70 protein-coding genes and 1 pseudogene are annotated in these 93,992 nt (G+C 41.7%); 31 read left to right on the top strand and 40 right to left on the bottom strand.

Annotation, left to right across the window (positions count from 1 at the left end; translation table 11 throughout):
- Positions 1-266 (bottom strand): annotated as a pseudogene (locus H6G86_RS22170) (photosystem II q(b) protein); the annotation flags it as partial.
- 26 nt (positions 267-292) lie between these two features.
- Here H6G86_RS22170 and H6G86_RS22165 point away from each other — a divergent pair.
- A complete protein-coding gene (locus H6G86_RS22165; protein ID WP_190936116.1) occupies positions 293-472 on the top strand; it encodes a hypothetical protein in 180 nt (59 codons plus the stop codon).
- A gap of 129 nt (positions 473-601) precedes the next feature.
- Entirely contained in the window at positions 602-745 is a 144-nt protein-coding gene (locus tag H6G86_RS22160; protein WP_190936115.1) for a hypothetical protein, read from the top strand.
- 56 nt (positions 746-801) lie between these two features.
- On the opposite strand, the gene H6G86_RS22155 is transcribed toward H6G86_RS22160, so the two are convergent.
- Positions 802-1,227, bottom strand: a complete 426-nt coding sequence (locus H6G86_RS22155) for a nucleoside deaminase (protein WP_190936114.1) — start codon at positions 1,225-1,227, stop codon at positions 802-804.
- An 88-nt stretch (positions 1,228-1,315) separates the two neighbouring features.
- Between H6G86_RS22155 and H6G86_RS22150 the strand changes: the two genes are divergently transcribed.
- The 3 genes from H6G86_RS22150 (at position 1,316) to H6G86_RS22140 (ending at position 5,779) form a co-directional block, all read left to right on the top strand.
- Entirely contained in the window at positions 1,316-2,107 is a 792-nt protein-coding gene (locus H6G86_RS22150) for an ion transporter (protein WP_190936113.1), read from the top strand.
- Between the two features lie 58 nt (positions 2,108-2,165).
- Complete coding sequence (fghA, locus tag H6G86_RS22145; protein WP_190936112.1) at positions 2,166-3,053, top strand: S-formylglutathione hydrolase; 888 nt, start codon at positions 2,166-2,168, stop codon at positions 3,051-3,053.
- 287 nt (positions 3,054-3,340) lie between these two features.
- Positions 3,341-5,779, top strand: a complete 2,439-nt coding sequence (locus H6G86_RS22140) for a hypothetical protein (protein WP_190936111.1) — start codon at positions 3,341-3,343, stop codon at positions 5,777-5,779.
- A gap of 80 nt (positions 5,780-5,859) precedes the next feature.
- Here H6G86_RS22140 and H6G86_RS22135 read toward each other — a convergent pair whose 3' ends face one another.
- Both H6G86_RS22135 and H6G86_RS22130 read right to left on the bottom strand, forming a co-directional pair.
- On the bottom strand, positions 5,860-8,076 hold the full coding sequence (locus tag H6G86_RS22135; RefSeq protein ID WP_190936110.1) for an FUSC family protein: 2,217 nt from the start codon (positions 8,074-8,076) through the stop codon (positions 5,860-5,862).
- 428 nt (positions 8,077-8,504) lie between these two features.
- Entirely contained in the window at positions 8,505-10,190 is a 1,686-nt protein-coding gene (locus H6G86_RS22130) for a DUF1565 domain-containing protein (protein WP_190936109.1), read from the bottom strand.
- Between the two features lie 1,003 nt (positions 10,191-11,193).
- Here H6G86_RS22130 and H6G86_RS22125 point away from each other — a divergent pair.
- Entirely contained in the window at positions 11,194-13,434 is a 2,241-nt protein-coding gene (locus H6G86_RS22125) for an IQM protein middle domain-containing protein (protein WP_190936108.1), read from the top strand.
- A gap of 232 nt (positions 13,435-13,666) precedes the next feature.
- Here the strand turns inward: H6G86_RS22125 and H6G86_RS22120 are convergent, their stop codons facing one another.
- From H6G86_RS22120 to H6G86_RS22110, 3 genes are all read right to left on the bottom strand, one after another.
- Positions 13,667-16,048, bottom strand: a complete 2,382-nt coding sequence (locus tag H6G86_RS22120; protein ID WP_190936107.1) for a phosphoketolase family protein — start codon at positions 16,046-16,048, stop codon at positions 13,667-13,669.
- A 336-nt stretch (positions 16,049-16,384) separates the two neighbouring features.
- The gene (gene rimM / locus H6G86_RS22115; protein WP_190936120.1) at positions 16,385-17,137 is read right to left on the bottom strand and encodes a ribosome maturation factor RimM; all 753 of its coding nucleotides are present in this window, start codon (positions 17,135-17,137) and stop codon (positions 16,385-16,387) included.
- 138 nt (positions 17,138-17,275) lie between these two features.
- Positions 17,276-18,559, bottom strand: a complete 1,284-nt coding sequence (locus H6G86_RS22110) for a valine--pyruvate transaminase (protein ID WP_190936106.1) — start codon at positions 18,557-18,559, stop codon at positions 17,276-17,278.
- A 378-nt stretch (positions 18,560-18,937) separates the two neighbouring features.
- Between H6G86_RS22110 and H6G86_RS22105 the strand changes: the two genes are divergently transcribed.
- Positions 18,938-20,047: an S-(hydroxymethyl)glutathione dehydrogenase/class III alcohol dehydrogenase gene (locus H6G86_RS22105; protein ID WP_174710562.1), complete on the top strand. Its 1,110-nt coding sequence runs from the start codon at positions 18,938-18,940 to the stop codon at positions 20,045-20,047.
- Positions 20,048-20,212: 165 nt separating this feature from the next.
- Here H6G86_RS22105 and H6G86_RS22100 read toward each other — a convergent pair whose 3' ends face one another.
- On the bottom strand, positions 20,213-20,353 hold the full coding sequence (locus H6G86_RS22100; RefSeq protein ID WP_190936105.1) for a hypothetical protein: 141 nt from the start codon (positions 20,351-20,353) through the stop codon (positions 20,213-20,215).
- Between the two features lie 252 nt (positions 20,354-20,605).
- On the opposite strand from H6G86_RS22100, the gene H6G86_RS22095 reads away from it, so the two are divergent.
- Together H6G86_RS22095 and H6G86_RS22090 are read left to right on the top strand one after the other, a co-directional pair.
- A complete protein-coding gene (locus tag H6G86_RS22095) occupies positions 20,606-21,169 on the top strand; it encodes an HD domain-containing protein (protein WP_190936104.1) in 564 nt (187 codons plus the stop codon).
- Between the two features lie 82 nt (positions 21,170-21,251).
- Positions 21,252-21,692 (top strand): thermonuclease family protein, encoded by a 441-nt coding sequence (locus H6G86_RS22090; protein WP_242064921.1) that lies wholly within the window; start codon positions 21,252-21,254, stop codon positions 21,690-21,692.
- 101 nt (positions 21,693-21,793) lie between these two features.
- On the opposite strand, the gene H6G86_RS22085 is transcribed toward H6G86_RS22090, so the two are convergent.
- Positions 21,794-22,837, bottom strand: coding sequence for a threonine aldolase family protein (locus H6G86_RS22085; RefSeq protein WP_190936103.1), 1,044 nt, complete (start codon positions 22,835-22,837; stop codon positions 21,794-21,796).
- Between the two features lie 624 nt (positions 22,838-23,461).
- Between H6G86_RS22085 and H6G86_RS22080 the strand changes: the two genes are divergently transcribed.
- Both H6G86_RS22080 and H6G86_RS22075 read left to right on the top strand, forming a co-directional pair.
- Entirely contained in the window at positions 23,462-24,244 is a 783-nt protein-coding gene (locus H6G86_RS22080; protein WP_190936102.1) for an ABC transporter ATP-binding protein, read from the top strand.
- A gap of 114 nt (positions 24,245-24,358) precedes the next feature.
- Positions 24,359-25,798 (top strand): MlaD family protein, encoded by a 1,440-nt coding sequence (locus H6G86_RS22075; RefSeq protein WP_190936101.1) that lies wholly within the window; start codon positions 24,359-24,361, stop codon positions 25,796-25,798.
- Between the two features lie 582 nt (positions 25,799-26,380).
- On the opposite strand, the gene H6G86_RS22070 is transcribed toward H6G86_RS22075, so the two are convergent.
- Positions 26,381-32,479 carry an SdiA-regulated domain-containing protein gene (locus H6G86_RS22070; protein ID WP_190936100.1) on the bottom strand — a complete coding sequence of 2,033 codons (6,099 nt, stop codon included), beginning with the start codon at positions 32,477-32,479 and terminating at the stop codon, positions 26,381-26,383.
- Positions 32,480-32,531: 52 nt separating this feature from the next.
- Here H6G86_RS22070 and H6G86_RS22065 point away from each other — a divergent pair, with 52 nt between their 5' ends.
- The 4 genes from H6G86_RS22065 to H6G86_RS22050 all read left to right on the top strand — a co-directional run bounded on the left by H6G86_RS22065 (position 32,532) and on the right by H6G86_RS22050 (position 36,401).
- Positions 32,532-32,669 (top strand): hypothetical protein, encoded by a 138-nt coding sequence (locus H6G86_RS22065; RefSeq protein WP_190936099.1) that lies wholly within the window; start codon positions 32,532-32,534, stop codon positions 32,667-32,669.
- Positions 32,670-33,202: 533 nt separating this feature from the next.
- Entirely contained in the window at positions 33,203-34,513 is a 1,311-nt protein-coding gene (locus tag H6G86_RS22060; protein WP_190936098.1) for a Tudor-knot domain-containing protein, read from the top strand.
- Between the two features lie 233 nt (positions 34,514-34,746).
- Positions 34,747-35,865, top strand: a complete 1,119-nt coding sequence (locus H6G86_RS22055; RefSeq protein WP_190936097.1) for a phosphotransferase enzyme family protein — start codon at positions 34,747-34,749, stop codon at positions 35,863-35,865.
- Positions 35,862-36,401, top strand: a complete 540-nt coding sequence (locus H6G86_RS22050) for a DOMON-like domain-containing protein (RefSeq protein ID WP_190936096.1) — start codon at positions 35,862-35,864, stop codon at positions 36,399-36,401. The genes H6G86_RS22055 and H6G86_RS22050 overlap by 4 nt, the downstream gene beginning before the upstream one ends.
- A gap of 3 nt (positions 36,402-36,404) precedes the next feature.
- Here the strand turns inward: H6G86_RS22050 and H6G86_RS22045 are convergent, their stop codons facing one another.
- The 4 genes from H6G86_RS22045 to H6G86_RS22030 all read right to left on the bottom strand — a co-directional run bounded on the left by H6G86_RS22045 (position 36,405) and on the right by H6G86_RS22030 (position 39,692).
- Entirely contained in the window at positions 36,405-36,809 is a 405-nt protein-coding gene (locus H6G86_RS22045; protein WP_242064920.1) for a bile acid:sodium symporter family protein, read from the bottom strand.
- A gap of 405 nt (positions 36,810-37,214) precedes the next feature.
- Positions 37,215-37,529 carry an RNA-binding regulator gene (gene rbp / locus H6G86_RS22040; protein WP_012408942.1) on the bottom strand — a complete coding sequence of 105 codons (315 nt, stop codon included), beginning with the start codon at positions 37,527-37,529 and terminating at the stop codon, positions 37,215-37,217.
- 378 nt (positions 37,530-37,907) lie between these two features.
- A complete protein-coding gene (locus H6G86_RS22035; protein ID WP_190936095.1) occupies positions 37,908-38,768 on the bottom strand; it encodes a 3'(2'),5'-bisphosphate nucleotidase CysQ family protein in 861 nt (286 codons plus the stop codon).
- 27 nt (positions 38,769-38,795) lie between these two features.
- Positions 38,796-39,692, bottom strand: coding sequence for a sugar kinase (locus H6G86_RS22030; RefSeq protein ID WP_190936094.1), 897 nt, complete (start codon positions 39,690-39,692; stop codon positions 38,796-38,798).
- 120 nt (positions 39,693-39,812) lie between these two features.
- Here H6G86_RS22030 and rsmI point away from each other — a divergent pair, with 120 nt between their 5' ends.
- From rsmI to H6G86_RS22015, 3 genes are all read left to right on the top strand, one after another.
- Entirely contained in the window at positions 39,813-40,673 is an 861-nt protein-coding gene (gene rsmI, locus H6G86_RS22025) for a 16S rRNA (cytidine(1402)-2'-O)-methyltransferase (protein WP_190936093.1), read from the top strand.
- A gap of 241 nt (positions 40,674-40,914) precedes the next feature.
- Complete coding sequence (locus H6G86_RS22020) at positions 40,915-41,193, top strand: GlsB/YeaQ/YmgE family stress response membrane protein (protein ID WP_190936092.1); 279 nt, start codon at positions 40,915-40,917, stop codon at positions 41,191-41,193.
- Positions 41,194-41,251: 58 nt separating this feature from the next.
- Complete coding sequence (locus H6G86_RS22015; RefSeq protein WP_190936091.1) at positions 41,252-42,145, top strand: hypothetical protein; 894 nt, start codon at positions 41,252-41,254, stop codon at positions 42,143-42,145.
- 469 nt (positions 42,146-42,614) lie between these two features.
- Here the strand turns inward: H6G86_RS22015 and H6G86_RS22010 are convergent, their stop codons facing one another.
- Positions 42,615-42,773: a hypothetical protein gene (locus H6G86_RS22010; protein ID WP_242064918.1), complete on the bottom strand. Its 159-nt coding sequence runs from the start codon at positions 42,771-42,773 to the stop codon at positions 42,615-42,617.
- A gap of 369 nt (positions 42,774-43,142) precedes the next feature.
- Between H6G86_RS22010 and H6G86_RS22005 the strand changes: the two genes are divergently transcribed.
- Complete coding sequence (locus H6G86_RS22005) at positions 43,143-46,778, top strand: response regulator (RefSeq protein ID WP_190936090.1); 3,636 nt, start codon at positions 43,143-43,145, stop codon at positions 46,776-46,778.
- Here H6G86_RS22005 and H6G86_RS22000 read toward each other — a convergent pair.
- The 3 genes from H6G86_RS22000 to H6G86_RS21990 form a co-directional block, all read right to left on the bottom strand.
- Positions 46,752-47,087: a hypothetical protein gene (locus H6G86_RS22000; protein WP_190936089.1), complete on the bottom strand. Its 336-nt coding sequence runs from the start codon at positions 47,085-47,087 to the stop codon at positions 46,752-46,754. The genes H6G86_RS22005 and H6G86_RS22000 overlap by 27 nt on opposite strands.
- A 267-nt stretch (positions 47,088-47,354) precedes the next feature.
- Positions 47,355-48,050 (bottom strand): Uma2 family endonuclease, encoded by a 696-nt coding sequence (locus H6G86_RS21995; protein WP_190936088.1) that lies wholly within the window; start codon positions 48,048-48,050, stop codon positions 47,355-47,357.
- Between the two features lie 371 nt (positions 48,051-48,421).
- Entirely contained in the window at positions 48,422-49,438 is a 1,017-nt protein-coding gene (locus H6G86_RS21990) for a ribose-phosphate pyrophosphokinase (protein ID WP_190936087.1), read from the bottom strand.
- 905 nt (positions 49,439-50,343) lie between these two features.
- Between H6G86_RS21990 and H6G86_RS21985 the strand changes: the two genes are divergently transcribed.
- From H6G86_RS21985 to H6G86_RS21970, 4 genes are all read left to right on the top strand, one after another.
- A complete protein-coding gene (locus H6G86_RS21985) occupies positions 50,344-52,080 on the top strand; it encodes a serine/threonine-protein kinase (protein WP_190936086.1) in 1,737 nt (578 codons plus the stop codon).
- The gene (gene bioD, locus H6G86_RS21980; RefSeq protein ID WP_190936085.1) at positions 52,080-52,760 is read left to right on the top strand and encodes a dethiobiotin synthase; all 681 of its coding nucleotides are present in this window, start codon (positions 52,080-52,082) and stop codon (positions 52,758-52,760) included. The genes H6G86_RS21985 and bioD overlap by 1 nt, the downstream gene beginning before the upstream one ends.
- A gap of 728 nt (positions 52,761-53,488) precedes the next feature.
- Positions 53,489-54,391, top strand: coding sequence for an undecaprenyl-diphosphate phosphatase (locus H6G86_RS21975; protein ID WP_114083845.1), 903 nt, complete (start codon positions 53,489-53,491; stop codon positions 54,389-54,391).
- 98 nt (positions 54,392-54,489) lie between these two features.
- Positions 54,490-55,707, top strand: a complete 1,218-nt coding sequence (locus H6G86_RS21970; protein ID WP_190936084.1) for a M20 family metallopeptidase — start codon at positions 54,490-54,492, stop codon at positions 55,705-55,707.
- A 36-nt stretch (positions 55,708-55,743) separates the two neighbouring features.
- Here the strand turns inward: H6G86_RS21970 and H6G86_RS21965 are convergent, their stop codons facing one another.
- The 3 genes from H6G86_RS21965 to H6G86_RS21955 all read right to left on the bottom strand — a co-directional run bounded on the left by H6G86_RS21965 (position 55,744) and on the right by H6G86_RS21955 (position 57,189).
- On the bottom strand, positions 55,744-56,187 hold the full coding sequence (locus H6G86_RS21965; RefSeq protein ID WP_190936083.1) for a type II toxin-antitoxin system VapC family toxin: 444 nt from the start codon (positions 56,185-56,187) through the stop codon (positions 55,744-55,746).
- A 2-nt stretch (positions 56,188-56,189) separates the two neighbouring features.
- The gene (locus H6G86_RS21960) at positions 56,190-56,462 is read right to left on the bottom strand and encodes a DUF2281 domain-containing protein (RefSeq protein WP_190936082.1); all 273 of its coding nucleotides are present in this window, start codon (positions 56,460-56,462) and stop codon (positions 56,190-56,192) included.
- A gap of 502 nt (positions 56,463-56,964) precedes the next feature.
- Positions 56,965-57,189, bottom strand: coding sequence for a hypothetical protein (locus H6G86_RS21955; RefSeq protein ID WP_190936081.1), 225 nt, complete (start codon positions 57,187-57,189; stop codon positions 56,965-56,967).
- Positions 57,190-57,511: 322 nt separating this feature from the next.
- Here H6G86_RS21955 and H6G86_RS21950 point away from each other — a divergent pair, with 322 nt between their 5' ends.
- The 3 genes from H6G86_RS21950 (at position 57,512) to H6G86_RS21940 (ending at position 60,134) form a co-directional block, all read left to right on the top strand.
- Entirely contained in the window at positions 57,512-58,831 is a 1,320-nt protein-coding gene (locus H6G86_RS21950) for an acetyl ornithine aminotransferase family protein (protein ID WP_190936080.1), read from the top strand.
- 37 nt (positions 58,832-58,868) lie between these two features.
- Positions 58,869-59,783 carry a VOC family protein gene (locus tag H6G86_RS21945; RefSeq protein WP_190936079.1) on the top strand — a complete coding sequence of 305 codons (915 nt, stop codon included), beginning with the start codon at positions 58,869-58,871 and terminating at the stop codon, positions 59,781-59,783.
- A 117-nt stretch (positions 59,784-59,900) separates the two neighbouring features.
- The gene (locus H6G86_RS21940) at positions 59,901-60,134 is read left to right on the top strand and encodes a hypothetical protein (protein WP_190936121.1); all 234 of its coding nucleotides are present in this window, start codon (positions 59,901-59,903) and stop codon (positions 60,132-60,134) included.
- A gap of 249 nt (positions 60,135-60,383) precedes the next feature.
- Here H6G86_RS21940 and H6G86_RS38830 read toward each other — a convergent pair whose 3' ends face one another.
- The 7 genes from H6G86_RS38830 to nfi all read right to left on the bottom strand — a co-directional run bounded on the left by H6G86_RS38830 (position 60,384) and on the right by nfi (position 70,602).
- On the bottom strand, positions 60,384-60,596 hold the full coding sequence (locus H6G86_RS38830; RefSeq protein WP_277883654.1) for a type II toxin-antitoxin system RelE/ParE family toxin: 213 nt from the start codon (positions 60,594-60,596) through the stop codon (positions 60,384-60,386).
- An 80-nt stretch (positions 60,597-60,676) separates the two neighbouring features.
- Entirely contained in the window at positions 60,677-60,901 is a 225-nt protein-coding gene (locus H6G86_RS21930; protein ID WP_190936078.1) for an addiction module protein, read from the bottom strand.
- 349 nt (positions 60,902-61,250) lie between these two features.
- Positions 61,251-62,399, bottom strand: coding sequence for a toll/interleukin-1 receptor domain-containing protein (locus tag H6G86_RS21925; protein ID WP_190936077.1), 1,149 nt, complete (start codon positions 62,397-62,399; stop codon positions 61,251-61,253).
- 366 nt (positions 62,400-62,765) lie between these two features.
- Complete coding sequence (locus H6G86_RS21920) at positions 62,766-66,752, bottom strand: magnesium chelatase subunit H (protein WP_190936076.1); 3,987 nt, start codon at positions 66,750-66,752, stop codon at positions 62,766-62,768.
- A gap of 510 nt (positions 66,753-67,262) precedes the next feature.
- Positions 67,263-69,221, bottom strand: coding sequence for an FHA domain-containing protein (locus tag H6G86_RS21915; RefSeq protein ID WP_190936075.1), 1,959 nt, complete (start codon positions 69,219-69,221; stop codon positions 67,263-67,265).
- A 68-nt stretch (positions 69,222-69,289) separates the two neighbouring features.
- The gene (locus tag H6G86_RS21910; RefSeq protein WP_190936074.1) at positions 69,290-69,829 is read right to left on the bottom strand and encodes an FHA domain-containing protein; all 540 of its coding nucleotides are present in this window, start codon (positions 69,827-69,829) and stop codon (positions 69,290-69,292) included.
- 107 nt (positions 69,830-69,936) lie between these two features.
- A complete protein-coding gene (gene nfi, locus H6G86_RS21905) occupies positions 69,937-70,602 on the bottom strand; it encodes a deoxyribonuclease V (protein WP_190936073.1) in 666 nt (221 codons plus the stop codon).
- A gap of 233 nt (positions 70,603-70,835) precedes the next feature.
- Here nfi and H6G86_RS21900 point away from each other — a divergent pair, with 233 nt between their 5' ends.
- The 3 genes from H6G86_RS21900 to H6G86_RS21890 all read left to right on the top strand — a co-directional run bounded on the left by H6G86_RS21900 (position 70,836) and on the right by H6G86_RS21890 (position 73,842).
- On the top strand, positions 70,836-71,357 hold the full coding sequence (locus tag H6G86_RS21900; RefSeq protein WP_190936072.1) for a hypothetical protein: 522 nt from the start codon (positions 70,836-70,838) through the stop codon (positions 71,355-71,357).
- A gap of 184 nt (positions 71,358-71,541) precedes the next feature.
- On the top strand, positions 71,542-72,696 hold the full coding sequence (locus H6G86_RS21895; protein ID WP_190936071.1) for a hypothetical protein: 1,155 nt from the start codon (positions 71,542-71,544) through the stop codon (positions 72,694-72,696).
- A gap of 180 nt (positions 72,697-72,876) precedes the next feature.
- Positions 72,877-73,842: an aldo/keto reductase gene (locus tag H6G86_RS21890; RefSeq protein WP_190936070.1), complete on the top strand. Its 966-nt coding sequence runs from the start codon at positions 72,877-72,879 to the stop codon at positions 73,840-73,842.
- Positions 73,843-73,873: 31 nt separating this feature from the next.
- Here the strand turns inward: H6G86_RS21890 and dcm are convergent, their stop codons facing one another.
- From dcm to purC, 7 genes are all read right to left on the bottom strand, one after another.
- Positions 73,874-75,139: a DNA cytosine methyltransferase gene (dcm, locus tag H6G86_RS21885; protein ID WP_190936118.1), complete on the bottom strand. Its 1,266-nt coding sequence runs from the start codon at positions 75,137-75,139 to the stop codon at positions 73,874-73,876.
- Positions 75,140-75,218: 79 nt separating this feature from the next.
- Positions 75,219-76,388, bottom strand: a complete 1,170-nt coding sequence (lpxB, locus tag H6G86_RS21880; protein WP_190936069.1) for a lipid-A-disaccharide synthase — start codon at positions 76,386-76,388, stop codon at positions 75,219-75,221.
- A 139-nt stretch (positions 76,389-76,527) separates the two neighbouring features.
- Entirely contained in the window at positions 76,528-77,346 is an 819-nt protein-coding gene (gene lpxA, locus H6G86_RS21875; protein ID WP_174711967.1) for an acyl-ACP--UDP-N-acetylglucosamine O-acyltransferase, read from the bottom strand.
- A 305-nt stretch (positions 77,347-77,651) separates the two neighbouring features.
- Positions 77,652-78,182, bottom strand: a complete 531-nt coding sequence (gene fabZ / locus H6G86_RS21870; RefSeq protein ID WP_190936068.1) for a 3-hydroxyacyl-ACP dehydratase FabZ — start codon at positions 78,180-78,182, stop codon at positions 77,652-77,654.
- A 98-nt stretch (positions 78,183-78,280) separates the two neighbouring features.
- On the bottom strand, positions 78,281-79,129 hold the full coding sequence (lpxC, locus tag H6G86_RS21865; RefSeq protein WP_190936067.1) for a UDP-3-O-acyl-N-acetylglucosamine deacetylase: 849 nt from the start codon (positions 79,127-79,129) through the stop codon (positions 78,281-78,283).
- Positions 79,130-79,343: 214 nt separating this feature from the next.
- The gene (locus H6G86_RS21860) at positions 79,344-81,839 is read right to left on the bottom strand and encodes a BamA/TamA family outer membrane protein (protein WP_190936066.1); all 2,496 of its coding nucleotides are present in this window, start codon (positions 81,837-81,839) and stop codon (positions 79,344-79,346) included.
- A 176-nt stretch (positions 81,840-82,015) separates the two neighbouring features.
- Entirely contained in the window at positions 82,016-82,753 is a 738-nt protein-coding gene (gene purC / locus H6G86_RS21855) for a phosphoribosylaminoimidazolesuccinocarboxamide synthase (protein WP_190936065.1), read from the bottom strand.
- Positions 82,754-83,453: 700 nt separating this feature from the next.
- Here purC and H6G86_RS21850 point away from each other — a divergent pair.
- The gene (locus H6G86_RS21850; RefSeq protein WP_114083870.1) at positions 83,454-83,729 is read left to right on the top strand and encodes a DUF7219 family protein; all 276 of its coding nucleotides are present in this window, start codon (positions 83,454-83,456) and stop codon (positions 83,727-83,729) included.
- A 114-nt stretch (positions 83,730-83,843) separates the two neighbouring features.
- Here H6G86_RS21850 and H6G86_RS21845 read toward each other — a convergent pair whose 3' ends face one another.
- The 5 genes from H6G86_RS21845 to rtcA all read right to left on the bottom strand — a co-directional run bounded on the left by H6G86_RS21845 (position 83,844) and on the right by rtcA (position 91,149).
- A complete protein-coding gene (locus H6G86_RS21845) occupies positions 83,844-86,423 on the bottom strand; it encodes a GAF domain-containing protein (protein ID WP_190936064.1) in 2,580 nt (859 codons plus the stop codon).
- Between the two features lie 297 nt (positions 86,424-86,720).
- On the bottom strand, positions 86,721-87,851 hold the full coding sequence (locus H6G86_RS21840) for a glycosyltransferase family 4 protein (RefSeq protein ID WP_190936063.1): 1,131 nt from the start codon (positions 87,849-87,851) through the stop codon (positions 86,721-86,723).
- Between the two features lie 334 nt (positions 87,852-88,185).
- Positions 88,186-89,340, bottom strand: coding sequence for an NAD-dependent epimerase/dehydratase family protein (locus H6G86_RS21835; protein ID WP_190936117.1), 1,155 nt, complete (start codon positions 89,338-89,340; stop codon positions 88,186-88,188).
- A 343-nt stretch (positions 89,341-89,683) separates the two neighbouring features.
- On the bottom strand, positions 89,684-89,941 hold the full coding sequence (locus tag H6G86_RS21830; protein WP_190936062.1) for a hypothetical protein: 258 nt from the start codon (positions 89,939-89,941) through the stop codon (positions 89,684-89,686).
- Between the two features lie 161 nt (positions 89,942-90,102).
- A complete protein-coding gene (rtcA, locus tag H6G86_RS21825) occupies positions 90,103-91,149 on the bottom strand; it encodes an RNA 3'-terminal phosphate cyclase (protein WP_190936061.1) in 1,047 nt (348 codons plus the stop codon).
- Positions 91,150-92,338: 1,189 nt separating this feature from the next.
- Here rtcA and H6G86_RS21820 point away from each other — a divergent pair.
- Positions 92,339-93,992: choice-of-anchor D domain-containing protein (locus tag H6G86_RS21820; RefSeq protein WP_190936060.1), on the top strand; the 1,654-nt coding region annotated here is incomplete at its 3' end.

The raw sequence follows: 93,992 nt of genomic DNA, 5'->3' as shown, positions 1-93,992 counted from the left end.
ATAGCGTTGGAGGAAGGAACAACTGCACCAGAGATGATGTTGTTTCCGTAGATCAAGGAACCTGCTACTGGTTCACGGATACCATCGATGTCTACTGGAGGTGCGGCGATGAAGGCGATTACGAAGCAAGCAGTAGCTGCTAGCAAGGTGGGGATCATGACTACGCCGAACCAGCCGATGTAGATGCGGTTGTTGGTGCTGGTGATCCACTCACAGAATCGATCCCATACGTTGGCGCTTGAGCGCTGTTGTAAGGTTGTTGTCATTGTTTTATAAGTGCGGTTAGTGATTTATGAATCAGGCTCGTTTGTCTTTGCCTGTGAATATACTTTACAATGCTTTACAATTTTTCATCAACTATTTCACTTTTGTAAAACTGATTGAACTCATCAGCTTTACTTATCAACAGCCCAAGTTTATGAGCAAGCGAGAGGATTTGATTTCAAATGAATTTCCGCGATCGGTTGCCTAAATCTGCAATATTGCGGTTACTTATACTATTTCTATTTGAAGCTGTACAAAACCAACCTTGATAAGGCAAGGAGCTGAAGCCGCTTATATACCAATACGCTTGGGTTAAGACTAAAAGCTAAAACGGCGTATGTTGGGTTTCGTTCTTCAACTCAACCTTAGTATCTTAGAAGAAGTGGTAGACCGTCCCAAGGGTATTGGCTTATATACAACCTTATATGTAACGGTGTTGGGGACAAAAAATATTCCAACCAATGCCCATAACGACTTTTAAGACAGTTGCTACAATGATTTGCATTTACCTAATGAAAAAGCTAAATGTGTTGTAGTTTATTTAAATAACTCCAAACATTCATTTTTTAAAATGCCTTTGATAACTTTAATGCTTCTAAATGATTTAGCGATTACCTCTTCACAAGATAGATTAATTTGTGATTGATTTATCGAGATTAAGTCTTGAATTGAAGCACCATATACAATTTCAGATAAACCACTCCAAACACAAGCAGTTGCACACATTGGACAAGGTTCGCAAGTTGTATATATACTATAACCTTCTAAAAAATGGTTTTTAAGTTTAGCTGTTAAACTACGAATAACATTGATTTCAGCATGGGCTGATGGATCGTTGTCTCTGATAACAGTATTATGAGCTACGGCAACAACTTCGTTATCTTTAACAATCACAGCACCGTAAGGTGTATCTCCTTCTTTTGCCTGCGCCAAAGCTAAACGCATAAAATATTCTGGAATCATATAAAGTGAGGTTAATATAAGGATAGTGATTAATAATATCGTATTTCTGATGCTATAACTGGGAATTAAGATTAGTTAATAGTCGAATATGTTATTGAGCAGACAAGAAACAGAATTCTACTTAAAAGACCTAGAAACACCAATAGGTAAGGCGATTAATTTAACACTTGCCGCTTTGGTACTATTATCATCAGGAATTTTTGTCGCAGAAACTTATAATATTCCTGATTCTGTGCGATTTGAATTACATCTAGTCGATACTGCGATCGTCATCATATTCGCGGTGGAATATTTACTCCGTTTGTGGAGTGCAGAAAACAAAATTCAGTATATTTTTAGCTTTTATTCGATTATTGACCTAATGGCAATTTTGCCATTCTTTATAGGGATGGTGGATATTAGCTTTATCCGGCTACTGCGATGGTTTCGGATTTTACGATTAATCAGGTTTATAGATAGAAGATTTTTATTCGCCACTATCAGCACTGAAGATGGCATGATCTTTGCGCGGATATTATTTACATTATTTGCAATTGTTTTTATTTATTCTGGCTTAATATATCAAGTAGAGCATCCGGTTAATCCTCAAAATTACGGGACATTTTTGGATGCATTCTATTTCTCTGTTGTGACAATGACAACTGTGGGATTTGGTGATGTTATTCCAATTTCTGAATTAGGACGTTTGCTAACGGTATTGATGATTTTCACAGGAATTGCACTGATTCCCTGGCAAGTGGGGGATTTAATTAAGCAAGTTGTGAAAACTGCTAATCAGGTAGAAATGGTTTGTTCCAACTGTGGATTGGCTTTCCATGATATAGATGCTGGGTTTTGTAAAAGGTGCGGGACTAAGTTACCTAGTCACAGAGTTGATTGAAATGCGATGCCTACGACGGTATATAGTGCTAATTACCAGGTAGTTCGAGATATAGTCAATGCCTAACGTCAACGTCATTTCAGAATATAAAAGCTTTGGTGGCAAACTCGGCTTTTACAGTCATTTCTCCTCAACCTGTAATGGTGAAATGCGTTTTGCTGTTTATCAACCACCACAAGCAATTCATAAACCTGTGCCAACTCTCTATTTCCTCTCTGGGTTGACTTGCACGGAAGAGAATTTTATGGTGAAGGCGGGGGGAGTGCAACGCTTTGCGGCTGAGTACGGCTTAATGCTGGTTGCACCAGATACTAGTCCGCGTAATACTGGCATTGCAGGCGAGGATGATGACTGGGACTTTGGTACAGGTGCAGGCTTTTATGTTGATGCTACAGAAGAACCGTGGCGTAAAAACTACCAAATGTATAGTTATGTTGTCCACGAACTACCTACTTTGATTAACGCAAATTTCCCCACCCAACCTGAAAAACAAGGTATTTTCGGTCATTCAATGGGGGGACATGGGGCACTTGTCTGTGCAATGAGAAACCCAGAACTTTACAAATCAGTATCAGCCTTTGCACCTATCACTGCACCTATGCGTTGTCCTTGGGGACAAAAGGCTTTTAGTGGTTATCTTGGCAAAAATCAAGAAAGTTGGCGTGCTTATGATGCTAGTGAATTAGTCAAAAAAGTAGGATATCACAGTACAATTCTCATTGACCAAGGTACTGCTGATAAATTTTTAGCGGAACAATTACTACCGGAAGTGTTTGAAAAAGCTTGTGCAGATGTTAAGCAGCCGCTAAACTTGCGTTACCAAGAAGGCTATGACCACAGTTATTATTTCATCGCCAGTTTTATTGAAGATCATATTCGCCACCATGCGTTCACTTTATTGATTACAGCAGTGTTTATCTATTTAAACCCCACGTTTCTATTTTGATTTTTGAACAAGAATACGAGAAAATGAGGAGCCGGAATCAAAGTCCCCCAATTTATCGGAGGATTTAGCAGAATCTAGAGCTTTTGATACCGACAAGAGGACTTTTCAAACATCCTCTAAAAAAGCAGTTATGATTCCCACAATCATTGAACCCCATCTCTTAATCCTTTCTAGGATCAAGGGGCATTCTTGGCGTTGAATAAGTAGTTAAGCGGACATAATATTTAGTAAAACAGCGATACATGACAGATATATAATTAGTTTAGCTTGATTTTTGAGCAATAAATATGAATATTTTTGTGCTTTCTCAGAGGAAAAAAGACTATATTATCCTCTTAATAATTTGGCTGATAGCATTAGTTATAGATAGAACTTGGTTTTTATTAGATAATTCGATTCCATCCTACGATCAAAGCGCACATTTAACGACAGCATTACATCATTATAGGATTTTTCAAAACTTTAATATCTTCTCAGGAAATTGGTGGTTATCTCTGTGGCAATTAACTCCAAGTTATCGCGCTCCTTTTTTATATATTTGCACCGTACCATTCTTGATGTTGTTTGGGCGTGGATATGACCAGGCAAGCTTGGTCAACTTATTATATACTGCAATGATTATACTTTCAGTGTATCATTTAGGGAACTTTTTATTTAAAAACCGAAAAACTAGCATAACTGCCAGCATATTTTGTCTGTTATTTCCTATTTTAGGAATTATACGGACAGATTATTTGTTAGATTACGGGTTAACAGCAATTGTTATAGTAACTTTCACAATTTTGACAATTTGGAAAGATAGTTATATTGGGTTTTTATCATGGGGGTTAACTATCATATTGGGCGTAGGTATAGGTTTAATATTGTTGACTAAACCTACAGGATTTATTTTTATTTTAGTTCCTAGTATTTGGACATTAATTACTTTTATTATAAAACGTAAATTCATTAAGCTAATACAAGCTTGCTTGTCTTTGATGATAGCTTGGTTAATTTGTGGTTTTTGGTATAGCTTAAATTGGTTAACAATTATTACATCGGCATTAAACGCTAACCAAGTCGGAAAAGGAGAAGGTGATCCTTCGGTCACAACTATTGCTGGATGGTTATTCTATCCAAAGATGATCCCAGAAAGCGTTGGTTTACCAATATTATCTGTAAGTATTGGTATTTTATTGGTTTATATTATCAAATATAAATTTACTAATGATTTAATTCCCGGATCTATCCATAAATCCGCTAGAATTTGGTTATTAGTTACCTTAGTAAGTAGCTATATAATTTGTACTTTGGGTACAAATAAAGACATTAGATTTATTCTGCCGTGCTTTCCTATAATTAGTTTAATCTTAGCGGATTTATTTAACTTAATTGAAAATATATATTTTGATAGGCTGAGATTAGCAACTCTGGTATTAAGTAGTATATTTTTAGTCAATAATTTGTTTCCCTTACCCCTAATTCAAGCATGGGGTGGTAAACATTTCCCTAATAATGATGGCAACAAATATCCATTGGATCAACTGATAAATAAAATCATTGAAACAAATATATATTTAAGGTCAACTTTAGGGGTAATTCCTATTTCTACATCTCAGGTAAATGAGTTTACTTTAGATTATTTTGGCGCATTAGCAGATTTCCGCGTATATGGTAGAAAATTCACATATAATTTATCTCAGGTAGAGGAAGATTTACAATATTTTTCTTGGTATGTCACTAGAGATAATGAACCAAACCAACCAGGAGACAGTGGAGAGATTAAACGGAAATTAAACTCTTTAGTTAAATCTTCTACTGATTTGAAATTACAGGGCGATTGGATATTGCCTAATGGAGATAAACTTCGATTATATAACCGCAAGAATCCTTATGTAGTTGTTCAAAAAATAAGTAATACTGAGTCTGCAATTAATCTAGAAAAGGTTGATATTTCTCAGCAATTGATTTTAGATAAAAATAACCCAGTAACATATCAAATAACAGGATCATGGGATGATTTGCAAAATGGTATTTTACTATTAAAATGGCAAAACAGCCAATCATCTTGGGATCACGATCATGCCATTGGCTTAGGAAATTTATACTGTGGTATCAAATGTCGTCCTGAAGGAACTTTTCAGGTGAAAGAAGCCTTAGCCACATTTATTCCGAAAACGTTACCAGTAGGAAAATATAAATTATCAGCACTATATTTAGATAGAAGAAATAACAACACCACATCTTTAAATATTCCAGATATTACTGTAGATGTGACAGATGTAGGAACAGGAGAAAAATCCCCACCTCTAGATTTCGTTACTCGAACTTCACAACTAGCACAAGAGTTACAACAGGGTAAATTAAATAATATATTTGCACAGATAGATAATTTCAATCTATACGATCCTACTCAAGATTATTTAAAACAGATTGGATTTGCCGCTAATTATCATCTGCAAAGAGAGCCAAATAACTTAAATTGGCGTTACACTCTAGTCTTATCGCAACTTTTACAGCGCCAAGTTCCAGAATTAATCCAAAATTTAATAGAATTAACTAAATATGATGCTAAAAATCCTTACATATATCTTTATTTAGCTGTTGTTTATTTGTATGACTTTCAACCTGGGCAAGCTGAACAAAAATTAGCGATCGCAGAACAATTAAAACCAGATATCCCAGAATTAAAAACTTTAAAGAAAGTAACAAATATTATGAAATTTTTGCCATTAATCCATTTTTGAAAGATCAGCAAGGAACAAAATAATATAGCAGTCTTATTTGATTTGGGAAAAATAGGTACTTGCAAAGAAAAAAATGCGCTTTATTTCGTTGAAATTAGCCGTTCCATCGCTGAGTGCATAGCAGTCAACCGCCGGACAATCTGATCGATCTCCAAATCTAATATGCTGTAATCAATGACTGCTTGACGAACAGGTGTATGCCCTTGATTTACAGCTAGCTCTTGTATTCGCGCTGTACGCAGTGCTTGCAGGTGCGGTTGAATTTTTTGCAGCGTTTCTTCCAAGCCAGGTAAGGGCGGTGGGGTAATTTCCAGTTGTACTGAATCAGCTAACTGCTCTAACATTAGCGAAACTTGGCGGACAAAAGTTTCTAATTCCGGTAGTGGCACTGTTCCTCGAAAATGTTCGAGATGTACTGCTAAAACTGTCACGGAGTTAGTAAAACGTCCCATGTACACCAACAGCGTCATCACTGGTTCTACTAATTCTTTGGGCATTTGGGGTTCGCGCAGCAATCCTTGAAATGAGGCTTGAGCATTGCCAATTGCCAATCCCGTTTGTCGCCGTTGACTGATAATGGTGGAGTCATGCTCTTTTGTTCCTTGGTAAACAGCCATCACATCCCAAAAGTACTTGTGGCATTCTCGCAGTGCAGTAGCGAGTTGACTGGGTAAGCGATCGCGTTCCCGATTTGGCAATATAAAGTAATGGCTTGCAAAAGCCAGTCCCGCCCCAATTAATGTATTCAAGACACGAAAGCCAGCAAATTGCCAACCAATGGGATTACCAATATCGATAATTAGTAAGACAAATATTGATAAGAAAATCACCGAATACCCATAGTTGACACTGATTAGGGAAATGCCAAAAAATACTGTCAGCACGATGATGATGTCTAACACAGTCTTACTGGTGATGGTTGCGACTAGAACAGCTGCTAGCACGGCTCCCAAGATCGTCCCGCCAACTCGCTGAAAAAACCTCTGGAAAGTTGCGCCCAAGTTCGGTTTGAGGACTAGGATACTTGTCAGTGTTACCCAATACCCCATTGGTAAATTAGTAATGCTATATAGGATTACGCCTACAGTTAGAGTTACACTAATGCGGAGAGCATGACGAAAGATTGCTGAGTCTAAAGTGAGGTTGTCTTTGAGTAAACTTAAGAGCGATCGCTGCTCATCTTTAACTACAAGAAGTTTATCTATATCTCGGCGACTCATATTGTTATGTTCTACCAGAGATTTAACTGTCTGAGCTGTATATTGCAACTGCTTGATCAGTTTTTCAATCATCAGCACCAGGTTAGTGAAAGCAACAAGGGTTGTGTAGTCTGTCTCACTCCCAGCAATTGCTTTTCTTTGCAGACTTTCTTGTTCTTTTAGTGCCTCATAAATGCGGTTGAGATTTCCCAGATCGATGCTAGCAGGCTTGCGAGATATGACTTTCGCTATGGCTTGCAGAACGACTGATATTTGTTCGAGTGCATCGTCTACTAATTGCTGAACTGCCAGATATTGCTGTTGTTTGAAGTGTGTTTCTAGTAACTCTGTTAAGGCAATAACTGAGCCAAGCAAGCGATCGCCATCCTGAATTAGCACCAATAACTGCTCATCCATCCAACTCCGAGCAGGTTTTCCAATCCGTCCAGTACTTAAAATAGTCCGTGCTGTCTCTAATGCCTGTCTAATTTCGAGAATACTTTCAGGTGTTGTCACCTTAGCGACAAAAGCCTGAATGTACTTGGCAATTCCACTGAAGCAATCAGCCAAAGCCATCCTTAGTGGGTCATAAGGTCTAAAAGGCCACATTACTAAAGAAAGTAACATTGCCCATCCACCTGCAATTAGACATAGCAGCGATCGCATGAGTGCGGCTTCCAGATTTCCTGGCTGTGCGATCGTGGAGATAAATGATACCCCTACAACCAGACCGACATTTGCACCAGCGTTACCATACATCGACGCAAAACCTGAAGCAAGTCCCCAGAGAAATGTCAGTACTACAGATAATCCGAGAATTTTAGCGACTAGAGTACCCACAAATACTGAAACAGCCATTCCCAAAGTAGCCGCCACCATTGCCTTAGCTTTGATCTGGTAAGGGCCACCAACATTTGCTAAGTTGACAAAGTAAGCCATTAAACCGACAAATAATCCGCTTTCCCTTTGGTTGATGAGTTGCCCAATTAGCATCGGAACCCCCAACGCTAACGCAGCTCGCAAGCCGTTGGATATTGCTGGTTTTCCTGGCTCTGGCTGGATCAGAGACCTGAGAAAATTACTTCGATTCAACTGCATTGTTTTTGTTAACAAAACAAAATTTTTATTTGGATTTTTTTAATATTTTCATATATTTAGATTTATTCTAATTCATCGTGGGCAAGTGAGAGCTTTTCGAGAAAGTGAATATTAGGATTCACTTTTTGCTACTTGATCACTAACAGAATGATTGCTAACTAAGCTTCACAGGTGTATGTCCCAGAAATTGCTAAGGCTGTGTAACCAATTTTAGCCAAAGTTATGCTTGAGATAATTTGATGTAACCCGAATAATTTGCCCCCATTCGAGTAAAAACTAAAAACGGCGTTTTTTGAAATGAAGTATGAATTTGATCTGTCTCTAATTTAAAACCATTTTGTAGGAGCAATTCATGTAACTGCGAATGTGGCTACATGAATTGCCCCTAAAAAAATCATCTGATTGTGCAAAATAAATTAGTTGAACAATCAAGCAGTCAGAATATAAGGTGAGTCGATCGCCGCTACACGACCAGCATCTACCAAAGCTTGGTATACCATCGCCGCTACCTCAGCGCGTGTAGCATCACGGGTAGGATTGAGTTGTTTTAGGTTCGGGTGATTGACAATAATCTCCTTGTTTATAGCTTTTACTACCTCATCCTTGGCATATTCAGGAATCTTGGCTTGGTCATCGAAAGCTTTTATAGATGCTGTACCATCAGCAGATAGCCCCAACCCATTGACTAGAGAGACAATCACTTGCACGCGCTGAATATTCTTGTTTGGGCCAAAAGTATTGTCAGGAAAACCAGAGAGAAATAAACCTTGATATGCCTGCTGAATAACCTTAGATGCCCAGAAATCTGCGGGTACATCTTTGAATTTAACCACGAGGCGGTTTGGCGATGGGTTGAAAGCTTTTACCAATAATGCGGCGTATTGTGCCCGTGTCATCGTAGCATCGGGTTTAAATGTGCGATCGGGAAAACCATTAACTATCCCCAATTTGACTAATTCCCGAATAAACCCACCTGCCCAATGATTACTAATATCGGTTAATTCGATAGTAGGTGTGGGGGTTGGGGTTGGCGTTGGTGTCGGTATGGGTGTTGGGGTTGGTGTTGGTATCGGTGTTGGAGTTGGGGTTGGCGTGGGTGTTGGGGTTGGGGTTGGCGTGGGTGTTGGGGTTGGGGTTGGCGTTGGTATGGGTGTTGGGGTTGGGGTTGGCGTTGGTATGGGTGTTGGGGTTGGTGTCGGTGTTGGTGTTGGGGTTGGTGTCGGGGTGGGTGTCGGCGTGGGAACCGAACTATCTGCAAACTCTATGCTTCCCGCGACTTTAGACGCATCTATTTTATTTCCTATAGAAACCAGCTTGTTGGAACTGGCATTTTGCAAATCAAATTTACCGTTATTGCGTAAAGTATTACCTCCTAAGTTATTAGTACTGCCGATATCCGGTAGGGCAGTTCCAATTACTGTGATACCATCATCAGTGTTATTTTCACTGACATTGTTACGTAATAGGGGACGGGCACTACCAGAGATGACAATCCCAGAACGGTTTTCGTAAATTTTGTTATCTCGAAGGATGGGTGATGCAGTATCACTAATAGCGATGCCAAAACCTGTTTTGAAGCAGGTATTACCTTGAATTTGACCTTTGGAATTTTTAGCGATCGCAATTCCATTGGCTGCATTCTCACTGAACAAATTACCTAAAATAATTGGGTTCGCCTCACCTGTAGCAAATACTCCCTCCCGCTTACAGTTGGTGAAAGTGTTATTAGCAACAGTAGGAGCAGTTGATTCAATCCAGACACCACTACCACGGCTAGCCAGATTTGTTACAGTGACCCCCCTGAGTTCGGCTTTATCCAGCAACACAAATGTGACATTCTGAGCAGCGAAAGTACGGCTCAAGTAGGTACCACTGCCTTCAATCAAAATGCCCTTGCCAGTGTTTGTTTCATTACCCAGCACTGTCACACCAGATGGAACCGTTAGCGGAAAGACTTCACCACTAGCAGCATTGTAATTACCATCTGCCAGTTGAATCTTGGTATCAATAGTAGCTACCTTAAGGGCTTGGGTAATAGTTTTGAAGGGGGCTTGTTGACTACCGACGTTGGTATCACTTCCTGATGCTGGATTTACGTAAAAAGCTTGAGCCATATTTATACTTTAATAAAATACATAGCTATCCTAGCGCTAACCGTGAAAGTGGGTAGCGTTGGATGCGTTAAGTAACTTAAAGTACTTCTCACTACAAAGTTAAAAACTTATGCAAATTCTTTCTACAAAACCAAAGTCGTTGTAGATCCTCCTAAATCCTCCTTAAAAAGGAGGACTTTGAGAGGTCTTTGCTCCCCTTTTTAAGCTACGGTGTACACACAAGTCTTTTGACTTGAACCTTAGTTGCGATCTGCAAAAATTAACCTACCTACGTTACGCAGTAACTCTAAAAAACTTGTGTGTACACGGTAGCCTTTTTAAGGGAGGGTTGGGTGGATTAAAAGCCTGTGGGGCAACTCTAGAAGACTTGTGTACACCACGTAGCCCTTTGAGAGAAGACCACACTGCTTCACCGCGCTGGCTTCCCTTAAAAACAGGACTTAATTCTCACCTTCTTAAGGAGGGTTAGGGAGGAGCAAACCTTAATCCAAAGTATTGCGATTGGTTTGATGAAGTTAATAAAAAGTAGCAAACAGCTAAATATTTATTAAGTCCTTCCGAATGGATTGTAGGAAACAAACTCTAATTTCCAGAATTTATTGCCCCCTTTAGACACGCCCGTTTTATTATTGAACACTTACATACTAATGTCTTCAGCTACCTGAGATATAAATATCATCGCCAGTGTTTTAGATCAAGAGATTTTAGCGTTGCTGAAATGAAGCCCGGCGAGCTAAATCTGAATGTGCAAGGATTTAAGCTTTGACTCTGGCGGGAATAATTAAAGAAGGATAATCTACATAGAATACCTCTTTTATTGAAAGTTATAAACAAGTTGTAAATGAAATTCCAAAGAGTCCACAAATCTAACTCTCAGAATCCTCAAACATTTCAAGAAAACTCCAAGTTAGCGTCTCGACCATTCGGTATCCAGAGTAAAGAGACATCGAGGAAGCCTCCCACGCAGGAGGAAATAGAGAATCAAGCCTTCCAAAATCAAAAAATGGAGGCTACAAAACTAGATATCCAGGCAAAGTATGGCACGATAACGCCAGAGGGACAGGAACGCTTGGGTGTATTAAAAGCCAAGATGAATGACTTCTGGGTGCAGAGAAAAGAAAGTAGTAAGGGTCAGCCTAACTTGTTAGAAATCCCTGGTTTATTTACAGGGCGTGAAACACGTTTAGCACCACAGATTCAGCCACAACTTACAATTGGACAGCCTGGGGATAAGTATGAGCAGGAAGCGGACAAGGTAGCCGCAGATGTCGTAAGTCAGATGCATCAACCGCAGAGTAAGGATATTCCTATTCAGGCGGCTTCTAAACTAAAACATCAGGTTGGTATAAGCGATAAGAGAACAGCATCGAGTGAATCGGGTAATGTAGTGAATACAGTAGATGGGATACAGTGTAAGGTAACTCAGACAGATGGAAATGTTATCCAGCTTCTTGGTGTTGGAGACTTGATTAAAAAGTTTGAGCAGATAGCGGAAGACAATAAAGTTTCAACTGACTCACAACCGTGGCTGAATGATAAGAGAAAACCAATAATAGATCGGGTAGCAAATAAGTATATCAAAGCAGAGAAAGAGGCGCAACAGTCAGAATCCCAGTCTGAATCAAGCATTTATACTGACTCGCAAGTCTTAGATTTTCAACCTAACGAATCGAAGGAAGAGGCGAAAGAGTCAGAAGATGAAATTCTGCCAAGTACCTCCTCTGCATCAGAAACAGACTTATTTGATATCAATCAACAGGTAGAAAAAAACTTAAATAAAATAGCAGACTATCTTTTTTCTTTATATAAAAAAGAAAAAGAAGAGAATCCAGATAATTTCACAACTAAAGAGGATTTTCAAGTTTTCTACGACGATATAATGCGATTGGCACGAAAAATATTAACTGATTTACTTTCAAATAAAATCAAAGATGGATTCACTGCAATTAGTCCTCTAAGCGATGAAGAAATAATAAAATTAGTAGAAGAAATTAACTTAAAATTAGAAACTGAAAACTTAATAAAAACTACTAAATTACGTGGGCATTTTTATGAAAAAGAACTAGCAGAACATATAAAACAAACTCAAGAGATTGTTGAGCATGGAGACAATACAGAATCACGACAGAAAATACGTGCTTTGCTGGTAAACTCTTCTTTAGCTGATGGCTTGAATGATGAACAGGTTCGAGGCCTCCTGCAAAAGTTTCTATCGGAGAATACTTCCAATAAACCGAAAGAGTCAACCAACATAGAGAGACCTAAAAGCAAAGTAGAAGAGCAAACCAAGCCAAAGACAACCGGGAAGGAACGCTGGAACAAACTGAAGAAGATAGTAAAAACAGATCCATCTTTACCTCAGATAAAAGGTAAGTCTAAAAGCTTAAATTATGATGACGACAAGGCCAAGAAGAATTATTGGTTAGAGGCATGGGACGCGCTACATCGACCTGCCTTTAAATTAGGATCTCAACATGCAGAATGGGTCAATGACACTGGAATTGTTGAATGGCTGAATGAGCAAGAAGCAAGAGACAAGGAGATGAGAGCAGCTTTTGAACAGCAAAAACAACTAGAAGGTGGCAAAACAAATTTTTGGGAGTGGAAAGCAAAATCAAAATATGCTGGGGAATCTTCACCACCTCCCACTACAGATTCTTTCTGGGATTGGCTAGATCAAAAAGGAATAAAGATTCCAGGAGTCAAATATCTGGAGTCGGAAGCAGAGCGCAGACCGAGAGGAGTGACGATTAGCGGAGGTACATGGACAGATGCCTTTGGAGATGACCTTAGCTCAGAAGGTATGAAAGCTATAAATGCACCAGATAATGGAAATGATTGGATGATTTTTGTTCTTAGCCCTGATGGAAAGTTTTATGCCGATGCCCATACCGAAGGGGAGTATCATCATTCAAGTGCTTTAGCTGGTATCCCAATCAAAGGTGCTGGTGCCATCAAGGTTATAAATGGCCAACTTGAAGCGATCGCAGATAAAAGCGGTCACTATAAACCTAATATGCATCAAATATATACAACTTTAATGCATTTGGAAAAATTAGGTGTAAACCCTGAAACTTATATGGTATACACAAGAGATTTGGGGGACATGCAAGGTAATAAATGGATTGAAAAATATGAAAACAGTGATGCATTCAAAGAATACCGCGAACAGCAGCAAAAGAACGTAAATATAATCGAGCAGAGAAGGAAGAGGGAGAAAGCCTCACGGGGAAAGAGTAGTTAGTGCATAGGCGTAGCCCGTCGTAGACATCGCCTAATTTTGTAGCACTTGAGTATTCCATCAACAAATGCTCCTGCTGGGTATCCTTGCCCAATTATCTTAGTGCGATCGCTTTTTGATCTACTTTTGAGAAGTGTGCCTGGTTCACTGACATAGACGAAAACTCCCTTTCCGACAAAGTAAGGGAGTTGGCAAAGTTGTGTATTCTCTTCAACTGAAAAAGTGTGTCTTCTTCTTAATAGGGCCACTTCCAGTCCCGAATTTCCGGCATATCGTCGCCGTACTTCTCAATGTAATGCTTGTGTTCAATCAGTTTATCTTGCAACTGCTGTTTGACATAAGCTGCCCTATATCCTAGTTTTGGTACGCGATCAATTACGTCCATTACTAGATGGAAGCGATCTAGATCGTTAAGCACAACCATATCAAAGGGAGTGGTGGTGGTTCCTTCTTCCTTATAGCCACGCACATGCAAGTTATCATGGTTGGGCTGACGATAGGTTAGGCGATGAATCAGCCAAGGATAGCCATGAAATGCAAAGATAATCGGTTTGTTTGTGGTAAAAATTGTTTCAAAGTCTTTTTCGCTCAAACCGTGCGGGTGTTCGCTTTTTGGCTGTAGTGTCATCAAATCGACTACGTTCACTACTCGCACCTTTAAATCAGGAAAGTGCTGGCGCAGAATATCCACACCCGCTAAGGTTTCTAAGGTGGGAATATCCCCAGCACAAGCCATCACTACATCTGGTTCGCTGTCTTTGTCGTTGCTTGCCCATTCCCAAATACCGATGCCTTTGGTGCAGTGCTTGATAGCAGCATCCATATTTAGGTATTGCAATGCTGGTTGCTTTCCGGCAACGATGACGTTGACATAGTTGCGGCTTCTTAAACAATGGTCAGTTACTGATAGCAGAGTGTTGGCATCGGGGGGCAAATACACGCGAACGATCTCTGCTTTCTTATTAATCACATGGTCGATAAAACCAGGATCTTGGTGAGAGAAGCCATTGTGGTCTTGTCGCCAAACGTGGGAGGTAAGAAGGTAATTGAGGGAAGCGATCGGTCTACGCCAGGGAATATGTCTGGTGGTTTTCAACCATTTGGCGTGTTGGTTGAACATGGAATCAATGATGTGGATGAATGCCTCGTAACAAGTGAAGAACCCGTGACGACCTGTGAGGAGGTAGCCTTCTAACCATCCTTGGCAAGAAGTTTCGCTGAGAATTTCCATTACCCGACCGTCGGGGGAAAGGTGGTCATCTTCGGGGTAAATCTCGGCTTCCCAAACCCGGTTTGTAACTTCTAACACAGGATCTAGGCGATTCGATGCTAATTCGTCGGGGGCGAAGATGCGGAAATTGCTACTTTCTTGGTTAAGTCGCATGATATCCCGCAGGAATTTGCCAGTCACTTTAGTAGCTTCTGCGATCGCTTTCCCTGGTTCAGTAACATCTACAGCATAGTCTTGAAAATCGGGCATTTTCAGGTCATGCAGCAAAATACCGCCGTTAGCGTGGGGATTGTCACCCATGCGTCGATGCCCTTTGGGAGCTAGTTCTGCTAGTTCGGGAGTCAGTGTGCCGTTAGCGTCAAAGAGTTCTTCTGGTTGGTAACTCTTCATCCAATCTTCTAGGAGTTTCAGGTGTTCTGGCTGTTTAGCGATATTCCCAAAGGGAACTTGGTGCGATCGCCAATAATCTTCAGTTTTTTTGCCATCAACTTCCTTGGGTCCTGTCCAACCTTTGGGGGTTCGCATGACAATCATCGGCCACTGGGGACGTTTGGTGAAACCATGTACGCGGGCTTCCCTTTGGATACTTTGAATTTCTGCGATCACTGTTTCTAGAGTCGCCGCCATCTGCTGGTGAACATCTGCGGGATCTTCACCTTCTACAAAGTATGGTTTGTAGCCGTAGCCTACAAATAAACTCTCCAACTCATCATGGCTAATCCGTGCCAATGTCGTTGGGTTAGCAATTTTATACCCATTCAGGTGCAGAATCGGCAGTACAGCACCATCACGTACCGGGTTAAGAAACTTGTTGGAATGCCAGCTAGTTGCTAAAGCACCTGTTTCAGCTTCACCGTCACCGACAACAGCAGCAACAATTAAGTCAGGGTTATCAAAGGCAGCACCATAAGCATGGACGAGGGCATAACCTAGTTCCCCACCTTCGTGAATCGAACCAGGAGTTTCCGGTGCTACGTGACTGGGAATACCACCGGGAAAAGAGAATTGTTTAAAGAGTTTCTTGATTCCCTCAGCATCCTGAGAGATGTTGTGGTAATATTCGGTGTAAGTGCCTTCTAAGTAAGTGTTGGCTACCAGTCCAGGGCCTCCATGACCGGGCCCAGCAATATAGATTGTGTTGAGGTCATATTTTTTAATGACCCGATTCAGATGAACATAGATAAAGTTCAGCCCTGGTGTTGTTCCCCAATGCCCTAAGAGTCTGGGTTTGACGTGTTCCAGCTTTAGGGGTTCTCTTAGTAGCGGATTGTCGAGTAGATATATTTGCCCAACGGCAAGATAGTTAGCTGCACGCCAATAGGCGTTGATCTTCCGTAGTTCTTCATCTGTTAAAGGCTTTGTTTGTGGAGTCGTTGCTAATGTCATTATCGACACTCCATTCCAAAAGGTTTTTGATGAGTTCATCCAGTAAGCAATTATACTTTTTTTCAATATGATTGCCATCTATCCATGATGAATTTTTCCAGCCTTTGTTATCAGATTCCTTCGCTTTAGGTACAGAATGGAGAAGCGATGAATTATGAGTTATGAATTACGAATTATGACGATACTGAAAAGCAAGACAGAATGTGTAAAGTAAGAGCGTATAACTTACGAATTACGTTCGTGTAGCGTCTTTTAAAGAGAAACTAGCGTCATTATAAATTACAAATAATGAAATATTCTCCGCTTGAAAAATCTATTGAGCAGTTAATTAATGACCTAATTATTTATTTCTAATAACCCAGGTGGTGGCGTAATTTCAATACGATTAGATTTCAAATCTACGACTGGTGCGATCGCTTCCACAAATGGAATCAAAACAGTCTTTTGATTTTTGTCATTTGTCATTTGTCCTTTGTCAGTGGTAAAAGATGGGTGTAATTTTACTTCTAACAAATCATTGCCGGCGGCGATGATGTCTACCACCGTACCAACGAGTTCGCCAGATCCTTGCATGAAGACTTCCAAGCCAATCAAATCGAGGACATGATATTCATCTTCGGCTAATTGGGGGCGATCGCTTGCTGGCACCATTAACTTACAACCACGCAACGTCTCCGCCTGATCGCAAGTTTTCACACCAGCTAATTTGATCACATACAAGTTTTTGTTACTGATATAACGTCCTGTTAATAATTCGATTGGTTGTGGTTCTGTGCCATCTAAACGCAACAACCAACGTTTTCCCGGCACTTCAAATCTTTCGGGAAAGTCAGATACAGGATAAACCTTTAATTCTCCAGACAATCCTTGAGGGGAAACAATCTTACCAATTTCTAACCAATTATCGAGATTGGGGACTGGGGATTGGGTATTGGGAACTACGGGCTGGGGATTAGGGACTGGAGATTGGACATTTTGAATTTTTGAATTTCCTCCTACTGTCTTGCCCCTCTGCCTCTGTGCCTCTGTGCCCCTCTGCACTTCTGCACCTCTGCCTCCGATCTCTTTATTAGCTTTTTCGTGTTTCATTTCCATTTTTCCTACTAGTACAACACGGCGGAAATAAACCACCCCTTCTAAATCAATACTTCGGCTCCGCTCAGTAACCATAAAACGCTTACGCTGTATTCATTTTTAATTTTTAATTTTTAATTCTGCCTTGCGGTACTAGGCAGTCACCGCCGCACCTTTATAAGCTTCTTCAGCCACTTTTGCTAAACGTTGCATAGCAGTGGCTATCTCTTCATCCGTACCTGTGAGGCTGATGCGGAAACATTGGTGTTTGTGCGCCCACTCTTCATCTAAACCGGGGAAGAAGCTACTTCCTGGGACAATAATCACACCTACTTGCTTAACTAGCTGGTAAAATTCCCAATCACTGATGGGTAAATCTTGTAACCACAACCAAGCAAAAATTGCTCCTTCACCGCGATGAAGGAACCAAGGTAAATCCTTGGGCATCGCTTGTTCTAAGCTGGTTTCTAAAACGGTAAACTTATTTTGGTAAAAGGGACGGATGACAGTGTGAGAAATTTCCACTAAAGCGCCAGAGTTGATTGCAAGAGCTGCGATCGCTTGGCCGTAACGTGAAGAATGGAGACCAATATTTGCCTGGAAACACTCCAGTACCTCAATCCACTTTTCATCCCCAATGGCAACACCAACCCTTTCTCCTGGTAATCCCGCTTTCGATAAACTCATGCAGTGTAAGATATTATCGCCAAACACTGGTGTCATTTCGGTAAAATTCAATGCTGGGAAGGGAGGCGCATAAGCTGAATCAATTAACACGGGTAGATTGTAAGGCGCAGCTAAAGCAGCAATCTTTTTCACCTCATCCTCAGTGAGGACATTACCAGTGGGATTACAAGGGCGAGAGAAGAGGATACAACCCGTATTTTCTGAAATCGACAGTTGGCTGAAGTCGGGGCGATATTTAAATCGGTGGGCGGCTTCATCAATATCGAGAGTTGGTTTGTAGGCAGTTAAAGCTTTTGGAACTAAGGAGAGGCCGCCGTAACCTGTGTAGTCAGGGCTGAGGGGCAAAACGATTTGTTTTAACTCGCCGCTAGGGGTATAGCCACCGAAGCTATTCACAGCGTAGAAGTAGAGGGTTTGACTACCGGGGGTGATGAGGATATTGCGATCGCTTAAGTTTAACCCGTAGCGTTTGTTAAAGTCGTTAGCGATCGCTTGAATTAATGGTGCATAGCCCTGACTTGAACCGTAACGACAAACTACTTCACCATATTCTGGACTAGCCAAAAGCTGTGCAGTACAATCCCGCCATAACTGCTCTACTTCTGGCAAAATCAACGGATTACCAGCACTCAAATTAATAAATTGCTGCCCTGCACCCCCTCTTAATGTCTCGATAATATCCTTCATGATTGCTCTTACGCCAGTCAGGTTGGACATTTGAGCGCCAATTTGAGTTAGGGCAGGGTTCATAAGCTGTGACAAAATAATGTATTAATCGAGAGGTGGACAAATTATTTGGGGGTTACTGCTGACATCTAGTTTACATCGTTGCCAAAACAGCTGTCGCCGCCTTAACCAATCTAGCGAGAGAATGATATTTTAACAAAGTCAGGACTTACACAAAAAATAGCCTAAACCTTTATTTTCCAGTAGGGTAATTCATGTAGACGCATTCGCGAAGCGTCTTGTAGAGAAGCGGCTACTATAGGAGTTCTCCAACGGAGTACCCGCAGGGTATTGCCTTATTGCGTGTAGTTTTGCGTAAGTCCTAAAAGTGAAAGAATTCCCGTTTTGAACCACGGTGGAGAACGTCAAATAACTACTAACTATATATAGGAGGGACTGAGGTTGCAAGTTAAAGCAGCAGTGGCTTACAGCGCAGGTAAGCCGTTAACGATTGAAACCGTTCAACTATCGGGGCCCCAAGCTGGCGAAGTGTTAGTTGAGGTAAAAGCCAGTGGGATTTGCCATACCGACGCTTTTACCCTATCTGGTGACGATCCCGAAGGTTTATTTCCGGCTATTTTGGGGCATGAAGGCGCTGGTGTGGTGGTAGAAGTAGGCACTGGTGTCACGAGTCTGAAACCAGGGGATCATGTGATTCCCCTATATACTCCCGAATGCCGCCAGTGCGAATATTGTCTCAGCTTCAAAACTAATCTTTGTCAAGCCATTCGCTTAACTCAAGGACGCGGTGTCATGCCCGATGGTACTAGTCGCTTTAGTATCGACGGGCAAATGATTCATCATTACATGGGTACATCCACCTTTGCCAACTATACGGTGCTGCCGGAAATCGCCCTGGCAAAAATTCGGGAAGATGCCCCATTTGAAAAGGTTTGTTACATTGGCTGTGGTGTTACTACTGGTATTGGCGCAGTTATCAATACTGCAAAAGTGGAACCAGGAGCAAATGTAGTGGTTTTTGGCTTGGGTGGTATTGGCTTAAATGTCATCCAGGGAGCGCGGATGGTAGGGGCGAATATGATTGTCGGAGTGGATATTAATCCCAGCAAACGCGCTTTGGCAGAAAAGTTTGGGATGACGCACTTTGTCAATCCCCAGGAAGTAGAGGGTGATTTAGTTCCCTATCTGGTTGACTTAACAAAAGGCGGTGCTGATTACAGTTTTGAATGTATCGGTAATGTCAAAATTATGCGTCAAGCATTAGAATGCTGTCACAAAGGTTGGGGTGTCAGCGTGATTATTGGTGTTGCTGGTGCTGGACAGGAAATCAGTACTCGTCCTTTTCAATTAGTAACTGGGCGCGTTTGGAAAGGTTCAGCATTCGGAGGTGCGAGAGGGCGAACAGATGTGCCGAAAATTGTTGATTGGTATATGCAAGGCAAAATAAATATTGATGATTTAATTACCCATGTGATGCCCATTGAACAAATTAATGATGCTTTTGAATTGATGCACAAAGGTGAATCAATTCGGAGTGTGGTGACTTTTTAGCTATTAGATTCAAAGCTTTTTCTCAAAATAAAATTAACAGTAGGGAAGTATATCTGTCAGTTGTGTCAACTTAAGCTAAAACACAAGATAAAATCTCGTGTTTTAGCCTAAATAAAATTTAAAAATTCCAAAATTAAAGCTTATTTTTTCGCTAACAACTCTGAGCTAAACCTCGTCTACCTTGAGAACCGTAGTTTCGTAGGTTGTGTGCAGCGATAGCGTAACCCAACATAAATTGCGATCGCACTTGACATTCAAGATAGTCGCTACATAAATATATCTTTTAAAAGCTCTAGGTTTCAACATAGATGAGGTTTAGATATAAATAAACTTAACCATATCATCGTAAATGGAGCAAACTCAAGCCAAGCGATATCTCTGATGGATTAAGCTAAAAAGTTTTGGGGGATAATTTTAACAGGTACTATCGTAAGTATTCAATTACCTGTAGTTACTTTTCAGAGCTTTTGATTGATATCAAGTACTTCTTCTGCTACGGTTATCCTATTTAGGATTGCGATACATAGCATTGCATCACTTAAGGAGAAAAATCGACAAATGGAAAAATATCAACTCAGCGCAAAAAACTGGTCACAAGAAATTTATATTAAAGCCTTAAAGAAAGCAGCACACGCACATCAAGATCAAAAAATGGCAGGTTCAGAAATACCTTACCTCATGCACTTAAATCTTGTGAGTATGGAAGTAATTGCAGCCCTAAGTGTGGAAACAGAACATGATGGAAATCTTGCTATTCAATGTGCTATTTTGCATGACACAATTGAAGATACTAAGACAACGTTTGAGGAAATCAGAATTGAATTTGGTGAATCAGTAGCTAATGGTGTACTTGCACTGACTAAAGATGAAAATTTAGCAAAAAATCTCCAAATGGCAGATAGTTTACAAAGGATAAAAAAGCAACCAAAAGAAATATGGATGGTGAAGTTAGCAGATAGAATCACTAACCTGCAAGCACCACCACATTATTGGACTAAAGACAAAATTATTCGATATCGAGAAGAAGGTATTCAGATTTATGAAGCTTTGCAGGATGCAAGTCCATTTCTTGCTTCCCGCTTGGCAAAGTTAATTGAAGATTACAAAGCATTTATCAATTAAATAGTCTTTTGTGAGTCAAATCACACTAGCAACCTAAGCACTGCAATAACATGATATTCATGCATAAATTCTTACATACAAAATGATGGAATTACTTGAACTAATGTTGGTGCTAGCTACAGTAGTTGGTGTTACAGATGGAAACACAATTTTAGTTAAAAATAATGTCGGACAAACAATTCCAGTCAGGCTAGCGTGTATTAATGCACCAAAGGCGGTTGGACAGGTGTATACTTTAGCCGCGACACAAAGGTTAAAACAGCTACTACCACCTAAAACTCCTGTCGTGATTAGAAGCATAGAACAATTCGAAAATGGTCGTACAGTTGGTGAAGTGTTTGTGGATAATCGGTCAGTAAATCTCCTTTTGGTAGAGTCAGGTAATGCTGTCGTTGACAGAGAATCTTTACAAAATTGCTACGAAAGCAAAACCCAATATTTAATTGCAGAAGCTAATGCTAAAAATAAGCATCTGGGATTGTGGCAGCAATCAAACATGCAATTGAAGTTTCATAGCAAGTAATATCAAATCTGGTTGTTTGCGAGCAACCTCAGATGTAATTGATATTAGATACCCGAATTTTTAAATAAATCGGATATCTAGATAACACCAATTTTTACCAATCAGATAGCTATGATTGCTTTTTTAATATCATCAATCAATTCATCAATCCTTGACTGTGTAGTGTTCCAAGAACACATAAAACGTACTCCTCCCACACCGATAAATGTATAAAACTGCCAGTTGTTTGCTTTTAAGGTGTGAATGACTTGTTCAGGTAATTTCACAAATACGGCGTTGGCTTCTCTCGGAAACATCAAGTCAACGCCTTCTATATTTAACAGTTGATTTTCTAAATATTCAGCACATTGATTAGCATGTCTAGCATTTTTTAGCCAAGCACCAGTTTCTAATAAACCCAACCAGGGAGCAGAAATAAACCGCATTTTTGAAGCTAACTGACCTGCTTGCTTGCATCGATAATCAAAATCTTCTGCTAACTCTTTATTGAAGAAAAGAATCGCTTCACCTAATGCCATTCCATTCTTAGTACCACAAAAGCACAATACATCTACTCCAGTTTTCCAAGTAATTTCAGCAGGGCTTTTATTCATAGCGGCAACTGCATTTGCAAAACGAGCGCCATCCATGTGAATTTTTAAATTATACTTTTTCGCTACTTGTTTAATTTTTAGAAGTTCTTCAATAGAATATAAAGTTCCTAATTCAGTTGATTGGGTAATACTAATAACTTTAGGCTTTGGATAATGAATATCAGTGCGTCTAGTGACAATTGCCTCTATAGATTCTGATGTTAACTTGCCATTTTTCCCTTGAGCGAGTAAAAGTTTAGAACCATTAGATGCAAATTCAGGTGCGCCACATTCATCTGTTTCTATGTGAGATGTTTCATGGCAAATCACGCTGTGATATGACTGGCAAAGGGCAGCTAAAGATAAAGAATTTGCGGCTGTACCATTAAAGGTGAAAAATACTTCACAATCAATTTCAAAGAGTTCCCGAAAATAATCTGTTGCTTTTTGAGTCCATTCATCATTACCATAAGCTGGAACACTACCCTGATTTGCTCTAATCATATATTCCAGTGCTTCTGGACAAATCCCAGAAGAATTATCACTTGCAAACTGTTCTAAGTTGCTACTCATAATCTCTACTTTGATTTTTCTTAGTAATTATTACAATATTAGTAAATAATCTTTGTAGTTGACAACTACAAGATTTATAAAGAATATTATTAATTATCTCAAATTAGATAATAACTCTGCTCATGGCAATAACTTCAGATGATAATAAATTAAATATTTGTAGAGCAATCGTAAATTACTTTTAAATAACTATAAGCCTAGCTTTTAAGATAACTTAGTAGTTCGCGAAAATTTATTTTCAAAAATAAAATTGCTATATCTTACATTAAACAGTTAATTATTTATTGACTTTTGTTTGAGTAGTTATAGCCTCTAATAGGATGAATATACTATTAAATGGATTTGCTAATGTCCACAGAAAACTAAAGTCTTAGTTTACCTTTACTGAGACATTAAGTTACTACGGTGTATTTCTCAGCTTTGGGTTGAGGAGATTTTGGGACATTGAAAATGGCAAATAAGTAAATATTATGCTAAAAAAATAAAGTTTGCTAATTAGAATGCCAATCATATACTTATAATGTACTATACAATGCCCTGCCAGTAGCTTGCTTCCTTGTAAGGGTACAAATTGGGGAACCTGCCCAAGGCACCGGCTCACCAATGACTAATGACTAATAACTAATGACTGAACCATTGATTGAACTAAAAGGTGTTTCTAAGTCCTTTGGTAGCCATAAAGTTCTAGATAATGTAGACTTGACCATTTACCGGGGAGAAGCACTAGGGATTATTGGGCCATCAGGGACTGGTAAATCAACAATTCTACGGGTGATGGCGGGGTTACTTGCTCCTGATGAAGGAGAAATTTATGTGCAAGGAGTGCGGCGGGACGGTTTGATTGAGGATGGTGGACAGCCAGTTGGCATTGGTATGGTGTTTCAACAGGCGGCGCTATTTGATTCGCTGACAGTGGAGGAGAATGTGGGATTTTTACTTTATCAAAATTCAAAGCTGCCGCGATCGCGCATTCGAGATTTGGTAAAAGAAAAATTGGAAATGGTCGGTTTGCCATCAATAAGCCATCTTTACCCAGCCGAACTTTCCGGGGGAATGCGAAAACGGGTAAGTTTTGCCCGTGCAATCATGTCTAACCCCGATAATCCGTCAGAAGGCCCAGAAGTTCTATTATACGATGAACCAACAGCCGGACTCGATCCTATTGCCTCAACTGTAATCGAAGATTTAATCCGCTATTTGCAATGTTTGAATGGAGTTTGTAGTACATACGCTGTTGTTACCCATCAAGACAGTACTATTCGCCGTACTACTGATAGACTTATATTTCTCTATGAAGGTAGAGTGCAGTGGCAGGGTACAGTTAGTGAGATATACAACACAGAAAATCCCTTGATCAAACAATTTATGAGTGGAAGCGTGCAAGGGCCGATTCAAGTCGTCGGTTAGAAACTGAAAAGTGAAAAGTGAGGAGTGAAAAATGAGGAATGAGAGTTAAATTCAATTCATAACTCCTAACTCATAACTCCCAACTCATAACTAATTATTGGGTAGAGGAAAAATATGCGAGGTCTTATGACAAGCCGCTTCGCGTCTGGGCGAACATTTAGAGAAGGCTCTGTGGGGTTGTTGCTCCTGGTAGGACTAGGAGTATTTGGGTTACTCTTTTTGTGGTTAAATAGATTTACTGCTGCTGGCCGTTCATACAAAATTATTGTGGAATTTGCTAACGCTGGCGGAATGCAAAAGGGAGCAATAGTTCGCTATCGAGGTGTTAAAGTAGGAACTATTTCTCAGGTTCTACCAAAAGCGAATGCGATTGATATAGAAATTGAAATTGCCCAAACTGACTTAATTATCCCCCGGAATGTCGTGGTGGAAGCTAATCAAAGTGGATTAATTAGCGAAAGTATTATTGACATTACACCAAAAACAACTTTACCTGCTGGGGTTTTAATTGCTAGACCCCTAGATAAAAGTTGCGATTCCAGTCTGATTGTCTGTAATGGCTCTCGCTTAAAAGGTCAAATTGGCATCAGTGTTGATGAATTAATTCGCAGTTCAACTGATTTGGCCTCGTCATACAATGACCCCAAATTTTATAGAAATGTCAATAGGGTTCTAGAAACTACCACAAGTGCAGCATCCAGTTTTACTGAGCTAAGTCAGGATTTACAAGGTTTGACTAAAAGCTTGCGACAACAATTAAATACATTTTCAGCCACTGCTAATTCAGTACAACGAGCGACTAACCAACTTAATACATCTGCAAATCAAACAGTAAATAAATTTGGTGCAACTGCAACTCAAGCAAATCGTTTGCTCAACAACCTGGATAATCTATTGACAACAAATCGTTCTTCGCTGGTTGGCGCTTTAAATAATATCACCGAAACCAGCAACCAACTACGTGTTACAGTCAGTAGCCTATCACCATCTGTTAATCGATTGACTCAAGGAGAATTACTCAACAATTTAGAAGCTCTTTCAGCAAATGCAGCGCAAGCCTCAGCTAATTTACGCGATGCTTCTAAAACTTTAAACGATCCCAAAAATGCGGTGCTGCTGCAACAAACTTTAGATTCAGCACGAGTCACCTTTGAAAATACCCAAAAAATTACATCTGATTTGGATGAATTGACAGGCGATCCTAATTTCCGAAAAAATTTGCGGCAATTGGTGAATGGTTTAAGTGGTTTAGTCTCTTCTACACAAGATATGCAGCAACAAGTACAAGTTGCTACTACTCTAGATTCGGTCAAAGCTGCTGTGAGCAAACCAAATAATCTAATTCCTACCCCAGCACCAACCCAACAAGCAATGTCTAATGACAAGTCGCTACCCGTCTATGAAGTTAATCCTTCACCTGCTAATTTTGAAAGTAGTGACATCAACCTTCAACCAACCCCCAGTCCGTCTATTCCTAACTCATCCCAAGAAGTCTTGTTAAAACAGCTTCGGGAGTATGGTAAGCAACGAGAGCAACTGGAGACGGAAAAATAGGCAATAGACATCTCCAGAAATTAATGATGCGTGACTTGAAACTTTTGTAGAGATGTTGCATTGCAATGTCTCTACATTTTTTTTCACCAGATTTTAATTTAATGTGAGTTCGGGATAAGCTGAAACCCTCATTACACCGTTGCTTGATTCTAGGATCTATCAACGTGCTTGCACCGTTTCAGCCAGTTAGCGTTGAATAAACCTTCTTAACCCGAACTGATGTTCTATTAATACAATTCAGTAATTAGCGCAGTTTTCCTTCTGCCTCCTGCCTTCCTCTCAATTGCTTAACAAATTACTGACTTACTACAAAAAATCTGTCCCTCTCCAACTCAGAAAGGGACAGACTTAAACTTGAGTATTGCGCTATCGGGTGCGTTAACGAAGTAACGCATCATTTTGATCTAGCAGTCTGCCAACCCAAAAATGCTGCGTGATGGCTGGGTAAAGGGTAAGGGGTAAGGGATTTGAAACCTTTCCCCCTTCCCCTTTACCCCGCCAAGTCACGAAAGCGAACTACTAGCCTGTCACAGTACGTTAAGCAAAGGCATAACGCACCTTTTTATCTTAGAAAAAGTAGACTTAGACAAACACGAACCGAGTATCTGTTGCCAAATTGCGGTTTAATCCGCTTTCCACAACCGCAATTAATTCTAATTGCGTCCCATTATTGGCGAAAATGCCCACAGATGAACTACTAAATCCAGATACTGATGCTGACCCCAAGAAGTAATTGTCAGCAGATCCTTTAAGCTGAATCCGATCGGTTGCTTTGAAGTTAACAATATCAGCGTAGTCACCATTGCCAGATTTGGCATAGAAAACTGAACTAGCATCACCCAAAATGTAAGTATCTGCACTTTGAGCGCCGTTGAGTTGGTCAATTTCGTTTGTACCACCTCCCCAACCAATCAGGTGGTCATTGCCACCACCTCCAGCCAGGATGTCATTGCCAAGTCCACCTAGAAGGGTGTCATTATCTGCTCCACCATTGAGGCTATCATTACCTGCTCCACCTTCGAGGCTATCATTGCCTCCTCCACCTAGAAGTGTGTCATTGTCAAGTTCACCTAGAAGTATGTCATCAGCTGCTCCACCTTCGAGGATGTCATTACCTGCCCCACCTAAAAGTGTGTCAATGCCATCGTTCCCCAAGAGGGAGTCGTTACCGCCCTTGGCATCAATGTAATCATTGCCTGCTGCACCACTGAGTGTCTCATTGGCATCAGTGCCGATCACGCGATCGTTGCCACCTAGAGCATTGAATACGCTCACATCAACAAGTTGGTCGATAAAGATAATGTCGTTGCCAGATGTCGCCTTGTTATTGGCAACAGTCAGGTCAAAGGTATCGCTAACACTGCCACCTTTGCCATCAGCAGCGGTAACAGTGACGGCAAAAATGCCAGCTTGGGAGATATTGCCGAATATCAGACCCGTGTTAGCGATATCAGATCCAGTGGGTAAGCCCGTAGCAGTGTAGGTCAGGGTGTCGTCTTGATCGATGTCAGCAAATTTGTCACCGACGTTGAAAGAGAAAAGCTTGCTTGTGGAGATGATTCTGTCTTCAAGGGGTTGCACTACCGTCGGAGCATCGTTGACATCGTTAACTTGGATAGCTAACACCTTGTCAACGGAAAGTCCACCATTATCGATGCTGCGTACCCGAATGCTGTAAGCAGATTTGGTTTCAAAGTTCGGGGAAGCGTTGATTTTTAAGGTGTTGTCTGCGATCGCAAAAGCAGCATTATCAGCATCACCAGTTCCAGAAACTAAGCTGTAAGTGAAAGTGTTGCCGATGTCCGGGTCTATAGTACTAAATGTACCAATTACAGTATTGGCAGCCACATTTTCATTGATATTTGTAGCACTCAATGCGATTGCTGTGGGAGCATCATTTAAATTAAATCGAGCCACACTAGGGTCATGATCGCTATCTTGATCGGCAAATTCTGAGTTGACGTGAACGACATCATAGGCATCTAGCTTGCCAAGCAAGTTGCTACTAACTAAAAGGTGGTCGAGAGTTTGGGCATTGCCTTCAAAGTTGTAGGTATAACGCTCGTTTGCAGGCAGAGTTTCAATTAAAGAAGTCAGTCCAGCGCTTTCTAGAGTGGTGACTGGGTTGGAAAACTCAAAGTCATTCAAGTCACCCGCTACTACTACATTGGCATTAGGGTTGATGGCTAAAATACTTTGGACAAAGTTTTTCACCAGTGTCGCTTGTTGCTGACGCTGCACTTCGCTGGTGAGAGTTGGCGGTTGATTCACGCCAAATAATGGTTGGTCGCCACCTTTAGAATTGAAGTGGTTGCCAATTATATAAACAGTTTCACCCTTGAAAGTAAATTCACCAACTAACGGCTTGCGACTGCTAGTAAAGGCCGAGTTAGTGGGGTCAATCAAACCAGGACTATCAGAAAGAGTAGGAACACCAGAGACGTTGGTAACTGTGGTGCTGGAGGTGGAAGTACCACCGGGGCGATCTACAAAGTTGACACGAGCAGGATTAAACAAGAAGCCCACTCGGATATTTCCTCCAGGTTCACCGCCATTTGTACCGTTTACTGGGTCAATTTGGCGATATTGATATGTGGGACCACCAGCAGCAGCGATCGCATTAATTAATGTTTGGAAGGTGGTGCTGGCATCAACTACGCCATTATTCGTTGCCCCGTTATTGTCCTGAATTTCTTCCAGACTAATGATATCTGGTGATTTCAGATTGTTGACAATGCGGCTGGCAAGGTTGTTAAACTTGGTTGCCCCATCGCTTGGGTCAAGATTTTCGACGTTGAAGGTAGCAACTGTCAATTGGTCAGTGGTGGGAGTTAAATTAGTGACTTCTTTTTGCAGGGTACTGTTCTGTACTACTGTGGGAGCAGCCGATACTAAAACTTCATAGTTGCTAAAGTCGTAATTAACGACACCAACAATACTGCTAAGTTGTGTACCAACATTAATCTCAGGTAGCACTAAGGCATTGTTGAGATCATCGATTTGAATCCGCTCAGGATTGAAGTCTGAGGCACTAATTAGGCTACCACCGCGAGCTGTGCGTCCAGTGGCATTTGCTCCGTTGTCTGCTAATACCCAAATTTCTTGTGATGTCCCAAAGTTTCCAGTGGGTGAAGTGGAGACTGGGTTATTAACCTGTACTCGCATTCCTTCTAAACTTTCGTAGAAGTCGATGCCATCCTGGGCAGGGTCAAAGGTGGTCGTTCCAGTTTCGATATTCCCACTAGTATCGTTATCGATGACTGTGGTTGGGATAGTTCTGCCGCCATTACCCAGAATTGTGGCATTTGGCAAAGCATTGCCAGTAGAAACGGTGACAATTGTCGGGCTAGTAATTTGCGTTACCGTCAGGTTATTTGCATTATTACCGGGATGAAACTCCGTGACTGTTCCACTGACTAATATGGAATCGCCGACGGATACGGTTGGTACTGATGACGTGAAGACGAAAATACCTTCAGATGTACGAACGTCGTTATCTGGGTTGGGGTCTTGCAAGTAAAAACCGTTACTAGCTGTAGCCGTTACAATTCCCGCTACATTGCTGACATTCTGACCTCTCAAAGGTGAGATATGCCCCGCTCCCTGAATGTCGTGAATCCGAATTGCGTCATCATCAGCGATCGCCACTGTTGCAGTAGTAGCAGTACCCAAAGTATAGTTAGCGCTGCTATTCAGAGTCAAACTGATAGTTTCCGTTCCTTCAATTGTCGTATCATCCACAGGTGTAATGGTGATATCCACAAAGGATTGTCCGGCAGCGATCGTTGCTGTGCCTGTTAGGGTTGGTGTGTAATCTGCGCTTGTAGCTTGTCCAGCACCCGTGGCAACATTGTAATTTACCGTTAGGGCATTGGTTGTAATGCCTGTGCGAGAGATGCGGAAGGTACCAGGGTCACTGCCAGTTTCGGCGGCATTGGCATCTTGGGCTGCGATCGCAATTGTAGGTAGAGACGAAACAATAGTCCCTGGAGAACCGATTTCCACGTTTGAATTTACAGCGACGAATGCACCATTGACTCCCACAGCGCTCAGTGTTGCGATCGTGGCATTGTTTGACAAGGCGGCATTATCGAAGGTAGCAAATGGGGCTGCGGTTGGAGATGCTCCGAAGACGACATTAGCCTGTAAAGCACCAGTGGAATTATAGATATTCACCGCATCACCACCCGTACCCAAGCCCACGCCCGAACCAGAGTAGTTGCCGATCTTCAACCCAGCTGGTGGGTTCGCGCCAAACCAGTTGGATAGGAAAGTAGGATTAACGGTAGCTCCTTCAAGGAAGATCACCGATTCACCTGCACCGATAGTTGTAATACCACTTAAGGCGACAGACGAGGCGAAGCTATTGGAGTTGTCGTCAATTTTCCAGCCGGTGATATCCACGGCGCTCAAACCCTTGTTGGTAAGCTCAAACCAGTCTGCACCGACGGGCGAATTGCCACTACTCCAGGGAGCTACTTCAGTGATGAAGATACTGCTGGTGGTGGGATTCTCATTTACATCAGTGACTGATAAGGTAAATGCCGTAGTTGCATCTGGGTTATTGCCAACGGTGGTGTCATTTACATTGACGCTGACGTTGTAGCTGGTCTTAGTTTCAAAATCTAGGGTGGTTCCCGCTTTGACGAACAAAGCATTGTCCGTAATCTCAAAAGAGTTGGCATCTGCACCAGTCAAGCTGAGGGTATTTGTTCCCAAAGCGTCATCACTGACGATAATGTTGGCAACTTTAAAGGGAGTTGCAGTACTGGTGCTTTCTGACAAGCTGGTGACGGTATTTGCAAGGCTGACGGCTACAGGGGCTTGATTCGCATAAGTAAATGAGGATGGTGCATAGACCCAAAGTTGAGGGTGATCGATATCACCTCCGCCATTCTCGTTAACGACATAAATCAATCCATTCTTGTCTACCGTGATTCCTTCATTCCCCTGATCCACAACGGACAAAGGATTACCTGCATCGGAGGCGATGGTTAATGAGCTAGAGATATTCCCAGTGCGATCGATGTTGACGATCTTGCCTGATTCTTGGCTCAAGATCAGCAGGTGGCTGGAGTCGGGTTGTCCGTTTAAGGCTGATAGATTCGACAATGCGAAAACATCCGCGAAGTCCGCAAGCCCAGCCAATGCTGGATCGAAAAGGTTGGTAGAGTTGACTGTGGTGGGCGAACCGTTACTTGCAGTTCCCGCCGCAAAATCGATATTAGTTTGAAAAATTCCTTCGGGTGTAATCTCCTTAACTGCAATGAAGCCACCAGTCTGTGGGTCATAGGAGATACCTTCAATCCCAATATTTCCGACCGTTGTACCGAGTTTTACGGTCTGGACATCGCTTCTGGTAAGGGTGGTTCCTGGGGCATAGGTAAATAAATTAGCCTGTCTGTCTCGCTCCTCGATCAAGACAAACTTACCGTCACCGACATAGGTAAGCCCTTCTGTATCATAGAATTCAGTTCCTTGGGGACTGCTGCCAGAAGCTAGCGTCATTGAGTCGATTAATTGTCCCGTCTTCGATACTTGCACGATCGCTCTGCCACCATCACCGACAACGAACAGCGTGTCGGTATCCTTGTTATAGGTGACAGCCGAGACTTCTTGAGCCAGCAAGCTGTTTGTTGGTGCAGTGGTTCGGGTAGGTTCGGGTAGGTCGTAACGTCCGATACGGACGTAGGTGGAGAGATCGATGGAAGTTACCGCCGTATCGTTGTCAGCGATCGCCACTGTTGCAGTAGCAGTAGCACCTAAAGTATAGTTGGCGCTGCTATTTAGAGTCAGAGTTAAGGTTTCAATTCCTTCAACTGTCGGATCATCTACAGGTGTAATGGTGACATCGACAAAGGATTCTCCAGCAGCGATGGTTGCTGTGCCTGTTAGGTTTGGTGTGTAATCTGCGCTTGTGGCTTGTCCAGCACCCGTGGCAACATTGTAATTTACCGTTAGAGCATCGGTGGTACTCCCTGTGCGAGAGATGCGGAAAGTGCCAGGGTCACTACCAGCTTCGGCGGCGTTGGCATCTTGGGCTGCGATCGAGACAGTGGGGGTTGATGCGGCGATCGCAAAATTCGTGGTATTTGGAGCAGTTGTAGTATAGTTACCATCAGTTTGATCAACCGTCCAGTTGTTAACATTAAAGACTGAAGATTTATAGTTTGCAAAGCTAGATTGTCCAGTTCTAGAGCCACTATATTCACCATAGTCAGCACTAGTTCTTAATACTATTGCGTTAACTCCAACCGTTAATCCTGCATTTGTAATTGGATCACCAGGCGTTACAACATCTCCTGATGATACCGCAGTTAAAATCGTAGTTGGAGCAGCTGCGCTAGAGCCAAGAAAAGCATAGATAACATCACCACTTGCAGAAAGACCGTAGTTACTGCTACCTGATACCGTAGCACGAGAGAGAGTTCCAACTGATGCAGCAAGGGTGGCAACATCAACTCCAGTAAAGCGAATTACTGTACCAGCATTTATCGTACTAGATCCTGATGTCCATTGAAAATAAGACTCACCAGTATTAAAAGCTGTCGTGCTAGTAGCTTCGTTATCAGTGAAATAAATCGTCGTATTCGGTTCTATATCTACAAATGTAACAATAGACCAGCCATCTTCGTCGGCATTGAAGGATATAAAAGCAATATCCCCTTGTGTTAAAGCCATAGGAATTATTTAACCTCTTTAGTTGGTTTCAGATTCTCAAAAAATCAAGTAAATGATCCGAAGCGATGTATTAAGTGCGATCGCTCTTGGGATTTATCCAAAGTTGTCCGCACTTTCTAACCAGCCCAAAAGCGATCGCTACACCTACCAGAGCGATTACACTGATTTGTGGGGCGATCGCCTCCCATAAACACAAAAAGATAGATGCAATAACTTACTTCAGCGTTTGGGCGAACATAAGACAAGACCAGCATGAAAGACCGAAGTAAATAGCAAAAAATAACTACATACTTTATTAGTATTAATTCGTACTCATCAACTTCAACCTATCCCGGTAAGTTTAAGAAACAGCTAGCAAAAGGTTAAAAAAACAAATCTTTGGTATGAAATTGCGCTCAGAGGTAGACTCAGTAGATTGAAAAGTCAGCAGATGAGAGGCAATCCAATACTTCTTGGATAAGTACTTTCCATCTCTGATGTGGTCTGGGGAAAGGTAAATTCAAACCTTTTCCCTTTCCCCTTTCCCCCTTAACCTAAAAATATTGGTAGCGATCGCCACTTGTTATTTTTTGGTCAACTCAGGGAACTCTATTAATACGGTTCAGTAATTCGCGCAGCATTGGCCAGAGAAAGGCTTCCCGTAAGGTAAGCAACTGGTATTAGTTGTTGTGGGTTTAGTTGAACTGTGTTGTAAGCATAACTTTGAGTTTTGAGGATCGGCTGATGGATAAATCAATTATTCAGTTGGTTGACGAATTACCAACTGACAATATCACTGTCAAAGTTTTAAAGGCTCTTGATTATGTAGCGCCAGGTGAGTGGAGCAATTTGACAGGGTTTGAAAATAGTATTCGCAGCGTTACAGGAGAAACCGATGCTAAGGTAATTCAGAGAATCCGCGATCGCGCTGTCGCATTATACGAAGATCCTCAAAAAGGCTACCAGTTCGCAATCAAGCTTTATCAAACAATTGATAAGGCAGACACAGCGATGGCGGCAGCAGCTTTAGCGAATAAAGTTAGTGAAAAAATCAGCTTTCTGTCTTTTTTAGGCAACATTACTCCCAAAGCTGATGTAACTCAATCTATTGATTTGGCACTGAAAATCGCTGTCGAAATCATCGCTTTTTGCAAACTAAATGGTATTCCTCAGCCTAACCCCCAAGAGTTTGCTAATTCCCTTACTAACAACTATCAAAATGCCTCCTTAATGCGGATGGTAGCTTTAGTTTGTATAGACGGAATTCTGCCATTAGGCCCCGACTTTCTTAGCAAAATTCACGGAGTTATTAGTGGTACTGATGCTGGTGCAATAACTCAAAATCCGGTTTTCTTAGCTGTCAATAACTTTTTACCAGGTAATAATCCTTCTGATAAAGTTGGTTTTATCAGTCAGGGTTTTAACTCCGTACAAGGTTGGATGAATAATTTAGTATCTAAAACAGGTGTAACCCCGCAATCAATTTCTAGTAGTTTGGGTAGTTTTATTCAGATTGCTGATGATAATTTAGATTTTGTCGCAGTATTCCTAGATCAAACTACCAATTACTACGAGCATACCGGAACTCAAAGCGTCGCTCGCGGCTTGATTTTGGAAGCATACGCTTTCGTAAAAGAGGAAATTAAACAAGAGCAACAAAAGCCTATTCAAGATGTTTCATCAGCTTCTGCTGTCAAGTCAGATAAAATTCAGTATGAAGTCAGCAAAACAGTAGAAGTCTGGGATGGTGAAGACGAAGATTGGTATCAGGGAACAATTGAGAAAGTTCAAGATGACCAATTTTTTATTCATTACCTTGGCTATGGTTCATCTTATGACGAGTGGGTGGGCGAAGATGACATTCGGACTCGCGATCTTCGCGCTGCGGATGACAATGGATATGCAGTTGGTCAAAAAGTAAAATGTTGGGATGAAGACCAAGAAGCTTGGTATTCTGCAACGATTCAGCAAATCCAAAATCAGCAATACTTTGTTCACTATATTGGTTATGACTCATCCTATGATGAGTGGGTTGATAGCGACGAAATTTCTTAACTACTGAATTAGCACAGGGTCGGCAAGAGCAATATCTACGATGGGTTATTATCCTCTCTAGGAGACTCTGCACGTAGCTTACTGAATACTCGCTATCGGTGTCACACCCTGTGCTAGCACTATTACCTTTAAAAATTACGAATTACGAATTACGAATTACGAATTATTTTGACGCGCTACCATATCCCCTATTGCCTTCGTGCAATGTATGTGAGGAGTAGCAGGTTAAACAGATGACAAAAGAATTTAATACACAAGGTGCAGAGAATTTGATTGCGATCGCAGATCAATTCACCCAAGTAGGAAAGGTTACAGCCGTTAAAGCCTTTGGAAGTGGTAATATAAATGACACTTTCTTAGTCACTCTAGATTCCTCAAAAGAACAACATTTTGTCCTGCAACGCATCAATACACAGGTATTTCGTCAGCCAAAACTGATTATGCAGAATATGCGTACCTTCACTGAGCATGTTCATAAACAGTTACAGCATATCTCCCTCAATCGTCGCTGGGAAGTACCGCGTGTATTATTAACTAAGGATGCTCAAGACCACTGTCAGGATGCAGACGGCTCATTTTGGCGGGCGATTAGCTTTATTGAAGGCTCCCAGTCTTTCGATACTATGCGCGATCGCTTACAAGCGAAAGAAATCGGTTATGCCTTGGGGATGTTCCACAATTTAATCAGTGATTTACCACCAGAAAACCTCGCTGATACTCTTCAAGGATTTCATATTACACCGCTTTACCTCCAGCGTTACGAAGAAGCGTTGGCGAAAACTAGTGCTAGTCAATCTTCGGAAGTTAATTATTGTTTACAGTTTGTTAGCGATCGCCAAGCCTTTGCACATATCCTAGAAAATGCCAAAGCTGAGGGCAAACTACCTCTGCGTCTGATGCACGGCGATCCCAAAATTAATAACGTTATGTTCGACACTGTTACCCAACAAGCCGTCAGCGTCATCGACCTAGACACCGTTAAACCAGGTCTGGTACATTACGATATTGGCGATTGTTTGCGATCGGGCTGCAATCAGGCTGGAGAAGAAACAGAGAATTGGGAAAGTGTTCATTTCGATACAGACCTCTGTCAGGGAATCTTACAAGGCTATCTCTCTGTGGCAAAGGCGTTTCTTACCGAGAATGACTATGCATACATATATGATGCTATCCGTCTCATTGCCTTTGAATTAGGATTGAGATTTTTTGCTGATTATTTAGCCGGGAATGTCTACTTTAAAGTTAAGCACCCAGAACATAACTTGGCAAGAGCGATCGTGCAGTTTAAGCTTACCGAGAGTATTGAATCTCAAGAAACGCAGATTCGTAACATTATCAAAGACTTGAAATGAACAACCAGACATTTTCCCTACAACCCTTCCCTTCTACTGAATCGCTGCCTAATTTGAAAATTGCAGGCAATATCAGCCGAAATGGTAATCAATTTGCCATCCACTATCTGCTTGAAGCCGATTTAAAAGAAATTGCGATTGCCCAACCATCAAATACACCGTCACGCAAGCATGAATTGTGGAAAGACACCTGCTTCGAGTTCTTCCTTGGCATCAAAAATTCTCAACAGTATTGGGAATTCAACCTGTCCCCAAGTGGACACTGGAATGTTTATCGCCTTGATGGGTATCGTCAAGGAATGCAAGAGGAAACAGCTTTTGAAAATCTCCCTTTTAATGTTCAAAATCAATCTGATAGTTTAGCACTAGCCTTAAATGTTGATTTAGATAAAATCATTTCTATGGAGCAAGCAATTGAAGTTGCCATTACTAGCGTTATTAAAGATAGAGATGGTGAAGTAACTTACTGGGCGTTAACTCATCGAGGCAAAGAGGCTGACTTTCATTTGCGAGACAGTTTTATCATTGAGTTGTAAATACTATAATTTAAATTGCATCATTTTCATGGTAATAAAAGCTGCAAACCCTCTCCCTTGATCCCCTGCGATCTCAATGTGCAAATTAAATGCTAGCAATGGAGGGTTACTCACGAAATTTCTATTAACTATTTGAGCCAGTTTAGGTAAAGCTGGAGGGCCTGATGCTAACGCCATAATGATAAAACCAGCTTTCACTGGTTTGGTTACAGGTACTACTTGCAACAGCAAATAGATAAAAAGGGGTACAATTAAAAAATTTTCCACCAGGGATAAAATAACTAAATGGATATTGTGGAGTGGTTCCCAAATCTGCTGTAAAGTTAACTTCAACCCTGTACTAAACATAGTTCCAACGACAAATGACAGAAATGCGAGTTTGTCAAGTATGGGGATAATTTCATTCATAATTTTTTGCTTTCGCGCGATCGCTTTGATGGATCTTGTAAGAGTAGATGTAGAGGCAATACTTCTCGTTTTTTACATTTTTAACTCAGAATCGGCTAAGGGTTAAAGGTTTTTTCTTTCCCTTTTCCCTTTCCCCTTTTCCCCTTAACCGAGAAGTATTGCATCCTAATGCTATTAATCCCTTACAACAAGCGTTGGATGATCCCGATAGAGAAGTTTCCATCCAAGCGCAACGCGCAATTCAAAAGATTCAAGTAGATAAAAACTCTCTTCCTTAATACCATTTTTTTGTAAAGCTGCAATCGATGAATGGTTTAAGGTTAGATACAAAAAATATTCCAGCAGAGGGCAGCTTTTGGCTTTATCTGCTGGAGACTCTAAATGTGAAACTTTTAGGAATCGACTTTAGTAGCGATTGTTATTGTTGCGGCGGGCATTACCACCACCCCAGCTACCACGAGGAGAACTGCTTCTATCCTCGCGAGGTTTAGCTTTGTTCACTTTCAAGTCACGTCCCATCCATTCAGCACCGTCAAGTGCATCAATGGCAGCTTGTTCTTGTGTGTCTGATTCCATTTCCACAAAAGCGAACCCACGAGGCCGGCCTGTTTCCCGATCTGTGGGTAGTTGAACACGACTTACTGTTCCGTATTCTGCAAAAGCCTGCTTTAGGTCCTCTTCTGTAACCTGATATGACAGGTTCCCGACGTAAATTGACATAGAAGTCTCCGAATTCAGGGAGTGTAGAGAGTTAAATTCGGAGAGACGGTTTTTAGAAATCAAAACTAGTTACTCAACCGAAAATAATCTTTATGTCCATGAGTTTAACACAGCCTTCAGCCTTTGAATATCGTCTAATAGTGAATTTTATTCACAAATCAAACCCTTAAGGCTGGTTTGCAGACTTATCCATTGGCTGGCTTTTGTTGCTTGTACTATAAAAGTTACACTTTTAATCTGCGATCGCGCAGGTATTCAGTGTTTTGAAAATTAAGCTGTGGACTTAGAGGTAAAGATTATGATGGGTAGTGGGTGCAATCATAACATGACTAGCTCTTTTAAAAGCAAATTAAAAAATATTCATCCTCAAATGTCCCATTAGCTATGGTCGAACTGCGCTAAAATCTTTTCTGCTTGCTGGCACAGTGCTTCGTGATATTCACCATTACTCGCCAGCAAACCTCCCCATTGATTGATATCACCAGTGTTATACTGCAACGGAGTGCCGTCAAAGTGGGTAAACTTACCACCAGCTTCTGTTAAAATTAGTTCTGGTGCTGCCATATCCCAATCTTTAGGCGCAGACTTACCAGAAAGGGAAATGTAGATATCTGCTTGTTGCTCGACAATAGTGGCGATTTTGCAGCCGACACTACCCACAGATTTCTGATTTTGACAGGGTAAATTTTGTAGCAAGTAATCTAAGCGCTGGTTGCGGTGAGAGCGACTAACCACTAAGGTTAAATCCTCAATTGGTTTACTTGACGACACTTGTAAAGGAACAGAGCCATCACTGGTTTCTACAAATGTCCCCCCACCTTTGGTAGCGTAATATAACTTTTCTGCCTCTGGTACTACCACCACTGCTAAAATCGGGCGCGTTTCCTTGACTAAAGCAATGTGAACTGCATAGTCCCCAGTTTTTTCAATAAAGTCTCGTGTGCCATCCAAAGGGTCAATTATCCATACCCAAGGGGCGGAAGGGTGTGCGCCTGTAGTTGGTGACTGATAGGTTTCTTCGCTGATGTAAGCAAAATCTTCGTTACCTAAAGTTGCTTGTAGCTTCTCTAAGATATATTGACTCACAGCTACATCGGCAATGGTAACAGGCTCATTTTGTTTATATTGCACATCTAAGTTAGGGTCTTTTGCGGTGCCGTGGTAGTACGATCGCAGTATATCTGCTGCACCCCAACCTATCTCACGAGCGATCGCTAATATTTCTTGTAAGTCTTTCATTAAATTTGCCTTTATTAATCTAATTACTCAGCACTTTAAATCCATCCAGCGCCGAGTGCCAAAAAATTTACAAGAATCAGCAGCAATATTAGCTGCCAGCGCTAGCGCATCAGTAAAACTTTCCCTTAAAATGTAATCACAAAAAGCACCGTGGAAAATATCTCCAGCCCCTAATGTATCAACCGCGTGTATTTGCGGCACATCTACGATACCAGCTTTAGTGCAACTCAAGTATTCAATTGGTTTTTGTCCATGAGTAATGGCGATGTAAGGAATGTCAAAGCCGGCCAGATAAGCAAAAACGTCTTCTCCTGTCTGACAGTTGGGCGGATAAAAATTAGCTGAACAGATAGCATAATCTACAAATGGCAAAATTTGCTCAAATCCAGGCTTCCAACTGCCACCATCGATTACTACTGGGATATTTTTGGCTTTAGCTGCTTGGGCTATGAAATAACTTACAGCCATCTGATGCCCATCAATTAGTACTATATTGATATTTTGTAAAATATCGGAAGGGATAGATGCACTGCTGGCTTGAGTTTTGACAGCATTGATGGAAACCACGGCTCTTTCACCCGTGGCTTGGGTGACAATGATTGAGGAGACAGGCGGTGCTAAATCAGTGGTAGGCTCAAGGTCTGCGATCGCAACTTTGTAATTTGCCAAATCGCCTCGAATTAGCTGTGTCATTGGGTGAGAACCCACTACACCTAAGACTGTAGCTTGATTATCTAAATGCCTGAAAGTTACAGCTGCGTTTGTTGCTGGGCCACCTGCCGCTACAGTATAGTCAGTAGCGACAATCTTCTGATTATTTTTGGGGGCAGATTCAGCAAGGTAAATCAAATCTAAAGTTACTAAACCGACAAATAAACCACGATCCGATTTTGGATTTTCAATTTTGGACGAGCCATTTGTCATATATGTTCGTATAGCTGCATAAATAATTATTTTTAACTCTTAGACGCGATGAATCGCGTCTCTCCTGTCTCTCCTGCACAGACGCAATGAATCGCGTCTCTACAAAAACTCTAATCTCTCATGCAAACCGATCCAAAACCAAGAACACTTTACGTTGTCGGTACACCCATTGGCAACCTGGAAGATATAACCTTTCGGGCGGTGCGAATTTTGCAGACTGTAGATATCATTGCTGCGGAAGACACCCGTCACACAGGGAAATTATTACAGCATTTTCAAGTTAAAACTCCCCAGGTGAGTTACCACGAACACAATCGTACCAGTCGCATCCCGGAATTATTAGAGCATTTAGTTAACGATAAAGCGATCGCACTTGTGAGTGATGCGGGAATGCCAGGTATTTCCGATCCTGGATATGAACTGGTGAAAGCCTGCATTGAGGCGGGGATTTCAGTAGTTCCCATACCTGGCGCTAGTGCAGCAATTACCGCTTTGAGTGCATCTGGATTACCAACGGATCGGTTTACCTTTGAAGGCTTTCTCCCGGCGAAAACTCAACAGAGACAAGAATATTTAGAATCTCTGCAAACAGAATCTCGCACATTGATTTTCTACGAATCGCCTCACCGCTTGCGAGATACTTTACAAGACTTAGCACAAGTTTGGGGAAGCGATCGCCAAATTGTGCTAGGGCGGGAGTTAACAAAATTGTATGAGGAATTTTGGCGAGGGACAATTGCCGAAGCGATCGCTCACTACAACCAACGAGAACCCCAGGGTGAATATACATTAGTCGTGGCAGGAATTCCAGCCAGTCAGCCTCAACTGACAGAAGAGGAATTGAAAGCCGAATTGAAAATGTTAATTAGTCAGGGAATATCGCGATCGCAAGCTAGTCGTCAGTTAGCAAAATTTACCTCCCTTCCCCGTCGCCAACTTTATCAACTAGCTCTTTCTTTGGTCGTTACTCCTGAGTCTTGAAACACTAATAAAAATACTACTAGGGCTTACGCAAAATTATACCCTGTAGGGGCGATTTATGTAGATGCAGAGACGCTTTCGGTAGGGTATTTCCCCTACCGGAGAATCAGTGAATATTCAAATGATATCTAAAGATTTTTGATTTTAGTTCTCTAGATAGATCGGTAATTTTAGAGGCAAACTTTAATATGAAATAGTCGAAAGGAAACGACAAAGCACATTCTCACAAAGGAAAGATTTAATGACTAACATTATTGCTTGGCTGGTTTTGGGTTTAATTGCAGGCGCGTTAGCTAAGTTATTTTATCCAGGAACCCAAGGTGGCGGTATTCTTTCCACAATTATATTAGGAATACTTGGAGCCGTAGTCGGTGGTTATTTGGGTCAAATTTTACTAGGGAGTAGTTCAGCAGCAGCCGCATCTGTAGGAGCTTTATCTTTGGGAAGCATTTTATTTGCTGTTCTGGGTGCTATGCTGCTGATTTTCCTATGGGGTTTACTGACTCGCCGAGCTGTATAATTACCTTCAATTAACTAATAATCTTGGGAATCACTTCTAACTGCAATAAACCGATAAAATGACATTAGAAAAAGAGCGAAAAACTATAGTAGTTTTCGCTAAATGTTCCGACGCACAATTGGCACTTCAGGAACTAAAAGCTTCTAATTTTCCAATGCACAAAGTTTCTGTAATTGCACGAAATGCAGAAGAACAAAGTGATATTGCTGGTGTTGAAGTTAAAGATAGCACTAGCAATACATCCTCAGAAGACACCGATCGAGCTTTTACTGGTAGTGCTTTAGGCGATTTGAATGACTTATTAGCTGGTCTAGTCTTCTGGGTAGTTCCTGGTGTAGGCCAAGTCATGGTAGCCGGCGCACAAGCAATAGCGATCGCTAGCAATCTAGCAAGTTGTTTACCGGATGTATTGGTAAGTTTAGGAATTCCTAAAGAGCAAGCAGCGGGTTACAGTGATCTGGTCTGTAAAGGTTATCATTTGCTGATGATAACCGGCATAGACATAGAAATTCGTCTAGCTAAGAGGATTTTTAATCGCCGCGATCTTCAACATTCGGGTGTTTATGAGCCATACTCCACCCCAAATAGCCGTTATAAGCACGCTATTGGTATTTTTTCTAAGTACCATAATCTAGAAAGAGCGCTTACTGAACTGAGAACTGCTGGTTTTCCGATGAGTCAAGTATCAATAATTGCTAAAATTACCAGCAAAATAAGTGATATTCTTGACATGAATATCAGCAGTTCTCAAGATATTTACCCCACTTTAGGAATTCCTAACGATCTCGCCAGATATTATGAACATCAGGTCGCAGGTGGAAATTATCTAGTAGTCATAAAAGGCACTGACATCTACATAGCAGGTGCAAGAGCGATTTTAGAAAGTAACAATATCCAAGATTTTAGTATACATAGCCCATCTGAACTTGATTTGGCTAGAAGCGATCGCTAGAGTATTACTAACTTCTAGTTAAACTCAATAACGTGAAATTTATAGGAAAAGTATATTTTTTTATATAGATGAAATAGTTTACGTAAGTAGATATTGTCTTTTAAAACCCTAATTTTCTAGCATAAAATTGCTTACGATAACTAAGGTTAAGGTTGTTCTTAATAGTGGTGTACAATAGTAATGGCATTTTATCCAGCCGCCAAAACTACTATGTTTAGCGTTTATAGAAAATGAAGTTAATTTTCTGCATCCCATCTGCTTAATTGTACTATTCAAGATTTTTGTCTATTCCTAAAATAGTTTAACTTTCAACTATAGAATATTAAAATCTTGTGAAGTTATTTAATCTCCTCCAAGGGTTTTTGATAAAAAGATGATGTCAAATTAAATCTAAGCGACAACAAGAGGTTAGCCTTAGAGTAAAATAATATCTGTTTCAAATAGTAAAATAGTCGTCTCATAACCAATCCTACCCATTTTCGGTTCTGAATCCCATTTCCATTCCTACAAGATATGACCAGTTTCCAGAGTTAGGATGACATTCTCTTATGGTTCCCAATCCACCAATAAATTCTACCTTTTGCCCTTTGTAGAATTTGGGTTTTGCTATGTCAATTACTGTGATCATAAGAATCACCCCGTTTTTGTAAAGTCAGATGTTAAATTTATAATCTAAGAACAACTGTTTAAATATCCACCGCAAGATTAAATTGTCAAAAAAGTGGTTGCTTCTTTTGAAAGAGGTTATGCTATTTGCAAATTTCAGACTTGTTAAAATATAAAAATGTTAGAAAAAATTATTTATTTAGAGATTTATTTAAAATAACCTTACATTTGTAAATATATATATATATATAGGATGGAAGTGATAATATTTAGCGTGCCAAAAACTAGGCATATCCCAGATCAACCAAACATCATACATTTAGTTTAGATAGTTAGAACATAATCGAAATAGTCTGAAAAACAGAAATAGTTTAAATACCTGCCTGGAATAATGTTTAACCGTTTGAAGATTGGAACCAAGATTGGAGTAAGTTTTGCCTTGAGTTTGGCAACTCTGACCACCATTGGTCTAATCTCCTACCAAAGCACGAACGATCTAATTGAAACTTCGCGCAAAGAAACCCATACCTACCAGGTGCTAAGTCAGCTTGAAGACCTGAATCTGCAACTGACAAATGCTGAAACTGGTCAACGCGGTTACATTATTACGGGCGAACAGCGCTATTTAGAACCTTATAACGCTGCAATTGAATTACTGAATCAAAAAGTTAAGGAACTTCAAAAGTTAACAGCAGATAATCCCAACCAACAAAATCGACTTGATACTTTGCAGCCACTGCTAACTCAAAGAATGGCTGTAATGAAAGATGTCATTGAGCTACGGCAAAGCCAGGGTTTAGAAGCTTCCCAGAAAGCTATCTTGACAGACCAGGGTAAGCAGCTGATGGATCAGATTCAGAAAGTTATTCAGGCGATGAAAACTGAGGAGAATGCACTGCTGAAACAGCGCTCTGAGAGAGCAAGAGCAGCTGCCCGGCAAACGATCGCCAGTATTATTTATAGTATTCCTTTATTTTCTTTAATCTTAGGTTTAATCGGATTTGCCTTAACCAGACATATCTCAGCACCTCTAAAGCAAGTTTCTGGTTTGGCAGAAAAAGTGGCGGATGGAGATTTATCGGTAAGTTTACCAGATAGCGATCGCTACGATGAAATTGGCGTGTTGACGCGCACCTTCAACCAGATGATCGTTAATCTGCGAAATACAACTCAAAAAAATGAAGAGCAAAACTGGTTAAAGTCTAACTTAGCTGAATTTACCCAGATGCTCCAAGGGCAGCGAAATCTGGAAGCTGCGTCTAGCTTGATATTGTCGAATTTAGCGCCACTGGTTGGGGCATCACAGGGCGTTTTTTATGCAATGGCCTCTATAGACGATCAGCCAGTACTGAAGTTGTTGAGTAGTTATGCTTACAAAGAACGAAAAAACTTAGCAAATCAGTTTCGCTTGGGCGAAGGATTGGTGGGACAATGCGCCCTAGAAAAACAAAGAATCCTCCTCACAGAAGTTCCTAGTGACTATATCCGCATCAGTTCCGGCTTGGGAGAATCACCACCGCTAAATATTATTGTTTTGCCTATAGTCTTTGAGACGCAGGTGAGTGCCGTGATTGAACTTGCCTCTTTTGGGTCTTTCAGCCATCTGCATCTGACATTTTTAGAGCAATTGAGTGAAAATCTGGGTGTATTTTTAAATAATATCGCCTCACAATTGCAAACCCAGCAACTACTTGAAGAGTCTGTTGCTTTGACAGAAGAACTGCAAACTCAGCAAGAAGAACTACAACAGAGCAATCAACGTTTAGAAGAACAGGCGCACGAGTTGGAGGAATCACAATTTCTTGTCAAGCAGTCTAACGAAGAATTACAGCAACTAAATGAGGAGTTAGAAGAAAAGGCAGAACTGTTAGAAGTTCAAAATCGGGAAGTTGCTCGCAAGAACCAGGAAGTTGAGCGGGCGAGGAAGTCTTTGGAAGAAAAAGCTGAACAACTGGCTTTGTCTTCCAAATATAAATCGGAATTTCTGGCGAATATGTCCCACGAATTACGGACACCCTTAAATAGCTTGTTAATTTTAGCCAGACTGTTAGCAGATAATTCTCTTAACAACTTGACCGATAAACAGGTAGAGTACAGCCGAACTATTTACTCGGCTGGCACTGATTTGCTGGAATTGATCAATGACATTCTAGATTTAGCAAAAATTGAGTCGGGTACGATGTCGCTCGATATTGAGCAAATTGCTTTTGCAGATTTGGCGACATCTCTAGAACAGACTTTCCGGCAAGTAGCCCACAATAAAGAACTCAGTTTTACTATTGAACTGGATAATAAGTTACCCCCAACAATTTATAACGATTCCAAACGTCTGCAACAAGTGCTGAAAAATCTCCTAGCTAACGCCTTTAAGTTTACTGAACGGGGAGGCGTGAAGTTAGAAATTAGTATGTATTCTGACGCAGCCGAAATTGATAATCCGATGATTGCTTTTGCAGTTAGCGATACGGGTATAGGCATTCCAGCCGAGAAGCAGAAGATTATTTTCGAGGCATTTCAGCAGGCAGATGGCACAACCAGCCGCAAGTATGGCGGCACTGGCTTGGGTTTGTCCATCAGCCGCGAATTGGCTCAACTGTTGGGAGGGAGAATTGAAATAGTCAGCGAACCAGGGCAGGGAAGCATCTTCACTCTCTACCTACCCAGACGACAAGAAAAGAATAGTCAAAGTACTTTTACACCCCCTCAACCAATCACTATCCGCCCAGCATCGACTATAAAAGAACTGCCTTTGGTAGAAAACAGACCCACAACTGTGGACACTTCTCCAAGCACAAAAGTACTTACCACCTCTCCCCACGAAATTCCAGATGACCGGGAAATAATTCAACCGGGCGATCGCATTTTGCTAATTATCGAGGATGATGATAAATTTGCCCGCATCTTATTAGATATGGCTCGTGAGCAGGGCTTTAAGGCCATAGTTGCCTTACAGAGCAAACAAGGTCTAGCACTCGCGCAACAGTTTAAGCCCGATGCAATTATGCTAGATATTTATATGCCAGAAATGGATGGTTGGACGGTGCTGGATCGTCTAAAGCATAAGCCAGATACTAGGCATATACCAGTACATATACTTTCCGTAGATGAAAGACAGCAACGGGGATTACAGCTAGGAGCAATTACTTACTTACAAAAACCTGTTTCTCCAGAAGCGCTAACTCAGGTATTGACTGATATTAAAGGTTTTATTGAGCGTCAGGTAAGAAATCTCCTCATCGTAGAAGACGATCCCGTACAAGCCCAAAGTATTATCGAATTGATTGGTAATGGTGATGTCCAGAGTACAGCAGTGGGTACGGGAGCAGAAGCGCTGTTGATTTTGCGATCGCAGCACTTTGACTGTATGGTACTGGATCTTGGTCTGCCCGATATGAGCGGGTTTGCACTAATTGAGCAAATCAAGCAAGAACCCAGGCTGTTGAAACTACCAATTATCGTTTATACCGGCAAAGAACTCAGCCGCCAAGAAGAAACCCAACTGCGGGGATTAGCAGAGACAATTATCATTAAAAATGTGCGATCGCCAGAGCGTTTATTAGACGAAACGGCCCTGTTTTTGCATCGAGTGCAAGCAAATTTGCCCACACCAAAGCGTCAAATGCTAGAGCAACTACATCAAAATGACCCAGTGCTAGCTAATCGGAAAATTTTGATTGTAGATGATGACCTGCGGAATATTTTTGCCCTGACCAGCTTCTTAGAAAGCTATCAAATGCAAGTGCTGTTTGCTGAAAATGGCAGAGATGGCATAGAGAGACTGCAAACTAATCCCGACATCAATATAGTATTGATGGATATTATGATGCCAGAAATGGATGGTTACGAAACCACCCGCGCTATCCGCCAGCAACAACAGTTTCGCTCACTACCAATAATTGCTTTAACTGCTAAAGCTATGCCAGGCGATCGCGAAAAGTGCATTGAAGCTGGAGCCTCTGACTACATTACCAAACCTGTAGATACTGAGCAACTACTTTCACTACTCCGCGTTTGGCTGTATCGGTAAGGAGTCATCTTTTTTATTAGCCTTTTCCAAGAGGGCTTTTCCATACTCATTACATTCTAAAGAATCCTCAAAAACAGGAACTCCCATTTTTTCAAGATACCTTATGTATATTCCATTAAGTTGATCGTCTTCAACTAAAAATGTGACAATTTTCTTGTCATAAGATAAACAGTATATTATCCCACTATTTAATTTAGCTGTACCCCAGATATAATAATTTTCTATTAAACCGAACTGCGTAAGATAATCATGAATAAGCTCATCAGTGATCCCAGGTCTAGTCTTAATTTTAACTTTTTTAGCTTTCATGTTTTTAACTTCTTATGACAAGGAGGAAAGCCTCGTAGGGGCAGAGAGAGAAAGAGTTTTTTGAAAACCAGCTTGCCACCAGCCACCATCCAATCATCAATTCCTTTCTCAGTATTAGGCAGTTGCGCTACTTCACCTGACACCCTTGCATAAGTACATTAGCTTTCGTCTTCATCATTTTCCTGATTCGTGCAACAAAGCTTTTCTATAACTTCGTAAGGAACATATAAGACTTTTATTTGATTTTTGAAAAAACTCAGTACATATCTATTCCCTATTTCCGTTATTATCATTCAACTTTTGCATAAATTCTTGATGTTCAGTGGCAGCTAAACCTGTTTGTAACACAGATAACACCGTTGTCATTTCTCCTGACAGCAAAGCAGGTGTCGACAACCACAACCCTGGAAACACCTGACTACGAATAATTCCCTGCTCATCGGTTGGTAGCGAAACATACTCGTCCGCTTGCAGTTTAAACCAATCCAACTGATTATCTAATGTTCGCCAGACAATATACTCCTGTACTCCATTCCGCCGATAGGTGCGTTTTTTATCATGTAAATCGATAGCTGCACTGCTTGCTGCCACTTCTATCACCAGTTCAGGTGCGCCTTGGATATAATCATCCTCACTAATCAATGCCTGTCTGCCCGGAATGAATAGTACCGCATCAGGCTGTGGTTCATTATCCGGATCTAAACGCACTGTAGGTTCAATTCCCAGAACAAGGCCAGGCGTTGCCGTTTTATAGTTCCACAACCACCCGATCAGGTTTCCATGTGGTTCCCCATGACTTTTAATTCTGAGTGGCGATGCCATGATATACACAACTCCTTCAACCAGTTCAGCTTTTCTTAAATGCGGCATTGCCTGATAGCGACGCTCAAATTCGCAGCGAGATAAGCGATCGCCATTTTCCAGAGGTAAAACTGAAATCACTTTTTTAGGAGTTGCAACCATCCCTTTGTCCTCTTTGCCCAAATTGTCCAAACTGAATCAAACTATTCTAATTTGGCAGTGCTGCATCCATTTTACCAAGAAGGGGAAAAGGGGAAGGGGAAAGGGGGAAAGGGCAGGAATAAAGAACTTTTCCCCACAAGGTACAAAGCCCCTGTTTTTAAATATGGAGAACAAAAAAAGAAGATTTTACCAGACACGTAGTGCAATAAAAATCAGTGTCTTTATTTGAAACCCGTGCTTTTAAGTTCCTGGTTCCCTTTCCCCTTTCCCCTTTCCCCTTTCACCTTCTTCATCAAATCAAACAAAAGCCCACACTGCACCCAATCAAGGGGTCAGCGTGGGTAATTTATGCCTGTAAAACGAATGACAGTTTAGCGGAACATACTACTAACTGAAGTATCTTCATGAATCCGCCAGATAGTTTCTCCTAAGAGATTAGCTACTGACAACACTACTAGTTGAGGAAAACGATTGTTTTCTGGTATGGGGATCGTATTAGTGACAATAACTTCCTCAAACAAACCACTGGATAATCGCTCCACCGCTGGTGGGGAAAATACCGCATGAGTTGCACAGGCGTATACCTGACGCGCTCCTTCTTCACGCAGTAATCGCGCTCCTTCTGCGATCGTGCCGCCAGTGTCAATCATGTCATCCACCAACACTGCCGTTTTGCCTTTAACATCGCCGATGATATTTAACACTTCTGCAACATTATGTGCCTGACGACGCTTGTCAATAATCGCCAGGGGAGCATCATTTAGTTTTTTGGCAAATGCTCTGGCTCGTGCTACACCGCCAACATCGGGGGAAACAACCACAAGGTCGGGCAATTGCTTGCTTGCTAGATAATCCAGCAATACTGGAGAACCGTAAACATGGTCAAAAGGAATATCAAAATAGCCTTGAATTTGCGCCGAGTGTAAATCCATTGCTAGAACGCGGTTGGCACCTGCTTCGGTGATCAAGTTAGCAACCAGCTTGGCAGTGATAGACTCTCGTCCTGCCGTTTTGCGATCGGCACGAGCATAGCCATAGTAGGGAATTACTGCCGTCACCTGTCGCGCCGAAGCTCGACGACAGGCATCAACCATAATCAATAATTCCATCAAATGATCGTTCACAGGTTGACAGCATGGCTGAATTAAATAGACATCACAACCCCGAATTGATTCTTGGATTTGAACGTAAAGTTCTCCATCCGCAAATCTTTTGCGAATCATTGGGCCCAAGTCCATCCCGACATAACGAGCGACTTCTTGAGACAGCTGTAAATTGGCAGAGCCCGAAAACAGCCGCAAGCGATGATTATCAGTCATTCCTGTTGAAGATGCTTGCACTTTGAAAGTTGCAGAACTAAGAACAGCAGATCCTCTATTTGAATTCATAGCAATATTATCATTAGAGATTTAATAGATTTAACTGAGAAATAGCCTAAAAAAAACATCTGTGAGTTTTATTAAAGCTTCCATACAAAATTTAAGCATTTCTCCATAAAATTATCATTCGCTAACTGTCTAATTTTCTTTGGAAGCAAACCATTGATAGCTTAACTGATATCAAGTCCGTCCAGGAGATGTATAATTCAAATTTTTGAGTTGAGACAAATAACCTCAAGCTATCAAAGATTGGTGTACTAGATTGCTTCTTCTAAATACATCATTTATTACTGACAGTAAAGTATTTATAACTTTAAGTGGTATTGAAGGTTGTTCTTAGACAAGGAGCATTTGGAACTAAGTGTTTAAGTTGTATCCTATTATATTCTACGATACTAGCAATAAATAAGTAAACTGGCAGATTTAATTTTAAGTTTTAATTCACACAATAAAATTCCAGAATAATTGTATTTAAACAAACTCTCATAGGTGTGGTTTTCGTGCAAGGCTGACAGCGACAAGCTGCGCTAATTTTTGTTCTTCTTCCCCCAGTGATCTTCTGGGGAGCAATGCTCTAACAGTGAGATGGGTAACAGGGTAGGCAGGGGAAGAGAAAGAAATAAGTCTATTCATGGCTATTTCACTAGAAAAATTCCTCAAATCTTCTCTTTACTCCTCCTGCCCCCTGCCCCCTGCTCCACTTCGACTACGCTCAGTGACCACCTGCACCCTATATCGTGGACAGTTCCTAAAGTTGCATAAGACACTTGAAACGAGACTTTGCGTATACTCCTAACTGGGGGTATACCCATTAGGTAAGGTAGAATATCGCTGCATGTAACTGTGTCGCCTCTCAGACTTAATCTTAGTGGGTGACTTCCTCCTCAGTTGCTCCTACACTCAATCAATCGCTCATGCAACCACCCATTACAGTTGGCACTGTCTTGCAAAACCGTTACCGCATAATTCAAATTCTCGGACAAGGAGGATTTGGTAGAACCTATCTGGCAGAAGATCAGAGGCGATTTAACGAACTGTGCGCGATCAAGGAATTGATTTCAACAGCAACGGAGGCTGCGGCTTGGGAAAAGGCAAAGGAGCTTTTTCACCGAGAGGCTGCCATTTTATATCAAATCGAACATCCACAAGTCCCCAAATTTCGGGAAAGATTTGAGCAAGACCAACGCTTATTTTTGGTGGAGGACTATGTTGCAGGTCAAACTTACCGAGCTATGCTGGCTGAACGTCAAGCTGTTGGTAAAACCTTCACAGAGGCTGAAGTATTGCAGCTGATACAGTTGTTGTTGCCTGTTTTAGAGCATATTCACAGTCGAGGGATCATTCACCGAGATATCTCGCCAGAAAACATTATTTTGCGAGATAGTGACGCTAAACCTGTGTTAATTGACTTTGGGGTGGTAAAGGAACTAGCAACACGTTTGCGATCGCCAGAGAGCGCTATGCCCGAAACCACTGTGGGAAAATTAGGCTACTCTCCGAGTGAACAAATGCAAACAGGGGGAGCTTACCCTAGCAGTGACTTGTACGCATTAGCGGTAAGCGCGGTTGTTTTGCTGACTGGTAAAGAACCAAAAGATTTATTTGACGAAAACCAACTAACTTGGAATTGGCAGCGATGGGTAAAAGTGAGTCCGCGATTTGCTCAAGTTTTGAATCGGATGTTGAATCATATACCGAGCGATCGCTATCAGAGTGCTGCTAGTGTATCTCAAGCACTACAACCTTTAGAACAAGTCAGTCTTCCTCCTCTGAATGCGTCTAATTTGCAGACAATGGCTGTTAGCCGCCGTCCTGACTCAGTACCACCACCAGCTTCGCCGAAGAAACAACCCGATCCTGTAATTCCACCAAGTTCCACGAGTTCAGTCTTGGATAATCCGTTAGCGATCGCGGCAATTGCCACTGGTGTAGTTTTTGTCGCCGGATTTGGTTCTTGGGCACTGGTAAGTTCCATCCGCAGTCAGTCGAAACCATCATCAACTGAAACGCTTCCACAAAATTTCCCTTCACCAGTTATTTCTGGTGGTACTACATTCACAGCCACACCCACACCCACCACTGAACAACCTATTTCTAGGCGGCTCAATCTGGGAGCAAATAACACAGCCACAGTTACAGATACTCTCAAAACAAATCAAATCATCCGGTATACTTTTTTTGGGCAGAAAGGTGACAAGTTAACTGCGTTGATTGACCCAACAAGCAGCGTATTGCTCACAGTTTTAAGTCCCAATGAACAACCACTTGCTCAGAATACCCAGCCAATAACAGCTTATGAAGGCATATTGCTAGTTACTGGTAGACATACTATTGAGTTAACACTGGCTTCGGGGGTTGCCGAAAGCAATTACAACCTCAATGTTTCATTAGAAAAACCAGTCAAACCAATTCCCACAGAGACACCGATTCCCATTCCCACAGAAACACCCTTCCCAATTCCTACAGAGACACCCCTCCCAATTCCCACAGAGACACCGATTCCCATTCCTACAGAGACACCCCTCCCAATTCCCACAGAAACACCCTTCCCAATTCCCACAGAGATACCGATTCCAACTCCGACCACTGGTGAAACGCCAACCTTGCCGCCAGTTAATGAAACACAACCATTTTCTGGCCAAAGAAATTAATGTTAAACACACTACTGATTACTGGGACTGATACCGAAGCTGGTAAAACTGTTTTAACAACAGCCTTAGCAGCCTATTGGCAAAAATATTATCCGCAGCGTAGCTGGGGAATCATGAAACCGATTCAATCGGGGATTGGCGATCGCGAGTGGTATCAAAAGCTATTTGCGCTAGAACAATCCTCAGAGGAAATTACACCGTTATACTTTGAAGCACCTTTAGCCCCTCCCATCGCCGCCGCACGAGAAAATCGCCAAGTAGATTTAGCAATAGTTTGGCAAGCTTTGTCTAAGTTGCGATCGCAACGTGATTTTGTGCTTGTAGAAGCCTTGGGAGGTTTAGGTTCGCCAGTAACTGACGAGTTAACGGTAGCTGATTTAGCGGGAGAATGGCGTTTACCAACGGTATTGGTGGTACCAGTTAGATTGGGTGCGATCGCTCAAGCAGTGGCAAACGTTGCATTAGCTAGGCAATCGCGCGTTAATCTCAAAGGCATTATTCTGAACTGCGTACAACCTCGAACAGATGCAGAAATAGCTGACTGGACACCACAGCAATTAATTCAATCACTTACTAACATGCCAGTTTTAGGTTGCTTACCCTATTTAGATAATCTGACTGATTTAGATAAACTTGCTCAAATAGCATCAGATTTAGATTGGGAAACACTGACACTTTAAATTGGGGAGTGGTCATTGAAGAAAAACTAGCGAAGTCCAATCACTTTTTACAACTGATGCAGTCACAGTTTTGACATAACTCGGTAATGGCTTTGTCAATAAGACGTGCAATGGTAAGAAAAGACGAAATTAACCTAACTTTGGTGACACACAAGGCAGGATTTACCTGCCTTTTTTAATTTTTGGGACTAAAATAACACTTCATTAGCAGATTTCGTCTGGGCGAAATATGACTAGTTAAAAACGTTTTTAGAATAACCAAATAATATTTGTTGCCTAATACCATTTCTTTATGAGGCTGCGCCAAACCCTTTTAACTTCTTTCTTCCTTTGTGTCCTTTGCGTCCTTTGCGGTTCGTTTTTCTTTCTTCTTTCTTGTACTTAAATATGGTTTAGCGCATCTTCATACAGGATTAGTATAACGATACGCTGCGCGAACAGACGATATTTTGTATTTGCATTTAGATGTCAATACTGCTCGGGTAAAGCATTTTTAACTCGGAATTGGGTTTGGGGAAAAGGTTAAAGGGGAAAGGTTAAATGTTTTTTCTTTTCCCTTTCCCCTGCCCCTTATCCCCAGAGGGGACCCCACCTTCCCCTTTTCCCCAAAACCCGACAAGTATTGATTTAGATGTCATCCAAGTGCCATGTCTTAGTCACAGAAGCGTCACTAACATAAGTTACTTTGTCGGTGTTTGATTAAAAGTAAATTATTTACGCCTGATATCATGATGCTTTCTTTTGTGGTGGCGAGTGCAGTCTGTGGCAACGGTAGTGAAGTGAATCTAGACTTTGCTAACCTTAGCTGGATTGACGTGATTATTTTAGGCATCGTTCAGGGAATTACAGAACTACTACCAATTAGCAGTACTGCTCATTTGCGGATAGTACCAACTCTACTGGGACTGAAAGATCCAGGATCTGCTTTTTCAGCAGCAATGCAGTTAGCTAGCTTGACTGCTGTTTTAGTCTATTTTTGGCAAGACTTAAAAAAATTAACCGGAGAGACAGTTAGAGCAATTAGCGGACAAGATTATCAATCTAGTTCTTTGCAACTGATGTTGGGCTTATTGATCGGAACCTTGCCCATTGCCGTGGCTGGTGTGCTACTCAAACCAATTCTGAACGCTTGCAACTCACCGATGCGAGGGTTAGTAGTTATCGGTGCAGCTTCAATTATTATGTCAGGATTGCTAGCGATCGCCGAAAAACGTGGAGGACGCGATCGCACTTTTGACAACCTCAACCTCTGGGATGGCATTTGGGTAGGAGTTGCTCAAGCTTTTGCCCTGATTCCTGGCGTTTCTCGCTCCGGTTCCACCCTCACGGCTGGGTTATTTTTGGGTATGGAACGGGAGACATCAGCCCGATTTTCTTTTTTGTTGGGCTTACCAGCCGTGATTTTGGCAGGTGCCGTAGAACTCCATACTCTTACGAAAGCAGGGTTGAGTACGGCTGGTTGGTTGACTTTGTTGGTAGGCTTAATCTCGGCTAGCATTTCCGCTTTTGCTGCAATTTGGGGACTTCTGCGCTACCTGGAAAAACACAGCACCTTGATTTTTGTTTTCTACCGTTTGGCGATGGGTTTATTTTTGATTGTTGCTGTGATGGCTGGTTGGTTACAGAATTGATTTTAACTGGTAACTGGTTAAGAAGATTCTGATGATGATTCTTCGCCGTTTCCTACGATAGACTAAGTTAGCTGTACTTCAACTAGCTTGTCTTCATAATGGTTTCTACCTTTCCCAATTCCTCTTCTGTTGATCTATCTCGCATCCGGCTGGCAATTCGCTCATTGCAACCGCAATTAGTAGAGTGGCGGCGGCGATTGCATCAACAACCAGAGTTGGGTTTTCAAGAAAAGCTGACGGCTGAGTTGGTATCACAAAAGCTGCAAGAGTGGGGAATTGAGCATCAAACTGGCATTGCTCACACTGGCATTGTTGCCACCATCAAGGGTAACAAATTAGGTGCAGAGAAAGTTTTAGCGATTCGGGCAGATATGGATGCTTTACCAATCCAAGAACTTAACGAAGTGCCCTATAAATCGCAGCATGATGGAGTGATGCACGCTTGTGGACATGATGGACATACTGCGATCGCATTAGGTACAGCTTATTATCTCCAACAGCATCGGCAAGACTTCTCCGGTACCGTAAAAATTATCTTTCAGCCAGCAGAAGAATCACCAGGAGGCGCAAAGCCAATGATTGAAGCTGGAGTTCTGAAAAATCCTGATGTTGACGCGATTATTGGTTTGCACTTGTGGAATAATTTACCCTTGGGAACAGTAGGCGTGCGGGCTGGGGCGTTGATGGCTGCTGTAGAATGCTTTAACTGCACAATTTTGGGCAAAGGTGGACACGGCGCACTACCCCATCAAACTGTTGACTCTGTAGTAGTTGCTGCCCAAATCGTAAATGCCTTGCAAACCATTGTCGCCCGGAATGTTAATCCCATTGATTCAGCTGTGGTGACAGTGGGCGAACTTCATGCTGGAACCAAGCGGAATGTGATTGCTGATACAGCGAGAATGAGTGCTACTGTCAGATATTTTAATCCTAGTTTGAAAGGCTTTTTCAAACAGCGTGTCGAGCAGATTATTGCTGGAATTTGTCAAAGTCATGGTGCGAGTTATGACTTAGAATACTGGGCACTTTATCCACCAGTAATTAATGATATGAAGATGGCAGAATTGGTGCGAACTGTAGCAGAAGAAGTGGTAGAAACCCCGTTGGGTATTGTACCAGAATGCCAAACTATGGCTGCTGAAGATATGTCATTTTTCTTGCAAGAGGTTCCTGGCTGCTATTTCTTTTTAGGTTCTGCCAACCCCGCAAAAGATTTAGCGTATCCTCATCATCATCCCCGGTTTGATTTTGACGAAACGGCGTTGGGAATGGGTGTGGAAATATTTGTGAGATGCGTGGAGAAGTTTTTTAGTTGAGTGGGTGTAATTAGATGTTTTTTTACCCTGTTTAATTTACACCCAACTTTCCCAAGAAATTTCTCTTACTTGTCGCATTCGTTCAAAGTCGCTATCAGATGAAACAAGAGTCAATGAATGACGTAAAACTGTAGAAGCTATCCAGAGGTCATTTTCACTAATGCCTATGGTATTTAGTTTGGTTGTTTTACGTTTATTTTTTTCTTTTGGGCCGAATTGCTTGATAATTTCTGATTTAAAATCACCGTAGATTTCTGTTGTTTCTTTGTCGATCCCGTATAGGTTAATTCGTTTGAGAAATGCATTAATTTTTATTAAATTAGCAGCTTTTTGATGTGAGTTTTGTGCCATAAAGTGCAACTCACCAGCAACAATAACACTGGTTGCTAATTGTACCTGACCAAGCGATCGCAAGTGATTTACAACGCTAGGCACACCTTCCATCAAGAAGGAACAGTGATTAGTATCTAGTAGATACATAATTAAAATTCTAGAGGTATCCGACTGTCATGAACTAGTTGCAAGCATTCTCTAATATCTGAACCTTCCCAACTGCCCACAAATTCTAATAAATCTTCAGCAGTAGAACCTGTTAAGGTATGCTCTGTTGTAAGCATCTGAGCAGATTGGCTATCTGAAGATATGCTGTTTGTTTGATGTTTGGCTTGCAAAAATTGCACGAAGTCTAAAATTTCTTGTAATAATGGTTCAGGTAATTTTTCTAATTCTTGGTTAATTTGTTCTTTAATAGTCATTATTACCCCTGTGTTTACATGGTTGAAAAACTGGGTATTGATTTATATATTATCTAACGTTGATTGCAACTTTTTGTGTTTGCCAAGCGTGCGCCTTAGTGCGTCACCTATTGAACCATCAAGGCTTCGTGGAATAAATCTTGTTCACAAAGTTTTACAAATCTCGAAAACTTTTATAGATTATAACTTGCAAATTTGGACGCGAGAGAAGAATACTTCTCGTCCAGTTTGTAGTGATCGATGCGGGGAGATGATCTTTAGGTTAGGGTTGACGGGGAGATGACCTTTACAGGCAAGAAGCGAATAGGTTGTATATTAGCTGTCCGTCTTGCCAGAACATAGCCCAGATTTATTAATGCTAATGTTGATTGTGACACGCTTTTTGTGAGTTATCGTGGTTGGCGTTGCTGAATAAGCTCACGCAGAGGCGCAGAGAGGAAGGTTGAGGTCTTCTGGCTACTGCTGAACTAACTATTGGAGTCGCAAAAGCTACTAATGTGACTTAAAAACCAACTATTGGAGTCGCAAAAGCTACTAATGCGACTTGAAAACCAACTATTGGAGTCGCAAAAGCTACTAATGTGACTTGAAAACCAACTATTGGAGTCGCAAAAGCTACTAATGTGACTTGAAAACTAACTATTGGAGTCACAAAAGCTACTAATGCGTCTTGAAAACTAACTATTGCGTAGGCGTAGCAGGCTTTTTGTCCAGAAGCCCAAGTCATTAGTTGATTATCTCAGAGACTTGTATTAATTTTTGCATATAGCAATTTTCCTGTGGATGTAATACAGCTGATCTCAACAAATGTTCTGTAGCTTGTACCCTGACATCTAATAGTGAAGCTGTTATGCTTCAAAAAATATAATATGACGCGATCGCAAAAGTTGTGTTATAAAAACGGGCAAAGTCTTACAAAATACGAAAATATTTACTGTGAAGCTTTTTCGGTAAATGCGTAATTTCTACATCAATGGCATCAAATGCTACTGTCAGCAATCGAGCTTTAGCGTTTAATCATCAGTAATCTTTAAAAAATTGCAAAAATAATGTTAAGTATACCTATTAACTTAAATTTACCTCGTATACCCCATTTAGTAACTTCTTTACCTGGTCCTCGCGCTCAAGCAATTGTACAACGCGATCGCGCGGTAACTTCCCCTTCTTACACCCGCGATTACCCATTAGTTGTATCTCGCGGCCAGGGCTGTATGATTGAAGATGTGGATGGCAATGTATTTCTGGATATGACCGCAGGTATTGCCGTTACCGCCACCGGACACGCCCACCCGGAAGTCGTCAAAGCAATTCAGGAACAGTCGGCGCGTCTGCTGCACATGTCAGGGACGGATTTTTATTATGAACCGATGGTGGAACTAGCGGAACAACTAGCGATTCGCGCCCCTTTTCCTCAACCACAGAGTAACAGTGCATTCCCTGCAAAAGTATTTTTCACCAATTCCGGGGCAGAGTCAAACGAAGGAGCGATTAAACTAGCTAGATATTACACCAAGCGATCGCTAATTGTGGCTTTCTTAGGTGCATTTCACGGACGTACTTATGGGGCAATGTCTCTCACGGGTTCTAAAGCAGTGCAGCGAGCAAATTTTGGGCCTTTAGTTCCTGGGGTAACTCATATCCCCTACGGTACTCACGCCAGCTTAGATTACCTGGAAAAACAGCTATTTGGGACAATTTTACCACCCCAAGAAGTAGCCGCAATTGTAGTTGAAGCAATTCAGGGAGAGGGAGGGTATATCGTACCAGAGGATGGTTTTTTAAAACGGATTCGGGATATTTGCGATCGCCACGGTATTCTGATGGTAGTGGATGAAGTGCAAGCGGGAATGGGGCGGACTGGTCGCTTATTTGCGATCGAGCATTGGGGTGTGATGCCTGATATTATTACCACTGCTAAAGGTATTGCTAGTGGTCTGCCATTAGGAGCGATACTTGCCAGACCGGAGTTAATGACTTGGCCTCCAGGTTCTCACGCTACCACATTTGGCGGAAATCCCGTAGCTTGTGCTGCTGGTATTGCCACACTGCAATTGCTGGAAAGTGGTTTGATGACCAACGCTACCCAGATGGGAGAATTCTTACAAGCTAGTCTTACCCAGTTGCATCAAAGATTTCCCAGAGTATCGCCGCCACGAGGTAAAGGTTTGATGGTAGCCGTAGATTTATTGGATGAACAGGGTAATCTCGATCATAAATTGCGCGATCGCATTATTCAAGAAGCTTTTTTACGCGGTTTATTATTGCTAGGTTGCGGTAAAGCGGCAATTCGTTTCTGTCCCCCTCTAGTTATCGACAGCGACCAAATTCAAATCGCCCTTCAGATTATCAGTGATATTTTAAGTTCTTAAAAGATGACCAATGACAAATGACAAATGACAAATTTATATGAAACCAGAAATAGCCTTAAATTTATGGAAATTACTTTGGCAAGAATACAGCGCCAGAGTAAATCATGCCCGTACCTACCAGCAAATGATAACTACTGCGGGTGGGACTGTCGCCAACGACCACATCGCCTTTCGGTCTTTGCGTTTATTAGTAGATAGTCCGCAGGGTCAACTTAATTTAGGAATTGACTATCTCGCACAATTTGCAGAAGCTTTGGGTTACGTGGCAGTTGGAGAGTATAATTTTGCTCAAACTCATCTATATGCCCGTCATTATCGCCATCCACAGCAAGATGAATTTAACTTACCCAAACTCTTTATCAGCGAGTTGATTGTTGATGAACTGCCTGCTAATATTGCTCAACTCATCTCTCAAACAGTATCTGCAATCCCACACCAACTAACCTCACCCGTTACTCTTCTCAAAAAAGACGCGGAGATTGAAACCATTGCCAAACAACTTCAGCAAGTCTTCACCCGTCCTTGGCTACCTCCCAGGCGTTCTGTTGTGGAAGAGGTCAATCAGGTTACTCAGTATGGGGCTTGGGTGTTGCTGCACGGATATGGTGTCAACCATTTTACAGGCTACGTCAACGGACAGAAGACTCCAAAATATCCAGATATTGATACTACCGCTAGTGGTTTGGCTCATCTGGGTGTACCAATGAAAGCAGAGATAGAGGGAAATGTTGCCTGTGGTTTGCGGCAAACTGCAACTCAAGCTGTAACAGAAATGGTGACAGTGCTAGATGATAACAGTGGCGCAGAAATTCAGATCCCTTGGACTTACGCTTATTATGAAATTGCACAGCGTTATCTAGTCGAAATCGAGCCTGGAAAGCAGATACTTTTCGATGCTTTTTTAGGAAGTAATGCCCAGCAATTGTTTGAAATGACTCGTCTATCTAAATAAACCTCATCTATGTTGAAACTTACCTTTGTGTTGCCCACTATCATGATTAATAGGTGCAACACCAACTAAACGAGAGATTTATTTGGCAGTTAATTGACACAAATCTGAAAAGGGATAATGAACCAAAATGATGTCATTTTTAGAGTAGTTGGGCATAAACATCATCCTCAGTATTATCCCAAACTGATGAGAGTGATGTTTGACTGGTTTGAAGCCAAAATTCAGTTTCATCATCAGGAAGCAGCGTCACTAGCACTCTTGTTTCTTCCGGTAATTCCTCTGACTACCAGCAATTCGATTTTTCCATTCCGAACAGTAGCCCAAAGCGTTTTTAGCATATCTGTTTTATGAATAGTCATGCTTTAATTTTATGCTTCGATAGTTGATGAGGAGCGATGTCTACGACAGGCTACGCCTACGCTTTGTAGAAAACTTCAAAAATAAAGCGTAGACGCGTAGCGGATTGTCGTCAGACATCGCCTGTTATGGAAGAGTAAATACGTTAGCGTAGCTTACCGTAGGTATTGCCTGACAGAAAACCTCAAAAATAAAGCGTATCGTATAGCGGCTTGTCGCTAGACATCGCCCGTAATTATAGTGTTAGGTTCGCGTCTGCCACGATTTTGGATCTCTGCGACCATGAAAAACTGCCGTCACTATTACTCGACTCGACACAATCCGATAGTACACAGCATAGGGAAATCGTCGCACTACTGCGCGTCGAATATCAGCGTAGACAATTACATAGGATTCTGGCATCTGAGAAATTCGATTCACCGTTTCGTCTACACAGTCTAAAAACTCTTCACCCAGACCGGGTTTCTAGCTCTCGTACCAACTGTGCGCCTCATTGAGTTCTTCTCGAACCTCTGGGCGAAACACCAAGACATAATTCATTGCTGCCCCTTAATTGATGCTTTGATTTCCTCCCAAGTCAGCACATTATCTGGATTTGAATCATATTCAGCAGTTCGACGATCAAGCTCTCGCTTTTGTGCATCGGTTAAATCAGGGTAAACTTGCTCTGCTGCGATGCTATCCCAAATTGCCTGCACAATACGGATTCTATCTTCAACACTAAGAGTTGCGATTTCGTTCAAAGTAGCTGTGATATCCATGCTGATTAACTTGGAGTGAGGAAGCAACTGGTACACCTTAAATATAGCGGACAAGATTTTGTCCATCAAATCAAACGCTACACCTGCCTTGATGCCCAACAGAGCGATCGCCTTACAGAAAACCTCAAAAACGAGGCTATCGCCTGTTGTAGAAGAGTGAGCGATCAGACTTACAATTTCTGTAGGTAACTACTAGCGCTGTAGTATTTCCCTATAACAGGACTTTAAGCAATAAAACATGCTATTTATGACTACTGTTTCAAATACTAATTACTGGTTATACTACAGGTTTAGGCAATGGCAGTTGTATTCTGATTTTTATGGATTATGAGTCAGCATTTAGATTATGTTACGGTTTTTTACTAACAATCGCATCAATATATTTTTGGTATGCTGATTGTTTATCAAGTTTTATATTCAATAATTCTGATAACTCTTCGATTAGTTGTACAAGTTGAGAATTGCTATCACATCGTAGAGCATTTAGCGATTTCAATGGATCTTTAACAAGATCATTGCTCATATCTGGGGCTAGTAATGGAATGAGTTGCTTTTTCGCTCCCCAACGTGCTCCAAGTTCAAATAAGACATATTGTGATTGAAAACTCGCTTGGGAAAGCACTCCTATAAACACATGAGAATCATAAACTTCTTGGCGAAGCTGATCGTTGAAATTTGCACCCCCAGGCAATCTGTAGCCATCCAAGCTTGTACATCTTATCTCCTTGGAAGGAATATTTAGTGAAGCCCTAAAAAGTTCGACAAGCTTTGAAACAAGCTCTTTATCACTAGAGCTATGACTGATAAATATTTTTATCATATTCTCGCTGTCCTTTCTCTCATATTCTAAATTATTCATAACCTCATTTTTCTGCCTTTGAACTTCTTGGTATTGTCTTTCGATATATTGAACTTTTTTGCAAAGATTAGGGTAATAGTCTCCATGTTTATCAAAATATTTTTTAAGGCGCTCAAGGATTATCTTATCAGGCTCAATTAGTTTTTCAGAAATATCACTAATAAATCTTTCTTGAATATTGTATGCCCTTAAGCTATCTTGTATAATTGCGACTGATTTAGTTAAATAAGCTTCCGAGATTTTGGTTTCAAAATAGTTAAATATATTTTCAGCACTTTGTTTGGTAAAGTTGGATTCATTTTTAATCTCAATACTATTTTCTGTATACGTTTTTAGCTTTTCTATTTTAAATTCAAACGCTCTAAGCAATACTTGAAGAATAAATGTCTTCACTATGAAAGTACATGCATGATCTGAGTCTGGAAAACTATTTGGAAGATCCTTAAGTTCAAGTGTATAATTTCGCACTTCCATAGAGGTTAATGAACTCTCTACATACGATATATTTTGCTGTAAAATTCGACTTTCAGAAGCTGTAATTCGAGCTATTAACTGTCTTGCATTAACTAGCCATTCTTGAGCTTCGAGAACTATTTGCTCTTTGTTTATTTTATTATGTGAACTAAAAAAATTAAACATATATGTAAGCTTGCTCGTTTTGCTTGCAACTACATCTCATACTCGACCACTAATATTTCCCAAAAAACTCAATTTACTAAGTGTCTCATACTCGTCCGCAATTCAACAAGATTGCGATTTTGAAGTTTGAATAAAAGGATCAAACCCTTTTGAACTCCATGAAATTTTTTGGCAAATGGCAGACTAAGTATAACTATATTAATCTACATCAAGTTTATGTATTATTATTTAATACAATACCATTTATAAAAATTATAACGATTAAGCTCTTGTCTTTTTTCACATCCCGTGAAAAATCACTTAAATGCAGAAGGCACGGTATCGGTATAACCGTGCCTCATACCTTATTGGTTATGATGTATCAACCTACTCTATCCCTTCAATCCGGTCTTCAACTTCTTGGTACAACTCGCGCAGACGATCTAAATTCTCCTCGCTAGTCTCCCAATAACCGCGTCCATTCACTTCCAACAAAGTTGATACAATCTTGCGGAAAGAATGAGGGTTGAGGTTTAACAACCGCTTCTGCATTTCTTCATCCTTGATGAAGGTTTCGTTAGTATCCTCATAAATCCAGTTATCCACAGCGCCGGCTGTCGCACTCCAACCTGTTGTATTCACCAACCGCTTGGAGAGTTCGCGCACACCTTCGTAACCGTGAGACAGCATCCCCTCGTACCATTTGGGATTTAATAATTTGGTACGCGCATCCAAACGCACGGTTTCTGATAATGTCCGCACTTGGGCGTTAGCTGTGGTTGTATCTGCAATATAAGATGCTGGTTTTTTACCATCACCCCGCAGACTTGCCACCAGCTTAGTGGGATCTGAATCAAAGTAGTGGGAAACATCCGTTAAGCTAATCTCAGAAGAATCCAGATTTTGGAAAGTTGCATCAGCAGTTTTTAATGTACTTTCAAAAATCTGCCGGGATTCGTCCATGATTCCGGGGTTATCGGAATTGAAGGAGAAGGATTTCCGGTTGAGATACATTTCCTGCAACTCGGCTTCGCTATCCCAAGTGCTGTTTTCTACCGCCAAGTTGATATTTGACGAGTAGGAACCAGAAGCATTGGAGAAAACGCGAGTCGCTGCTTGACGCAGATTAATCCCCATATCTTCAGCTTGCTGCAAAGCGTGTTTGCGAACAAAGTTCATTTCTAAGGGTTCATCCGCCTCAGCCGCCATCTTCACCCCTTGGTCTAGCAGGTTCATTTGGTTGATGAACAAGTCGCGGAATACACCAGAACAGTTGATTACCACATCAATTCTGGGTCGTCCCAACTCTTCTAGAGATATCAATTCCAACTTGTTCACCCGTCCCAAGGCATCGGGAACTGGACGCACGCCCACCATCCACATAATTTGCGCTAGGGATTCACCATAAGTTTTGATGTTATCGGTTCCCCAAAGAACGCAGGCGATGGTTTCTGGCCATTTTCCTTCATTTTCTGCCTTGTTACGTGCCAAAAGCCGATCTACAACGATTTTGGCTGATTGTACTGCTGCTGTTGTTGGGATGGATTGCGGATCTAAAGCATGGATATTCTTACCCGTGGGCAATACATCCGGGTTGCGGATGGGATCGCCACCAGGACCAGGTAGGATGTATTCACCTTCCAAACCTCTGAGTAATGCTCCTAGTTCGTTGTCGGCACAAACTTGCTCTAGGCAGAATTCCAAATACTCAAATAGGGGTTTTAGGGCTGCGTTATCGACTTTGGGATAACCTGCTTTATGCAATGATTCTACCCAAGGTTCTTTTTTGCCCATGTTGAAGAAATTCAACCGGGAAACCAGAGAAACTCGTCCTTCAGCGTCTATTTGCTCTTGGACAAGGGCGGTAACTGCTGCACGGGTTGCCAAGGTGATGTCTTGGAGTAACTGGACATCTTCTAAAATGCCTCTGTCGTTATTTTGGTAAATATCGTCAATGTTACGTCCAAGGCTGTTAGCGATAATTCCCGGCAAGCCTTGAATTCCTTCTTCTTGACGATCTAGACTAGCAATGTTGACGAGAGTTGCGATCGCTTCTTCTGCACTTGGCGGTTTCCCAATGACGTGCAAACCACAAGGCAACAACCGCGACTCGATTTCCATCAACTTGCGGTAGACGTTGCCAACAATATTATCGCGCTCATCGGTACTCATGTCTCTAGCATCGGTTTCTGGCAGGTGAATATCCTTATCCAGATTCACGATCCGGCATTTATCCATGATGCTGTTGACAATGGAAACACCGCGTCCACTATCTTTCAAGGTTTGGTAGGAAGCAATTAATTCGCTGAGTTCCTTCAAACCTTTATACAAACCAGCATTTTCTGCCGGTGGTGTCAAGTAAGAAATTGTTTCGGCGTAACTCCGACGTTTGGCAATTGTCGCTTCACTCGGATTATTCGCTGCGTAGTAATACAGGTTGGGAATTGAGCCAATCAAGTTATCTGGATAACAATCACCAGACATCCCCATCTGTTTACCTGGCATGAATTCCAAGGAACCGTGTGTACCAAAGTGCAGTACAGCATCAGCTTTCCAAACTTGCTCTAGGTAAGTGTAGTAGGCAGCAAAACCGTGGTGAGGACTAGCTGAACGGGAGAATAACAGCCGCATCGGGTCGCCTTCATAACCAAATGTAGGTTGTACACCGATGAAAACGTTACCAAATTGCTTACCATAAATCAGCAGGTTTTGCCCATCGCTGTTGAGATGTCCAGGAGGTGGGCCCCAGTTTTCCTCTAGGCGTTGAGAGTAGGGTGTCAGCGCCTCATACTCTGGAACCGACATTTTGTAAGCAACGTTCAGTTCTGGACTGTTGTACTGCGCTTGAGCGTCATGGATGACTTCTTGCATCAACGCTTCGGCGGATTCTGGCAATTCTGGTAAGTCGTAGCCGTTATTTTTAAGGGCTTTCATCACCTCGTAGATGGAGCCGAATACATCCAAGTAAGCGGCGGTTCCCACGTTGCCTTTATCTGGCGGGAAGCTGAAAACGGTGATGGCGACTTTTTTATCTAGCTTCGGCTTGCGGCGGAGGTTAGCCCATTTTAAGGCGCGTTCGGCTACAGCTTCAACCCGATCGCGCAGTGCGATCGCTTTGCCTGTAGTCCCATCTCTACCCGATAATATAATCGGCTCAATTGCTCCATCCAATTCAGGAATTGCAATTTGCAAAGCTACTTGAATTGGATGTAACCCTAAATCGCTATCCATCCACTCTTCTGTGGTTTGGAATACTAAGGGTAACGCCACCATGTAAGGACGATTTAAGCGTTTGAGTGATTCAATTGCTTTGGGATGGTCTTGTCTAGCTGGACCACCCACTAAAGCAAAACCAGTCAGCGATATCACTGCATCTACTAACTGGATGTTGGTAGTCGGTTCGTAGAAGTAAGCATCAACAGGCTTGGAGAAATCCAAACCACCAGCAAACACAGGTAATACCCGTGCGCCTAGTGCTTCCAACTCCTGCACCATTGCTACATAATGGGCATCATCCCCTGTAACTAGGTGAGTGCGTTGCAATACTAACCCGACACAAGGAGCTAGGGGATCTTTTAGATCGCTAGAAATATCCTTACGAGCTGTATACCAATTGAGGTATTCTCTGACATCTTCAAACATATTGGGAGCTAAAGGATGCCAAATCCCTAAATCGGGATAAACCACCGGCTGTTCGTATGTGGAAGGTGCAAAATTTTGTTTTTCTAAACCTTTAAATACATATTTATCAGCTAGCATCAGCAAGAAGTTTTCCAGGTTTTCTGGGGAACCACCTAGCCAATACTGAAAACTGAGCATGAAATTTCGGGCATCCTGTGCCTTGTCCATTGGAAGGAACTTCAGCACTTGCGGCAGGGTTCGCAAAAGCTTCAGCATCCCATCTTGGAATCCGGCACCGGATTTTTCTTTGCGTTTCCGCATGAATTGGGCGATCGCACTTTTTGACTGACCCAATTGTGCTAGAGAAAAGCTGCCCATTTTACTCAGGCGCATTACCTCTGGCATGGAGGGAAAGACAACAGAAACGTCCAGATGATCGCGGTGTGGTTCTACTGCTGCTACAACTTTCTGTGCTAAGTCTTCGATGAAAATGAGGGAAGCGATGAAGATATTCGCATTCTCAATTTCTCGTTTGAACTCCTCGTAATTTTCGGGGTCGCGGAGTTCCTCAATCAAGTACCCGCTGATTTCAATCGCCAAGTTGGGATTGTTCGCGTTAATAGTGCGAACTGCTTGCGACAATGCGCTCTGGTACTGGGACTCAAGCACGACATAGACCACCTTGATTAAACTACGTCCGCGTAAGTTATCAGGCGCAATGTGTCTAATGGTGGACTTGACGTGTGTGAACATGCTTCTTCGGCTCCTTTGATGCGTGTTCTCTGAAGGAAGTTCCTAGCGGCATCATCAGCCACAGGTAACTTGTGATCTTTAGGCAATATCTGTTTTTTATCAGAAAACGCTTGCCCAGTAGGCATTTTATCCCTTATATGACACAAATCGATATAAAAAACGAAATATTTCTTTGTAATTGTTGACTTTACATAAAAGTACTTGCTCACAAACTTGTAAACTTTTTGTAATATATTTTTATAGTTAGATAGCTATTTATCTATATTATTGCAGCTAAAAAACAAAACCCGCACAAGCGGGTTGTAAAATTTTGATGTTTGGCTAAATGCTTAGGCGTAGAGGATTGTAGACATCGCCTAATTACTATAATTTCTTAATTAAGAATAAAGTTTAGCTTCTAACTTTTTCAAAATCTTCTTCGGATCGTTCTTATCTCCCTTCAAAAATTTTCAAGCAGCAAAACTTTCAACAGTTAAATAATGTATTTTTCCTGCCTAGTGCATTATTAAACTAAGGTGACTGATTTAACACCCACTTCAACCACTGCCTAAAAGAACTTATAGTATTCAAACGATTAACTCCAGGCGCACGGGTGGCAGCTAGTCCATCAACGGCGACTAATGCAGCATATTGCAAGCCCAAAAAACTATCAACGGCAGCATAAGGGCCACCTAAAGTAATAGCCCCAGCAGCATACATTTGACCTTTGCCACTACGCATTTCTACTAGTTCAAAATTGTTCGATACAGTCAATCGCCCCAGATGATTGACTGGAAGATTGTAATGTTTTACTAAATCTGCTATCAGAGGATTGGCATCTACTTTCGCATCCAGTCCAGTCGCATCAACAATAAAATCAGCTAGCAATTTTATTTCCCCAAAGCTTTGCTCTCGGATACTGGTAATAGTTCGGTTTTGGGCATCTCGTTCTACATCTAGCACCTCACCGAAGGTAATTTGATACCAGCCTTCGCTGATGCCTTGGGCAGTAATTTGCTGCCAGTCCTGGCGGTCGGCGGTGGTAGTTCCACCCCAGTCTGCTAGTAAACGCTTGCGTTCATCGGGGGTGGCTTTTTCTAACATTGCCCGGAGTTCGCCGCCCCAACAGGCTTTTGGCCAGTTAAAGGGTTGAAATTCGTAATGATTTTTGACTAGGCGTTGGGTATTTTGAAATTTGTTGCCTTGAGGTTTAGGCGATCGCATTAAATGCAAAACTGCAATATTCCGATTTCGCTTTCTGGCTTCATAAATGCGCTGAATAATCCGCGAAGCCACAATTCCCCGCCCCCGAATCAATACCGTACCACCTTGTCGCTCTAGTTGCTCATAAACATGATCGTGGGCTTCATAAGCATTGACGACAGATTTAAAATCTTGATATTTTTCTCTATAAGCTTGCAAATCTGGAAGAAATTGAATTGCTGGATACCCAGTAGCTAAATGTAAATAACGAGTAACTAAAAAAGCATAATTTCCTGGGGCGCGAGAATAGGCTACGCAATATCTGCCATCATCAGTTTTGCGAATTGCCCTAACTCGTCCATAACGATAAATTTGATTCCAGCCAATGCGCTTCGCTTCCCGGTCTATGGAATCAAAGACATTACCCGCACGGGGTGTATAAGTTTCAGCAAATGTTGGTTCAGCAAATACTTGCCATAAATACTTCAATGCTGAGTTTATCTGTCCCTTGCTGCAATCACGCCAAGCCTCACGCAAGGCATAACTAGGCCAGCCCCAAATATTATCAGGGCAAGAGTCAGAATTAGAACGCAGTCTTTCATATAAGGGGATTTGCGAATTCAAACAAAGGCGCTTGTAACGAGCATAAGGCTCTGCTTCCAATCCCAAAGCTACAATCTTGTCAGGACGCACACCACTAATTCGCAGTAAATCTGCCCAAACAAAGCTACCCAGTCCCGCCCCGATCGCTAGATAATCAGATTCATCTACTGATAAACCTGTAGCATGAAGCGCTTGCACAGCGACATTTTCCGATTGAAACGCTAGTGGCGGGAAATTACTTGCCAAGGGCGTTAGGGGCTGGGCAACAGGCAATGTGGGGTCTGGAAGATTGGTATTGGCGTTGAAGTGAATCGTTGAAGGCGGGCTGGTATCTGGTTCAGAGACGCTAGCACCAAATTTTACTGTGATTACATAAGGGCCAATTTGCAATGTATCGCCATTAGCCAAAACACTGCGCGTATGTGGTTTACCGTTGACATATACACCGTTAACGCTGCCTTGGTCAATCACCACTAGCTGGTTTTGTTCCCAGTCAATTAGCGCATGGTAGCGAGAAACCTCGTTACTGTTAAGCAGCATCCGAGAAACGCGCATCCCCCTGAGTTCGGCAGGTAAGCGAGGGAATTCTCGACCAAAAGCGATCGGTATATTCAACCTTGGTTCTCGCCGTTCTCCTGTCGCTGGTTCTTCCCAACTCAATTGAATTTGTAAGTCATTTGTCATTTGTCATTGGTCATTTGTTATTAGACTTGTTCAATAATTCCCTTTTGTCTCCCTTGTCTCCCTTGTTCCTAACTACCCGGTGCTACTAAAACACTCACAGCCGCAGCCAAAGATGTTCCACACCAATGACAGCCAATTTGTAGATTCTCTCCTGGGGAAACTTTATGGCATTTGGGGCATTCTAAACCATAAATTCCTAGCGGTGGTGCGGGAGGTGTTGGTGCATGGTGATGATGTCCGGGATGCGGTGGCATTAAAATTGTTGCTGGAATGCTGCCTGTGGAAACTTGAGTAACGTTGAGTTTTACTTGTCCCAAAGAGATACTAGTACCATCTGTTAAAGGCATTTCACCTTGGACTAATTGCCGTCCATCGACAAGTGGGGGATTTTGCGATCGCAAATTTCTGATATAAAAGCGCTGTTGCTGTTGATGAAAAAAGATTTCAACGTGCAGACCAGATACAGTAGGGTGACTCAGAACAATATCGCACCGGAGTGGATCTCGACCAATGCGGACAGTACCAGGATTTTGACTTGGCTGTTGTTCGTAAATGTTCTGAGTTTTATCTTGACCTGCATCGTGCCACTGTAAAGTTAGTGCGTTCATTGTTCTAACTTCGTAAATCGTATTTAGCTACTTCAACTTCCTTCTGTGCGATTCCTAACATGATTAAGTAGGCGCAAGCAAGTATTTAGAAAAAACTTCAACAAGCTTTATCTATCCGACGCTAATTTATCAGCAATACGTGTAGTTTCTGGCAGTCGATATTTGGGCGTACAGCGTAATACATAGTCAATCGCTGTCGGTAAACTAATTCTATGGCCACTGGAGATGTAGAGAGGTTTTACCCCGGTGCGCGATCGCAAAACAGCCCCAACGGTTTCATCCTTATATATCAGTGGTTGCGTGCTGCCTTTGGCTTCTGGCAATTCCTCATACTTACCTACCAACCTGGACTTAGCTACACCAATTGTTGGCATATCTATAAGTAACCCTAAATGGCTAGCTATACCTAATCTGCGGGGATGAGCAATTCCTTGACCATCACACAGGATAATACCTGGTGTTGTTTGAATTTTCTCCAAGGCATCGAGAACAGCTGGAATTTCCCGAAATGAGAGGAACCCAGGAACATAAGGAAAGGTAGTAGGACGGTGTGCTAGGCTCGTCTCAATTACTTGTAAATCAGGAAAACTCAGTACTGCGACAGCTGCACGGCTAATGGTTCCATCAGCTTCAAAACCCATATCCACTCCAGCAACGTACTGGATCGGTTCTTCTAGTTGATCCTCAGTAATTACTTGATCTCGCAGCTTTTCTTGGATAACTATGGCTTCTTCCAGCGTTGAAGGCCAAGCATGATCTCGATAAAACTTCATATTGAAAATGGGAATTTAATTGATTAATATTAATCCTGTTAATTTGGCAAGGGCAAAAACCGATGTTTATCCAGGGAAATATATTTTTTACAAAAGTCTGTGAAAGACTATCTTTATACTAAATATTTTAACCTAAGTTAGTTGATATTTTGCATCATAATGTTACTTAAGGCTGTTAAGAGGGAATTCTAAGAATATAAGTTTATTTTCCTAGACTTTCTCTTTTAGTGGTTATGACACAGCCGAATATTCTGGAACTTGCAAAACAGGGAGATGTAGATGCGATCGCATCTCTAATGAACCGCCACTTACACCCCAAAGGGATCACTGCAAAAGTTGCCTTTAAAGATGCTTGGTTAGAGGTAACACTAGAATCTGCCCAAGTACCAAATCAGCAAATTTTAGTTGCATTTATTCGCAAAGGTTTAACTGGTTTAGGGGCTGCATCTATTGAAAGCGTGAAAATTTACGGACAACAAACGGGTAAGAAGTTTCCAGCTTGGAGTAAGGAGTTTAATCTAGGTATAGTAGAAGATGAACTAGAAGCAGTAGATAATGAAGAGTCTTCTAGTGAACCTCAACTTCTAACTATTTTTATTAACTTAAGTGGCGATACAGCACGGGGATTAACAAACCAAGATTTTGAATCTATTGCTAATAAAATAAGCTCTGATATTTTATCATCTTGTACTGATATTTTTATTCAAAAAGTAAGTATTAGTAATGGTAGCTCTGTAATTACAAAGGAACGTTAATATCTAATTTGCCTCATGTATAGGTGCAGAGAAAGATTCTAAATTAGGGGCTTCTGCCAAAAATCTAATAAATCAAGGAAATTTTAAATATATAGCTCTAAAAATTTTGTAAATGTTGCTTTTGTCTGTATATGGGGAATCCTAATATAGACGATAATTTATCCGATTTTCGTATTTGTTAATTATGAAAAATCCCAATATTCAGGAAGTTACTAAGCAAAAGTTACAAAAGTTTTACTGGCCTTTATGGTTTCCTTATCCTACTTCTTGGTTAAAAGCATTAATTTTGAATCTATTGTTGAGCTTTATTATATTTTTACTCACTAATCCAGGAAAAGTAGGCTACCAAATTACATATTTGGCAAAAAGTCCCGAATTATTTTTTATGTTGACAATACTGTTAATCCTATCTCCTATTCCTACAATTTCTTTTACTCATCACTTATTACACCTACTTATTAGCCGGTTTATATCAGAAATTCAAGCACCAGAAATAGGTAGAATCAAAGGGTTATTTCCAGGAATAATGAGTTGCTGGGAAGGATTGTATGCTTGGCTTGTAATTGCAATTTCTACACTGATAGCAGCTTTTTTTTGCACAATGATTTCGCCATTATTTAATATTAGCTACACTAAGCCAGTTGAATCATATACAGAAGTTGAAAAGAATATAATACTAATATTTGGGCTGTTTTATATTTCTGCTGGAGCATTAACTTATCAAATTGAACATTTGGTAAGACAGCGAATAATATCTGCTTACTCTGGCACTAAAGAAACAGATGCAACTAAATCTAAGACTGATTTAAATAAAGATCAAGAACTTAATAGATTGCGCGGGGAAATGGGTTTACACAAAATGACATCCAATATTTTATCGAATGATAAAGAAATTCCAATCATTAAGACTCAGTATAAATATCGTAATTTCAAAAAAAATTGGGTGTTCGTTTTTTTGGTATTTTCAATTGCTGTAGGAATATTTTTATCTTTAAAATTTGGAGAAATATTTCCTCTAACATCTAAAACCTACACACAAATACCATCAAATTCTACATTAGTTACACCCTCACCAGTCATTTCAGAATCTCCAACTGTGTTACTTCAAACTGATACATTTCGAGAGGCAGTAAGTAAAGCAATTAATGCAGCTAACCTTACTCAATCAGCAAAATCTCCAGATGAGTGGAAGACAGTTGTGAGTCAGTGGGAAGCTGCGATCGCACTTATGAAAACTGTGCCATCTTCCAGCCCAAATTATGCAATCGCTCAACAAAAAATCATAGAGTATCAGAAAAATATCAACTACGCTCAGAAAAATGCCGTCGGTAGTAAGTAATGCGATCGCACCTCAAAGCTAAACTAGAAAAAGCAGTGTGTAGGCGTAGACCTTCGTAGACATCGCTCTTATCTTTACCTATCCTGATGAAATGCGAAGGCTCTATGCTTCAGAAGGATATCCAGTTAATTATCCCTAGCTAAAATTTGAGAAGAAGAGTACTTTCCCACGAAGCCAATCATGACAGAAGGAAAGACGCGACGTAATTTCCTAATAACCAGCATTGCTTTGACTGGAGGGATTGTGGCAACTAATGCCTTGCAGCAAAATACTAACAACACCGCAACACCGCCAGCAACTATGCCAGAACGGATGCTGGGACGCACGGAAGTAAATCTGCCTATCTTCGGGTTAGGAGGAGCAGGACAAACGCCACTATCCTGGGAAGGAAAAGAGGATGATGCTGCGGCAATTATTCAAAAAGCGCTGGAACTTGGCATTCGCTACTTTGATACGGCGGCTAGTTATGGGCCGAGTGAAGATTATTTAGGCAAAGTGCTACCACCCCATCGCTCAAACATATTTCTAGCAAGCAAGACTGATCAAAGAGATCGGGATGGAGCCTGGCGAGAATTGGAGCGATCGCTAAAACGTCTCAATACAGATTATCTCGATTTGTGGCAGTTGCATCATGTTTCTTTTTCTGAAGAACTCGACACCATTTTTAGTCCATCTGGCGCAATTAAAGCTTTAGAAGAAGCCATAGAACAAAAACTGGTGCGCTTCGCAGGTATTACCGGACATCACGACCCTCAAGTGATTGCCGAAGGCTTACGTCGCTATCCTTTCCACACTACACTCATACCTGTGAATGCCGCCGACCAACACCACCCACGTCCATTTATCCAGGTGGTTCTACCAGTTGCTCAAGAAAAAAATGTCGGTGTGATTGCGATGAAAGTTCCGGCTTATGGTCGGCTATTTAAACCAGGTGGACTGACGGGTATGGAGCAAGCTTTAGGTTACACAATGTCTCAGCCTGGAGTTCATTGTTGTGTAATTGCAGCAGAAACTATTGCACAATTAGAGAGCAATGTCAAGATCGCGCGGGCTTTTGTGCCTCTCAAAAAGGAAGAATTGACAGCGATCGCACTTGCGGCTGCTAATATCTGGGAAGATAGTACATTCTTCCGTACTTGGACTTAGCCGAACCTTGCACATATTACAAAGTGTATTATTACTCACGCTGATAATATTGTTCCGCTTGCGACATCTTAAACTGTAGTAGCTTCTCGTCTCCCAACTTGTATCGCAACCTCGGCTTAAAAGGCGAAATATTCAAACTACGAATAATTTCACTCGCTACAGCTTTGGCTAGTAGCGGTGGTACAGAGTTACCAACTTGCCGAAATCCGTGCCATTTGGTTACATGAAATCTAAACCAATCGGGGTAAGAATGTAATCTCGCCGCTTCCCTGACTGTAATACAACGAGGCGTAAATGGATGAATCGGTCTAGGAGATGTGAAAGAACCCCTATATTTGTCTGTTCCGGCTCTTAAAGTATTGCAGACACCACCAGGATGTAGCTTATGAAAACGACTAATTTTTTCTCTTTCACCTTGTTCAGTTTCCTGAAAACGTTGAACAGTTTCCGCAGAATGTTTTGTTCTTATACTTGAAGAAAGGATTCGCAAATCATATTCACGTTTATAAGAATAATCATTTTTTAGGCATTTAAGACCGCGAAGTACACGAGCATAGTTACTAGGCTTTTCGTATTCTCCAACAACCCAATCTCTTGTTACTAACTCAGGATAGTTTTCTATTTCGGGTAAATCTTTAATCGCATCCCAGACTGTAGGACTCAAGGGGATATCAGATATTTTTTTAGAAGTTAAATTATTTGGTAAGGCTGGTTTAGTAATCGGCTGAGGATATTTCGGTAATTCTACATCCTCCCTTGCACCTATAAGAAATAATCTCTCACGTGACTGTGGTACTCCGTAATTTGCAGCATTGAGAATTTGGTAATTTTCTTCTACTTTATAGCCGTAAATTTTAAACTCACTAATTAAAGATTGGAGAATTTTTTTATGTTCGCCAACCGTTATCCCTCGAACATTTTCCATTACAAAGAATTTCGGTTTTAGCTCAAAAACCAGGCGATGAAAGTGAAACACTAAAGAATTTCGCGGATCATCAACAACCCGTTTACCAATTAGAGAAAATCCTTGACATGGTGAACCACAAATTACCACATCAATTTCGCGATCGCCAATTTTAGACCGACTCCTAATTTCTTCACCGGTTGTATCCACAACACTTTGACATAACACTGAGCAATAAGGAAAGTTAAACTCATGTGTTGCACAGTGGATAGGGTCGATTTCTACAGACGCTAGCACGTCAAAACCAGCTTGTTCAAAGCCAAGAGTCATACCACCCGCGCCAGCGAACAAATCAACTGCGATCGCTCTTTGTTTTCTCATCTCATAAGCCATGACACCTCTAAAAAGATTGGGCATTGGGCATTGGGCATGGGGCATTGGGTATGGTATTCTCTTATCTCCCTTGTCTTCCTCATCCCCCACTCCCCGCCACCATTTGCAAAATTTCTTGAGCAGCGCGATCGCACACTCCAACTTCTCCTAAACTTTGCCGCATTTCTTCATAATCTAGCAAAGTTTGCTCTCTGCGACTGGGATTGAGTAGTAGTTCCATCGCGGCTTGGATAATATTCTCTGCTGTGGCTTGCTCTTGTAAAAATTCTGGCACAATCGGCTTCATCACAACTAAGTTTGGTGGCGATGCAAAGGCGATAGAACCTTTGAGGATTTTACGAGCTATCCAAGCAGTCAGGCGACTGAGGCGGTAAACTACAACTTGGGGCACATTTAACAGAGCAAGTTCTAAATTGACAGTACCAGATTTACTAATGGCTAAATCAGCCGCAGCAAAAACTTCCATTTGTTGACCTGATAGAACTGTCGCCCGTAAACCGTAACGCCTGATAGCCTCCTCAATTGGCTGTCTATAGACTTCCAAAGATAGGGGAATCCAGAAATGAACTTCGGGTAATTTAGCTTGAATAGTTTGGGCAGCTTGAAAAATAATTGGTAAAAGATATTTTAATTCTTGGCGGCGAGAGGCGGGGAGAAGTGCGATCGCAATTTGTTCTGGCGCAATCCCCAGTGTTGCACGCGCTGCTTGGCGACTGGGAGCGTCTTGCATTCGGTCAATCAAAGGATGCCCTACCCAAGTAACTTTTGCCCCTTGCTCACGAAAAAAACGGGCTTCTTGTGGGAAAATTGCCAACAACTTATCTGTAAAACCAACAATCCGGTTAGTTCTACGCAAACTTAATGACCAAGCCCACTCTTGGGGAGCAATGTAATACACCACAGGCACATCTGGTAACTGCTGTTTCATATAAGTCCCAATTTCCAGATTGGGAGTCATATAATCGATCAGCACTACTAAATCTGGTGGATTTTGTTTTAGGGAAGCGATCGCCTGACGTTGTACCTGGAGAGTAGGTAGAATATAAGGCAACCCTTCTAGAATACCCATTGAGCCAATACTACTAGTATTGCCCAGCAGAATTGCCCCAGCCTCCACCATTTTTTCGCCACCCAGCGCCACAATCTCTAATTTCAACCCAATCGCCATAGCTTGACGCTTCAGCGCTGTAATTAGCAGCGACCCTTGTAAATCGCCGGATACTTCGCCAGTGCTGATAAAAATCCGCATTTGATAATTAGGTAATTAGTAAAAACTAAGGAATGAATAGTTAGCAGTGAATACTTAGGAATGCGGAGTTAAAAATTTAATTCATCAATTCATAACTCCTGTAGAGACGCGATTAATCGCGTCTCTCCTAACTCATAATTCACGATTCATCACTCGTGCTTTTTTTCCCTTTACCGGGAATCAAACCACGTCTACCTGGCATCTGAGAAAGTAGCAGGAAGCGACGCAGATGTTGTAATTGTTCGCTATCCCCTAAAAGTTCCAGTTTTTCCAAGGCATCCTTAAAGGACAAATCAGAACGGTAGAGAATGCGGAAGGCTTTTTTCAGCGCAAGCAAATCTGCTGAGTCCATACCAGACCGTTTGAGTCCCACAAGGTTGAGGGTTCGCACTCGCGCCGGATTTCCCTCTACTAGCATATATGGGGCTACATCTCGGTCAATACGTGCCATACCTCCCACCATTGCGTGTCTACCAATACGCACAAATTGATGGACACCTAAAACCCCACTCAGCCTGGCGCGTGATTCAATATGCACATGACCCGCCAAGGCTACAGAGTTGGCAATCACTACCTGGTCTTCAATTACGCAGTTATGAGCCACATGGACATAAGCCATCAGCAAGTTACCATCGCCAATTACTGTTGCTTCACCAGCACCAGTAGCGCGGTTAATAGTAACGTACTCACGAATTAAGTTGTTATCACCAATTTTGACCCAAGTTGGTTCTCCCACAAACTTGAGATCCTGGGGTTCCATACCGATGGCTGCACCTGTAAAAATCTGATTTTGCGCCCCAATCTCACAAGGCCCCTCTAACACAGCATGAGCGCCGATTATTGTTTCAGGGCCCACTTTGACATGCGCTCCAATCACAGCATAGGCACCGACTTGCACTGTATGGTGGAGTTCCGATTTCGGATGAATTACAGCAGTTGGATGAATTAGCGTTTTCAAGGGTGAATCTCCAGAACTGTCTTGATAAGTCAGCGCCAGATAGGGTTTCTAAGGCAGCGTGTTAATCTGGTTAAGAGATTTATACAAACTACCGCCCCATCAAGGCGACTGGTAGAGCGTGAAGTATTTCAGTGAACGAAAGTGTCGGGCAAAGCAAGTTAAGTGTGTTCGAGTAGCATTTCGTCGAGAGGGCGTGGAAAATCAAGAAATTATCAGATGCTATGGTGGATTTTTTTTACTTTTATCCTTTGGTAGGATTCAGTAAGGGCATTTCACGGCTATGCCCACACCACGAAAGCAAACTTTTAGTTGACTAGAGAAAACATTAATTCCCCTTCACAAGCAAGTTGACCGTCAACTTCGGCACGACCTTGCATCTTACCGAAACGACGTTGTTTTACCCATAACAGTTCCACTGTCATGACTAGTTGATCCCCCGGTACGACCTGGCGGCGAAAGCGAACTTTATCGATACCAGCGAAAACAAATAGCCCGCCTTCTACCGAAGACATTTGAGTGAGAACAATGCCCCCAACTTGTGCCATTGCTTCGACAATTAGCACCCCTGGCATCAGTGGACGGCCGGGGAAATGTCCTTGGAAATAGTTTTCGTTGATAGTAACATTTTTAACGCCAACAGCTTTTTTACCTGGAACGTAGTCAATTATTTTGTCTACAAGTAAAAATGGGTAGCGGTGGGGTAATAATTTTTGAATTTCTTCAGATGTGAAAGTTGTTTTAATTTCAGGGGCGATCGCAGTCTCATTTATACCCTGTAGTTCGGTAGATGTAGATGTAGTTGGATCGATAGTATTCACTTCAGTGAGGATTGACATTGGCCCTATAGTTAATTTTTCATCTGAAAGTTTAGCAGGCAAGCGCAGATCGAAACCTTAATAATCCGGGATTTTAAGCTTTAGAGTAAATTCAAAATCTAAAATCCAAAATCTAAAATTTTCTGAGCCAGTTGAATGTGTAAATTATGGCTGGCTTTATACGCTAAGAAATGAGCTTGAGGAAAAGTTCCTAGTAAACTCAAATCTCCGACTAAATCCAAGATTTTATGACGGACTGGTTCATTTGCAAATTTCAGTGGGGGGTTTAGCCACCCTTCTGGCCCGCAAACAAGTGCATTATCTAAACTACCACCTTTAATTAACCCAGTTTTTTGTAAGTGTTCAATTTGATGCAGTAACCCAAAAGTACGGGCAGGAGCAATTTCGGCAGCAAAGCTAGCAGAAGCTTTTTCTAGTTCAGTGGTTAGTGACCAACTATACCATTGATTACCAATGGCGGGCAGGTCAAAATCAATACCGTAACTAAAACGAGTTTCTGGTGCTGGGAGGGCACATACAAAGGCATCCCCTTGATAAACCCATATTGGTTCTGTAACAGTCAAAGGAAATTGGTTGTTAACGGGTTGTGATACTAGGCCCACTTGGGCAATATTGGCTGCCCACACACTTGCGGAACCATCCAAAAGCGGGACTTCTGGCCCATCAATTTCAATCCGGGCATTATCCACACCCATACCCGAAAGTGCTGCCAACAAATGTTCTACTGTGCGAACATATACCTCACCCTTCCCCAACTGAGTTGAGAGAACAGTGTGACTAACTGCCGCAACTTGGGCTGGAATAATCGGTAAATCCGGTAAATCCACCCGCACAAAGTAGCGTCCACTTCCCGTTTCAGCTGGTAGTATCCGCACCTGGGTATTCACACCGCTATGCAATCCCACCCCTACTTGGGTGATTTCGGCTGCTAGAGTGTGCTGTTGCATAGCCAAAAAGTCAATATATTTTGTTTAGTATTGTTCATCGTCTGTTTTGGTAAAGTCCCTGATATTCCCCTAAAAAAGTCATTAATCCCTTTATCGGAACAGTATTGAGGTAAATGTCAAAATTAGCAAGCTAATTGTCATTTGTCCTTTGTGATTCACTAATGACCAATACTTCGGCTTCGCTCAGTACAAGTGACTAATGACTAATGACAAACTAAAACCTTTCGCCAATACCGAAATTAATCCGACTATCTCCGTCATCGTTGACACCGTAGTCAATACGAATTGGCCCCAGTGGAGACTGGACGCGAACGCCAAGACCATAACCGTAGCCACTACCATTTTTGTTCAATACTTCAGCCGCCCTGGTACTGGTTCCCAAATCGCTGCCGAGATCAAAAAATAGTGCGCCACTGACTACTGAAAAAACTGGGAACCGATATTCAACTGATGCTTGCACGTAAGAGCGTCCACTACCTAATGCTCCTTCTTCGTAACCCCGGACGGAGTTGCTACCCCCAAGAGTAAAGGCTTCGTAGGGGGGCAAGTCACCAAGGATGGTTCCTGCTTGCAGGTTAAATGCTAAGGTTTGCGCCCCCTTGGTAAGGTTAATCAGCTTAATGGGTAAATATTGGCTGTAGCTACCCCGCACTCTGGTGAGAAGAATGTTTCCTAGTCCGATGGGAACCGACTGATCAACCCCGAAGCGAAGATAAGAACCGCTAGTGGGTTGCAATGGGTTATTACGGAGATCGCGCTGTGCCCCCAGTTGCAGCAGTAGTAAATCGTCTTCACCTCCCGGAGATTCGGTCAGTGGAACTGAGATTGGTTGACCATTGGCGGTGGGGTTTCCATTCTCGTCGAGCGGAACTCCATTATCATTGAATACCGCTCCTGTTTTTCTGAGATTGCCATCGGCATCACGGGCGGAAACCCGTTGATACTGTAAACCTGCTGATGCAGTCCAAACGGAAGTTTTGTAAGGATTGCTGGAAAGAGGACGGGTAAAGGTGACACCGCCACCTAGACGGAGAATGCGGGGGCGATCCTGAGAATCTGTATTACTGGGATTATTTGGGTCAAAAGTCCTAATATCTTCATCTTTGCCATCAAAAATCAAGGAAATGGAACTGCGGCGAAAAAGATTGGTTGTGTAGGAAGTCCGGTAAGGATCTCCCGCAATCCAAGGGTCTGTATATCGCACGTCAAATAACAGTTCTCGTTCTCCCACCTGCACTTCTGCGCCCAGTTTTTGGTTTCTACCGTTCAGGTTTTGCTGTTGATAGCTAACTGTTCCAAAAAGTCCGCTAGCAGAACTAATCCCTGCCCCAGCCGCAATAGAACCACTACTACGTTCCGCTACATTCACGACTACATCCACCTTGCTGGGGTCAGTACCAGGGTCTAGGGAGACATTCACATCTTCAAATAGTCCTAGTCCGTACACGCGCTGTAGGTCTTTTTGCACCGTGTTGCGGTTGAATGTTTGCCCTGGCTTCAACTCCAATTCTCGGGTAATGATGTAATCTTGTGTCCGTCCGCGAATTGGTTGTCCCTTCTCGTCTGTCTCTTGACCATCTTTATTGCGGAACCGGACTCTAATATTCTCTACAACACCTTCTGCTACTTGTAAAGTAACAACTCCGTTTTCAGAAACTTGGGGCGCTCCAATGACGTTGGCTAGAACATAACCTTGGTCTTGATACCGCTTGTTTAACTGCTTGATGCCTTCTTGCAAGTCACGCAAGTTGAGGATTTTGCCATACTGCTCCTTAAATACTTCATCCACAGTAGTAGGTGGGAGTACAGAGGGAACACCAGTGCCAGGATTGGCTTGCACTTCTACTTTGCTCAGGACGGGGTTAGGCTGTACAACAAAGCTCACCCGCACTCCCAAAGGGGTATCTTCTGGCGATGCTTGGACATTGGAGAAGAAGCCAGTACCAAAGATGGCGTTAATATCTTCTTGCAATTGGCTGCGAGTTGTTGTTCGTCCTGGTTGGGTACGAATTACCCTGTAAACTTGTTCTTCCAGTTCTGGTGATAGTTGCCCAGACTGGGATCTAATGAGTACTTCCGACACCAGTACGCGGGGGTCATTGGCTTCTGGGGCTGTGTTGGGTTGAGTACTTTCTGGAGTTGTCGGCGGGTTAACATTCTGCGGACTGGGTGTAGCACCTGGTCTTGGAGCAGGTGTTCGTTGTTGACCATCTGGAAATGGAACGTCTGGAGCGGTAGATGGTTCTGGAGTTGTAGGTAATAAAGGTTCTGTTGTCGGTGGATTGACGTTCTCTGGGACTGGAGTCGTCTCAGGAGTTGGGGAAGGCGTTGATTGTTGAATTTCTGGCGTTGGGATGTCTGGGGCTGGAGAGGGCTGTTGAGTTGGGCTGGGATTGATTTGAGGGGTTTGTTGTGCAGTTTTTGGCGTTGTGGAGGTTGGCACTATTACCCCTGGTGTCGGATTAGCAGGGTAAACTGCGACAATCCGAGATTTCTGTGCCTCTATAATCCCTGTGAGATTAGATCGAGATTTGAGATTTTTAATAGAGTCAAGCTGACTAGTGTCCTTTTCTGGCTGCTGATTTGTTTCTAGTGTCAAAACTTCTGTTGTCTGTTTTGAAGTTTTGGCAGTTTCTGCTTTTGCACTCAATGAGCCGCCCAAAGGGACTGTAATTGCTATTGCTGCCAGCAATACGGGAGATAAACGCATTTTACTTATGATTCCTCTTCACGACCACACACACACGATCACAAGGCAATAATGCCCTCATGCCAAAGGTAAAATTCAAAATATAATTTTTTTCTTTTGCTTTTTTACTTTACAAGGCAAAAGGCAAAAGGCAAAAGTTAAATATAATTCCTTCTGACCTTTTGGTTTTTACCTGTTTAAGTTGTAGTTTCTACTGCTTTTAGCACTCTTTGTAAAACCTCCTGGTAAGCATCCTCTACATTTCCTAAGTCTCGGCGAAAGCGGTCTTTGTCCATTACCCGGCGATTTGAGTCCTCTTCTGTGGTATCCCACAAACGACAGGTGTCGGGGCTAATTTCGTCTGCCAAGAGCAACTGCTGTTGTGAGTCCAAACCAAACTCTAGCTTGAAGTCTACTAGGGTAATGCCGCATTGCTGCCAAAATTTGTTGAGAAATTCATTGATTTTCAATGCTAGATGTGTAATTGCATCTACTTGTTCCGCAGTAGCTAGTTCTAGCAGGTAAAGGCGATCGCGTGTGAGCAAAGGATCTCCTAAGTGATCGTTTTTGTAATAAAACTCAACCAAAGGCTGTTTCAGAATTGTACCCACTGGCAAGCCTGTTTGTTGACACAGACTGCCAGCTGCAATATTTCTGATAACTACTTCTAAGGGTAAAATTTTAACTGCCTTTACCAGCATCTGATTCGGGGTAGGGCTGTCGATAAAGTGAGTCTTTATACCATAAGCCTCTAACTGTTTAAAAAGATGGCTGGAAATGCTACAATTTATTTTTCCCTTTCCTTGGATACTGCCACGTTTTTGGGCGTTAAACGCCGTGGCATCGTCCTTAAAATCAGCCAACAAGACTTCCGGATCGTCCGTTGTATAGAGAATTTTTGCTTTGCCTTCGTATAACTTGGAATTCACAGACATGGTGGCAGTTAAAGTTCTAGGCGATGGACGATTTTTGTCCTTTCGGGCTTAACCATTTTATCTTTAGTTATTAACTATTAGCCATCGGTGATTTTTGAAGAGGATGTAAGGATGCGGAGAATTTAGCAGAAAAGTATGAGGTATACAAGGGAGAATTTTGCCCTCAGCAAGAGCAGCACTCCGCCCCTCCATATCTTTTCAATACTCAATGCCCTCATTAGCCAGTTGCTAAATATTAACAATTGAATCTCTAACTTTTAACAGAGGACAAGTGGCTCTGGTTCTAGTATCGTCTTGTCAGTAGTATCACCGTTTAGAACGTAACTATTCTTGCAAAACTGCTTTAGTGAGATATACTTATATGTTTTAATAGTTTTTAATTCAGGGTTTGGACTGAAGTTAATTACAATTTGAACTTCATAAATTAAGATGAGATCAATTGAAGGCCGGGAGGAAAATCAAATATTCTCTCTAGTTATTTTAGCAGCAGTTACTTTAACAGACATTTTTCTGTAACATTTACAACAAACAAAAGCATTTCAAGCTTTATCTTCTAGTCTCATAATCTGAATCAAGTAATTCCTGCATAACCAATTGGAAAAAAAGTTAGATGGTTTGCTTTTTCCCAGTCTGACGAAAGTAAAGATTAAGGTAGCTAGTGATTTCGCTTCAGACATTCAAATAGAAGGTGAATTAATAAATGGAGAACAAAATAGTGAATAAGGATGATTTTCTCTACCCTCGTGGTCGCTACTACGGTCAAGTAAAGCCAGAAAACCTAGTTTTTAATGCGAATCTACAGGAATTTGCCCAACGTGTAAGCTACATTTGCAACTTAGAAACAGGTGGAAAGCTCCCTCCAGGTGAAGCTTACAAACAAATAAGGGATCTATGGAAACAGTTGAAACACTCAAAGAAAGAACTGCGAATTGGTGAAGATCCGTTTCAGGATGACCAGGGGGAGGTTGAAGGTTGAGGAGGCGGAGGGCAGGTGGACAAGGGGACAAGGGGACAAGGGGACAGGGAGCAGGGGGAGAAGAATTAATAACCCATGCCCAATTCCCAATGCCCAATTCCCAATGCCCCATAACTACTTAGTAAGCATTGTCCAAATCCCATCCCATGACTCCGGGGGCGGATTTTGTAAATAATTACGCGCACGTTCTAGGTGGATATCAACACCTTGGTCTTTGGGTTGGATGTATTTGGCGGCTTTAAAACAAGCGATCGCTTCTGAGAAGTCGCGCGATAAATAAGCAGCGCGTCCAGTATGATAGTGATACAAAAACTCTTGGGTGTTGGCATCTAGAGGGGTGTTGCGATCGCCAATTAACTCGTAGATATTAATTGCTTGGTGTTTCCCTTTGACTCTAATTTTATCTAACTGGCGCACCCAAATGCGATCGCTGCACATCTGGTAAGTAAATTCGCTTAAAATAATATCACAACCGTATTCTTTAGTTACCGCTTCCAAGCGCGAACTCAAGTTTACACTGTCTCCAATTACGGTATAATCCATCCGTTTACGGGAACCAATATTACCCGAAACCACTTCTCCAGAACTAATGCCAATGCCAATATGAATTTGTGGCTGTGCCTGGATAATTCGCCGTTGGTTAAATTCCTCTAAGCGTTGTCGCATATCTAACGCTGACTGCACAGCTCTCCAAGCATGATTTTCTGTCAGAGGTAGCGGCGCACCAAATACCGCCATTAACGCATCACCAATAAATTTATCGAGCGTGCCTTCGTAGTTAAAAACCGCCTCCACCATCGTTTCAAAATACTGATTGAGCAAGGATAATACTTCAGCTGCACCGATATTTTCTGTAAGTGTTGTGTAGCCTCGGATATCAGAAAACAAGATGGTTACATCTTTACGCTCACCCACCATTAAAGCATCTTCTCCCAGAGCCATGACTTGTTCGGCTACATGAGGCGTTAGGTAGCGAGACATGGTAGTTTTCATCCGTTTTTCCTGGCTGATGTCTTCCAACACCACCAAACCACCCCGAACGCCGCCTTCTGGGTTAGTTAGGGGATTGACAGTGAGATTTGTACTGCGTTCTAATGTTTGCACCTCATCAGGGCTAAAAAACTCAGATTCGGGTGTAAGGGGGAGATTCCAGGGAATGAACACATTGGGGTTAGTGCGATCGCACATTGCTAAAATTGAGTACTGAGTGCTAAACGTCCCGCTACCGTTAACAGCATTTTTAACTTGATAAATTCCCACCATCAAAGTTTGCTCTGGTACATAATGTTTAGCTCCAGTTTTTAAACTATCTTCGAGTCGCATTTGGAGATTTTCAATCGGCACAACTTCCCAAACTAAGCGACCAATCAAATTTTGTTCCCACAAAAGCTTGTTACTTTTGGTATTAGTGTTTTTTACAGGACAACCCAATAACTCCAGAGCTGCATCATTAATTGTGACAATTCTACCTGCCATATCTGTAGAAATCACCGCATCTGAAAGACTTTGCAAAATGTCTTTTTGATACTGTTTTTCTAACAATACATTTTCAAATAGACGAGCATTTTCTAAGGCGATTCCTGCCTGAATATTAAAAGCCCGCATAAACTCTTCATCAGAAGCAGTAAAACTGTTTTGTTGCTTATTAATTAATTGGGTTACGCCAATTAATTCATTTGCAGAATTAAATACTGGTAAACATAGAATATTGCGAGTCACATAACCAGTTTTTCTATCTGTACTTGGGTCAAATCGGGGGTCTTTGTAGGCATCGGAAATATTTAAGGCTTGACCAGTAGAAGCCACATAGCCAGCAATGCCTCGGTTAGCTGGAATACGAATTTCTAGCAAGTTTGTGCCATCTGCTGCCGCCGCAACTTTTGTCCAGAGTTCGCTCATCTCTTTACGATATAAAAACAGCGTGCTGCGGTCTGCTTGCATTAAAATTCGAGCTTGTTCCATGACTATTTGCAAAGTTGCTTCTAAATCGAGACTTTGCCCCAATGTCTGAGTTGCCCTTAACAAAGCCGTTGCGCCTCGTTGATTCCGAGCGGCTACATAAAAAGATTGGCAGCTTTCCAGAATAATCCCAATAGAAGCGGCAAAGTCTCGAAAACGTTCTTCATCATCATGATTAAACGGAACATTCCCGGTTTTATTAGCCAGTTGAACTACTGCAACAATTTGGTTTTTGCTGCTGATAACAGGCATACATAAAATATTATGGATTTTGTAGCCCATTTGTTTTTCAAGTTCTGGGCTAAATAAAGGATGAGTATAAGTTTCAGATATATTTAAATATTGACCTGTACTGGCAACATGACCGGGGATACCCACAGTCATAGGAGTACGAATTTCTAAGAATTTTTGGGTATTATCTTGAGGAACTTTTGACCATAGTTGACCTTTATCATGGTCAACTAAAAAAATGGCTGTATGTTCTGCTTGCAGAATTTGACCTATTTTAAGTGTGATAGCTTCTAGTACCTTCTCTAACATTGTTTCTAGAGCTTCATTATTGATTAGTTCAATAGCTCTAAGAAATTGCTGGAACTCCGCAGTTATGAAGTCGAGTAGGCAAACAAATTCATTAACAGATAAATCTTTTACGCGACGCAATAAGGCGTGAGTCCGATTAACTTGAGTTAGTTCAGTTAATGTAGCCAAGACGCTGCCAGGGTTGGGGAGTGTCACGTCGCTTCGCTCCGAATTAAAAATTCAAAATTCAAAATTAATAATCCCCATAAAGAAATGGGCTTGCAAGCTGTTAAGCATATAAGAAAGCACATTGAAATCGCAGGGGGGCAGGGGGCAGGGAGCAAGGGAGAGGTTTTGCAGCTTTTCTTACCATGAAAATGATGCAATTTAAATGACGATTAGCTTATCATGAGTCTGTTTCGGTTATTGGAATTTTAGATTTTGGGCATTGGGCATTAGTTATTCTTTCTCCCCCTGCTTCCCCTGCCTCCTCATCTCCCAATTCCCTATCTGTTATTTTGTCAACTTTTCAGCAAATATTATCTTTTGGTAGTAATCTTGTAGCTGATTGGTGGCAGCTGCCCAACCCCAACTTTCTGCTTCCTGGCGAGCATTTTGACGGATGATGTCTCGTTGTTCTTTTTGTTCTAAAAGGCGAACAGTAGCAGCGATCGCTCCTTTAACATCTTCTGTTGGCTCAAAAAGATATCCATTTACCCCATCTGTCACAATATCAGGAATTCCTCCCGAACGAGCTGCTACCACGGGGCAACCAGCAGCCATCGCTTCTAGTAGTACTAAGCCTAGTGTTTCTGTACGGGAAGGGAAGATAAAGGCATCAGCACTCGCAAAGGCAGAACCTAATTCTTGTCCCATAAGATATCCAACAAAATAGGTATTTGTGCCAGCAAAGTGTTTTTCCAGTGCTTGGCGGTGTGGGCCATCTCCAACCAATGCTAATCGCGCTTCGGGAATTGCTTCTAAAATTGGTTTGATGCGCTCAATTTCTTTTTCAGCAGAAAGTCGCCCAACGTAAAGTAGCAATGGGCTTTCTGGATGATTTTGGGATAAACGCGATCGCATCTCTACACTAGCTAAATCGGGGTGAAATAATTCTGTATCCACCCCGCGCTGCCATAAATCTACACGTTCAATCCCATGTGCTGTCAGTTCCTCCACCATTGCTGTGGAAGTACACAGATTCAACGCAGCTTGATTATGAGCGCCTTTGAGCAGTTCCCAAAGAAAACCTTCCAGCATCCCCAAGCCGTAATGTTGAAGATATTGGGGCAAATGGGTATGGTAAGAGGCTAATAAGGGAATTTTAAGGATTTTGCTGTAAAATATGCCAGCTAAACCTAAAACTGCTGGGTTCACAACATGAATAACATCTGGCTTGAACTCTTCTAAAGCATAACCAATGGCTGGGCGAGGAAGTGCCATTTTCAATTCTGGATATAATGGCAGAGGAAAGCCAGTAATGCCGTAAACCTTAGCGCCTTTGTGTTCAGTGATGCCTCCATCAGGGGCAATCACCAGCACTTGATTACCACTACGCTGTAGGTGGTCAACAGTATGGCGCAGGCGTGTTACAATGCCGTCAACCTTGGGTAAAAAGGTTTCAGTAAATAGGGCAATTCTCATAAAAAACTATTCAGTACAGGCAGATAATCTCAGCTTCAGAGTGCATTTTGCGATTAAACACAGAATAAACTGTCTCGTGTGCTGCAATCAATTTTGCACAGTTATCATAACTGTGCTAAACGGAAAATTTAGTAAGCTATAAAGAATCTAATTCGCATAATAGAATTAAACATAACTCTTGTGGGGTGGGCAACATAAGCGCCCAGTTTATGGAATTTAAATATAGAACAGCTTAATAACTGGATGATGCGCCTGATAAATAATAATTGATTGGTCGTCATATTGTGCTAAGACATGACGACCAATTTTAGACCCGCGATTTACTGGGGTTTGCCTAATTTCTGTGCCAAGAGACTTTGGGCATAATTTGCTTGTGATCGACTCGTTTCTGATACTTAATAGCAAAGTTTAACAGAGAATCGAGTAGAGAATCAGAGAGCAAGTGAGGCTGTAAACCTAAATCGAGCAATTTAGTGTTTTTAGCGTTGAAGTAATGTTCTTCTTTCTCAACTCTGGGGTTATCTAAGTGATCGATTTCTACCTTCAATCCCATAGCGTTACCAGCATTTTTCACCATCAATGCCAAATCACCGACGCTGAATTGTTCGGTAAATTGGTTAAATACGCGGAATTCACCAGGTTGTGCAGGGTTAGCGATCGCTAATTCCACACATCGTACTGTATCCCGAATATCCAAAAACCCACGAGTTTGTCCACCTTTACCGTAGACAGTTAAGGGATGTCCAATTGCTGCTTGAATACAAAAGCGGTTTAGTGCTGTACCAAACACACCATCGTAATCCAGCCGATTAATCAATAGTTCGTCCATCCCCGTTTCTTCGGTTAAGACACCATAAACTACACCCTGATTTAAATCAGTTGCTCGCAATCCCCAAATCCGGCAAGCAAAGTGGATGTTATGACTATCATGAACTTTGCTTAAATGGTACATCGAACCAGGCTGCTTGGGATAAGGTAGGGTATCCTTGCGTCCATTGTGTTCAATGGTGATATACCCTTCTTCGATGTCGATGTTGGGTGTACCGTATTCACCCATCGTTCCCAGCTTCACCAAATGACAGTCCGGGAAATCTTCCCGCATGGCGTACAACAAGTTCAACGTACCAACTACATTATTGACCTGGGTGAGAACTGCGTGTTCTCGGTCAATCATGGAAAATGGGGCCGAACGCTGTTCACCAAAATGCACTAGGGCATTTGGCTGAAATTGATGTAAGGTTTTGCTAAGAAATTCGTAATTTGTAATATCGCCGATGAACAAATCGATAGATTTACCTGTCAAATCTTGCCAGCGCTGGAGACGTTGTTGAATTAGTGCGATCGGAGTGAGAGTTTCGACACCTAGTTCATTATCCCAGTGCCGCCGCACCAAACTATCTAAAATTCCAACTTCATAACCTCGATTGGAAAGGTAAAGAGCAGTTGCCCAACCGCAATATCCATCACCACCAATAACCAGGACTTTCATCTTCACCAGTTTTTACTCGCTGATAGCTAAATCTACCAGGTTTCTGTACCCTCTCAATCATCATTCTGGGAGAGATGTAAATTTAGGGAGCTGTAGAGATGTTGCAACACAAGGTTTCGACACAAAATTATCGGTTATGCAAATTTTTTAATTGAATTGGAGTAGGACTTACGCAAACAAGAGCCGAAACCCTAATTTTCTGTCTAGGGGCAATAAGCGCTACGCACAGGGTAAGCGATCGCCAGTTCCTTTATGTCGAACCCGCCCACCGCTTCGCGTCTATATGAATTGCCCCTACCGTCTGTAGTTTTGCGTAAGTCCTAATATATTACTGTATTAATGTTTAAGTAATTTCTGTGAACATACCAGTTCGGGCAAACTCTTCCTCTTCAGGGGTGAAGAGTGGAGCTTTCTCTACGAGTTCAGGTTCAAAATAGTATGTCTCTTGCAGAAACTCTCCACGGATGACAGCTTCCTCCAAATCCGCGATGTGGCTCTGTGCAACTATACATGCTTCCTTAAGGCTATTTTCATCACCTTTTTGTAACAGCTTTGGCAATTCTGTTTTTACTCCTGTCAAACGTGCCAATGGCTTGAGCATTCCATAAATGTATTTAACAGTTACTATCGCTCCGTTTTTAAGATTTATTCAATTTGTCTGCTAAAAATTGCTGTTTTTAGTTGAAAATAGAAAGTATAACAATATTGATTTTGATTCCTAGAGTAGTACTATAAAGCACTACTAGAGTAATAGCACTGCTTTCATCTAGTCAAACTCTTTACAGACACTATCTTCTCAGCTTCATTGACCGTAATTTGCGCTAGCCCAAACTGTTCAATGACTGCGGCATTCGTAGTCAAATGTCTACTTACTTCAGCCACCCGGTACTGACTTTCTTGTGACGCTAAAGTCGCCGGCAATAATAACTGATCTGCTAAATGTTCATCCACTGCTGCGCCAGTTTGATGAAATTCAAGCAGTTGGTGACAAGCAATCTCTGCAACTGTCTCCGCCGACAACCGCAAACGCCCGAATCCACCAAAGCCAGTCAAGCTGTTCTGATACTCAGCAGTTAAAAAAATACCTGCTCCAGGTGCCACACCTTTTTCTCGTAAAGTCTGTACACGAACTTTCAAATGCGCTTCCCGTAATAAATTCTCCGCACGATTCGCCATCCGTTGCGGAATATGAGAAGGTAGTTCCGTTACTGCTGCTATTCCTCGCACCTGTTGTAACTCTCCCCTTTCCAGCAAGTTGATCCCGCCGAGTTGAGTACCACCAATCACCTGTAACTCTATTTCTCCCCCACCTTGAGGAAACCACCCCCAAGCGCCTAACTTAACTTGGGCTTCTACTCCCATACGTTTTAGTATTGGCAGATAAACTTGCTCAATGTAGGTTACAGTCGGGCTAAAGTTTACATGAGTTCCACCCTTTAGCGTTACCTGAGAATTACCAGTTGCTAGTGCTAAAGGTAAGAGAATTGTCTGTAAAACAAGAGCGATCGCACCCGCAGAACCACCTTCTTGTGCTTTACTCACATCAAAGGTGTAAATTCCAGCTTGCACAGCACTACCTGGAATGAATTCCAGCAGCATTGAACCCAAAGCATCACCCCGTAGTTGGGCATTACAAATTCTACCCGCAGCCCGAACGGCTGTTAAGTGTTGTGCTGCTAATCCTGGCTTTTTGCGTCCAGCGCGAATGCCTGCGATCCGTATGGGTTCACCAGTGATGGCGGCTAGACTTAAGGAAGTGCGAAGAACTTGTCCGCCTCCCTCTCCGTAGGAACCGTCAATTTCAATCATGGGCGATTTGGAGATGTTGGATTTTGGGTTATCCGAAAAGTAAACGAGTTCACATTAACGGTATCTTCTCAGGAGAAAAAATACTCAAGTATGACAGCGTTACGAGAACTATGAATCAATCGTACCCAAGTCATTTGACTTATCAACAGTAGAAACTGCGATCGAGACTATATTCGGGCAGCGAAGGCGGTAGAAAAGGCATCGTCGCTATAAATAATAAGCAAGTTTAGTTAATATTTGGCGATTTAGAAAAACCCTCTTCCCTCATGTGCGATCGCAACAACAAAGATTTACCCTATTTACTAGATAATCGTTCTTTGGTGTAAGCGTAGCCTGCCGAATATTTAGACAAACTTCATCATATCCTCGCACAAAGCACTTTTCATTCCCATATCACTGCAAATTAACAGGACTTCACCATTCCATCTCCATAGTTTTTTTGAATTTGTTGTAAAAAAACTTACTATGTTCAGGACATTTACTGATACCAAGTACTATTTGTAAAGGTTAATTTTAAACAAGTTCACAAGGATTGAGTTACACCGCTTAGAACAGGTTCGGCTCAGTTGTTACATTAGTCCCCTTAAGTTAAGGGTTCAACTCACTAAAGTTTCAACCAATTCAACTTTGACCACTATAACTTTAAGTCCCCAGTTATCAGCCAGGGGTACATTTTACCATACCCATTTAGCAACCTCCTGACCTCAGACAACGGATAAAGTTTAGAGGAATTATTATGCCAATTTATGATCGTTGTATTGAATATAGCAGATAAGTAAAGCTAGCTCATAAAGAGCAGCGATCGCGGCTGCTACAGATGAAAATACAATTCAATTCGACTCCAACTCTAGCAGTTACATAATGTCTAATAATAAGCTCAAAGAAGATAGTAAACATCTCGGTCTTTGTGCTACGCATTCACGTGCCAATCGTCCGATTACTCTTAATAAAACACTAACGATCAACGGTATCTACATTCCCGATTTAACCATTAACGGTTAACAGAAGAAAATTTTTCAGTTTTACAACAGCGTTTCTCTAACCGACGCGATTTCCAGTTGCGATCGAACAACTGTGACTGTCCTGAAAAGTCTAGATAGATTACTCATTCAAATAACTACTTAGCAACTGAATAAAGTTGCTGAAATTGTACTACCAATTCCCCCCTACACTCATTCGGAGTAAACAGATGGCTACATATTACGTTTCTGGAACAGGCAATGATAAATCTAATGGTTTGAGCCAGGGAGATGCATTTCTCAGCCTCCAAAAAGCTGCTGACTTGGTGAAGGCAGGTGATACAGTCTACGTAATGAATGGTACTTACACCTCGCCTTACGCCAATATCCTGAGTATTGCAAATAAGCAGGGTACGGCTAATGCACCAATCACATTTAAGGCACTACCTGGGCACACACCTGTTTTAGAAGCAAACGCAAAAAATTGGCAGGCTATATCAATTACAGGCTCAACTTACATAGCAATTGAAGGCTTAACATTGGTAGGAAATCGGGACAATCTTACATTAGAAGATGCACTTAACCAAAAAGACAATTTAAATAATCCAGCAACATCTGGAAATGGTATTTTTGTTACCGTCAGCAGTGACAATCCAAATCAACATTCAAGTCATATCACAATTAGTAATAATAATATTTCCAAGTTTCCAGGAGGAGGAATTGCAACAACACAAGCAGACTACATTACAGTAGAAAATAATGTCGTTACTGGAAATGCATGGTACTCACCTTATGGTACACAAGGTATTACCATGCTTAACCTTTGGAATTCCGATAACAACACGACAGATTACAAAGTAATTATAAAAGGCAATACTGTTTTTGATAATCAATCATTAGTTCCTTGGAAGGTAGCAGGAAAAATAACTGAAGGTCATGGAATAATGCTTGACACTTCTTATGTTGGGGATGTTGCTTACACTGGTAAAGCTTTAATCAGCAACAACTTAACTTACAACAATGGCGGGGCAGGTATTCAGATTTTAAAAGGAGAAAACCCTGTAGACATTGTGAATAATACAATTTACCAAAATTCAAAAGTACTTTCAGACGGAGAAATTTTCCTTAACTATGCTAAAAATGTTCGAGTCCATAACAATATTCTGTATGGAAGCAAGGGAGAGTCTCTCATTGTCAGCAATAAGTCTACTAATCTAACATTCAACAATAACCTTGCTTACAACGGAGTTTTGAACGTTACAGGTTCAGGGAATATTTTAAACAAAGACCCGTTGTTTGTTAATCCAGCCAATGGTAACTTTAGTCTCCAACCTGGTAGTCCCGCAATCGATGCTGGTTCCAATATTTTCAATAGTATAACTAATAAAACTCCTCAAGATGGCGATGGTAATGGCACGGCAGTGATTGATATTGGTGCATACGAAGCCCCCTACAACACCATTGCTACCCCTGAAATTCAAGTTCTTAACGGCACAGTTGATATTGCAGATGGCAGTACTACCGCGATTAACTTTGGCGATGTCATTACTGGCAATACTCTCAGCAAAACCTTTACCATCAAAAACACAGGTACAGCTGCACTCAACCTCAGTAATTTTAAACTTCCTGACGGATTTAGTTTGGTCGGAACTCTTCCAACAAGTGTGGCTGCAAATGCTTCCACCACCATCACAGTGGCACTCAACACCACTACACCTGGAACCTATGGTGGCACTCTGATTTTAGGCAACAACGATAGTGATGAAAGCTCTTTTGACTTTGTTATTAATGGCATAGTTAAACCCGCTCCGGCTCCCGAAATTCAAGTTCTTAACGGCACAGTTGATATTGCAGATGGCAGTACTACCGCAATTAACTTTGGCG

This window comes from Nostoc sp. FACHB-133, from assembly GCF_014698055.1.
GTDB lineage: Bacteria > Cyanobacteriota > Cyanobacteriia > Cyanobacteriales > Nostocaceae > Nostoc.
The sequence above is the reverse complement of the archived record's forward strand: the minus strand, read 5'-3'. Positions and strand labels throughout refer to the sequence as shown.

Excerpts from the sequence above, each read along its gene's own strand:
- H6G86_RS22160 (WP_190936115.1), top strand. The coding sequence starts at position 602 with ATGTTGGGTTTCGTTCTTCAACTCAACCTTAGTATCTTAGAAGAAGTG.
- H6G86_RS21940 (WP_190936121.1), top strand. The coding sequence starts at position 59,901 with ATGAACCAAAATGATGTCATTTTTAGAGTAGTTGGGCATAAACATCAT.
- H6G86_RS22060 (WP_190936098.1), top strand. The coding sequence starts at position 33,203 with ATGGATAAATCAATTATTCAGTTGGTTGACGAATTACCAACTGACAAT.
- H6G86_RS22080 (WP_190936102.1), top strand. The coding sequence starts at position 23,462 with ATGACTGAACCATTGATTGAACTAAAAGGTGTTTCTAAGTCCTTTGGT.
- H6G86_RS22000 (WP_190936089.1), bottom strand. The coding sequence starts at position 47,087 with ATGAAAGCTAAAAAAGTTAAAATTAAGACTAGACCTGGGATCACTGAT.
- H6G86_RS22120 (WP_190936107.1), bottom strand. The coding sequence starts at position 16,048 with ATGACATTAGCAACGACTCCACAAACAAAGCCTTTAACAGATGAAGAA.
- H6G86_RS21945 (WP_190936079.1), top strand. The coding sequence starts at position 58,869 with ATGAAACCAGAAATAGCCTTAAATTTATGGAAATTACTTTGGCAAGAA.
- rsmI (WP_190936093.1), top strand. The coding sequence starts at position 39,813 with ATGCAAACCGATCCAAAACCAAGAACACTTTACGTTGTCGGTACACCC.
- H6G86_RS21860 (WP_190936066.1), bottom strand. The coding sequence starts at position 81,839 with ATGCGTTTATCTCCCGTATTGCTGGCAGCAATAGCAATTACAGTCCCT.
- H6G86_RS22140 (WP_190936111.1), top strand. The coding sequence starts at position 3,341 with ATGAATATTTTTGTGCTTTCTCAGAGGAAAAAAGACTATATTATCCTC.
- H6G86_RS21850 (WP_114083870.1), top strand. The coding sequence starts at position 83,454 with ATGGAGAACAAAATAGTGAATAAGGATGATTTTCTCTACCCTCGTGGT.
- H6G86_RS21890 (WP_190936070.1), top strand. The coding sequence starts at position 72,877 with ATGACAGAAGGAAAGACGCGACGTAATTTCCTAATAACCAGCATTGCT.
- lpxB (WP_190936069.1), bottom strand. The coding sequence starts at position 76,388 with ATGCGGATTTTTATCAGCACTGGCGAAGTATCCGGCGATTTACAAGGG.
- H6G86_RS21995 (WP_190936088.1), bottom strand. The coding sequence starts at position 48,050 with ATGGTTGCAACTCCTAAAAAAGTGATTTCAGTTTTACCTCTGGAAAAT.
- H6G86_RS21830 (WP_190936062.1), bottom strand. The coding sequence starts at position 89,941 with ATGCTCAAGCCATTGGCACGTTTGACAGGAGTAAAAACAGAATTGCCA.
- purC (WP_190936065.1), bottom strand. The coding sequence starts at position 82,753 with ATGTCTGTGAATTCCAAGTTATACGAAGGCAAAGCAAAAATTCTCTAT.
- rtcA (WP_190936061.1), bottom strand. The coding sequence starts at position 91,149 with ATGATTGAAATTGACGGTTCCTACGGAGAGGGAGGCGGACAAGTTCTT.
- H6G86_RS22125 (WP_190936108.1), top strand. The coding sequence starts at position 11,194 with ATGGAGGCTACAAAACTAGATATCCAGGCAAAGTATGGCACGATAACG.
- H6G86_RS22005 (WP_190936090.1), top strand. The coding sequence starts at position 43,143 with ATGTTTAACCGTTTGAAGATTGGAACCAAGATTGGAGTAAGTTTTGCC.
- H6G86_RS22030 (WP_190936094.1), bottom strand. The coding sequence starts at position 39,692 with ATGACAAATGGCTCGTCCAAAATTGAAAATCCAAAATCGGATCGTGGT.
- H6G86_RS22070 (WP_190936100.1), bottom strand. The coding sequence starts at position 32,479 with ATGGCTTTAACACAAGGGGATATTGCTTTTATATCCTTCAATGCCGAC.
- H6G86_RS21900 (WP_190936072.1), top strand. The coding sequence starts at position 70,836 with ATGACACAGCCGAATATTCTGGAACTTGCAAAACAGGGAGATGTAGAT.
- H6G86_RS22165 (WP_190936116.1), top strand. The coding sequence starts at position 293 with ATGAATCAGGCTCGTTTGTCTTTGCCTGTGAATATACTTTACAATGCT.
- H6G86_RS22050 (WP_190936096.1), top strand. The coding sequence starts at position 35,862 with ATGAACAACCAGACATTTTCCCTACAACCCTTCCCTTCTACTGAATCG.
- H6G86_RS22150 (WP_190936113.1), top strand. The coding sequence starts at position 1,316 with ATGTTATTGAGCAGACAAGAAACAGAATTCTACTTAAAAGACCTAGAA.
- H6G86_RS22095 (WP_190936104.1), top strand. The coding sequence starts at position 20,606 with ATGGAAAAATATCAACTCAGCGCAAAAAACTGGTCACAAGAAATTTAT.
- fabZ (WP_190936068.1), bottom strand. The coding sequence starts at position 78,182 with ATGTCAATCCTCACTGAAGTGAATACTATCGATCCAACTACATCTACA.
- H6G86_RS22020 (WP_190936092.1), top strand. The coding sequence starts at position 40,915 with ATGACTAACATTATTGCTTGGCTGGTTTTGGGTTTAATTGCAGGCGCG.
- H6G86_RS21990 (WP_190936087.1), bottom strand. The coding sequence starts at position 49,438 with ATGAATTCAAATAGAGGATCTGCTGTTCTTAGTTCTGCAACTTTCAAA.
- H6G86_RS21955 (WP_190936081.1), bottom strand. The coding sequence starts at position 57,189 with ATGACTTGGGCTTCTGGACAAAAAGCCTGCTACGCCTACGCAATAGTT.
- H6G86_RS21965 (WP_190936083.1), bottom strand. The coding sequence starts at position 56,187 with ATGTATCTACTAGATACTAATCACTGTTCCTTCTTGATGGAAGGTGTG.
- H6G86_RS22010 (WP_242064918.1), bottom strand. The coding sequence starts at position 42,773 with ATGATCACAGTAATTGACATAGCAAAACCCAAATTCTACAAAGGGCAA.
- dcm (WP_190936118.1), bottom strand. The coding sequence starts at position 75,139 with ATGGCTTATGAGATGAGAAAACAAAGAGCGATCGCAGTTGATTTGTTC.
- H6G86_RS22155 (WP_190936114.1), bottom strand. The coding sequence starts at position 1,227 with ATGATTCCAGAATATTTTATGCGTTTAGCTTTGGCGCAGGCAAAAGAA.
- H6G86_RS22085 (WP_190936103.1), bottom strand. The coding sequence starts at position 22,837 with ATGAGTAGCAACTTAGAACAGTTTGCAAGTGATAATTCTTCTGGGATT.
- H6G86_RS22065 (WP_190936099.1), top strand. The coding sequence starts at position 32,532 with ATGATCCGAAGCGATGTATTAAGTGCGATCGCTCTTGGGATTTATCCA.
- rbp (WP_012408942.1), bottom strand. The coding sequence starts at position 37,529 with ATGTCAATTTACGTCGGGAACCTGTCATATCAGGTTACAGAAGAGGAC.
- H6G86_RS22135 (WP_190936110.1), bottom strand. The coding sequence starts at position 8,076 with ATGCAGTTGAATCGAAGTAATTTTCTCAGGTCTCTGATCCAGCCAGAG.
- H6G86_RS21910 (WP_190936074.1), bottom strand. The coding sequence starts at position 69,829 with ATGAACGCACTAACTTTACAGTGGCACGATGCAGGTCAAGATAAAACT.
- H6G86_RS21960 (WP_190936082.1), bottom strand. The coding sequence starts at position 56,462 with ATGACTATTAAAGAACAAATTAACCAAGAATTAGAAAAATTACCTGAA.
- H6G86_RS21925 (WP_190936077.1), bottom strand. The coding sequence starts at position 62,399 with ATGTTTAATTTTTTTAGTTCACATAATAAAATAAACAAAGAGCAAATA.
- H6G86_RS21920 (WP_190936076.1), bottom strand. The coding sequence starts at position 66,752 with ATGTTCACACACGTCAAGTCCACCATTAGACACATTGCGCCTGATAAC.
- H6G86_RS21835 (WP_190936117.1), bottom strand. The coding sequence starts at position 89,340 with ATGAAAGTCCTGGTTATTGGTGGTGATGGATATTGCGGTTGGGCAACT.
- H6G86_RS22035 (WP_190936095.1), bottom strand. The coding sequence starts at position 38,768 with ATGAAAGACTTACAAGAAATATTAGCGATCGCTCGTGAGATAGGTTGG.
- rimM (WP_190936120.1), bottom strand. The coding sequence starts at position 17,137 with ATGAAACACGAAAAAGCTAATAAAGAGATCGGAGGCAGAGGTGCAGAA.
- H6G86_RS21950 (WP_190936080.1), top strand. The coding sequence starts at position 57,512 with ATGTTAAGTATACCTATTAACTTAAATTTACCTCGTATACCCCATTTA.
- H6G86_RS21915 (WP_190936075.1), bottom strand. The coding sequence starts at position 69,221 with ATGACAAATGACTTACAAATTCAATTGAGTTGGGAAGAACCAGCGACA.
- H6G86_RS22045 (WP_242064920.1), bottom strand. The coding sequence starts at position 36,809 with ATGAATGAAATTATCCCCATACTTGACAAACTCGCATTTCTGTCATTT.
- nfi (WP_190936073.1), bottom strand. The coding sequence starts at position 70,602 with ATGAAGTTTTATCGAGATCATGCTTGGCCTTCAACGCTGGAAGAAGCC.
- H6G86_RS21840 (WP_190936063.1), bottom strand. The coding sequence starts at position 87,851 with ATGAGAATTGCCCTATTTACTGAAACCTTTTTACCCAAGGTTGACGGC.
- bioD (WP_190936085.1), top strand. The coding sequence starts at position 52,080 with ATGTTAAACACACTACTGATTACTGGGACTGATACCGAAGCTGGTAAA.
- H6G86_RS22130 (WP_190936109.1), bottom strand. The coding sequence starts at position 10,190 with ATGGCTCAAGCTTTTTACGTAAATCCAGCATCAGGAAGTGATACCAAC.
- H6G86_RS22015 (WP_190936091.1), top strand. The coding sequence starts at position 41,252 with ATGACATTAGAAAAAGAGCGAAAAACTATAGTAGTTTTCGCTAAATGT.
- H6G86_RS21985 (WP_190936086.1), top strand. The coding sequence starts at position 50,344 with ATGCAACCACCCATTACAGTTGGCACTGTCTTGCAAAACCGTTACCGC.
- lpxC (WP_190936067.1), bottom strand. The coding sequence starts at position 79,129 with ATGCAACAGCACACTCTAGCAGCCGAAATCACCCAAGTAGGGGTGGGA.
- H6G86_RS22110 (WP_190936106.1), bottom strand. The coding sequence starts at position 18,559 with ATGAACCCTGCCCTAACTCAAATTGGCGCTCAAATGTCCAACCTGACT.
- H6G86_RS21975 (WP_114083845.1), top strand. The coding sequence starts at position 53,489 with ATGATGCTTTCTTTTGTGGTGGCGAGTGCAGTCTGTGGCAACGGTAGT.
- fghA (WP_190936112.1), top strand. The coding sequence starts at position 2,166 with ATGCCTAACGTCAACGTCATTTCAGAATATAAAAGCTTTGGTGGCAAA.
- H6G86_RS21970 (WP_190936084.1), top strand. The coding sequence starts at position 54,490 with ATGGTTTCTACCTTTCCCAATTCCTCTTCTGTTGATCTATCTCGCATC.
- H6G86_RS22055 (WP_190936097.1), top strand. The coding sequence starts at position 34,747 with ATGACAAAAGAATTTAATACACAAGGTGCAGAGAATTTGATTGCGATC.
- H6G86_RS21895 (WP_190936071.1), top strand. The coding sequence starts at position 71,542 with ATGAAAAATCCCAATATTCAGGAAGTTACTAAGCAAAAGTTACAAAAG.
- H6G86_RS22090 (WP_242064921.1), top strand. The coding sequence starts at position 21,252 with ATGATGGAATTACTTGAACTAATGTTGGTGCTAGCTACAGTAGTTGGT.
- H6G86_RS22100 (WP_190936105.1), bottom strand. The coding sequence starts at position 20,353 with ATGTTGAAACCTAGAGCTTTTAAAAGATATATTTATGTAGCGACTATC.
- H6G86_RS21930 (WP_190936078.1), bottom strand. The coding sequence starts at position 60,901 with ATGGATATCACAGCTACTTTGAACGAAATCGCAACTCTTAGTGTTGAA.
- H6G86_RS22075 (WP_190936101.1), top strand. The coding sequence starts at position 24,359 with ATGCGAGGTCTTATGACAAGCCGCTTCGCGTCTGGGCGAACATTTAGA.